This is a genomic window from Chryseotalea sanaruensis, from assembly GCF_003990915.1.
In the GTDB taxonomy this organism is placed as follows: Bacteria; Bacteroidota; Bacteroidia; order Cytophagales; family Cyclobacteriaceae; genus Chryseotalea; species Chryseotalea sanaruensis.
This window is the reverse complement of sequence record NZ_BHXQ01000006.1, coordinates 57,672-173,014: the sequence shown is the minus strand read 5'-3', so window position 1 is coordinate 173,014 and position 115,343 is coordinate 57,672. Positions and strand designations below refer to the sequence as shown.

Genomic DNA, 115,343 nt, shown 5'->3' with positions numbered 1-115,343 from the left:
GTATTGGTGGTTCGGATTTAGGGCCGCTTATGGTAACTGAAGCGCTAAAACCATATTGGCAGGGAATTACTCCACACTTTGTTTCGAATGTGGATGGTACACATATGGCCGAAACTCTTAAGAAAGTAAATCCGGAAACGACTTTATTTATCATTGCCTCGAAAACATTTACTACTCAAGAAACAATGACTAATGCGGAAAGCGCACGTAGTTGGTTTATTGATAAAACAAAAGATGCGAGTGCTGTATCTAAACATTTTGTAGCAGTATCAACCAATGAACAGGAGGTTGTAAAATTTGGTATTGATCCTGCCAACATGTTTGTGTTCTGGGATTGGGTAGGTGGCCGTTATTCGTTGTGGTCATCCATTGGCTTAAGCATAGCTTGTACTATTGGCTTCAAAAACTTTGAACAACTGTTGCAAGGTGCACATGAAATGGATGAGCATTTCAAAACTGCCAGCTATGAAAAAAATATGCCCGTGTTACTTGCACTCATAGGCATCTGGTACAATAATTTTTATGGTGCCGCTTCAGAAGCAATTCTCCCTTACGATCAATACCTGCATCGTTTTGCTGCGTACTTTCAGCAAGGCAATATGGAAAGCAATGGCAAGTCTGTAGATCGCAACGGTGAGCCAGTTACTTACCAAACAGGTCCAATTATTTGGGGTGAACCAGGGACAAACGGGCAACACGCATTTTATCAATTGATTCACCAAGGCACTAAGCTTACACCTTGTGATTTTATTGCACCCGCCTTTAGTCATAATCCTATTGGTGATCATCATGATAAATTGCTGTCAAACTTTTTTGCTCAGCCGGAAGCCCTTATGCATGGCAAAACATATGATGAGGTTGTTGCTGAATTAAAGAAACAGGGCATGAGTGCTGATGAGATTTCATTCCATGCACCCTTTAGGGTATTTGAAGGAAATAAACCAACGAATACACTATTGGTAAAACAAATAACACCTCAAACGCTAGGATCACTTATTGCCTTGTACGAACATAAAATTTTTGTTCAAGGTATTATCTGGAATGTCTTCAGTTTCGATCAGTGGGGTGTTGAATTAGGAAAAGTATTGGCTAAAAAAATTCTTCCTGAACTTACGCATCCAGGAGAAATTGACTCTCATGATGGTTCAACGAATGGCTTAATCAACCATTTCAAACGATTGAAGTTTGAATGATTAAGAAATTGTTAGGAAAGTAATACCCTTCCTGTATTTTTGGCGGGTTTCAATGTATGACAAACGAAAAAATTAAAAGAATTGGCGTCTTTACATCCGGTGGAGATGCGCCAGGTATGAATGCAGCCATCCGTGCTGTGGTAAGAACCGGTATCTACTATCAGAAAGAAGTATTCGGCATTATGCGTGGGTATGAAGGTATGATAGAAGGTGACATTGTTAAGCTCGGAGCAAGATCTGTGGGCAATATTATTCAACGCGGTGGTACTATTTTAAAAACGGCACGCAGTAAAGAATTTCGCACCAAGGAAGGAAGACTAAAAGCGTACAATAATCTAAAGAAGGAAGGGATAGATGCTTTAGTCGCTATCGGTGGTGATGGCAGCTTTACAGGCTTGCATTATTTAACAGAGGAGTTTGGAATACCAGCTGTTTGTATACCCGGTACAATTGATAATGATTTAACGGGAACTGATTATACTATTGGTTACGATACTGCAACCAATACTGCTGTTGAGGCTATCGATAAAATTCGTGACACAGCCCTTTCGCACAATCGTTTATTTTTTATAGAAGTGATGGGACGTAACTCTGGATACATTGCAGTAAACAGTGGTATTGCCGGAGGCGCTGCAGCTATTATTATACCAGAAGAAACCATGAGTTTTGAAAACCTCATGACATTACTTACAGCAGGTGAAGGATCCAGTAAGAAATCGAATTTGATTGTTGTTGCTGAAGGATCTAAGATTGGCGGTGCCACCGAGTTAGCTAAAAAAGTAGCGGAACGGTCTGACTATTTTGATATTAAAGTTACTGTGCTTGGGCATTTACAAAGAGGGGGATCTCCTACTTATTTTGATCGAGTGTTAGCCAGTAAACTAGGCGTAGCTGCTGTTGAAGGTATTTTAAAAGGTCAGACGGATGTAATGGTAGGTATACGCAATAGTAAAATTGTTTATAACAGTTTTGACAGCATCATTAATCATGTTCATGAAATAGATCAAGAATCACTTCGAATTGCAAAAATACTATCCATTTAAATTATGAAGGCAGTAACTGTAGGTATTGATATTGGCGGAACCAGCACCAAGTTTGGCGTAGTAGACCGCGAAGGAAATGTATTGACCCAGGGTAGCATTTCGTCTAAGACACATGATGACTCATTCGATGCATTTTTTGATGATATGTCTGCTGCCATTCGCCAAGCACTTAGTGAAATAGGGCCTGCCCATTTACTTGGCATAGGAGTAGGTGCCGCAAATGGTAATTACTATCATGGTACTATTGAGCATGCCATCAATCTTCCTTGGAAAGGAATCATTCCTTTAGCCGATATGGTGAAAAAGGAATTTGATGTGCCTTGTATTGTTACCAACGATGCTAACGCAGCAGCTGTAGGAGAAATGGTGTTTGGTGCAGCTAAAGGGATGAAAGATTTTATTGTGATAACTTTAGGCACAGGGCTGGGAAGTGGTATTGTTTGCAATGGCCACCTGGTTAATGGGAAGCACGGTATTGCTGGTGAAGTTGGTCATACCTCTGTTAATCCTGCTGGTCGCTACTGTAATTGTGGTAAGCGTGGTTGTCTTGAAACATATGTTTCTGCAACAGGTATTAAAAGAACAGTTTATAAATTGTTGGCTGACCATTTAGAGGACAGTGTATTGCGTGAGATCAGTTACGAGAGTCTGGACACCAAGATGATTACGGATGCTGCTTTGAAAGGCGATGTAGTTGCGAAAGCTTGCTTTGATTATTCTGGAAGAATTTTAGGTATGAAGTTGGCAGAGACTGCAGTACACACTGATCCGGAAGCTATCTTTTTATTTGGCGGATTATCGCTGGCTGGTGACTTAATTTTCAAGCCAACTATTTATCATATGGAGGAAAACATTATGCCTATTTTCAAGGGAAAGATCAAAATACTTCCTTCAGGTTTACAAAATCAAGCTGCCTCCATTTTAGGTGCAAGCAGTTTAGTGTGGGATTTTCTTGAGAAGAAATCTGCTGTAGCGAATTAAGTCTTTAGCGTTAAAAATTACTTTTATTTTTAAGTCTGTGGAATATAAATCCAATGTTGTTTAGTTAAGCCTTTTTTATTGCCTCACCTCTAATCCTAACCAAAGGAGAGGATTAACATGGAAGCTTAACTAACGACATTGGAATACAAATCTTGTAGAAAAAGTTAATGAAATAAAAAGAGGCTGCTCAATCGAGTCAGCCTCTTTTCTTTTTTATAGTGATTTAATCTTTAACGATAAAGACTACAGCTTTGATTAATTATCAACACCAAGTTCCTTCAATGTTTTTTCTATTGCAGCTGCTTTACCATCCTCTCCCAAGTAGTAATACATCATGCTTAATTTATCCAATACCTCAATGCGAGAGGTGGCATCATCAATTTTCATGCTGTTGGCTTTCTCCCAGTATGGAAGAGCTATCTTGTATTTTTCTACCAATAGCTTATCTAACTCAAGTTTTTTCTTTTGATCTTCTTTTGTAATGCCCAGGTTGTTCATTTCCTTCTTTACCTTTTCAGCATCAATCAAATATATCTGAGCAAGGTAATATTGGGCATCAAAATAGGCCGGATCAATTTTAAGCGCTTGTGTGTAGTTTGCTTTTGAGTCTTCCCATTTCTCTAATTTAGAATTAACATATCCTAAATAGAAGTGCAAGATTTTATTTTCTGGTTCCTTCGCTACAGCGGATTCCAGACCTCCTTTAGCATCATCAATTTTGTTTAGGTCAATCAACAAACCGATTTCAACTTTAGGAAAGTTTTCATCTGCCGGAAAAGCAGTTTTTGCAGTTTGAGTCCATTTCAAAGCTTCCTCTTTGTTTTCAAGGGGACCACTGTAGGTATTAATGATAAGTGAGTAAGCATCAGGTGATTTTCCACCTTTATCAATATATATTTTAAACTGATCTATTGCTGTCTGATATTCTTCCTTCTGATAATACGCATATCCTCCATAAAAATAAGCAGTTGAATCGTCAGGAATTATAGTTTGAGTTTTTTTAAAACCTGCAATAGCTGCATCAAAATCATCTTCCTGAAACGCGTTGGCACCTTGATTCAAATAGAAATTTGCCAAAATCAACATTTGCTGGGATTTTAATTGAGGAAGACCAACAGCATCCTGAATGAAGTATTCTTTGCCCTTAGACATACCATCAGCCTTTTCAAAAGCTGCTAAAGCTGTTGCTAAAGGCTCTGTTGCCAACGCTTTGAACTCTTCATTTGAAGTAGTATCCAAAGAGGCATAAACAAGACCTTTGTAATAAAAAGTCTTACCATCTAAAGAAAGCTTAGGATCGTTTTCTGCAAGGTCAACCATTTCTTTAGCCTCTTTCAACTTTCCATCCTTCCAAAAGTTAAGGACTTTATTCAGGTTCGGCTTCACAGGCTTTTGCGCAAATGCCAAAGCCGGAGCCAGTAATAAAATCAGAATTGCTTTTTTCATTTTAGTTCAGGTTTATAATCAAATTTAGTTATTGGTTTCTGGTGCTTCTGTTTCGGGATTTTCCGTATCAGGTATCTTATTTTCTGGCTCCGTGCCATCACCTAATTCAGTAGCTACTCCTTCTACTTGTTGTATTTTTTCAACCGAAGAAATGCTGTCATCTTCATTCAGTTTAATTAACCTAACACCTTGTGTTGCACGGCCCATAACACGCAATTCTTCAACTTTAATGCGTATAGTAATGCCTGAGCGATTGATTATCATCAATTCATCATCATCTGCTACTTCCTTAATTGCAACAAGCTTGCCAGTTTTATCCGTTACGTTAATGGTTTTAACACCTATACCTCCTCTGCGGGTAATGCGGTAGTCATCAATTGGTGAGCGCTTGCCGTAACCATTTTCTGAAACTACCAACAAGTTGGCATCATCGCGTGTAATACACACCATACCAATTACCTTGTCATTTTCAGAATCAAGTGTAACTCCGCGAACACCAGCTGCCATACGTCCCATAGGGCGAACATCGCCTTCATCGAAATGAACCGCTTTGCCTTCTGCTTTGGCAATGATGATGTGATTCTTTCCGTTGGTTAAAGAGGCATTCAATAAACGGTCGCCATCGTTAATAGTAATGGCATTAATACCTGCTTGTCGCGGACGTGAGTAAGCTTCGAGTGCTGTTTTCTTTATTACACCTTTTTCGGTGCACAGAATAACGTAGTTGTTATTGATGTACTCTTCGTCTTCTAATGATCTTACGTTAATAACGGCTCTTACTGTATCGCCAGATTCAATATTCAATAGATTCTGAATAGCTCTTCCTTTTGATACTTTGTTACCTTCCGGAATCTCATATGCTTTTTTCCAGAACACTTTTCCAGAATCGGTGAAGATTAGCAAGTAATTATGTGCATTGGCAATAAATAAATGTTCAGTAAAGTCATCGTCCTTCGTAGCAGCACCTCTCGAACCAACGCCACCTCTGCCCTGCGTACGATACTCTGATAATAAAGTACGTTTGATATATCCCTGGTTGGAAATGGTAATCACCATCGCCTCATTTGGAATCATATCTTCAGTCGTAATATCGTCTTCGGCCGGTATAATTTCTGTTCTGCGTTCATCACCATAACGTTCACGCAAATCACCTAATTCATCTTTGATGATTTGCATACGAATACCTTCGTTATTCAGAATTTCATTGAGACGGTCAATCAAGGCCATCACCTCTTTATATTCTTCCTGAATCTTATCACGTTCCAGACCTGTTAAACGCTGCAAACGCATCTCCAAAATAGCTTTGGATTGTATTTCGGATAATCCGAAACGCATTATTAATTCTCCTTTGGCTTCTTCAGGGTCTTTAGAATTACGAATCAATGAAATTACTTCATCGAGATTATCAAGTGCAATTAAGTAACCTGCTAAAATATGTGCTCGTTTCTCTGCTTCGGATAATTCGTATTTTGTTCTGCGAATCACTACTTCGTGTCTGTGTTCTACGAAGTACTTTATTAAGTCCTTTAAGTTGAGTGTGTATGGTCTACCCTTTACCAGAGCAACATTATTAATACCAAAGGAAGTTTGAAGCTGGGTGTACTTAAACAAGTTAGCCAATACCACATTGGGTATAGCATCTTTGCGCAGATCGTATACAATTCTGTAACCATCACGGTCAGACTCATCGCGAAGTGCAGTGATACCTTCTATTTTCTTTTCGTTTATTAGCGCAGCCGTTTTTTCAATCATTTGCGCCTTGTTTACCTGGTAAGGTATCTCGGTTACGATGATTTGATCTTTGCCCTTTTCATTGGTAACTATCTCTGCTCTTGAGCGCAACATTACTTTACCGCGACCAGTATGGTATGCTTCGCGTACACCGGAAACACCATAAATAATACCAGCCGTTGGGAAGTCAGGTCCCTTGATAAACTGCATAAGGGCATCGATAGTAATATCGTTGTCATCGATGTAAGCAATAACGCCATCAATTACCTCACGTAAGTTATGAGGTGCCATGTTAGTGGCCATACCTACTGCAATACCCGAAGCTCCATTTACCAATAGGTTGGGAAGCTTGCTGGGCAATACGGTTGGTTCGGTAAACTGGTCATCATAGTTCGGTTGGAAATCGACCGTATCCTTGTTTATGTCGGCCAGGATCTCTTCAGCTATTCTTCTTAATCGTGCTTCAGTGTAACGCATTGCCGCTGGTGCATCACCATCAACAGATCCGAAGTTACCTTGCCCGTCAACAAGTGGATAACGAAGGGACCAATCCTGAGCCATACGCACAAGGGTGTCGTAAATAGAGGCATCACCGTGTGGGTGATACTTACCCATTACATCACCGACAATACGCGCTGATTTCTTATAGGACTTATTGTAGTTAACACCCAACTCCAACATGCCAAAGAGTACCCTTCTGTGAACGGGCTTCAAGCCGTCTCGTACATCGGGTAACGCGCGTGAAACAATTACCGACATCGAATAATCGATGTAGGCTGTACGCATTTCATCTTCAATGTTGATCGGGATGATACTCTGTCTGCCAGGTTGCAGACTACCAGTTTCTTCTGCCATGTATACTTAAGTGGTTAAGGCTGTTTTCAAGCGCGCAAGATAGCAAATAAGCAGATAGAATGCGATGTTTAAAGACGAATTATAGAAGTATAAATGACTTGAGAATCAGTGATTTGTAGTTCTGAAAAAGCCTGCCTGAAAAGCGCTGAAAAAAGGACCTAATAAGGGTTTAGTTTCCTGCTATTTTTGCCTTTGTACTTGATAAGGGTGGGGTGGTTTTCTCCATAATATGGATTCTGTTTTTTATAGATAGGATGCATCCTGCTCCTATACTCTTTATTGCCGTGGGCGTGATTGACCTGCGCTCTGCACCCATCAATAACGCACCTGCGTAGTTCTGGAAAACGATAAGTAGCGCCAACATTTATATACAAGGCATTGAAGCGATGATTAATGCTTGTGTTAACTCCAATTGGCATTTTAAAACTTTTAATGTCATAGGAGGGGCGAATAAATAAACGGAAATATTCACTCATTTCTTGTTCAATAGTAAGACCAAAATTATAATTTACGCTGCGCTGTATTTTTGCCACATCAAAAACACGACCTGGCTTAAAACTGCCAATTTGTATGTCAGCCACCAAAAGGTTTTGTTTATAGCGATATACAGTTACACCTGCCATACCAAAATATTTCCGCATGAAGCCGCCATTCTTTATCGGGGCATAATTTTCAATAGATCCGTTGAAGGATCTGGGGCGAAAATCGCCAATCAACACATATTCGTAAGAGATCCCCCCTCCAATCCGGAAGCGTCTCCACTCATAATGCAAGGATGCCTTAATTGGAACTGAGATACCCCGTGAGCGAAAACCCAGTTTGGCGGTATCACTACTTACTTGGAAGGAGCCATCAGGAATCGGTATCAAGTCAAATGCAGACTGATTGAACCAATTAGTTATCTGAAAATTCCCGGTTGTGGGGGCGCCCAAAGGGCCACCTCCTGTGGCTGGAAATAACACTGGCTGACGACCTGGGTCTTGTCGAATTCCGTAACCATTCAAATTGTGACTAAGAGTATTAATAGCCATGCCTGAACTTACACTGAAAGTGATCATACTTAGCAATGGGATACCCGTTTTCTTCTTTTTTACATAGAAATACTCCAGGGGTATGGTTGCTTGCTTGTCTGACTCATACTGTGCAAAGAGCTCAGGCATCCCTATGAGGGTAAGCAAAAAGAACGGTATGAGCCTTCTTAGTTTCAGATTGTGAGAAGATTAAGCTTTAAAAATAGAAAAATTATGCGATAGTCGCAGGCTTAAAAGCAAAGACAATACCGATTATAGTAATGCAATGTCGAAACTTATAGAGTTTTTAATTGTGCGATTATGTCCTTCGGTTTTTCAGCACTAAACACAAAATTGCCAGCAACCAGCACGTTGGCTCCTGCCGCAATAAGTGCTTTAGCGTTATTTTGATTTACCCCTCCATCAATCTCAATCAAAGCCTTCGATCCGCTTGACTCAATCATATTTTTTAACTGCTTCACCTTATCGTAAGTACGCTCAATAAATTTCTGTCCACCAAAGCCCGGATTTACAGACATAAGACAAACAAGGTCTATATCCTGAATAATATCTTCCAGCGCACTAATGGGAGTATGTGGATTCACCGCTACGCCTGCTTTAATACCTAACGCTTTTATCTGCTGAATATTTCTATGAAGATGTGCACAAGCTTCAATATGAACAGAAATTATTTCCGCCCCCGCCTTATGAAAAGCTTCTACATATTTTTCAGGTTGCACAATCATGAGATGTACATCAAGGGGTTTAGTTGCATGACGTTTTATTGCTTCTGTAACCGGAATACCAAAGGAAATATTGGGAACAAAAATACCATCCATAATATCGATATGAATCCAGTCGGCCTGGCTTTCATTCAACATTTTTACTTCTTTTTCCAGGTTAGCAAAATCAGATGCTAGTACAGATGGGGCGATTAAAGCGCTCATGAATTTTAAATTTTGGGCAAAGATAGGCCTTAGATTTTAGCGGACGTTTATGATTTTGAAAATATCACTTTGACCGGCATGATTAATCCTGAACTGCAGCATACCTGGCGGTAATTCAGATATATCCATTCTTAGTCGTCCATCGTTGCGTATGGTCGAACCGTCTATTCGCTTCAAGAGCGATCCCTTCATATCCCATATCTCTATCTCCAAAGGTTCAGGTCGAAGCGACTGAACAGTTTCAATCATTACAAAACCGCTATCTGTCGGATTAGGATAAACCGCAAAACGTGTAGATTCAGGATGTTCCAAACCCGCTACTATTTCTAATTTTAATCTTACCTCAGCAAAATTCGGAATTCCATAGCCTAACTGATTGTTGGGGCTTTCTGCCAGCGAAGCAGATGCTTTGAGCACTTCAATAATTTCATCTTTTGTTAATGTGTCGTAGCGTTGTATGATGCCCGTAACCAAGCTGGCTAGCAGAGGTGAGGATACTGAAGTTCCTGAAGTAGTGCCTGTATTGCCTGTATTGCGCACCACAAAAGTGCCTGACCCCATTGCACTAAGATCTGGTTTAATTCTATTGTCGCTTGTTGGACCCACTGAGCTAAACCCGCTGCGCGTGCCAGTGGATGTAACCGAACCCACTGCAATAACACCCATAGCATCGGCAGGTGGTGTAACCAATTGCCAGGAATTGTTGCCTTCGTTACCGGCACTTACCACTACAACTATACCTTTATCTGATGCCAGTTGTGCTGCGCGTGTAACAACCGCAGTATTCCCATCTAATTGCAACTTTGTATAATCCATTGCTGCATTGTCGAAGGTATTATAACCCAACGATGCATTGATTACATCTACACCGGCACTATCTGCTCTTTCCGCTGCAAATAGCCAATTGTATTCTTCTATTCTGTATTCAGAACCAACATCTTCGGTCAGGTATAAATGGTAATCGGCATTGTAGGCGCCACCTGAAAAGCTTCCTTCAATAAAACCTGCCATTACACTTAATACCTCTGTACCATGATCATCATTTCGATATACATTGGTTTGTCTGTTTACAAAATTGTAAGTGTCTTTAATGTTATCCTGCAAATGACTGAAGGGCGCAACGGTATTTACACCTGGAAATCCTGAATCAAATACGGCAACATTTACACCTTCACCACGGATATTTAATTCGTGCATGGCATCCAAACCTAACATGTTTAACTGACTCGCTGTTTTAGTTCCTTTGGTGGAAGATATGCGTGCACTCAGATAAGCTGGACTGGCAGCCGCAGTACTACTGTTTAAAATACCCGGAGCAACCAAATCTACTCTATCGACAGAAGGAAGAGCCTCGATTGAGGTTAATTGTGTGGCATCGCATTGAATAAGCAAGGCATTAAACCAACGAGAAGTATAAAAAGTAAGTGCTCCGGTTTGCTGTACTTCATTTACATATGTGGCATTAACCGGCAAGTCTTGCGCAGTAATCGCAACTCCATTTTTGATTCTTCTATTAATTGCACGTTCTGATAAAAATGATTGGGGAGCTTCTACTGAAAAATTGGAGTTATTCTTATCCTTAAAAAAAACTATGTAGCGATTAACCTGCGCCTCTACAACAGAAGTGAGTGAACCCAAAATCAGTAGTAATAAAATTCTACAGGCGACCATATTCTATCAATACTTGTTCTTTAATAACACCACTCTCAATGATTTGTTGCCCTATACAAGATTGATTGTTACTACAATATACGATGGTTTCGACCTTTCGACTTACTAAACCAACACCTCTTACATAGATTTCATTCCGTACATCGTTACCTACAATAGGATCAGTTTCATTTCTCTGAATTACTTCTATGGCATCTGTGAAATTTAAGTTGCCCACGCGCAATGGCTGAGCATATAAACCTATAGTATAATTCTCTTGGCCAAAAGCATTGTAAATGTTTCCATCCCATGTACGATCTTCAGCTAAAGGAAGCGCCAACTTCACAAAGCTTATGTTACCCTCTTGTACTATAGCTTCCCGCTCGTTGAATAGTGCTGACCAGGTTTCGCTTGGCACCCACGCCTGATCTGCCGATGATCTTGTGCTGAGCTGAATAACGTATGTGAAATAACCTTTAGCCGAAGGAAGAGAATCGGTTATTTCCATTCTAAGCTGGTAACTTGTGCTCTCCCCTGCAGGGCCGTTTACATACTCCGTCTCGGTAATGGCATAAATGTGGTAGAGTCCCTCATGTAAGGGCATATATTCGTGGTCTTTCAACTGTACAATACCTTCCATTTCATCCGATTCGCATGAAATAGCGAGCAAAATTGCCAGTATAAAAGATAAAACCCTAAAACTCAGCTTCAAATTCATTCAATTGTAAATTCTGGATTTCATATTCTTACAAAGTTATTTTTTCTTTTCAACTTTGGCCATGCCTTTAAAAATGATTGTAAAAGTAGGTAAAGTCACCAACCTGAGCGATGCACGCTATTGCGCAGGTATGAATGTAGATTTATTGGGTTTTGTAACTGTTGAAAATCAGGAAAGTTATCTCCCTCCCAAGGAATTTCAAGATATACGAGGTTGGTTATCAGGCCCTCAAATTGTGGCTGAAATCTACGGACTTAGCAGTGCTTCGGAGCTGGCTGATATTATAGACAATTACAAACCTGACTATCTGGAGTTAAGCGAGAAAGAGCTACCATTGGTAGATGGCAGCCTTCCTTTGATTGTAAGATGGAGTAAGGGTGAGTTTGACAAAGCAATGGATATCCCTAATCTCTATGCTTTAATCGTTGACAAAACACAGTTAGACAATATTGGAGATACTAAAATCAAAATAAAGCTGTTAGTGGAAGCTGAAAACCTAAACGAAGTGGAAGCCGTTACTAACCGACCAGCAGTAAAGGGAATAGTACTAAATGGTACCCAAGAGGAAAGTCCGGGACTAAAAGATTATGATCATCTTTCTGAAATATTAGAACGTTTAGAAGTTGAATAAGTATGACTGAAGCACAAGCTGCCAAAGAGATTCTGGTATTAACCGAACAAATTAATTATCATAACGATTTATATTATCAAAAACATAAAACTGAGATATCAGATTATGAATTTGATCTATTACTAAAAAAACTGCAAGCCCTTGAAGAGCAGTTCCCTGCACTCAAACTAAATGACTCTCCCACGCAACGGGTTGGTGGTGCTATCACTAAAAATTTTCAGACTATTGTTCATCAATACCCCATGCTCTCTTTGAGCAACACTTATTCTGTGCAAGAGCTGGAAGACTTCGACAGCCGTGTAGCCAAAGGGTTGGATGGAGAAGCCTACGAGTATTTTTGTGAATTGAAATTTGATGGTGTTTCAATCAGCCTGATTTATGAAGACGGTGTATTAATTCGTGCCGTTACCCGTGGAGATGGTGTACAGGGCGATGATGTAACTACTAATGTGCGTACCATCCGTTCTATTCCACTAAGAATAAAAGGCAGTACATTTCCAAACAGGTTCGAGGTGCGTGGAGAAATTTTTCTTTCCAAAGAAATTTTCCTTCAACTCAATAAAGAGCGAGAAGATATTGGCGAAGAAAAGTATGCTAATGCCCGCAATACAGCATCTGGTACTGTAAAAATGCAAGACTCAGCTGAAGTGGCCCGCAGAAAATTAGATTGTTTTGTTTATTACCTGCTTGGGGAAGAAATTAACAGCAAAACACACGAAGAAAGTATACACAAACTTGAGAGTTGGGGCTTTCAAGTATCTCCAACTTACAGCAGGTGTGCCAATATTAAGGCTGTTATTGAGTATATAGAAAACTGGGAGAAAAAGCGTCTTGCCCTACCACTTGAGACTGATGGTGTAGTTATTAAAGTGAATCACCTTGAGCAACAACAGCAACTAGGGTTTACTGCTAAAAGCCCCCGCTGGGCAACATCATTTAAATACAAAGCTGAGAGTGTAAGCACAAAATTAAACGCCATTACCTACCAAGTGGGCAGAACAGGTGCCATTACACCTGTTGCTGAATTAGAGCCTGTGTTTTTAGCAGGTACTACTGTAAAACGAGCTTCGTTACACAACGCCAACGAAATTGAAAGATTAGGATTATGTATTGGCGATTATGTATTTGTAGAAAAAGGCGGAGAAATTATTCCAAAAGTTACGAGTGTAGATTTAAGTAAGCGCACTAGTGGATTATCTCCTGTTCAATACATTACACATTGTCCTGAGTGTGGCACTTTACTTGTGCGTGAAGAGGGTGAAGCACAACACTATTGCCCCAATACACTTGGTTGTGCTCCACAAATTCGTGGTCGTGTAGAACATTTTATTCAGCGAAAGGCCATGGATATTGATTCGCTAGGCGAGCAAACTATTAAGCAATTGAATGAACTCGGTTTGGTAAATAGTCCTGCCGATTTATACGATCTAAAAAAAGAAGATTTACTTAAGCTTGATAAAGTAAAAGAGAAGTCTGCCCAAAATATGTTAGGTGGCATTAACGCTTCTAAAGCTGCTGCTTTTGAAAGTGTTTTGTTTGGTATAGGAATCCGCCACGTAGGTAAAACTGTCGCAGAAAAAATTGTGCGACACTTTAAAAATATTGACAATATTGCCAATGCCTCAGTAGAAGAGCTACTGAAAGCACCTGAAGTTGGCGAGAAAATAGCACAAAGTATTTTCAACTTTTTTCGCGATGAAAGAAGCAAACTGGAAATACAAAGACTGCGTCAGGCTGGCTTGGCCATGGAGAGCAGTGCTAAAGAACCAAAAAAAGAGAGTGATATACTGAATGGCAAATCATTCGTGATCTCTGGTGTTTTCCAAAATTATGAGCGCGACCAATTGCAAGATATTATTCTTAAGAATGGTGGACGCATTTTATCTTCCGTTTCCGGAAAACTTGACTATTTAGTAGCTGGTGATAATATGGGGCCTTCTAAAAGAGAAAAGGCAGAAAAACTCGGAGTTAAGATCATCTCTGAAAAGGAGTTCGAGGAACTTTTAAAAGGTTGATTCGGATGACTCCATTAAAAAACACTAAATTGAAGGCTTGTTATTTAATCGATTGCTCATATTTACATGAAATGGACATGTCAGATCGATTTGCAGCTTTATTAAACGGCCACTCCAAGTGTCCGGTAAAATCAATTATTGACAGATGAAACTTACCTTTTTACGTTTTAACACTAACAATAACGTTAAGAAAAATAAAACCCATCGCGAAAGCGTAACTTTTGCTAAAGCACAAAGTGTGGGGATTCTTTTTTCTGTAGAGGACAGAGCAAAGCATGATGTTGTAAAGGAATTGATAAAAAAACTAGAGGGTGAAGGCAAAAAAGTTACGGTACTGGCATTTTTACCAGAGAAAAAAGAAAACTTTGAGTTTCTCTTCAACTACTTTACCGCTAAAGACATTTCTTTTTGGGGGAATCTCCAATCTAACGATGCGCTGAGTTTTTCTAATACACCCTTCGATTTTTTGTACTGCCTTGACGAATCACCTAACCTGATGTTACAAAACATATTGGCACGGTGTAAAGCCAAGTGTCGTATCGGTAAATATGCTGATGGCAATGAGGCTTTCTTTGAATTAATGATTGAAAGTAAGAATGGTGTCAGGTCTCTAGCTGAAGGAGCCTTGAAATACAGTCGCGAACTCCGCTGATTACCACCGAATCATAAGTGTAATACCCACCAGAAAAATACTTTGTGCCGATAGTACAATGGCAGCAAGCTTATTTTCTTCAGTCTTAGTTTTGTTCAATACGACTATTGCGATAAAACTAACAACAAACCATGAGATGTAATTAAGTAATGGTATGCTGTTCCCCTCCCATTGCCAGAAGTTTAAATGCATAGCCACAGGTTCTAGCAGATAATCAAAAAGCGTAGCTAATCCTGCTGCCAATGTGATGCTCACAATAGATTTGTTAAGATGGTATGGCCAAAATTTAGAAGATACAATGAGTTGAGATAAAGTATAGGCACCCAGCACAACCATTGCCCAATTAATTCCAATAATAAACGGAACACCAAAAAGTGATAAGCCTAAAACCGAAGAATAGGTGTAGTTCCCGAAAATAATTCCTGTATTTACCCCAACAATTTCTGCGCTAAAACCAATCAGTATAACCCCCATGAATACAGCAATAAATTTTTTAGAGATTGGTTCGTGGTTAATCAATACCAAAATGGCCATGATTAATAAATTAATTGCCGACAAAGTGGACAACAATGCCCTTCCCCATAAGGCAAAAGCCGCGATGCCCCCAATATTGAAAAGCAATGCCAATAAAGCCGAAATCCAAAATTTAGGGGCAATTTGCTCCAATCGCTGTGCTAAAAATGGCGCTATCATCTCTTTTCTTTTAGGGTTGATTGCTTAACACGTTAACCGGCAAATTGTTCTTTCACCAATAGTTCGACCAAGCGAGCACTTTTAAGGCAAAGCGGAATGCCTCCCCCTGGATGGACTGTACCTCCTGCAAAAAATAAATTCTTGTAATCTTTACTTTCATTGGCATGTCTAAAGAAAGCAGCCATACGATCGTTTGAACTCGATCCATAAAGCGAACCCAGGAAAGATGCTGTATCGCGTTCAATACCACCTGGATGCCAAATATGTTCTTCTTCTATCAATGGCGCTATGTCTGTATTCAGCATTCGGGTTAGTTTCTTTAACACATTAATTTTTGCTGCCAGAACTGCTTCTTCCCAATTGATTATTTGAGAGGCTGGGGCATTAATCATTACAAACCAATTCTCACCATTGGATGGTGCGTGTGTCACATCCTTTTTTGAAGTTATGTTAATATAAACTGTCGGGTCGCTTGGAAGTACTTTCTTGACAAAGAGTTCATCAAACTCTTGCTGATAGTTTTCTGAGAAGAAAATGGAATGTAAGTCAAGCTGAGGAAATGATTTTTTTATTCCCCAATAAAAAATGATGGCGCTTGTTGATCGCTCTTGCTTACTTATTTCAAAAGCTTTGTTATTGTCTTTAAATAATTTTTGATAAGTAAAATAAACATCCATATTACTCACCACCACATCTGCTGTTATAGTGCGCTGATCAGTTTGCACAGCCGATACCTTATCTTTGGCCTTTACTATCTCTTCTACTTCTTCATTAAAGTAAAACTGCACACCCAATTCATTCGCTAACTTGAATAATGCATTAGTAATGCTGATCATTCCACCCTTGGGATAAAAAGCACCTTCATTATGTTCAAGGTGCGGAATCATGGTTAGCATTGCTGGAGCTACGTAAGGATTACTACCGTTGTAGGTGGCAAAGCGATTAAATATTTGTTGAGTTTTCGGTGAAGCAAAAGATTTTTTGTTTACCTGATCTACTGTATTGATTAAGTGCTTTCCTTTTACAACAGCTAGCGCTTTTAAGATACGCTTGTTAAACCATGTCTTCAATCGCTGCAGTGGATAGTCGAGAAAAATAAGACCAACATGTTGATACAAGTTCGCTGCTTCGCTGAGGTATTGAACTGCATTTCCCTTTCTTTCACCAAGTTTGGAAACTAACTCTTCATCAAATTTCTGTGTATCGATATAACCATGCACTATAGTACCATCTTCAAAGAAATATCTGTTGGCTTCATTTAATTTTTCTATCTGAATGTAATCCTTGGGATTTCTTCCTGCCAATTTGAAAAGTTCCAACACATTTTCTGGTTGGGTAAAAAGACTGGGGCCACGATCGAAGTGATAATCCCCCAAAGTAAAATCGCTGAGCTTACCCCCTGGGAAGCTGTTTTTCTCAAAAACGCTTACATCGAAGCCAAGAAGTTGTAGACGTATAGCCGATGCAAGGCCTGCAACTCCGGAACCGATAATGACTGCTGATTTGCTCATCAACAGCTAAACAGTTTCTAAGGTAAAATGTTAGATGTTTTTACTGATCCAGCCAGTCTTTAAATTCCTGTACACGTTCGCGTGCTACAATCACATCCTGATCGTCCGAATCCTTCAAGACCAGTCGTAAACGACTGTTGGTATAACTGATAATGTCCTGGAAGGCTTTAGGACTGATAATGTATTTTCTGTTTATTCTAAAAAAAGACCTGGAATCCAGCATCTCTTCCAACTGATCTAATGTGTAGTCAAGAATATGGTCACGTTTTTCGTTGGTATGGCAAAAGGTAGTTTTATCCTGACTGAAGAAATAAAGGATATTCTCCACCTCAATGGTTCTTAAGTGTTCACCCACTTTTATTACAAATCGAGTTTTGTTGCGCCTCGTCAGCATTTGCATGGCTTGCTCTATATTAGTCAGTCTACTTTGGGCATCACTCGCACTTGTGTTTCCGCTAACACTTAATTTGTGAAGAGCCGCTTTTAGCTCAACTTTATCTATTGGTTTTAAAATGTAATCTATGCTGTTAACTTTAAAGGCTTTTAGTGCATATTCATCGTAGGCTGTTGTAAAAATAACAGGGCTAGTTACTTTGCACTGGTCAAAAATCTGAAAGCTGATACCATCGGCCAGTTGTATGTCCATCAACACTAAATCAGGAACAACATTGTTGGTAAACCATTCGACAGCACGTTTAACTGAATCAATTTTGTCGAGCACTATAACATCAGGTACTAGCTCCTTTATCAGGCTTTCAATTCGTCTGGCTGCTTGCTCTTCATCTTCTATAATTAATACCTTCATGCAACAGGATTTATAATAGGTATTTTAACAACAAAGTGTTGATCGTCCTCAACAACCTGAACCTGACGACTATCTAAAAATTGGTAACGTTTAGTAATGTTATCTAATCCCATACCTGAAGATGCTTCCCCGGAATTAAGCTTGCGTTGTAAAGTGTTTTCCACAATAAGAAAGTTTCCATCTCTGTATAATCGGATAGTTAAAGGTTTATCCTGTGATATCTCGTTGTGTTTGACTGCATTTTCAACCAACATTTGCAAAGCCAAAGGGGCTACCAGCGATTGAGTTGCATCTAACGTATTCTCTATTTTCAATTTATCACCAAAGCGAATGCGTTGCAGATAAGTATAAGATTCTAAAAAACGCAACTCATCCGCTATTGGCACTAGTTCCTTATCTCTAGTATCCAATACATAACGGTACACCTCTGATAATTGCTTAATGAATTTTGCCGCCTTATCCTGATCTTCATAAACCAAATTAGTCAGTGCATTGAGACTATTGAATAAAAAATGCGGGTTTACCTGACTTTTCAAGCTCTCATAAGTAGCTGTCATACTTTCCTTCTGGTAACGCTCGGCATCTACCGCTGATTTTCTCCATTGCAACAAAAACTCACGACCGTGCATGGTCAATGAAATAAAAAAAGTAATGATCAGTGAAACTATTACAAAATCTGAATAATCATTGAACCGAATATTACGGGAATACTCCCATAACTTTAAAAGTCCAATAGCTGCAATGGTTGTAAATATCACTGTAGAGATAAGACCAGTCCACAACCGTGTTATGGGCATTTTTACCCATGGAAATTTCGTGCTTAAAAAAGAAGCCAACTCACCATTGCCTATCCAAAGCACAGCCCACATCACAGCTGAGAAAAAAGAAGTAAGTGCAAATTTTGATACGTCAACATTACAAGAAGTGCAGGCAAAATATGTTAGGATTGTTGAGCCTACTATTGAAAGGACAAAAACACTTCCGTATTCTTTAACTCTTCTATTGCTGTGGGTTATTGGCTTTTCCAAAATTGAATGAATTTAGTTTAATCACCACCGAAAAGAGAGTTGATCATAGTGATTGAAATACTTTGCTTGTCTTGTTGAAACTTAAAGCTGCACTTTTCGAAACTAGGACCTCCCCAGCGCGGTTTAAAATTATTTGAAAAAGCAAAGGGTTCTGTGGGCACACCGAAAGTACCTGTATTTAGCTTACCGTTTCCATCCTCATCCTGATATATAGCAATGGCATATTCTCCAAAAGGTAAATCTTGAAATTTAAAAGTACACACACCAGATTTACAATCTCCTGTTTGTGTCTTTACCAAGAACTTATCATCAGGAAAATCTCCTCCTTCGCGATAAATAGCGACATTAATTTTACCGGTCTGGGTAATGTTCGAAAGTGAAACGACTAAAGAACCCTTTGTTTCAGAGCGAAAGGCTGTGGTCATCAAAGCAACCAAAAGTAATGCAAGTATGGATTTCATATTTTTCTAAAGTTAGTGTATTAAGTATGTTTTAAAAAAATTCGTTATTGACACTTATCCTTCAAACTCTGCGCCATGTTTTTACCCCACATAGGACTCAACACAGAAGACGGCTTTTGGTTTTCGAATTTGTCCACAGCCTTTGCTGCTGTAGCACACGCGTCAGCAGTAGACGAACCAAAAAACTTAGCGGTGCCAAATTCCATTTGTGCTAATAAGGCCAAGGCTCTGGGGTTTTCAGGATTCATCGCTACAGCCTTGTTAAACGATTGAAAGGCCATGCCTGAATATTGCTGTCCACGTGAAGCCGGATCTACTGTAACACGCATCATATGTATAAAACCATCTAACGCCACCATTTCCGACTCACCTGGTTGCAAAGCCTTGGCAGCTTCCAGTGCTTTTAATGAAGCATCCAGCATAGTATCTTTTTTTGTTGGATCTTTTTCCAGATTTGTCATCATCACATATGCGTATGCTTCGTAGTAAAAAGCTTCCCACTTCGTTTTCTCAGCTTCTGCTATTCTGTGGAAAGTATTGGCCAGTGATTGAAATTCTTCCACACTTTTTGCCTGATACGCAGCTTCGATATTCTTTTGCATAATTTCAGTATACTTATCATTGGCAAAAGTAAATTGTGCCGCAAATACAAGTAGTCCAATGATGAGGGGGATGATGTTTAAGTTTTTCATAGTTTTTGGATTATAGTTATTCGTTATTCGTTATTCGTTATTCGTTATTCGTTATTCGTTATTCGTAAATCTTAAATCTTAAATCTTACAGTGATGGTAACATATTCATTCCCTTATCTTTTGAAAGCGTAATGAAGACACCGAGGAATAAAAAGTTGCGTGCCGGCTGACGAATGGCTCTTGCTGCATACACACCGTTTACATCGGGTGTTGCTGCATATTCGTATCCGAAAATATTTTCTCGACCCAGTATGTTGGTACAAGAGGCATACACAATCACATTAGACTTCGGTAAATAACTGATGTTAATACTTAAGTCGTGGTAAGCTGGTGTACGACCATCCATAAAAGTGCTTTCGTTTGGATTGTTGAAAGGACGTGGGCTGGAGTAAGAATAAGTGGCTCCAAACTGTGTTTTCAACTTTGACACAAAGTGCTTGTACACAAATGAGAAGTTGTGCTCAGATGCAAATGAAGGCATCACTTCATTGGGATAATTTAAGTAATCACGTTTTGTATCCAGGTAAGAATAACTCACCCAGTAGTCAACGTTATCAATGCTCTGATTATCGCGCCAGAAAAACTCCAGACCCTTTGCATAACCCTTACCATTATTGCTGCTTAACTCTTCCTGACCAGTTGTGAATTTTACCAAATCCTCATAAGCCTTATAATAAGTTTCTACACGGAAGGTTCTGTTATTGGAAATGTATTGGTAGTTGGCAATATAATGCTGCGCCTTTTCCTGCTGCAGATTGTTATTTAGTTTTAACCAATCATTTTTAGGTGATTGACGAAAGTTACCGTACGCCAAAGAGAACTGACCATTGGTATTAAGTTTATAGCCTAGTGAAATTCTCGGATCAACACTTACTTCGTTTAATAAGCTATTGTGCTCGGCCCTTACACCCACCCGGGTAACAAATGCGTTAGAGGCATAAACATCACCTTCCGCAAATACGGCTGTTACATTTTCTTTAAAAGCCAATATACGTGCCGTTGGGAAAAATGATGAGCGTAATACTTGCTCATATGACCGTGTAATCACTTCTGCACCAGCCTTGACCTCTACTCTATCCGATAGTGAACCTTCTACAACGGTTTTGGTATGTATCCCTTCTTCTTTTTCATCCGCGTTATCTCCTTCTATGTTCGCATCATTGGTAATGTTGGTATACGATAAGCCACCACGAATTATCCATTTCTCTGATAACTGATCTTTATAAAAAGCATTGGCATAAGCATAATTATTATCTAAGTTCAATAATCTTTTCTGTGAAGGATCAGCAATGTCGTGCTGGTATAAACTGAAGGAAGATGTACTGAAATTACCAAAGGCTTTTAACATACCATGCTTACCGATTTCTTTGCGGTAGGCGCTGCTGCCTTCTAAGGAAGCAAAGGGTTTTTTCCAATTAACTTCCTGATTGATCAGACCATAGTAGGGTCTAATGTTTGTGTATTGAATTTTACCGGCTAATGAAGCACGATCCCAAACTTGTGTGTGCGAAACGTCACCACCTACTGATAAAATACCAAGGTCTGTTCTTGTTACTTCTTGTTTGTCTTTAGAATCAAGGGCGAGGGCCGAAGAAAGTGCCTGACCATATTCTGCAGAATACCCCCCTGTACTGAAGCTCGTTCCTTTAAACATAAAAGGCAAAAAGCGTCCGCGTGAAGGTGTGTTTGGTGCAGCCGGGCCGTAGGCATCCAGCACAACCATACCATCAATAAAAGTTTTTGTCTCATTGCCTTCGCCACCGCGAACAAACAGACGACCGCTCTCTCCTACTTTTTGTGTACCCGGTAAGGTATTCAATGCACCGGCTATATCGGCAGTGGCACCAGCTGTAGTGGCTATATCCAACGCCTTAAAAACAGTTCTGCGCGATTCATCACTGGCCGTAAATGCACCAGCTGTGATGGTTACAGCTTCTAACTGATTAATGGTCTCTTTCAGTTGAATGGTCAGCGTCAACGGTGCACCTGTCAGCTCAACTGCTTGTTCATAATTTTTGTAGCCAACAAAGGTTACAACTAATATATGCTTGCCTTTTTCAGTAGAAGAAAAACGAAAGCTACCATCAATATTTGCACTGGCGCCATCGTAAGTATCTTTCAGGGATACGTTGGCACCTGGAATGGCTTCTCCCTTTTCATCCGAAACTTTTCCGGAGATAAGTGTTTGAGCAAATCCTGCTGAAAAAGTGAGCAGGAGAGCAAGGCTTGTGTGGAGTAGTGATCGAATCATGCTTCAAATCTTCCCCAAAAAGGACTTCTTTACTAAAAAGTGTTACTGAACTGTCGGGGCAGATGGATGAATTGTAAAGATGGCGGATGAATTATTGGCCTTTGATCGAGGCTAATGGCCAATTAAGATAAGCTCACTTTGCTTTTGCCTGTTGAATCTATACTTTTAAGACTTAACCTTGTTACCATGCGATTATTATTTACCTCTTTATTAGTCATCAGCCTTTTTACAACTAAGGCTCAACAAGTCGACAAACACATCACCGAAGAAAATGTGGGGAGACTTATCAGCACCCTTGCTGCAGATGATATGATGGGACGCCCTGCCATGCGACCTGAATACATGGAGAAGGCAACAGCCTTTATAGAAAGTGAATTTGAAAAAATTGGTTTGAAACCATTAGCTGGTCAAAAAACTTACCGTCAGGCATTTCAAAAGCAATTGATTGTACCAGGTATTCCACAAATAACCATTAACGGACAAACCTTAAGCAACGACAAAGTATTGCTGGCCACCGAAAATATTAACGTAAATACCGATAGCGGTTTTGGAATGCTTCGCATCGATTACGACAGCACCATTGCCAATAAAAGACAAACACTCATCAGCAAAGCCTTTATGTTAAGTCGCGATACAAGCGCTGCTTTTGTTATTGTGCATCCTGCTTACCTCGAAGTATTCCCTGAACTAAAAGGTTATTTTGGTAAACGACTCATCTCCGGTCGCAAAGGCACGAAAGTTTTTGTTGTTACCGATCAGCCTATCAATACTTACAGCGTACAGGCTACGCAAAGTATTGAATCCATTACCATGACTAACGTAGTAGGCATGATTGAAGGTAAAAAGAAGAAAGATGAATATGTTGTCTTCTCCGGTCACTATGATCACATTGGTATCAGGCCTGCTGTTGATGGTGACTCCATCGCCAACGGTGCAGATGATGATGCCTCAGGCACTACCGCTGTAATTGCTTTGGCCAACTACTACAAAAAAATAAAAGATAATAACCGCACCTTGATTTTTGTTGCCTTCACAGCAGAAGAAATTGGAGGTTATGGCTCACGTTATTTTTCTGAACAAATTAATCCTGATCAGGTAGTGGCTATGTTTAATATTGAAATGATTGGCAAGCCGTCCAAGTGGGGTCGCGACCATGCATTTATTACCGGTTACGAGCGCTCGGATTTTGGTGAAATTCTGCAACGCAACCTGGAAGGCACACCTTTTAAATTCATGCCCGATCCTTATCCAAAGCAAAATCTTTTCTACCGTTCTGATAATGCCACACTGGCACGTTTAGGAGTGCCGGCACATACTATTTCCACCGATGAAATTGACATCGATAAATTTTACCATACAGTGAATGATGAAGTAGAAACCTTGGATGTTAAAAATATAACGGTTACCATACGCGCTATTGCCCTAAGTGCCCGATCCATGGTAAGCGGAACAGATGCTCCCAAACGTATCGATAAGGCTAGCGTACGCTAGCCGCTTTTCAACTTACTTCTCCAAGGTCTTACGCTGTAGTAAGTAAGACCTTGGAGAAGTTGAGGTAGTTTTCTCTCTAGATGGTTAGACCTTGGAGAAGTAAGTATAATTCCCTTGCTTTCACTATTTTTGTGGTTCGCATAACATTGAACTGAGCAAAATGGCCGAATACAGCAAGGAAGAGATCAAGAAAATTGAGCAGAAATGGCAGGAGAAGTGGGAAAAAGAGGGCGCCTACAAAGTTTCTGATACTTCTGACAAACCCAAATACTACGTACTGGACATGTTCCCCTACCCATCCGGGGCAGGTTTGCATGTAGGGCACCCACTTGGTTACATCGCATCTGATATCGTTTCCCGTTACAAACGCAGCAAGGGATTTAATGTGCTACACCCTATGGGCTTTGATGCCTTCGGTTTACCGGCTGAACAATATGCCATTCAAACAGGGCAGCATCCTGCTGTTACGACTGCTAAAAATATTGAGACCTATAAAAGACAACTCAGACAAATTGGTTTCTCTTACGATTGGAGTCGCGAAGTCCAAACCTGCGAACCTGCTTACTACAAATGGACGCAGTGGATTTTCATGCAGTTGTTTAATGCGTGGTATAACAAAAAGGCAATAGTCAATGGACAATTGATAATTGACGGAAAAACTGAAAACATTTCGACTTTAATTGCTGAGTTAGAAAAAAATGGAAATGCCTCCATTAATGCTGTGTGTGATGATGAAACGCCATCAATCACAGCTGAGGAATGGAAGAATTTTAACGAGCGAGAGAAAGAAGAATTTCTGCAACACTATCGCATAGCTTACCAAAGCGAAACTATGGTGAACTGGTGTGCTGCTTTAGGAACAGTACTTTCTAATGATGAAGTAAAAGATGGTGTAAGCGAACGCGGTGGTTACCCTGTGGAGCGCATTAAGATGTTGCAATGGAGCATGCGCATTACCGCTTATGCTGATCGTTTACTGAAAGGTTTAGATACCATTGACTGGCCTGAGCCTGTAAAAGAAATGCAGCGTAACTGGATCGGTAAAAGTCTGGGCTGTCAGTTCAAATTTGAAATCTCAAATTTGAAATCTCAAATTGAGGTCTTCACCACCAGAATCGATACTGTTTTTGGTGTTACCTTTTTAGTATTGGCTCCCGAACATGAGTTGGTAAAGCAAATTACAACTGAAGCGCAACAAACCGCTGTCGAGAACTATGTTGAAGTAGCTAAGAACAGAAGTGAACGTGAGCGCATGAGTGAAGTAAAACGCGTGAGCGGTGCCTTCACGGGTGCTTATGCTGTTAATCCTTTCAATGGCGAACAAATTCCGATCTGGATTTCTGATTATGTATTAGCTGGTTATGGAACAGGTGCTGTAATGGCCGTTCCTGGTCATGACGAACGCGACCACCGTTTTGCCAAGCATTTTAATTTACCCATACGACAAGTAGTTGAAGGACCAAGTGTTGAGGAAGAAGCTTTTGTGAGTTGGGATGCGAAAATCGTCAACTCCGATTTTATGAATGGTTTGACTGTGGATGAAGCCATAGCAGCCGGTATTAAAAAAGTAGAAGCACTCAAAATCGGTAAGGGAAAAGTTAATTTCCGTTTACGCGATGCCATCTTCGGTCGTCAGCGTTATTGGGGTGAGCCCTTCCCTGTCTATTACAAAGATGGCTTACCTAAGCTTGTTGAAGAAAAAGATTTGCCTATAACCCTTCCTGAGATTGATGAATACAAACCAACGGAAAGTGGAGAGCCACCATTGGCGAGGGCAAAAGATTGGAACTACAAGGGATTTACACATGAATTAACCACCATGCCCGGCTGGGCAGGCTCCAGTTGGTATTGGTTCCGTTACATGGATCCGAAAAATGATTCGGCATTTGCCGCCAAGGAAAAAACCAGCTACTGGAAAGATGTTGACTTGTACATGGGCGGCAGCGAACATGCTACAGGACACTTATTATATTCACGCTTCTGGTGCAAAGCCTTGAAAGATTTAGGTTATGTAGAAGCCGAAGAGCCATTTAAGAAGTTGATTAACCAGGGGCATATACAAGGGATAAGCAAATTTGTGTACAGGGTTAACTTCGCATTAATGGATAACCCTAGCAAAGAAAATCCAATTACACCTGAATTATATGTTAGCAGAGGAATTGCACAAAGAATACATAACAAGACAATTACTCTGACCGAGGCTACAGAGATTTATAACAAATATATAGAAGAATTAAATAAGCTAAATCCTTCAAGAAAACTCTCTGTGATTTTCAACGATATCGAAGATTTAAATGCAATTGAAAATCATGTTGACATACAGTATGTTGATGGTGAAACTCTTGATATTGAAGGGTTCAAAAATTGGAGGGAGTACTATAAAGATGCACAATTCATTCTTGAAGATGGCAAATACATCTGCGGTTCCGAAGTCGAAAAAATGTCTAAGTCGAAATACAATGTTGTTAACCCTGACGACATTGTAAGCAACTATGGCGCAGACACACTTCGCTTGTATGAAATGTTCCTAGGTCCTTTGGAGTTATCTAAGCCATGGAACATGCAAGGCATTGATGGCGTATACAAATTCTTAAGACGTTTCTGGAATCTCTTCCACGATAAAAACGGAAACTTCACTATCAGTGAAGAAGCAGCAACACGTGAAGAACTTAAGGTTTTACACAAAACCATCAAGAAAGTCGCACATGATATAGAGAACTTCTCTTTCAATACTTCGGTCAGTGAGTTCATGATCTGCTCTAACGAGCTTTCTTCCATTAAATGTAACAAACGCAGCATCCTGGAACCTTTGTGTATTGTGCTAGCACCTTATGCACCACACATTACGGCAGAGCTTTGGGAAAAAATGGGACATGCGGATAGTATTCTGGATGCTACCTTCCCCATCCACAATGAAGAATATTTGACTGAAAGCTCACACGAATATCCTATTTCCATCAATGGCAAAGTAAGAGGCAAAATGAATTTTGCTTTAGATATGCCAAAAGAAGACATAGAGAAAATAGTGCTGGCTTCAGAAACAGTACAAAAATGGAGTGAAGGCAAAACACCTAAGAAGATTATTGTGGTGCAAGGGAAGATTGTGAACGTGGTTTTATAATTGACAATGGACAATTGACATTGGTTGTTGGTTGTTGGTTGTTGGTTGTTGGTTAAAAAAATAAATATTAATCAAATCAACAAATCTTCAAATAACCGAATTAACGAATTAACACATCAATCATCATCAAATCTTCAAATTACCAAATCAACGAATCAGCATATCAATACTGCTCCAACATATACTTTATCACGTCTGTCGTTGTAACTATACCCTTCAACTTCTCTCCCTCCACTACCGGTAAGGCATGGAAGTGCGCAGTAGCAAAAATCTCAGCTACTTCTTTAATAGATGTGTCTGGCGAAACAGTCGTCATTTTTGATGTCATCACATGCGGAATGGTCAACATTTCCAACATAGCCTGATCAGTAGTATCTTCTCTTTCAAATAATGCACCAAATGTTAATCGATCAATATCTGTGCTGCTGATAATTCCAGCAATAGACTTCCCTTTCAACACAGGTAAATGACGAATTTTATGCTTGCGAAAAATATCTACAACATTAGCTAAAGTATCGTCATGGTTTACAGCATATACATGGCTAGTCATTATATGACTTACGGGTTCCTTCTTTTTCATAGGAGTAATTGTTAAAACTTACATTTGAAGCTACAGAAACCATTTTCGCAGCAGGCTGAAAAGCATCAGCGAAAAGACTGATTTGTATCAGTTTAAAAGACATTGAATCTGTCTAGTTTTATACTAACAAAACAACAAAACTATGATCTCTGTATTATCAACAACCAATAAATACATACTACAGCCCAGCCTGTTAGATATGCATCAGCAAAGCCGTGAATGGCTATCTGCTACTGAGTTTTGGAAAAAAGAGATTGATTTTTTTCAAAAGTTGCTCACTAGTAAATCTGCATTTTTTACTGAAATAGAAGACAAACAAAAAATTGGCCATTTCCAAAGTTTGATCATGTATTACAATGTGGAAGTAATTGATAAACTTGCCCGTAAATTACGCACACACGAAAATGCGTTGGCTGACATGCTTCAATCATTAAATGAGTCCGATACACAATACTTTCATGAACACAAGGGACTAATGGAAGAACTGTCTACTTTTGCGAGGAGCTTTAACACCCTGAAACAAGAATTGTTCGAGTTTATTGAAAAAGCACTGCGTTAAACATTTCAAATCTTTATTTATCACTGAAATCAATCAACTAAAAATTGCTTGTAATTTTTGAAGGAGATTATTAACTAATTCCTTCAAAATTATAATGCGGTGAGATTTCTATTGATCATTTTTCTGGTAGCAGCTGCTTTAAAACCTGAGGCACAGGTAATTCTGAAAGGTCAGATACTTGATAAGAGTACGCGCGATCCCATTGCCTTCGCCAATATTTCCTATAATAATGGTCGTGCAGGCACCAGTACTGACATAGAGGGACAGTTCACGCTTAGCCTTCCCGAACAATACAACGGTGAAATCATCGTCAGTCATGTTGCATACGAAAAATTGGTGTTTACTTATCCAGACTTTAAAAGAAGTCATGCATTGATTTTACTAAAGCCTTTATCACTCACTTTACAAGAGGTAACAGTCGTAGCAGGCGAAAACCCTGCACACGCCCTGATCAGAAATGTGATTAAAAACAGAGATAACAACAATCCCGATAAGCTCCGCGATTACCAATACATCTCTTACAACAAAGTCGTATTTGCTCCTTCAGAAGTAGATGCTAAAACTGATTCAACCATCAATGCACTTATCGCGATTCGCGATACAAGTGAATTAAAAAAGAGCCAAAAAGAACTGATTACTTTTGACAGTCTGTCCAGAAGGATGAATTTCTTTATGTCTGAGTCAGTTACCAATAAAAAAGTACTCAATCCGGGGCATACTGAAGAAAAACTGATTGGTTTAAAAGTTTCAGGATTTAGAAGTCCATTATTTGCTAATGTGGCTACTAACTTCCAACCCTTTTCGTTTTATTCAAGCTACCTGAATATATTAAGTAAAGATTATCTTAACCCAATTAGTCCAGGTACTTTCAGCAGTTACGAATTCCATTTGTCAGACACCACCTTCCATCAACAGGATACTGTTTACATTATTGAGTTCGCTCCCAGACCAAATAGAAATTTTGATGGACTCAAAGGTTTCCTTTCTATTTCTGTAGATGGCTGGGCAATTAAGAATGTAGTAGCTGCCACTGCCGATCCGTTGGCTAAAACAAAAGTAGTGGTGCAACAGAACTATGAAAAAGTTGGGAATCAATGGTTTCCTGCGCAACTGAATACCGATTTGGATTTTGCTGAAATGAAAATGTACGGCAGAAGTATGCGTCTCATCCACAGAACTTTTTTAAGCAACATTCAGATCAATACCAATTTAAAAGCAAATGAATTTTCAGGAAACCAGTTGATACTTGAGAAAATTGAGGATGAGAGAAGCGAGTCTGTTGTAAATCAATACAGAGGTAATCCACTCGATTCATTAGAAAGGAATACCTACACCGTTTTAGACACACTCAAAGAACTCAAAAGCGTTTTAGTAATGGAAAAAATGCTTGATGCACTTGCAACGCGCAGCATACCACTGGGACTTTTAGAAATAGATCTCACGCGCTTTATCACTGCCAATGAATATGAAGGGGCAAGACTGGGACTTGGCTTACATACAAGTTCCTCATTCAGTAAAAGATTTAAAGTAGGTGGTTACTTTGGTTATGGTTTTCGCGACAAAGCATTTAAATATGGTGGGGATGCAGAATTGATTTTAGATAAGCGGAACGATTTTAAAATGAAGCTCACCTACCAAAATGACATTATTGAAGTAGGTAATAATATTCGTCAGCCTATACAAAATGTTGGAACCACATTTAGAAATTTTTTGGCCGAGCGTTTTGATCAAATAGAAAGTTATTCTCTGGCCTTGCATTTTAAACTCTTCCCAGGATTATACGTACTCCCCTCTCTTTCGTATCAAACGTTAACACCACTGTATGTCTACCAGTTTGAAACTGCCGAGCAAACACTCAACAACTTCACACTTGTTGAAAGTAGCATTTCACTTCGCTATTTTCATAAAGAACAAAACCTGAGTTTCCTTGGTAAAAAAATTCCTTTCTCCACCCAATATCCAATTTTAGCTTTTACTTACACAAAAGCGATTGATCTATTAGATGCTGATTTCTTCACATATGATCGAATAAGTTTCAGTGCAAAATTCGTGAAGCATATCAGAAAGATTGGTAAAAGCAATTTAATCCTACAGACACATTATATGGAAGGGTTGGCACCGTATAGTAAACTCTTCTCCGGTTTTGGTGGAAAAAATGAAAGTAGTGTTGAAACAGATGGTTACTTTCAAACGATGGGACTTTATGAATTTACAGGGAACTTTTACGCAGCTGCTTTTCTAAAACATAATTTGGGTAACATCTTCATTAACACACGTTTTAGTAAACCTGAACTTTTGTTGTATCACAATATGGGCCTGACTACCCTTTCAACAACACAGTTCCAATCTCAAAATTTGAATACCATTACTCTTCAAAGTATGGATGACGGCTTTGTTGAATCTGGTGTTGGTTTAAACAATCTCCTTCGTTTTAACTATTTGGATGTTGGGTACCTGGGGCTTGGGCTTTCTGCCTTTTACCGCTATGGTGCTTATCAGTTACCCACAGAAAAAGACAATCTGGCTTTTAGGGTAAACGTAGCTTTCAGTTTCTGATAACAATGTCGTTTAGTTAAGCCTCCATATTCATCCTCTCCTTTGAAGATGCTTGGAGGTGTGGCCAAAAAATTGCTTAGATGAGTCAAATTGGTTTCTAATAAGTATAAAATCAGTACTAACTAACAGTCATTAGCAATTACCAACAATTGCTTAACTTGGTGCAATTAATTTACTGTATGCGCTACTCTAAAATTGTCGGCCTGGGTCATCATGTACCTGAAACGGTTATTACCAATGATTATCTCTCCACTATAATAGACACCAATGATGACTGGATTACAGAAAGGACCGGCATCAAGGAGAGACGTTATGCTGATCCGACCAAAGATACCGTTGCCAACATGGCAGCAAAGGCTACCAGAATGGCTTTAGAGCGTGCCAAGCTTACAGAAAAAGACATAGACTTTATTGTATTTGCTACCATTACCCCCGACTATTTCTTCCCGGGCTCAGGGGTGTTATTGCAACGCGAACTAGGTCTGGAGAGTATAGGAGCATTAGACATTCGCAATGCATGTTCGGGCTTTATCTATGCACTTTCAGTAGCCGATCAGTTTATTAAAAGTGGTATGTATAAGACCATTTTAGTAGTGGGTGCCGAAATGCAATCTACCGCCATAGATATGACCACCCGTGGTCGTAATACAGCGGTTATTTTTGCAGATGGTGCTGGAGCAGCAATTTTACAGCCTTCCGAGAAGCAAGGTATTTTATCCACCCATCTTCATTCCGATGGCCGCTTTGCTGAGGAATTATATGTACGCGATCCTGGCAGCAGTCGCCCAAGAGAAGAACGCCAGCCTGACCAAATTTTAGATACAACCCATTTTAAAGTGGTCATGAATGGCAATCAGGTTTTCAAACATGCTGTGGTTAGATTCATGGAGGTAATTAATGAAGCCCTGACTGCGAATAATATGACTAAAGACCAAATTGACCTTTTAGTACCCCATCAGGCTAATTTACGCATCAGTCAATATATTCAGGAAAAACTCGCTTTACGCGATGATCAGGTTTATAATAATATCATGCGGTACGGTAACACAACGGCTGCTTCCATCCCTATTGCCATGAGTGAGGCCTGGGGTGAAGGTAAAATCAAGGAAAATGATTTACTTTGTCTCGCAGCTTTCGGTAGCGGCTTTACATGGGCCTCTGCATTGATTCGCTGGTAATTCAATATTTATAGTTCAAGATTCAGGTGCGAATCCGGGAATGTGAAACGTTGAATTTGATATTTTGAATTAATTAAAAATGAAGACTACAACTTACAATCCCAGCCCTCTGGAAGTTGATTTTGCTAATGCCCTGTTTATTCTTCAAAAAGAAATTCAGAAGCATTTGCTTGACAATCAGATCATCAATGTAGAAACACAACTGAAAAAAGATAACCCTATGGTTAAATTCAGTTTATTAGATAAAGATGGCGATCCACATGAAATTGTTGTTCGCATTATCCAGATCCCTGATAAGTTTTAAAACATCAGCACAATAAAAATCCCCTGCCTTCACCAGACAGGGGATTTTTATTGTGCGTATAAATACCTAATCTTTTTTAACAGCCAGGCGATACAACATAGTAGCCATGGCCACAAAAAATAGTACGCCTAAAATAGAATAACCATTGGCACCCAGCATTTCTGTTAAGCCATGCTCAGCACTAATGTTTTTCATTGCCATGAAAATACTCTCATTTACAGAAAGTAAAGCCACAATAACACCAGCCAAAGCCCCACCGGCAATTAAACCAGTAGCAAATAAGCTACCCCTGCCAAGATCTTCATCTTGTTTATCCTCCCCTTTCTTCTCACTTCTCCAATCAACCACACCCTTAATAGCACCACCAATAAAAATAGGTAGCGTTGTAGATAGAGGTAAGTATAAACCAATGGCAAAAGCTAATGCCTTAATGCCGCACAGCTCAATCATTACCGCTATAAATACACCCACCATTACAAATTGCCAATCGAGGTTGTAGGATAAAATACCTTTAGCCAATGTAGCCATTAAAGTACCTTGTGGAGCAGGATAACGTTCGCTGCCAATAGCGTGTGTAATACCTTGTGCCGCCATATCTGCAGTTGGGGTATCTAATACTTTTACCACCAAGCCTATAGCGATGGAAGAAACAATAGCCCCGATGAACAAAGCAATCTGCTGATAGCGTGGTGTTGCCCCAACAATATAGCCTGACTTTAAATCTTGAGAAGTCGCCCCTGCGTTGGCAGCAGCAATACAAATCATACCCCCTACTACTAAAGCCAGCGGTTCATACACTTTACCGCTCCAGCCAATGGCGGTAAATATTAAACAAGTGCCCATCAGCGTAGCGATGGTCATACCAGATATAGGACTGTTACTGGAACCAACCAAACCAACAATCCGGCTTGCCACTGTTACAAAGAAGAAACCGAAAATGATAATAAGAATACCAATCAATAATTTTTGAAGGAAGCCATCACCCGGAATACCAGGAAGCACCGTCATTAAACCTACTAAAATTATGCTACCTACAATTACTACTTTAAAAGAGAGATCACGATCAGTACGCAAAACACTGGTTTCACTTTTTTCCTTTAATGAAGCCACGCTGTCGCGGAATGAACTAACAATGGTAGGAATAGTTTTAATCAACGTAATAAAACCACCAGCTGCAACAGCACCGGCACCAATCTGACGAATGTAAGCGAAGTACAAAGCGCTGGAAGGATTAGCAAAAGTTTTCGTGGCCGGATCCCAGCTTCCTTTACCACCTGCAGTATTAATGTCAGCAAGGTAACCGAGGCTAACCAATTGCTCTGCCACCACTTCCATCGGCACTAAGGTAGAAAGCAAGGGAATAATAGCCCACCAGGCCAATACAGAACCTGCTACAAGCACGCCACCAATTTTTGGTCCTATTATATAACCTACACCTAAATACTCTGGTGTGATCTCTGCATTGGTTGTAGCCGATGGCCAGAATTTATTTGCTTGTGTGGTAACATAAGCAGGTACTTCCGCAATTACATGAAATACTTTTTGCAGAATGGCATAACCCATGGCTACACCCATGCCAATAAAAGCAGTCTTGGCAAACACGCCTCCTTTTTCACCGGCTTGCAATACAGAAGCACAGGCAGTTCCTTCAGGATAAGGCAAGGTATCGTGTTCCTTTACAATGAGTGATCTTCTCAGTGGAATCATCATCAATGTACCTAACACACCACCAAAGGCTGCAAGAATTAAAATGGTGAGGTAGTTAAAATAACTTTCACCAACACTTACACCATTATCACCTGGCGATAAAAATAAAAAACCAGGTAAGGTAAATACTACACCAGCAGCAATAGATTCACCAGCCGAACCTGTAGTTTGAATAATGTTATTTTCTAAAATAGTTGTCTTTAAAAATTTACGTCCAAGTGTAATGGCAATTACTGCAATAGGAATAGATGCTGAAACCGTAAGACCTGCCTTTAGTGCCAGATATACTGTAGAACATCCGAAGAGAATACCGAAGAGCGAACCGAACACAACAGACTTTACTGTAAACTCTGCAATGTTTTGCTCAGGAGCGATGTAGGGTTTAAAGATTTTAGAGGCCATTACACTTCATTAAAAGTTTAAAATTGAAAGTTTAAGATTTAAGCAGTTCTCTTTACCAATGTTCTGTCATAAACAATCATTAAAAGAGTAGACAGGAAACCAACGGCACTTAAAATATACCACATCGCAGCTGGGTTTGTTTCCATATAGTTATTTCTTAACCAATCGGCTAAATAGCCAGCACCAATTGAACCTAATGCTACAGGTAAGAATGCAAACCCCATATAAGTGCCCACCTGATTAGCAGGAGCCAGATTACTTACATATTCATAAAATCTAGGGGCTTGTGTAGCTTCACCAAAAGCGAATACTGCTATACCGATTACTGCTGCAGTTACAGTAGGTACAGCACCCACAATAACCCATGCTATACTTGCCAATAGGAAACCGACAGTCATGGCTGTAAATGCTTTCCATTTTTTAAAAAGTACGGCTAGCACAGGACTGAATACTATAATACAGAAGGCATCTACTGTCTCTAAAAATTCAAATTTTTCATACCCGAGCACATCCGTTGCGTAGAACGGAAGCAGGTAAAATATTTGCCAGAAAATAATCCAGAAACCGGAGAAGATTAAAAGAAAAGTGATGAATCGGAAATTACCGAATACCATAATCATATCTGAAAACACTTTGCCTAAAGTGCGTTGCTCACCCTCACCAGCGGCTACTGCCGGTTCTTTGAAGAACAATAGTGTGCCTAATAGTAATAAAAGAGAAGTCACCGAAGACATCACCAACACATATTCAATTCCTAAATCCTGACGGATGTAATAAGCAATAATTGGAGCAATGGCACCGCCTAGGTTTACTAATGAGTAATAAATAGAAAAACCCAAGGCTCTGGAACTTTCGTTAGTTGTTTTGGCAACCGTACCCACAATACAAGGCTTAATCAATGAACCACCCGCGGCAGTAAACATTAAAACAGCAATCACATAATTTCTGGCACCTACTGATGCCACTATATCCTGACCCCACTCCATACCGGCAAGGGCAATTAAAAAGTAGCCAATAGCAAATACTGAAAAACAAGCCATTAGCGTTTTCTTAAAACCATATTTGTCTACAAGTACACCGGTAAAAATTGGTAAGAAAAATATTACACCTGTAAAGAAGGTTCCTACCAAAGCCCCGGCTTCGTCTTCAAGCCCTACTTTTTTGGCGAGGTAAAAAGCCAAAATAGCCTTGGCGCCATAAAAGGCAAGGCGTTCAAATAGTTCAAGGACATTGGCAATCCAGAAAGTAGAGGAAAATCCATTGCGGACTTCCTGAAAACGTTGGTTTAAGGTCATGAAACGGTTTAAGTTTTGGTCAAAAAATTATTTTGTTTTTCCTGCTTACAAGACCAAATAATGCAGTCTATAAATGCCAAACCAAACAAAATTTTTTAGTCGGGGCAAAGTAGGCCATACAAACGATTTTCGCAACCCCCAAACAAGATTATATATCGTTGCCGCAATCGTTTGAAGTCTTATTTTTCTTACCTTTGGGGTCTTAAAACTAAATTCACCATGCAAGAAATAGGAATAAAACCGGAGAATTCATTCTTAAAGAACTTGGGCATTTTTGAGGGAACCGCGCATTGGAATCTATCTCCAGCTGAACTGACCAAAATCGCAGTCGCAAAAGGACAAGGTACCATCGCCAGCAGCGGTGCTATTGCCATCGATACGGGTGAGTTCACGGGGCGTTCTCCTAAAGATAAATTCACTGTAAAAGACGAGGTGACTGAAAACAGTGTTTGGTGGAATAACTTTAACATTCCTTTCGAATCATCAAAGTTTGATGCGCTTTACCGTAAAATGATACAATACTTTAATGGTAAAGATTTTTTTGTGCGCGATGCTATTGCTTGTGCTGATCCGCGCTATGCATTGAAAGTACGTGTACTTAATGAATATGCCTGGTCGAATCAGTTTGTCTATAACATGTTTCTGCGTCCTACAGAAGAGGAACTAAAAACTTTTGAGCCTGAATGGTTAATCTTAAATGCACCTGGTTTCCGTGCCAATCCTGAAGTTGATGGAACCCGTCAACATAATTTCTCTATTATTGATTTCAAACGAAAAATAATATTAGTTGGTGGCAGCGGTTATACTGGCGAAATCAAAAAAGGTATTTTCACTGTATTAAACTTTGTTTTACCACATCAGAAAAACGTATTAGCCATGCATTGCTCTGCCAATAGTGGCTCAGCTGGTGATACTGCTTTATTCTTTGGATTGTCAGGCACAGGTAAAACAACTTTGTCTGCCGACCCTAACCGCAAATTGATTGGTGATGATGAACACGGCTGGACTGAAGATAACACCATCTTCAACTTTGAAGGAGGGTGTTATGCAAAGTGTATTGACTTAACTGAAGAAAAAGAACCGGATATTTTCCGTGCTATTAAGCCCGGTGCAATTCTTGAAAATATTGTTTATAAAAAAGGTACAAGCGAAGTTGATTTTGCAGATGGATCGCGCACTGAAAACACACGCGTAAGCTATCCTATAGATCACATCAATAACATTGCTGTTCCTTCACTAGGAAAAAATCCTAAGAACATCTTCTTTCTTACTTGTGATGCTTACGGAGTATTACCTCCTATTTCAAAGTTAAATCCTGGTCAGGCAGCCTTCCATTTCATTTCAGGCTACACAGCAAAGGTTGCTGGCACTGAAGCAGGTGTAACGGAACCAACCATGACTTTCTCAGCTTGCTTTGGCGCTCCATTCATGCCTTTACATCCTACGAAGTATGCAGAAATGTTGAGTCGTAAAATGCGCGAGACAAACGTAAACGTTTGGTTGGTGAACACAGGTTGGAGTGGTGGTGCTTACGGTATAGGTAAGCGTATGAGCCTGAAGTATACAAGAGCATTAATCACAGCCGCTTTAAATGGCGAGCTTGATAAAGTAGACTATGTAAACCACGAAGTATTTGGTGTTGCCAAACCACAAAGCTGCCCTGGTGTTCCCGCAGAGATTTTAAATCCTCGCAATACCTGGACGGATAAAAATGCTTACGATGAAAAAGCAAATTACCTGGCTTCTGCATTCATGAAGAACTTTGAAAAATTTGCAGAGTTTGCTAATGACGAAATAATGGCAGGCGCACCACGTGTGAAAGCCTCTGTATAAACCTGATAAAATTTGTATGCAAAAGAGCCTCGCATTTGTGAGGCTCTTTTTATTTTTCAGGACCAGACAGTTTCCACCTCATATAGTTACCCTTCGCTAACAATTACCCGTTTTAATTGTTAGGAGAATATGTCTAAAACATATCTCATCGTAGGTGCCAGTTCCGGCATTGGTCTTGCCCTTAGCAGCTTGCTTAAAACAGAAGGTAATCAGGTAATTACTGCCTCACGTACCGGTGATCTTAAATTTGATGTACTTACAGATTCGTTCGATGTTTCAACATTGCCGGAGCGCCTGGATGGAATCGCCTACTGCCCCGGAAGTATTAATCTCAAGCCTTTCCATCGTCTGACCGCGCAAGATTTTAGTGATGATTTTAATATTAACGTTCTGGGAGCGGTAAAAGTCATTCAGGCTGTATTACCCAAATTAAAAAATGCTGAGCAAAGTGCTATAGTCTTTTTTAGTACAGTAGCTGTTGCACAAGGCATGCCATTTCATGCCTCAGTTGCATCAGCGAAGGGCGCCCTGGAGGGACTTACTAAATCGCTAGCCGCTGAACTGGCCCCCAAAATCAGAGTCAATTGCATTGCCCCGTCACTAACGGATACCCCATTGGCTGCAAAACTTTTGGCCAATGATGATAAGAAAAAAGCCTCAGCCGAACGACATCCACTCAAACAGATCGGCACAGCCGATGACATAGCCTCGCTGGCAGCTTTCCTTCTATCCCAAAAAGCTAAATGGATATCAGGGCAAATTGTTGGTATTGATGGTGGATTGTCAACCCTGAGAACTTAACATTAAAAAATGTGACCACTTTGCCTAACTTGATTTGATAAGCGCTATTTATAAGCTAAATTTCCTATTCATTAAAAAACAACTATGAACAACCGCAGACTTGTACCCTTTATTGTGTTGGGGGTAATTACCCTTTTTATTATTGCCGGAATTTCCTCAAGCCTCTTTTATACTATTGAAGCTGGCGACAGAGCCGTTCTTTTTTACAAGTTCGGAGCCGGACTTGACAAAGAGAATATTCAGGGTCCTGGATTCCACACCAAGGCACCTTGGAACGAAGTTTATGTGTATAGTGTAAGAGAACAATCAAGAGATGAGAACATGGATGTACTTGATAAGAGTGGTCTTTCCATTCATGTTGATGTATCTGTTCGCTTCAGCCCTGTGTCTGATAAGATTGGTTACATTCACGAACGTTTTAACAAAGATTATGTAAACATCCTGGTAGCCCCCGAAGTAAGGTCCACCGTTCGTCAGGTAATGGGTAGGTACACAGCAGAAGAAATTTACTCAACCAAGCGTGCCGAAGTAGAAACCACCATCAAAGAGGAATGCGAAAAAATTCTGATTGCCAACAATGTACACATGGTGGCCCTGCTTATCCGTTCTATTAACCTGCCAGAGCAAATCAAAGCAGCTATTGAAAGTAAGTTACAACAGCAGCAGGAAGCCCTGGCTTACCAGTTCCGTCTTGACAAGGAAAAAAGTGAGGCAGAGCGTAAACGTATTGCAGCCGAAGGTGAATCAAGAGCCAATCTTATCATTAATAATAGCTTAACAGATAAGCTACTTAAAATGCGTGGTATAGAGGCTACTTTAGAGCTTGCAAAATCACCTAATTCCAAAATAATAGTTGTTGGATCAGGTAAAGATGGCATGCCATTGATTTTAGGAAATAATTAATTTAAACGGCTTTTTCAAACAAATGATCGGTTCTATCTTTAACCGTTAAAATCTGAAGCTAATGGCGAAAACTGCACAACTTATTTACGATGGCAAGACTTACGAATTGCCGATTATAGAAGGGACAGAAAAAGAAACCGCAATCGACATAAGTGAGTTGCTGGAAAAAACCGGCTTAACCACACTCGATATTGGTTATAAAAATACAGGTTCAACCAAAAGTGCCATTACATTTCTTGATGGCGATAAGGGGATTCTTCGTTACCGTGGTTATAGCATCGAGGATTTAGCAGCCAAATCAACTTTTTTGGAGGTTACCTATTTGCTTATTTTTGGTGAGCTCCCTACTAAGGAGCAATTAACCAAGTTTACCAGCGACATCACAAAACATACGTTGGTACACGAAGACAACAAGAAGATATTAGATGGTTTCCCTTCTACTTCACACCCAATGGGCGTGTTGGCTTCGTTGTTCTGTTCTTTAACTGCCTTTTACCCTGAATCACTTGATCCTAACAGATCGTCTGAAGGTGTTTATTTAAGCATTGTGCGCTCTTTGGCTAAAATGCCAACCTTCGCAGCATGGTCATATAAAAATGCTGTGGGACACCCTGTAAATTATCCTGACAACTCCCTTGACTACTGTTCACGTTTCTTAAAAATGATGTATGCACTTCCTGCAGAACATTATGAAGTAGATCCGGTAGTAGCCAATGCACTTGATAAACTACTTATTCTACATGCTGACCATGAGCAAAACTGCTCAACTTCAACTGTGCGAATTGTCGGGTCATCAAAAGCCAGTATTTACTCTTCAATTTCTGCCGGTATTAATGCTCTTTGGGGACCATTGCATGGCGGTGCAAATCAGGAGGTAATAGTTATGCTGGAAGCCATCAAACAAGATGGTGGTAATATTGAAAAGTGGATCAACAAGGCAAAAGATAAAAACGACTCTTTCCGTTTGATGGGCTTCGGGCACCGTGTTTACAAGAACTTCGATCCGCGTGCTAAAATCATAAAGAAAGCGGCTGACGATGTGTTGGCTAAATTAGGCATCAACGATCCAGTATTGGAAATTGCTATGAAGCTTGAAGAAATTGCATTGCGCGATCCTTACTTCATCGAAAGAAAGTTGTATCCTAATGTGGACTTCTACTCTGGTATTATTTACAGAGCACTTGGCATTCCGGTAGATATGTTCACGGTAATGTTCGCAATGGGTCGTCTGCCAGGCTGGATTGCTCAATGGAAAGAATTACGTGAAAATAAAGAACCTATTGGTCGTCCACGTCAGGTTTATGTGGGTACGCAAAGTCGTGCTTATGTAGACATTACAAAACGATAAGTAGAGACAAATTATACTAACTTAGGGGCTGATTTATCAGCCCCTTTTTTTATGGAATTACAACAACAATTTGAAGCCGCAGCTGCCCGCTCTAAAGAACTAACGAAGCGCCCAAGCAATGAAGAACTTTTGCAATTATATGCCTTGTACAAGCAAGGTAGCGAAGGTGATGTAAATGAAGACAGACCCGGAGGATTTGACTTTAAAGCCATAGCTAAGCACGATGCCTGGGCAGAATTGAAAGGGAAATCTAAAGAAGTTGCTATGCAAGAATACATTGACTTCATGGATAAACTATATCAACAATACGCATAACTGTGCAGCTCTTCTTTCAACCAGATTTATCAGAAAACCATTGCTGGCTAACAGAGGAAGAGTCGAGGCATTGCGTTAAAGTATTGCGCAAACGTGAAGGTGAAGCCATTGTCGTTACTGATGGCTGTGGCTTTTTTTATGATTGTATTATTACGAAAGCCAATACACAGAAATGCGAATTTAAGATTCAGGAAAAACGCGCAGAACCAAAAAAATTATTTCGCATACACTTGGCGATTGCACCAACTAAGAATCCTGACCGACTTGAATGGCTTGTTGAAAAAGCAACGGAGCTTGGTGTTGACGAAATTACTTTAATCGATGGTGATCATTCAGAAAGATCATTTATTAAAACAGAACGCTTACTGAAAGTAGCCATTAGCGCCATGAAACAATCGCAAAAAGCTACCTTACCAATCATCAATCCACTAAAAAAATTCTCCAGCATTCTGGATTATCAGGCTGATCAAAAGTTTATTGCTTACGTAGATCATAGTAATCCAAAGCATTTATTGCACGAAGCGATAAAAGAAAAAAGTTATCTTATTTGCATTGGCCCCGAAGGAGATTTCTCTCAAGCAGAGTTAGCAAGTGCCATTGGTGCAGGATTCGTAAAAGTAAGTCTGGGTGATAGTCGCCTTAGAACAGAAACAGCAGGCATGGCTGCCTGCTGTTTGTTAAATGCAATACAAGTTAGTGTTTGATTAATCGACCACTACCCTTCTAAGTACACGCTTCTTACCCTGCGTCATTTCTACGATATAAATACCGGCACCAGACCAAGTGGCTGTGTCAACTGTTCTCTCAGCAAAGGTTTCACTTCCTATGCTATATGAAGTAAGTACTCTACCTGTCATATCTCTTATGACTACCTGAGCTTCATGTTCATTATCCTTAATAGAACGTATCGTTAATGCAGTACCTTCTGCAAGCGGGTTAGGGAACACGCTGATATTAAATACAGCGGCTTCACTATCATTTTTAACCAGTATAATATGAGAGTATTCAAAAGCTCCGTTATAATCAACCTGCTTTAAGCGGTAATAATTATTGCCCACCAATGGTGCTTCATCATCAAATAAATAATTTGAAAGGGCTGAAGTTGTGCCCTTACCTTGAATGATACCCATCGTAGTAAACGTTTCACCATTCGCAGAACGCTGTAATTCAAAATAATCGTTGTTTAGTTCAGAAGCAGTAGACCACTTAATTTTATTGAAGCCATTTTCGTTTCTACCAGTAAATGTTGTGAGTTCCACAGGTAGCGGATTAGCCGCCTCAGTAGAACCAAGGGTTACAATATTTTCGCTAAACGACAAAGTAGAAGATGATTCAAATGTTCCCCTTGCTTGCGTATTGCCACCTGGGAAGCTTTGACCACCATTGTTGGTCCAGTTAGTTCCATTCCATGACATTACAGTAAGTGCTTGTTGAAAAGTGGTATTTGAAGAAACATCACTTTCTGTACCCCAGCTTAAACCTACACGTGCAGTGCGTCCATTTGAAGTTGCAGAACCATCTGACACTTTCCAGTATTCACCTGTTGCAATAGTTAATATCAAAGGATCGGATGAAGTGAGATTATTAACCGGGTTACTCCTTGGAGCAGGAGCTGCGGCCACCTGGCCAACTGCTGAACCCGTAAAATATTCCATATCCCATGTTACTCCACCTACAGAGGCTGCCACAATTGAACCACTCCTCCATCTTCCTCCTTTTCCTATGGGGAAGGTAAAGCTGGAACCATCAGTTGTAATGACCTTATACAACTTACCGGAAACATAGGAGTTGGCTGAACCCGCTGTAGGTACTGCTGATGCACTTCCCAACATTGTAAGAATTGCTTGCGGGGTAATTAGTCCATTAGTAAGGATCAGCTGACTAACTACATCAGTGTTATTAGTGATAATCAATCCAGCACCGCTGTTATCTATCGCTAACCTATTTAGCGCTCTTCCCAAAGTATTTGTAAAATTACCTGAAAGAGACTGTTGGCCAGTCCCGTTAAAACTAAAACGCATCCCTCCTGCAGCAACTGTACCTCCTGTGAAGGTTGCAGCGTCAGCTACACTCATATTACCAGACACAGCTATTATATTGGAACTTCCTGATCCTCCAGTAAAGGTTCCACCAGAAATAATCAAATTTCTACCAATCGACTTGGCACCACCACCACCACCAAAAAAAGTACCAGCTGAAATTAAATCTCGAGTAACATTGAGCACTCCTTGAAAGTTTAAATAAGTGCCTCCTGTAATTAAAACATCATTTTGAACGGTAATAGTTCGACTTCTTACGTTTGAGAATGATCCTGAGCTTATCGTAAAATCATTACATATTATCAAATCATTATTTCCCATTGTTCGGGTACCTCCTTCGATAGTAAGATTTCTCAAAGAAGTAATTCCACCTAAAATTTCGTATGAACCTGACCCGCCAAAAATTAAACCTCCTCCAGAGCACGAGAAAAAGTCATCATATACAGCCGCAGGCACAGCAATAGATGAAGTGTTGCTGTCAATTCTAAGATTACCTGTGCCTGAAACATATCCAAGTCTATGCCCGATTGTTCCACTATTAATTGTAACTGTTCCATTGATTTGCGTAGAATAGAAACTAGCTCCATTTGCAGACAATACTAATTCATCACCCGGTCTGACAATTACTGCAGCACCAACAGGAGCACCTCCTCCTGGCACTAAGGGGGTATAAATTGCAGTTGTAAAATTACCTGATCCATTTGTAGTGTAGATGGGGACATTGTTTGGAATAGCTAAATCAACACCTGCAAAATAATCACCGGAAATACCTGAATCCGTCACTCCTGTAAAAGCAAACGTAACCGTATTAGCATTTTCATCTACTTCAAGTGTACTGAATTTATTAATCGATAATGTTGGGTTCGCGTCTGAGAGTATACGAGCGGCAATGTAGTCAGCCTCTGTTTGTGGGGCGGTTACAGACACTAAAGATTGTTGATACGTACAGGCCATAGAAGACCTGAATGTACTGGCAACATTATCAGCGTTAACAATCCAATGGTATTGTAATGCATTTTGCAGATCATCTATTTCAGGATCTGGCGCTTCCAAATCATTTACAATACTCGGATGCCTTTCATTAGCAGGTCTTACAGTAATTGTGGGCGTACCACTAGAGCCAGTAGTATTGGAAGGACTGCTGAAATCAAAAACTACTGGTGTATAACTTAACTGACCAACAGGAAAGGTAAAGTTTGTTGTATAATTTAAAGGGAATTGCTTCCTCACACCAAAGTCGGTAAATGAACTATTGGTCTGTATCATGTTAGTAACAGAGAAAGGATTTACTGGTGTAATAAATGCATTTTGAGTTAGGAATAACAAACTTCCTCCAATGTCTAAAACACCACGCTCTAATCTCAAACCATCAGTAATCGTGAAATTAAATCCATTACCATCTGGAATAATAACACCCGATGAATTATTAACCGTCACAATACCTAATGTTCCTGTTCCTGAACCTGAACGCTGTAATAACTGTTGAGTTGAACCATTAAAAATCAGCCCTTCTCCACTTGTAGCCGTAAGGCTACCATCTATAGTTGCATGCCTTCTCAGGTTTATAAGAGATGCACCTGTGTTGATACTACCCGCAGATAGAACTAAGTCACGATTAATGGTGATGTCCTTGTTTACCGTAAGTGTGCCCGCTCCCGATTTTGTAAAGTTATAGAAAGAAAGAGCAGAAGTAACACCTGAAACAGCAGCAGCCCCAGCATTTGTAAAAGTGGTCAGGTTATTTCCGTTTACATAAGAACCATCAACAGTAAAGTTTCTTCCAATCGTCAAATTAATGCCCTGCGCATTGAGTGTTGTAGAGGAACTAATAGTTAAATCGTTTGATACAATTAAAGGTAGGGTATAGATCTTTGCTACCGGACTATTTGATCCAGCTATGGTTAAGTTATAGAGTGGAACGGAAGATTTTATTCCAATATTTTGAGCTGTAACACCTGCTATAGTACTTGTATTACCAATAGTAATTAATGATCCAGTACCGATGGAAAAAGTTTCTGGCTCTAACCACAAAGAAGGCACTGTTGTGCTATTAATCCCATTGACAATTGTAAAGTTTCCGCCTGTGTGATTAAATTGACTACCTGTGTTTAGTACCTCAAATACACCTCTTATTGCTGTAGTCGCACCTCTGTTACCTACTGCAACATTGCCCCCACTTTGTGTATATTTTAAAATACCTGTGGTACTTGAAAGCCCCCTCCTAACTTGTCCGCCCACTGTCAGCGATCCACCCAATACTTCAATGGTTGCATTTCCTGAATTTGAATACTCGATATAGTTTGCGAATCCGACACCGGCATCAAGGGTTACTGTACCCGTTGTAACTCTCAGTAAACCATCTAGAATAACATTGGCATTGGTATTAGTGGTTGTAATTGATACTGTACTTCCATTAACATCAAGTCCGGCTGTTCCTGGAATGGTAAAATCACCACCACCTGAAGTCAAGACATAAGTACCAGGATTGTTGAGTGTTAACAAGCCATTGGTTAATGTTATTGGCTTTATTGCTGAATTACTTAGTGCATTGAGTACAACTGATCCATTAATGAAAAATCCTGAAGATAAATCACTACCCTTGTTACAAACAATACGGTTCAAGTCCGGTACCGAAGTTGAACTTCTTGTATAGCTGTTATTTCCTGTTCCATGAAACTCAAGATTAGCCAATGGTCTGTTGGCTGCTCCATTATACAAATCCAACACACTGTTATTACTAGCACCCTGAATGATATCTCCTTTTACAATAATAGTGTTCTCCACCGTTGCCACACCTGGATTGTTAACATTCACAATTCTGTTTCCCGGATTGCTAAAGGGGTCTTGCGTATAGTCTATATTCCTGTCAATAGTTACAGTAATAGCCGGAGCAGCACCCGGCAATTGAAAAGTTCCACCTAACCAATACCCTAACACCAGATCTCTTTTAATAGCAACAGCTTGTAGGGGTCTAACTACAGCATTTCCTTGAACTATGAGATCTGAGTTAACGGTAATGTTCTGGTTAACCGTGTAGGTTGCACTCTCAAACATCAGGTTTGGAATTGGCGTTGGAATAGTGGTTAGGGTAGCATTACCACCGAAATACAAATAATAAGAATTGGGATTAGTACCAAAATCATTAAAGTCACCATTTACTACAGGCGCGTCAGGAGCATCAAAAGAGATCATTCCTGCTCCTGTTACAAAACCAAGATTGTTGGTGCCCGCAGCATAAAACTGTAAGCGAGGTACTGTTTCCGGATTAGGACTGACAACACCTGTTGCATCAAATTGCAAAGCAGCAACAGATACTGTTCCTGTTAACACATTTACTCTGTGACCATTTCCACCAGAGGATTGAATGACTACGATACTACCTGCGGTTGGTACATTTGGTGGCCCACCAGAAGTTGCATTTCTTGACCAGGTTGATCCTGTGTTCCAGTCACCTGAAGCCACACTATAATAAGTGTCAAGCACACCATTAAACCTGCTGGTGCGTGCTGCAGTATAGTTGGCCGCCTCCAAAGTAAAGCCTGCACCTGGAAATGTTAATCCATTGCTTGTACCATTAAAAACTATTAAGTTATTGCCTTCATCAACATTATCGACCCCACCCGTATTAGGATCTTGAATTCTATCATAAGGTGGGAAGTCTGTTACTTTACCAGCCACATATTGATTCTCATTGGCATCAACATCTGCCTGATCATAACGAAATTGATATGACACTGTTGGCAGCGTTGTGAAATTTGAATAACTCACTTTCCAATAAAAAGATAAAATGCTTTGAGCTCCGGCAGTAGTCTGCAGTACAGCATCAACAGGCACAATACGAACCAGACCATTATCACTGAAAGACTGGAATTGCGGTCTGGCAGGTGCATATTTACCAGCAACCCCTAACGGATAGTCAATGGCTCCATTACCACCAACATATAACTCAAGTCCGCCATCTGAACTTAATCCTGAAGTCTGAATCATTTTTGTTGCACTGAATGGACTTCCTGCTAAAACAGAAGTTGAACTGTTTAATGATAATTTATTAACGCCAATACTGAATACCCCGCTCGTCATGGTAAGTGTGCCTAAAATAGTGAGATCTCCATTAGCCAATGTTACCTGAGGGCTGGCACCGGTATTATTTAGTTGCAAATTATAAATGGTGGCTCCCACTGAATTAAATGTTTGTGCTACTGTGCCATCAAAAAGTAATCGACCAGTACTTGTACTCTTACCAACAGTGAGTCCACTGGCTATGGTTACTGTGCCTCGTGTAGAAACTATAAATGAATTGTAGTTGAACAGTCCATTGTTAATGGTTAAAGCACCATTAACTCGTAATGCTGTAGCATTACCAGTAGCAATTAAAACCTCATCCGTTATATTTTCCTTGTCTATGATGAGATTATTAAAAGTCTGCGTCAGAGAAGTGTTACCAAAAATAAGGGAACTCACTCCTTCACCATTAATGGTTGTTGTATTTGTTCCGTGGGTGTAAGTGGATCCGTTATTGAGATCAATATTACCACCAACTGTTACATCCGCACTGTTAGTTATGAAATTAACAGGGCTCTCAACAGTAAGATCATTAAGTACGACCAACGGTTGTATCGGTAATGAAGTAAAGCTACCACCTGAACCAGTATCGCCTGAATTAAGCTCTACTACTGTAGCCGTACCAGCAGTTCTGCGCATCAACACATTCCAAAAAGGAGCTCTAGAGGTTACTTTGTAAGAATTGTTATTACTAATTTCAAAAATAACGCGTCCACCAGTTACTGAAATATTGGCTGGATCACTATTGATGAAAATAGCGCCACGTGTACCATCTGTTCCTCCTCTTGTACCTTTTACAATCAAGTCTCCACCACTCATGTTAAAAACATTACCGGGATAACTAAGACTAAAGACATAATATTGTAAACCTGTTCCGCCAGGTCCATCACCGTTTACTGTTACAGTTCCACCAGATTGTATGTAAGAGCCAATATTGGTTGGTCCCTCTACTGAGGTTCTGATTTGGTTGGTGGTTACCGTACCGCCTTCTATAATGATGGCGCCATCCTCGCGTGTTGTAATACCTGCAACAACATTTGCTGTTAGGGTACCATCGCTTACCCTTACCTTGCCGTAAGGGACAAGAGAGTTACCACTATTTTTATTTAAAGTGCCACCATTAATCCAAATCTGTGCACCTTCTGAAATATTATAATTGGAGGCTGTACTGAGCACAGGAATAACTACATTTTCCTTTATCTCAACCGTACCATAAATTAAACCTAGCGCATTAGCATTTGTTGTCAACTGCGTAACGGAGCCGTGATCTTCATTAGCAAAACCGAAAAGGTTAAAATTCGCTGTATTATTGGCGCTTAGCGATGTTTTGTAAGAATCATTGGTGCCCTTACTTATTTCTATTCTATAAAATCTAGTTACACCATTACACTCAATTTCCTGATCTTGCGTTGCACTTAGCGTATTAAAATCAACTATACCATTGCTGGCTTCACTACCATAAGTTGCGCTAACTCTGTTGGTAAAATAAGCAGTACCTCCATCATTTATAAAGTCTCCATAGAGATTGAACTCATGTCTGGTGTTGCTGTTGTTTCCTGTTCCTACTCTTATCCCCCCACTTGAAGCTACCTCAACGTCACCAAATACGGTCATTATTCTGTTGGCAACAGTAACATCATTGTTAAAAGTAAATAAACCGTTATTGATTTTAAAGTTACCATTAAGGGTAAGATTAGTTTGAAGGTTTACTAAATCGTTACTGCCAGTAAGGTTTATTTCAAGATTATTGAAAGTTCTAACAACATTCAAAATCATGCCTGTACCACCAATCTCTACAGTGCCCCCTACAACCTGATCTGCAAAATCTGTAACATCTCCTGCTGGAAAATTGTCATTTGCCCCAGACATCCTTAAAAGCCCTGCGCCACTAATGTCGATGAAATTATGACCTGTACTTATGCCTATATCAAGAGTACCTATCAATTGTAAACTGCTTATAAGCACATTGTTATTATTGATTGTAATGGTTTTACCTGATCCAATAACAACGTTATCACTCGGTCCCGGTATATTATTACCTGGGTTTACAAATAATGGAAACAAACCACCGTCTAAAGTCCATGACTGAGGGTCTTCCCAATTTCCGCTTTGGTAGCTGTACCATGTTTTATTGCTTAAACCGGTAACAGGACTGTTAGTGAGGTCTAATGTTCCTAATGTATAAACACCATCCGTTAAACTAGCATCCGGAACAACAAAAGTAATCTGGTCACCTGAAATTGATTTGTTTGTATTATTAATAGCAACAACATCGTAATTACCTGTACCTGTGTTTCTTCTTAATAATACATAATTGTCTTTATTTTGAGGGAAATCTCCATTTACACCTTCACTAAAATCAAAAGTTATAGTAGCGTCAAAGGTTCCTGCCTCGTCAAAATACCAAGTTCTGTTCCATCTTTGCACAACCCCACCACTTCCAAGATTTGTGGTAACAGCTGAATTGGCAAGTCCATTATGGCCGATAACCAAAAACTCTCCATTGTTATTGATAGTGCCCGAAGAAGGGCTTAAAATTAATCCTTTCGAGTTAGCAAGTAGATGTTGCGTTCCTGATGCCTGCCCAATACCAACAACATCAAAATCGTGGTTTAACGTTGATCCTCCTGCTACATCGCCACCGTAGATATCACCTGTAGTCAGAGCAGTGCTATATTTTGCTGACAAATAATTCTCCACAATCTGTCGCTGGGCAGCGTTTAAAGCTGTGCGATAAATTATTACTTCTACAATAGAACCTTCTAAACCTGTATTTGTATTGGCATCATATGTACCAATAAAAAGGTCTGATGTATTATTTGCGATCAAATTATCTCCTGTAACAGTTCCTACCGCGCTTCCATCTCTATAGCCGTTTTTGGTTCCTGCATTCATCACAAATGCAATAATATCGTTTTGATTAAGGGCAGTATTATTGGTTCCGTTTAAATTTGATGCAGCCGCAGTACCCACTACAACCTGGTACCGAGGATTGGTGGTGAGTGCAAAATAATAAGACTGATCAGTGTTACTAGCAGTCCTTTTGGACAATAGCCCCAGCGTTGTATTTGGTACGTTTGATGTAGGTCGTAACACTACAAAAACCGTCAATTGATCTGTATTGTCCAGATTATCATTATCTGCAACCCGTAAAAAGAAATTTGAAGCTGCAGTATTAAGGAAATTAACAGAAGATAGATTATTGAAATCAGTATCGCTACCAGTATAGGTTGGCCTGGTTCCCCCTGTAGCTGTTGCATGGTTGTTATTACCAGATTGATCTAACCAACCATCAACAAAACCACCACTGGTGCTAATACCAGCATCTGACTTTAGCCAAAGCACGTTTTGTGGCTGACTACTTGCCCCTGAAGAGTTTCCTACCCCCCCAGGACCAGTTTGGGAATAAATGTTTTGATTTAAGAATAGGATCAATGCCAAAAGGCAAGACAGTCGTAATAAAGTGGGCATACGCATTACTTTTGAAGGGGCTAGATTAAAGCTAAACAAATCTACATTAAAGAATTCAAATTTCGGTCCAATAGTAAATGCATTACCATAAGCTTTAAGACCACGTCATAAATCCATACTTTAGTCGATTGAATTGTAACCTAAAAACACCAATCAATTCTATGGCGCTAAACTATATTTGGCTTGCTTTTTTTCTAATCGCTTTTTTAGTGGCGCTTGTTAAACTCATTTTTTTTCAAGATATGGAGGTTTTTCCGGCCCTTATGAATTCCACTTTTAACTCGGCTAAAACAGGCTTTGAAATTTCGCTCTACCTGACTGGCATAATGTCTCTATGGCTTGGATTGATGAAAATTGCTGATAAGGGTGGTATTGTTGGTCTTTTGTCTAAAGTTATTGGTCCATTCTTCCAACGACTGTTCCCAGAAGTGCCTAAAGACCACCCGGCCAATGGCTCTATCATCATGAACTTTAGCGCTAATATGCTCGGCCTAGACAATGCCGCAACCCCGCTTGGTTTAAAGGCCATGAAGGAGTTGCAAGAGTTAAATCCTGAAAAGGATACTGCCTCAAATGCACAGATTACTTTTATGGTATTAAATGCATCCGGATTAACACTAATCCCAATTACTGTTATTGCCGACAGGGCAACCCTTGGTTCAGTTAATCCTACCAGCATTTTTATACCTACTCTCTTGGCTACATTCTGTTCTACAATTGTCGGTTTACTATATCTGTCATTTAAACAGAAACTAAAGTGGGATCTTGTTATGATCAGCTATATAGTCGGCATAAGTGCATTTATTCTACTTATGGTCATGTATTTCGCATCGTTGAGCCCAGAGGCTTTACAGGTGCAATCATCTTTAATCAGTAGCATTGCCATCCTAAGTATAATTATCTTTTTTTTACTACTCGGGCTTAGTAAGAAACTTCCTTTGTTTGAAACTTTTGTTGAGGGTGCCAAAGAAGGATTTGAAACATCTATAAAAATTATCCCCTACCTTATAGCCATGCTTGTAGGCATTGGTTTGTTCAGGGCTTCGGGAGCAATCGACTATCTCACTAATGCAATGGCCTGGCTTTTTGCAACGGGGTTGAATGTTAATACTGCTTTTGTAGATGCTTTACCCGTAGCCATTTTAAAACCACTCAGCGGCCAGGGCTCCCGGGCTATGATGATGGACATAGCAAAAGCATTAGGGCCCGATTCTTTTGCCGGAAATTTAGCCAGCATTTTTAGAGGCTGCTCTGAGACAACTTTTTATGTACTGGCAGTTTACTTTGGCTCAATTCAGGTAAGAAAAACACGCTATGCACTTACTGGCGGTCTTATAGCGGATGTAGCTGGGGCTATTGCTGCCATCTTTATTGCTTACCTGTTTTTTTACTAAGAATAAGAAAAAATTATATCGCCATTTGCATTCTTGGCGATATAGCCCTAACATTGATTATGGAAAAGAAGGCTGAAATCCAAAAAACTATTTACGACAATGCTAAGACACACTTTCTTGGCAACTTCCCCGATTCTCTACCGATTGAACAAGCTTATGTGCATATTGGCATGTATCTGGGATGGATTATTGAAAACGATTTGTACTCGGAATATTTTGAAGAAGAAGCGGCAATTCAGATTTTCCGCTTCAAAAGAAAGGAAATTTCATGTACTATATTAAGCGAGATCTGGGACGGTTACCTTGGCTTTGAACTATTTAGTCGTCAGGGAAATATGTTTACTTATTATTATTATGGTGGTGGCCTTTACAGAAATGACTACGATGAAATTTTAGTTAAAGGATTACCTTCTATTTACCATGTAACTGATAGTTGGGAAAACTACGACAGAATAAAAAACAGAATCGATTTACGTTTTCAAGATTGGAAAAAATTAACCGGCCAATAAGCCGGTTTTTTTTCCTTTTCTATGTTCAGAATTCGCCAGTTATTTCATTTTACCATTCTTGTCTAACACCCATTTTTTGTCATCAAGTCCGGTAACAATCAATTCTCCATTAATAAAGTTGGCAGAGGCCGGGATCATATCTACCTTAAAATGATTACTCCATGCAAGCCCATCTGACCTATAAATTTTTGCCACTGTAACAGATAACTTATCCCCTACCTTATTTTCATTATATATAATGACAAAAAATATTTGCTCACCAGCATCATTTATTATGAAGGCCTTTGATTGTGCCAAAGTACTGTGTCTATATCCTGCATCTACTGGGAATTTAATGGCAAGGTCAGGTTTTCTCGAAACAGTTATCCCGTACAAATAACCTTCTGTTGCAATAGAATCTTTAAAGAAAAGGCCCGCGGTATATTTTTCAGGCATTATTACTAAAGGCTGATAAGGTCTTGTTAATCCTGGATTTAGCTCTAGAGAAACAGAATCCTCACCTACTACTAACCAATTAATACCTTTGGTTCTGAACTTTACCTCAAAATCTTTTAAGGCTTTTTCCCGTTCTGCAAACTCTTGCAGCCCGCGAACATAACTCTTCAGTACACTCGTCTGATTATAGGTGTTTGTTATAAAATTTTCGTAGTCATCAGCTTTCTCATCAATCAAAGTAGAGGGCAAAGCTTTGGCCAGACTATCAAGCAATTTAATAGATGCTAATTCCTCTTTTGCAGTCCTAAGTTTCAAAGGAATGTTGGCACTGTCTTTTGTCAATAAATTTGATGCGAGATCTGAACGGTAATTAATCTCTGCTATTTTTAAATTAAAAAGTAATGCTGGCAGAGGCTGATCATCATAATTAGAAAGTTTTTCATGCAACAGTTTGCCACGAAGCTTCTCCATTTCAGCACGAACTGAAACTGTATCTTTTAATAGTTTCTCTCTTAATTTATTGATGTCAATGTCTGCTGAAATCAAATGATCCTTAAGCGGTGTAATCTCATCTCTGATTAGTCTTGAAGATTCATCAGCAAACTTCTTAAAGTTCCATAGCTGAACCTGATCACTTAGTAAATCGACTTTTTCATTACCGTCCTTAGTAAGGTCCTTAATTTCATTTAAGGTTAATTGATAATTGTAATTTGTTTTACCAAGTGCCTGAACGTTAGTTTTAAAGATATCGAAAGCTTTCAGGCACGAGTCAAATGTGCTGCTTATGTGCGAAAGCTGTTGGAGTGTGGTATTATCAGCACGTAAGAGCATGCTCTTTCTGGTACTATATTTCTTTTGCAAAGCTTGATAATGTCTTTGCGATCTATTGTAGGTAGAGTCAGTAAGGGCAAAGTAAAAACTAACAAGTTTAATTTTGTCTTTACGCTCTCTTAGTTCCTGTAAACGTTTTTCAATAAAAAATTGAATATCACTTATTTTTACACCATACTCTCCTGTGCGTAAATCTCTACGTTTAAAGGTTTCGTAGTACTCATCATTTTTTCTTAATTCTTTTTCAGTAATTAATATCATCGCCTTGTCGAGAAACAGACTGGCGGAATCCATATTAGATACTGAGATTGAACCCTCTTTTAAAATATCATTTTTAAGCGATTTGTGCTCAAAAATTAATCCCATATATAAAACCGCGTTAGGATTATCGTCATTTTCTTTCAAGTAACGCTTTAGAAAGGGTTCAGCCTCATCATATTGCTTATTAGCTAGCCAAACGTAAATATCTTTATACTTCACCTTTTGGGCCGTTGCTAAAAAGGAGGTGCTTACCAGAACAGACACTAAGAAAAAGCGAACTAAAGTCATTATCATTGTTGTTATTAGAGCGAAATTAAATAGAATTACTGTAAAAGTTAAACATCTATCGTGCCAATGAAGAAGGTAATCGGTCTGCTCAAGTCAATTTCAATTCCTGTTTTGCTAATCTTACTACTACATTTGACAGGCTTATTGAGTACTCCCACTGCATACGCTCAAAAAATTTTGATACAAAGTGGCATACTAAATGCCTCAGTAGAAAGACAAGTAACCAAAGAAAATTTTTCTTATGATTTCAAACTACAAACCCTTAGTGGCGAACCTTTCGATATGGGGCAGTTGAAGGGTAAGGTTATTTTTTTAAATCTGTGGGCAACTTGGTGCGGTCCTTGTAGAGCTGAGATGCCTGCTATTGAGTCGCTTTATAAAGGCGTAGCACATGAAGACCTTGCATTTGTTATGTTATCTATTGATAGAAAAAATGATGAGATAAAGGTAAAAAATTATGTTGCCAGTAAAGCCTTTACGTTTCCGGTTTACCTGGTGCAAAGCCCTTTTCCGAACAACCTCCCTGAAGTTTTGCAAGTACCTTCCATACCCACAACTTTTGTGATTAACAAGAAGGGAGAAATTGTTTATAAAAATGTTGGCACTGCAAATTACGACACCAAAAAGTTTAAAAACTTTTTACAAGAATTACTTCAAGAGTAAAACAAGATTTTAAGTAATTATACCCAATCAAACTAATTGTGTTTTGTCATCTTGGAAGTATTAAACTAAGAAAAACTACGCGTATTTTAAAACCAGTCTCAGTCCATCTAAGGTAAGCTCTCGGTTAATAATAGTAAACTCATCCTTTAATGCAGGCAAGATTGATGACAAACCTCCTGTGGCCACAACCTTAAGTTGAGGCTCATTTAACTCAGTTTTTATTTTTTGGAGCATCGTGCGAACAAGACCTTCGTAACCATGCAGCACCCCTGCCTGAATAGCATGGGTTGTATCTTTTCCCAACACAGATGCAGGAACAACTAAGGGTACTTCAAAAAGCTGAGCAGTATTTTGTGTTAGTGCTTTTATAGCCGTTTTCAAGCCTGGTACAATAGACACACCTATTATTTCGCCATTCGCAGATACTGTTGTAAAAGTTAAGGCTGTGCCAAAATCTACCACTACGCATTTGCTGTTAAAAAGCTCATAAGCGGCCAGAGCATTCGATACAAGGTCAGAACCGATTTGGTTAGGATTTAAGATGCCAATGGGTAGTTTTTTATAAAGGGCTGCTCCCAATACTACCGGCTCTTTTTCTGATAATTGAAAGATGGCTTGTTTTATGCGATCTGTTATTTCAGGCACCACACTACTAATCACTACTGCCTGTAAATGATCCATTTTGTAACCAAATTCCAGAAATAAGTCGCGTAGTCTGGCCACATAAAAGCCTTGTGGCAGATTAGTATCTGTAGGCAAACGCCATATTTGCTTCCAGCTTGCTTCATGCCAAAGACCTGCCGTTACATCAGAATTACCAATATCAAGAACAAAAATCATGGGGCAAAATACTGAATAAGTCGCAAACGATAGAGGCTCGGGGTTGGAGGTTATAGGCTAGAAGTTCGAGGCTGGAGATTAGAGGGTCGATGTTGGGCAGAAGCCAGAGCCTGTATCTTGAGGCCTATTTATTAAAACTCTGTAAATCAATTATTTAACTCCAATTTCAAGTCTTTAACCTTGTCCAAAACAATCTTCCCACAGTATTTTACAGTTTCGGGCAGAATTCTTATCTTTGCACCTCATTTTAAAAACACACAAAAACATGAACAATTACGAGACGGTATTCATTTTAAATCCCGTTTTGTCTGAAGATCAGATGAAGGATACTGTCGACAAGTTTGTGAAGGTGTTGAAGAAGGCTGATGCTAACGTTGTAAACGTTGAGCATTGGGGACTTAAAAAGCTGGCTTACCCAATCCAGCATAAGTCAACCGGCTTCTATGCCCTGATCGAATTTGCCGCAGCTCCTAGTTTAATCAACACTTTGGAAACAGAGTACAGACGAGACGAATCAGTTATGCGCTTCTTAACTACAGTGTTGGATAAACACGCTGTTAAGTACAACGAACGCAGACGCAAAGGCGAGTTTAACAAAGGAAAAGTAAAACCTGTTAGAAAAACTGAGGAGGAATTAGCACGATGAGCTTACAAAACGAACCAATCAAGCGCGCTGAGGTAAAGCCGAAGTATTGCCGCTTTAAGAAAAACGGTATAAAGTATATCGATTATAAAGATCCTGATTTCTTGTTGAAGTTTATCAACGAGCAAGGTAAGATCCTTCCTAGAAGACTAACTGGAACCAGCTGGAAATTCCAGACTCGCGTGGCTCAGGCTGTAAAGCGTGCACGTCACATGGCGATTCTACCTTTCACTGGCGATGGCTTGAAATAATTGTCCAACACGAAAACGAAAGAATCATGGAAGTAATTTTGAAAACAGACGTTGCGGGTTTGGGCTATAAAAACGATGTGATAAAGGTAAAACCTGGTTATGCCAATAACTATCTTATCCCTTCTGGAATAGCATCTTTAGCAACAGATTCAAATAAAAGAATGGTAGCGGAGAACATCCGCCAGATGGCGCACAAAGCTGCCAAGTTAAAGCAAGATGCTGATGCATTGGCTCAAAACATTGGTGACTTAACGCTTACCATCGGTACTAAAGCTGGTGAAACCGGCCGTATTTTCGGTGCCGTAACTGCTATTCAGGTAGCTGATGCATTAAAAGCAAAAGGCTTTGATGTAGACCGCAGAAAAGTAGTATTGAAAGAAAGCCCTAAGCAATTGGGTGACTACTCGGTTATACTTGACCTTCACAAAGAAGTAAAGCATGAGATCAAAATCTCTGTAGTAGCTGAGTAATCAATTCGGAACAAATATGAAAAGGCTGACCAGCAATGGTTGGCCTTTTTTGTTTTCGCCTCTCCATTCCTCGTCTTACCCTGTGAGGCTAAAAATATCTATCTTTCGTAATGTTCCGCACTGAACTTATTACGCATCCAAGTCAGCATAAAATAGCAATTACACATCCATTGCTAACCATTGGGTCATGCTTTGCTGAAGCCATTGGGAATCGCCTACATGGAGCGAAATTTAAAGTGAGTGTAAATCCATTTGGCACTACTTACAACCCAATATCGATTCATAATTTATTGGTGTACGCACTTACGGATAAAAATCTACCCAATGATGCTTACGTACAGCTTCAAGATGTACACCTAAATTATCATTTACATTCCTCCTTCAGTGCGTTAAGTAAAGCTGAGCTACAGCAAAAAATTGATGTTAGCATGAATAAAGTGCAGGCAGATTTAAAAGTTTGCGATGTATTGCTAATTACCTATGGCACTGCCTGGGTATATCAAAGAAAAAAAGAAGGTAATATTAATATTGTAAACAACTGTCATAAGCAAGCATCATCATTATTCAATAAACAATTACTTAAACAAAAAGAAATTGAGAATAGCTTTGACGGTCTGTATCAGGTGCTCAAAAAAATAAGACCAGATCTACGCATCATTCTAACATTAAGTCCGGTAAGACATATTAAAGATACGTTAGAACTTAATGCCGTGAGTAAAGCGATATTACGCACTAGTTGCTATCATATTAGCCAGCGATATACTGATGTCGATTACTTTCCAGCATATGAAATCATGATGGATGATTTGCGTGACTATCGCTTTTATAAAAGTGATATGTTGCATCCAACAATTGAAGCAGAGGACTATATCTGGGAGAAATTTGCACGAACTTATTTTGAGACAGATACTATTGCTTTCATTAAAAAATGGAAAGAAATTAAAGCAGCACTAGCACACAAACCCTTTCACCCATCCTCCACAGCACACCAGCTATTTTTAAAATCACTTTATACAAAAGTAAGTGAACTAAAAAATGTTGTGAATGTTGAAGAAGAACTGTTGTTTATCCAATCGCAGATTACTTCGCTTTGAAATCCTGAACTTGAAATCTTTAATTGAAGAATGAAGCCCAACCGTCTTATAAAAGCCACATCCCCTTACCTTTTACAACATGCACTAAATCCTGTGGATTGGTTTGAATGGAATGAAGAGGCACTCACAAAAGCTCAGCAAGAAAATAAGCCTATCCTTGTCAGCATCGGTTACTCTTCCTGCCACTGGTGTCATGTAATGGAAAAGCAGTCGTTCGAAAACGAAGATATCGCTGCGCTTATGAATGAATTCTTCGTTTGCATAAAAGTTGACAGGGAAGAAAGACCAGATATTGATCAGGTTTATATGGAAGCTGTGCAAGCCTTGGGTGCCAATGGGGGCTGGCCTCTGAATGTTTTTTTAACCCCTGACCAAAAGCCTTTTTTTGGTGGCACATACTTTTCGCCCAAAGCCTGGGCGCAAGTCTTAATTAACATTAATAAAGCATACAACGACAAACGCGAGCAAGTACTGGCTTCTGCTGAAGAACTGCGAAACGTTCTGAACAGCAACGACATTGAAAGATTCAAGCAAAACAATTCCATCAATGACCTGAAACAAGAAATTGAACAAGCCTTTCAGGCCACTGCACCAAAGTTTGATAAAACCTGGGGTGGTATTGACAAGGCACCTAAATTTATCATGCCTTCGGTTTGGCAATGGATGCTGCGTTACTACAACATCTCTAAAAACAAAGAAGCACTCGAACACGTCAACCTTACCCTTAAGCGCATTTTGTATGGTGGCATTTACGACCAGGTAGGTGGTGGCTTTGCACGCTATTCAGTAGACAGGGAGTGGTTTGCACCACACTTCGAAAAAATGCTTTACGACAACGCACAATTGTTAAGTCTGTATGCTGAGGCATATGCTCTCACAAAAGACAATGAGTACAAACGAGCAGTGCAAGAAACTTTCGATTGGTTAGAAAGAGAAATGAAGGATACGGAAGGTGCATATTACGCTGCGCTGGATGCTGATAGCGAAGGAGAAGAAGGCAAATTTTATGTTTGGACTGATGCCGAATTAAAAAATGTTTTGAAAGAAAACTACCAAGCGGCCTGCAATCACTTCGAATGTACAGCAGATGGAAATTGGGAGCACGGTAACAACATTTTAAAGCGAAAGACCGATAGTCAACTAGATAATGACTTACTGAACAAAATAAAAAGCGAGTTACTTACCATCCGCGATAGAAGAACAAAACCCGGTTTAGATGGCAAAATTCTTAGTAGTTGGAATGCGCTTACTATTATTGGGCTTACTGATGCTTACCGTTATCTACAGGAAGAAAAATATTTAAACGCGGCAAAGGGTGTTATCGACTTTATTGAAAAGAAGCTGTTAAAAGACAACGTACTCTTTCGTTCATATAAAGATAAAATTTCTACTACTGAAGCCTTCCTCGATGATTATGCCACTTTGATAGCCGCCTACGTAGCCATGCATCAGGTTACGTTAGATGAATCTTTCCTTATAAAAGCAAAATCTTTAACAGCATCCGCACTAGATAAATTTTATGATGATACTGATGGTTTCTTTTATTATTCTTCTAAACAAAATTTGATAGCGCGTAAAAAAGAAGTATTTGACAATGTAATTTCTTCATCTAATTCAATGATGGCGCGAAACCTCATTTTGCTTGGGCAGTTGTTTGAAAATGAAAAATGGATAAGCATAGCCGAGCAAATGATTAAATCACTGGCGCATGTACTTCGCAGTGAATTAAACTACACTGCCAACTGGGGTATGGCAGCCATGGAATTATATCATTCTCGCGCAGAGGTGGTGTTGAGTGGAAAAATTCTTCATGAAAAAGTACATAAGCTGCAAGCTGAATTCCTTCCCTTTGCACTCCTCATAAAGGCTAACGAAAATGGCACGCTATCCCTTGCTAAGGGGAAAACCAGTGAAGAAAGTGATTTAAAAGTATATGTTTGTTTTAATAAGACCTGTAAATTGCCAGTGAGCACCATTGAAGAAACTTTACAACAAATCAAATGAAAAGCATAGCCCTACTTTTACTGATTAGTTTTTCCGGTTTTGCACAAGTGAGCCATGGCCGTTTGGAACGAATTGAAGATTTCAAATCCACACATGTGAGCACACGTCATGTAGAGATCTGGTTACCTGATGGATATGGAGTTGATCCTAAAAAGAAATATCCCGTTTTATATATGCATGACGGTCAAAATCTATTTCAAGCTTCCACTTCTTTTAACGGACAAGAATGGGGTGTTGACGAAACGCTGCATGGATTAATGCACAAAAAAGATATACAAGAGTGCATTGTTGTTGGCATTTGGAACACAGGGAAACGTTTTGCAGAATATTTTCCTGCTAAAGCTTTTCCATTTCTATCTGATGAAGCTAAGAAAGAATTTACAAAAATTTCAGGCGAACCTTTATCAGACGAATACCTGAAATTTATAGTCACTGAACTCAAACCCTATATCGATAAAACTTTTCATACAAAACCTGATCGCGATCATACCTACATGGCTGGCTCCAGCATGGGTGGTTTGATTTCCTTGTATGCCGTATTAGAATATCCAAATGTATTCAGCAAGGTAGCATGTTTGTCAACACATTGGTTAGGCACACTTGACCTTAAACAAAAAGAAGTGCCTATGGTGCTTGAAAAATATGTGAAAGAACATCTGCCTAAATTTAACCACACCTACATCTATTTTGATTATGGCACTAGTGGTTTAGATGCCTATTATGAAAAACATCAAAAGGTAGTAGACCAGATTATGGCGGAACGTGGTTATCCGAAAGAACATTGGATAACAAGAAAATTTGAAGGCGCTGAACACCATGAAGCAGACTGGAGAGCAAGATTTGAAATACCTGCAAAATTTCTTTTAAAACGTTAGACCAGCTACTGTGTCGCTTTTTGAATCCACGAACACGCTATTTGCAGAACTTTTACTTCCGGTTCCCATTCCGAAGTTGTTCACTTATCGCGTGCCGCAGGATTACAACGATTATATCAAAATTGGACAGCGTGCCATTGTTCCCTTTGGTGAGCGTAAAGTTGTAACAGGGGTTATTACACACTTACACTCAAATCCACCGAAGGATTACGAGGCAAAGTATATTTTAGAGTTGCTCGATGAAGAGCGGGTTGTTTCGGATATTCAGTTTCGCTTTTTTCAATGGATTGCTGATTACTATTGCTGCACACCTGGTGAAGTACTCAATGCAGCTTTACCTGCTGGCTTAAAGTTATCCAGCGAAAGCATGGTGCAACTACATCCGGGCTTTGATTGGAATGAAAGCAATTTTGAGTTTACACAGAAGGAAGAAATACTTTTAAAACGTTTAGCACAAGAGCCTCTTACTTATACAGATATTTCAAAGATGCTCGGCATTAAGCAGGTGCACGGCATTCTAAAATCGCTTACTAAAAAGGAAGCCATTATTGTTTTTGAAGAGATCAAAGATAAATACAAACCAAAAACAGAAAGGCGCATCAGATTAAGCGAAGCTTATGTGAATAATAAACAACTTGAAGGATTATTTGAATTGTTAGGCAATAAACCAAAACAAGAAGAAGTTCTATTACGCTATTTGCAAGAAGTTCCTATTCTTCAGGATAAAACACTAAACAAGCAGGGCATCAGTCGTGCTACACTCTTGCAAACTGATCTGTCCGAGTCGTCCCTCTCAACGCTGATCAAAAACAATATTCTTGAAGAATTTGAAATTCACATTTCCAGATTCGACTCTACAACTACAAACGAAAAGCAAGAAATTGTATTAAGTGAAGAACAATTACAGGCTGAGCAAAGTATACTCACTGCTTTTGAGAAACAAAGCACTGTATTGTTGCATGGTATTACCGGAAGTGGTAAAACTGAAATCTATATCAATCTGGTGCAGAAAGCATTAGCCGATGGATCGCAAGTACTCTTATTACTTCCCGAAATTGCCTTAACCACTCAGATTGTTCAACGACTCAAAAAAGTGTTTGGTGGTGTTATGGGTATTTACCATTCACGCTTTACGGATAATGAAAGGGTTGAAGTCTGGAAGAACATTCTTAATGGCACTTTTAAATTTGTAGTAGGTGTTCGCTCCTCAATTTTTCTTCCTTTCGAAAACCTTGGACTTGTCATCATAGACGAGGAACATGACTCTTCGTATAAACAACATGAGCCTGCACCGCGTTATCATGCACGCGACAGCGCTATTTACTTAGCACAACTCCACCATGCTAAAGTATTGCTGGGTTCTGCCACCCCCGGTATCGAAACGTATTTTCAAACAGAACAAAACAAGTATGCGTTAGTAAGGCTGGATAAGCGTTATGCTGAAGCACAATTGCCGACCATTATTATTAGCAATCTGCAGGAAGAGCAACAGCGTAAAACCAATAAAGGTGAATTTTCTGGTTTACTGATCAGGAAAATGGAAGAAGCCTTAGCTGCCAAAGAACAAGTCATCATTTTCCAAAACAGAAGAGGTTATTCACCAAGTATCAGTTGTGAAGATTGTCATTGGATACCAAAATGTGTTAACTGTGCCGTTAGTCTTACCTATCACCAATACAGGCATGCACTCATTTGTCACTATTGCGGTTATAAAGAATCAATGCCAGATCAATGTCCAACCTGTACCTCCAAGCGCATAAAAACCATAGGCTATGGAACCGAAAAACTGGAAGAGGAACTCAACCTTCACTTTCCAGATTCCACTGTGCAACGTATGGACCTGGACACCACAAGATCTAAAAGCAGTTACGAAAATATAATTGAGCAATTCGAGAAAGGAGAAACCAACATTCTGGTAGGCACACAAATGCTTACCAAAGGGTTGGATTTCGACAATGTAAGTCTGGTGGGCATCTTCAATGCTGATCGCATGCTACACTTTCCTGATTTCCGGTCTTATGAAAGAGCTTTTCAACTCATCACACAAGTTAGCGGACGCGCAGGCAGAAGAAAGAAGACCGGTGAGGTGATTATTCAAACTTCTCAGGCTGAACATCCTGTACTTAATTATATTCTCAACCATGATTACCTTGGTTTTTACCGCGCTGAACTGAATGAGCGACATCAGCACATATATCCTCCGTACTCCCGGTTAATCGAACTTACAGTTAAGCATATTGATAAAAAAATATGCAGACAAGCATCCAGCGAACTCGCTGAAAGTATTCGCGGTACAATTACAGACATTCAAGTATTAGGGCCTGGTGAACCGATGATTTCTAAAATACGAAATCAATACTTAATGAGTATTCTGGTTAAAGTGGCCAGAGGTAATCAGCAACTGGCTCAAATCAAAAAAAGCATACAAAGTGAAATCGATCGCCTAAATAAAGTGAAAGAGTTTCGCGCTGTACGCTTTATTATTGACGTTGATCCGATTTAGTATAAAATTAAAGTAGTAATCGTTTCGTTACCTAAAATCCGTATGACCGCTGCATACTTTAGAATTCAGCGATCTGACGGATCACCCTTATTTTGAATATTGTAATTTCAGAAAAGCAGAAAAATTAAAGTATACTCCAGGCTTCGTTTAAAACAGCAATAGATGCATGTGCTGTTAAATCAAACTGACAAGGCACTACAGAGATATAATTATTAGCAATGGCCCATTCATCATTGTCTTCACCCTTATCAAAATTCACAAAGTTGCCTGCCATCCAGAAGTAACGTCTGCCATTCGGGTCTTTGCGTTCATCAAACTCCTCTATCCACTTGGCATTGGCTTGTCTGCAAATACGGATGCCTTTAAGGGACTCATTGCGCTTAGGGGGGAAGTTAACATTAAGCGCAACGCCTTTGGGTAAACCCTTCTCTAAAACTTGTAAAGTAATCTTTTTGATGTACTCTTCTGTGTGACTAAAGTCAGCATCATGACCAAAATCACATAGTGAAAAACCTATAGCAGGTGTTCCTTCAATTGCTCCTTCAATAGCAGCTGACATAGTACCTGAGTACAAAACACTGATCGAAGTATTGCTGCCGTGATTTACGCCACTCACCACCAAGTCAGGCTCACGAAGATCGCGCAGCACATAATGCCTTGCCATTTTTACGCAATCAGCCGGGGTGCCTGAACACTGGTATGCTTTAACACCTTCAAATATGGTCGACTCTTCCAAACGCAAGGTCTCTCCTACTGTAATGGCATGGCCCATTCCTGATTGCGGGCTATCTGGCGCTACTACGATAACCTCACCAATAGTTTTCATTACATTAACCAAAGTAAGGATACCCTTAGAAGTAATACCATCGTCATTAGAAACCAATATCAAAGGTCTTTTCATTTTTTAATAATTTTTAGATTTAGTCAGATGGAATGTCCAAGCTTAATTATCATCCGTGTAGGTGAGCTTTAAGAATGGGCATTTCATAAGTGCTTATTGAATAATTTAATTATAAGTTATTGTAGAATTTTATAATCTGTACGAGATCATATTTATCATCTACTTTTAAACGATTGTCTTTCATGTAATCCTCCACCTTGTCCGACTTCCTTCCCATCAGATTAAGTAAATCGGACTTTTTCACTTCCAGCGGATCAATACTGCCATTTTCTTTCAAGAGAAAATAATTATTTACCAAAACCAAACGGGTATAAGAGCCTACCATATAAGGACTACTGTAGGTTCTGTATTCTAAGGCTTCGCGACATAGTAAAGTCAAATCACCCTCAGCCAATAACTCAAAAAATACCGGTGCTTTATAATCTGTGTTGGTAGCATACGGAAGTGAGAAGAACTGGCGGTACTTACGAATGGTGTTATCGAAAATTTCGAAATACAAAACTTTACGTGCCGTTAGTGCTTGCGCAATCGACTGGCCTTGCTTGTATTGAAGTAAGTCTTGTTGTAAATCGTATTTGATCTGTCCTCTTAAGGTATCGCCCGATTCGAGCACAATTTTTCCTTCATGCCAAAGCTCAAATGCCCACTCTTGTGCATTTGCCTGCATGACAAAGCTGAAAAAAATAATTATGCTTGAAAGAATAGATCTCATCTTATCCCAAGTTTTTATACAATGGCTTATCAGCCTTCTTTTTTTGTAGTAGCTTTCTTTCTTACAGAAGTTGTCCGCTTTGAAGAAGTTTTCTTTGCTGCAAGTTTCTTTTTCCGCTTCGTTTTATGCTCTTGAATAAATTTACTCAAAAGTTCCTCTTCCTTTTTTGTTAAGGGTCTACTCTTAATCACAAAATCAACGCCTTCCGGCTCTCTAACTAGTCCCATAGCTTTAATCATTTGTGATTTTTCAAATTTACGTTTCTCAAGTTAGAATTTTCGACTAAGGCTCAATACATATAACGATTCACACTACCACTAAGTTCTGTCTTTCGTGTAGGTAATCTGCGCTTTTAACGACACACAAACAAAAACCAATATCTTACTTCACTATTTTTCCTAAAATAGTGTGACCTAATTTATCGCGCTTTGTTGTCAAATATTTTTCATTATGCGGATTAGGCGAAATTTCAATTGAAACATTATCAACAATCTCCAATCCGTAACCCATAAGGCCCACACGCTTTTTAGGATTATTTGTAATCAGTTTGATTTTCGTAATATTCAAATCTCTTAAGATTTGCGCACCAACTCCGTAATCGCGCTCATCCATGTCAAAGCCTAATTGAATATTAGCCTCCACTGTATCCAGTCCTTCTTCCTGCAATTTGTATGCCCTGAGTTTATTCAACAGACCAATACCTCTTCCTTCCTGATTCATGTAAAGCACAACGCCTTTACCCTCTTTATTAACTAATTCCATCGCACGGTGTAACTGAGGGCCACAATCGCAACGGCATGATCCAAAAATATCACCGGTAACACATGATGAGTGAACACGTACTAATACAGGTTCATCTTTGTCCCACTCACCTTTCACCAGCGCCATATGTGTGTCGCTGGTATTGAGTTGTTTGTAGGCCACTAATTTAAAATCACCATAAGCAGTAGGCATGTTCACATCTACTTGTCTTTCTATCAGTGATTCCTTTTTCAGTCTGTACTCAATCAGATCTTTGATTGATACGAGCTTCATGTTGAACTCCTTGGCTACATGCACTAAATCCGTAAGGCGCGCCATGCTACCATCTTCCTTTAATATTTCAACCAATACACCTGCAGGTTTAAAACCCGCAAGTCTGGCAAAGTCCATCGATGCTTCCGTATGTCCTGCTCTGCGCAAAACACCACCACGTTTTGCTTTAAGTGGGAAGATGTGGCCTGGCTTACCTAGCTCTGCCGGATCAGTGGCAGGATCAACGAGGGCTCTGATGGTTTTAAAACGATCGTGGGCAGAGATACCTGTTGTGCAACCATGACCGATCAAATCAACAGAAACGGTAAAGTTAGTTTCGTAGGCAGCCGTGTTTTTGCCTACCATCATCTCTAAACCAAGCTCTTCGCAGCGGTCTTCAATTAACGAGCAGCAAATCAATCCTCTTCCATGTCTGGCCATGAAGTTGACAATCTCAGGGGTTATGGCTTCCGCTGCACAAATAAAGTCACCTTCATTCTCACGATCCTCATCATCCACTACAATAATCACTTTACCATTCTTGATATCTTCAAGAGCCTCTTCAATCGTGTTTAATTTTATCTCGCTCATATTTTAAAATATTTACCGAAGTTTTTCGGCCTTTTCTTTTCTCTTACTTTTGGTTATTCAAATCCGTCTGACCGCTGTTTACTTTCGAATTCAGCGGTCTGACGGATTGTCCCTATTTAATTTCAAATTCAAAATTTGAAATTTGAAATTATCTTTTTACTTGGCTATTACAATTCCTAAAGTCTCTGCAATCTCACGCTCAGCATTTTTTAGTTGCTCATGAATGGTTAAAAATTTATCCAGGTCTGCATCGCTGGTCGCCAACTTAATTTTCTGCAAATTATCTTCCATCAATTTCTGCACTGCCCTGAATTTAAAACGCAACACATTACTGTACGCTACATCACCTATTACCTCCTTTTCGTGTGGGAAAAAAATGTGGTACTTTTCACTCCAGTGCGGACTAGTATGATAACGCGAGGTCATCAAATCCGCTACAATCTTTTTCACTTCCGTAGAACCGTTTTCTAAAAAGTAAAATTCATCTACAGCTTTACCCTCGTTGGATAAGGTTTTAAAAGTTTGAAAAATTTCTCCAAACACAGGATTGGTAAACACCACCTCATCCATTTCATGTAACAAATAATGAATGAGCTTTTGTTCCTCCACTGCACTTTCTGCATAATTTAAGAGCAGGCGTATGGTTTCACGCTCCTGCATTTGCACCATTCCTCCAGTATCCAGTTTGGTGTTCTCCTGAAATTCTTCACTAAAATCTGGTGCAACTTCAGGTTCATCCTTAACTTTTTCCTGCTGCTTTTTGCGTTCGCCAATTAGTATTTTATTGAGTTCGGTCAGTAAAACACTCTCTTGTATTTTTAATAAAGAACTGGTTTCCTGTATATAAACCGAACGTTTAATCGGATCAGGTATAACCGAAATACTGGTGATGATCTCGCGAATGGCTTCTGCTTTTTTAATCGGATCCCTCGAAGCATCTGCTGCATATAAATCGATCTTAAAAGAAATAAAGTCTTTGGTGTTCTCCTGAAAATAAGTTTTCAGTTCTGTGCTGCTCCGCTTCTTCGAAAAACTATCTGGGTCATCGCCATCGGGCAATAATAAAACGCGCACATTCAATCCACCCTTTAGCACTAAATCGATACCACGCAATGCTGCTTTAATACCGGCAGCATCTCCATCAAATAAAACGGTGATATTTTCAGTAAACCTGCGAATGAGTTTGATCTGCTCTTCTGTTAACGCAGTACCAGATGATGCCACAGCATTTTCAATCCCGGCCTGATGCATGGAAATCACATCGGTATAGCCTTCAACTAAAAAGCAAAAATCTTCTTTACGAATGGCATTCTTAGCCTGGTACATACCATATAGCACATTGCTCTTATGGTAGATTTCCGTTTCCGGTGAGTTGATGTACTTCGGCTGGTCTTTCTCTTTGGTTAAAATACGGGCACCAAAAGCGATAATTTTACCCGCCAGATTATGCACAGGAAAAATCACCCTTCCGCGAAAGCGATCATAGTGCTTTTGATCTTCCTTGAAAATAACCAGGCCTGACTTCTCCAACACTTCGGCACTATAGCCTTTTGCGAGGGCGGTTTCCTCCAAGTTGTGCCATTCGTTCAGGGCATAGCCTAGTTCGAATTTTTCTATGGTGCGGTCGTTAAAACCGCGTTCATGAAAATAGCTTAATCCTATGCTTTTTCCCTCCTCATGCTCTTTTAAAAGGCCTTTAAAGTGCTCTTTTGCAAAGTTCATGACAATATAGAGACTGTCGCGGGCGCTAAGTGCCTCCAATTCTTCCTGGGCGGCTACCGTTTCTTTCAGCTCAATACCGTACTTTTTAGCCAAATAACGCAGGGCTTCGGTATAGCTCATGCCCTCGTGTTCCATCACAAAAGTGATGGCATCCCCACCTTTTCCACTGCTAAAGTCCTTAAAAATGCCTTTTGCGGGCACAACGTAGAACGAAGGCGTCTTTTCGTTGTTAAAAGGGCTGAGTGCCTTATAATTCTGACCAGACCGCTTCAGGGTAATAAAATCGCTGATGACATCGACAATGTCCATGCGGTTTTTGATATCATCTATAGTTTCGCGGGTAATCATGAATTGAGCGGCTAAGATACCTATTGGAGGCTAGCGGTGGGAGACTGGAGGTTGGATTTTTAGAATTCTTATTGAAAGCTGTAGTGATTAGGCTTTAAAGCCCTTAGCTTCATGCTACACGCCACAAGCTACTAGTGTTGTGCCTCAAACCTACAGCTTCTAACTTCTATATTCTGTATTCTATCTTCTAATATATATTCTCACTCCTAACTTCTAATTTCCATTTTCCACCCCTAATTTGCAGCATGAATTTTACTGAAGCAGATATAAGCAACGCCCTGTCTACCGTTAACGATCCTGATATTAAACGCGATCTGGTAAGCCTCGGCATGATCAAGGATATTAAGATAAGTGCCAATAAAGTTGCCTTTACGGTGGTGCTTACCACCCCTGCCTGTCCCCTAAAAGGCAAAATTGAAAAAGACTGTCGTGACGCTGTTGAAAAAGTAGTGGGAAAAGCGGTAGAGATCGATATTTTCATGACCTCTTCAGTTACCTCCTTACGCGATAACGCTCCACTGCTGCCTGGGGTTAAAAATATTATTGCAGTCGCCTCTGGAAAAGGTGGTGTGGGTAAGTCAACGGTTACCTCGAACCTCGCGGTGGCCTTAGCAAAAGCAGGCGCTAAAGTTGGCCTTATCGATGCTGATATTTATGGCCCCTCTATTCCAGTAATGTTTAACTGCGAACATGAGCAGCCAACTGTAAAACAGGTTAACGGTAAAAATATTATTGTACCTATTGAACAATACGGTGTAAAACTTTTGTCAATCGGTTTTCTTACGCCACCTGAAAGCGCAGTAATCTGGCGCGGGCCTATGGCCAGCTCGGCTCTAAAACAATTTATTACAGATGCTGAGTGGGGAGACCTTGATTACCTATTTATAGATTTACCTCCGGGAACCAGCGACATCCATTTAACCCTGGTGCAAACAGTGCCTGTAACCGGAGCGATCATTGTTACTACTCCACAAAAGGTTGCCTTAGCCGATGCACAAAAAGGTCTTGCTATGTTTAAGCAGCCTCAGATTAACGTACCAGTATTGGGTGTAGTCGAAAACATGGCATTTTTCACACCAGAGGAATTACCTGATAATAAATACTACATCTTTGGTAAGGATGGCGGCTTGAACTTATCAGAAAAATTCGATGTTCCGTTCCTCGGTCAGATACCTTTAGTACAGAGTATCCGGGAAAGCGGTGACAGCGGATTACCTGCCGTGATGAAGGATGGCATAACGGCCACTGCATTTACCAATTTGGCCGAGTCATTAGCACGCCATATTGCCATAAGAAATGCTAATTTTACACAGACAAAAAAAGTTGAAATAACGGTTTAATGAATACAGTCGAACTAACGCAAAGAATTGAAGCATCCCTGGATGGCATAAGACCTTATTTGGAGGCTGATGGTGGTAACGTAAAAATACACGAGCTCACCAGCGACAACACCCTAAAACTTGAGTTTGTAGGTGCTTGTGGTTCATGCCCGATGAGCAGCATGACTTTCAAGGCGGGAGTTGAAGAAGCTATTAAAAAGGCAGTGCCCGAAATTTTAAAAATAGAGGTAATTAATCTTACGCCTATTAGCCGCTAATAGAACAATAATCAATAAGACTTCACGTTTAGTAACATACCGGATTTTCTCCGGTATTTTTTTACCTGTTTTGTTAAGTAGCCTCACCTCCTGTCCTCTACAAAGGAGAGTATGACCAAAGAGACTTAACTAAAAGACATTATATTTTTTACCATAAAGCTACTTTTATAACAAAATCAATTGCTCCTGCAAACTAGTGCTTTTGATGAGTCTCCATATGGTTACACTTCTTATCTTTGGATGATACATGCTGCAAACCCAGGCTAGATGTCGTTGAACTTACGCTGTTTTTCTATCTCATTATTATGCTTGCTTTGGTCAGCATTTTTACCATCGGGTAAATTGCAGGCACAAATACGTTGCGCCACAACAGAGCAGACCAATGCGCTTTTTGAGCGGATACAAAAGCAAGAGCGCAGGGAGATCTTTGAAAAAGCAATACGTGACAAATCTATCAATCGCCTACAACCTAACGGGAAACAACGAACACACGCTGGTCCCTATCAAATTCCGGTTGTTGTACATATCATTCACAATGGTGAACCGGTTGGTATAGGCACTAATATCCCTGATGAACAAGTCTTCTCTCAAATAAGAGTATTAAACGATGATTTTAAAAGACTCAACAATGATGCAAATCTGACACCAGCGGAATTTCTTCCTCTTGCTGGAGGTCTTGATATAGAATTTGTATTAGCTCGCCAATCACCCGATGGTCAACCCAGTAATGGAATAGTCAGAAAGAAAGGATCAAAGAGCGGATACATTTTTGAAGAAGAAGTCTTACTTAAATCAGAAAGCATTTGGCCTACCGAAGATTATCTGAATATTTGGGTTTGCCGTATGACAGATGACGTAGTTGGTTATGCGCAATTTCCTATCTCTGATTTACAGGGACTTGAAGAATACCAAAATGAAATTGCTTCAACCGATGGTGTGGCCATTGCACATGATGCTTTTGGTAGTATTGAAGATGGTAACTTTAATCTGCTCTCAAGATTTAATAGAGGAAGAACCCTAACGCATGAAGTAGGCCACTACTTTGGTCTTCGTCATATCTGGGGTGATGACTCCAATTGTAACACCACTACCGATTATGTAGCTGATACACCAAAGCAGAATAACGATACCAGCGGTTGTCCAACACATCCTCAGGTTTCCTGCTCCAACACAAAAATGTTTCAGAACTTCATGGACTATACTAATGATGTGTGCATGAATCTTTTTACCGCTGGCCAAGTTGATCGCATGGAGATTATTCTTAACGATGATAATGTTCCGCGTAGAAAGTCATTGCTTTCATCGCTGGGATTAATCTTTCCTCCGGGTGGTTTGCAAAACGTAGCCTTACTCGACATTATATCACCCTGGCCTGTTAGCTGTGCCACTGAAAATGTGCTGACTATACGCTTTCAGAATATAGGAAGCGATCCACTAACTTTTATTCAATTGTCATACCAACTAAATGGCGGAACTGTTACTAATACACAACAAATTTTTGATCCTATTGCCCCATTCAACTATGGAGAAATTAGCATTCCTTTATTGATAAGTGAAGGAACTTACGATTTAAGTGTTACTTTAAATTTACCCAATGGTGCAGAAGACAGCAATCCAAATGATAACACATTAACGAAGTCATTTATCATTGACGGCATCGTTGATCAGATGCCAACACGCGAAAGATTTGAAGGCTTTTTTAATGAAAAATGGACGGCTATAAATCCGGAAGATGGTGACAATTGGATCCTCACTTCAACATTTTACAATCAGTCATTAGTTTTTCAGTCGCTTGACTTTACCCAACAATCTACCGCATGGTTAGTTAGTCCCAATCTGGATTTCAGCAATCTAACCGAAGCAAATCTTCGCTTCGACTGGTCGCATCGCACAAGCCCTAATAATGATGTAAATGGATCCATTTTATACAGCACTGATTGCGGACTTAATTACCTACCATTAACTTCATTTATTTTTGAAGGAACAAGCAATACAACCAGTGTAATTAGCGAGGATAACTGGGACAGTCAAGTGATCAACCTGAACAACCTTGCCAATGAACCCTCAGTAAGGTTAGCGATAACTGCGAGGGCCTACCTTGATGATCCCCTGTATCTTGACAATATAGAACTCTATGCAGGAGAGGCGTCACCAAAAATTCCGCTTACTGAATTGGTAGCTATTTACCCTGACCAGAATGGTGGCTTAAACCTTACTTTTAATGTGGAAGAAAGACAAACCGTTGTTTTTTCAATTTATGACATTACCGGAAAAACACTGGTAAAAAATATTGCAGTCAATACGCTAAATCAAACCTACACATTCCCCCTTAGCGATGTTAATACCGGTATTTATGTCGTGCATATTAAGGCAGACAACCAATACTATAGCCAAAAAGTGTTTATAGAAGGTAGATGATTGCTTATCTTAGCCCTTTGATTTTATGACAGAAAAAAAGAAAGTTGTTATCCTGTATGGCGGCCGTTCGGTAGAGCATGGTGTGTCTATTAATTCCGCTAAAAACATTTATGAGTTTATCGATAAAGATAAATTCGAAGCCATAGCCATAGGGATCAGTAAAAGTGGGAAATGGTTTCTTACAAAAGGTGTAAGCAAAAACATAGAAGAAGGAAAAGCCCTGAGCATTTTACTAGATGCACAAAAGCCAGGCTTTGTAATTGCGGGTAATGAAGAACGCTTTAATGTAGACATTATATTCCCGGTGCTTCATGGTACTGACGGAGAAGATGGCAGTATACAAGGGATGATTAAAGCATTGGATCTGCCAATGGTGGGCACAGGGGTATTGGGCTCGTCACTTTCTATGAATAAAATTGTGGCAAAGCGTGTGTTGGAGTCTGCTAAATTACCGGTAGCGAAATACATGACTTTTCACTTCACACAAAGGGAGCAGATAAAATTTGCCGACATCAAGAAAAAGTTAGGTATACCCTTCATGGTAAAAGCTGCTAACTTGGGTTCTTCTGTTGGTGTAAACAAAGTAAAAAAACCTGCTGACTTGGTTAAAGCGCTTGATGATGCTTTCAAATATGATGACGAAATCATTGTTGAAGAATTTATAAAAGCCAGAGAAGTTGAATGTGCTATTCTAGGCAACAACCCTCCGCAAGCCAGTATGCCAGGTGAAATCGTCATCAGCAAAAAATATGAGTTCTATACTTTCGATGCCAAGTACGTAGATCCAGAAGCTGTACGCATTGAGGTACCCGCAAAGCTTACCAAAGCAGTTGCTGAAAAAATCAGAACACTTTCTGTTAAAGCTTTTCAGGCTTTACGATGCGAAGACTTTGCCAGAGTAGATTTATTCTTGTCTGGTAATAAAGTGTATGTAAATGAAATTAATACCATACCGGGCTTTACTAATTCCAGTATGTTTCCAATGATGTGGAAGGAACGTGGTATCGGTTTCAGTGAACTCATCACTACTTTATTAACCATTGCTCAGGATCGATACGATAAAGGCAAGAGAATCGAGCGAAGTTTTTCATCAGCATTAAAATTCTAATCTTAGCTATGCAAAATCCTTTTAAGAAATATAAACCCGGAACAATTGGTGGACTTGTGCTCAGCATAATTGTGGCAATACTTATATTTTTTACCATAGGTATTTCCTACTTCTATGCTTACCTGCCCTCCTCTACCAATCACGGTGAAAGTATAACTGTGCCCGATATTCAAGGGATGAACATTACAGAGCTTGAAAAATTTCTGCTCGACAGAAATTTGCGATATGCCATCAATGATTCATCTTATTCGTCTGATTATGAACCGTTGACTGTTTTAAAGCAGTATCCTGCAGCAGGTGTTAAGGTTAAAGAGAACAGAAATATTCTTATCACTATAAACCGTGTTACTCCACCAAGTGTACCCCTTCCCAACCTAATTGATGGCTCACTGATTAATGCGGAAGCAGTGATGCGTGGTAGCGAACTAAAACGTGGTCGTATACAATTAGTGAGGGGTCCTTTTCTAAACCTTGTCAAAGAAATGCGTTATCAAGGCCAGAAAATTGAGCCCGGAACACGTATACCAAAAGGCTCTGTTATTGACCTGGTAGTTGAAGATGGTGGTAGCAATGAAATACCGACACCGAATGTAGTTGGTTACACCCTGGAGGATGCTAAAATTCCAATCTTTGGATCTAACCTTCACATAGGAGAAATAATTGTTGTTGGTGATACTGTCAACAATGGCCCCATCGTTATTCTAAAGCAGTCGCCTGTTCCTCAAACTAAAATGAGAGCCGGAGATGTGATTGATGTTTGGGTGGGCAAAAAGGGAACAGAAGTTCCTGAAGACGAAGAAATAGATGAAGATGAAGATCATGTCGATCTTAACGAATTATAATAAATTTTGATGTCGCGCATTAAGCCATGTTCTACGCTTCCCACCTTCTGGTCTGGCCCAAGGCTTAGAATAATGCACACTTTGCCAATAGCACTACTCATTCTTTCTGTTTTCTCGCATAACTATGCATCGGCACAGTTTAATATCTATCCACATGCGCATAAAACAAGTGGTGCAGATATTCAAAATACCAGAACCCAGGATTTAGGTCCAATGAAGCTTCCCTTTTGGGATGACTTCTCTTTTGCAGGAAGCAGTCGCGATACACTCTGGGCACAAAAAGAAGATGTGATAATACTAGATGGTTTTGCCATTCGACCACCCACACAAGGCGCTGCCATTATGGATGGAACAAGAGCGAATGGTTCTCCTTTTGAAACTGATCTGACCACTAATAGTATTACGGATGTTTTAGTCTCACGTAAAATTATGTTAGCTGAAGTGCCCGTTGCTAACAGAGCAAGTGTGTACCTCAGTTTTCAGTATCAGTGGAAAGCTAATGGTGAGGCGCCTGATCCAAGCGATTTTTTACAAGTTGATTTTATGAATGATCAGGGAGAGTGGATTACGCAGGATTTCATCCGCGTAACTGAAGATCCTGATCCTACTATTTTCTTAGACTACATTAAGCAAGTCAGTAGCGAAGTTTACTTTCATAACGATTTTCAGTTTCGCATCTCAAGGTTTGGTAGAAGTTCCGGCCCTTTCGACACCTGGGCTATTGATTACGTTTATTTAAATCAAAATCGCTTTGCAACAGACTTTTCATTTCCCGATAGGGCAATAGGTGCGGGTCATACTTCATTATTTGGAAAATACTTTGGAGTACCACAACAACACCTTTACGGCAACGAAATAATTAATGCCCCTTCGTTTTTATTAACAACACAAAAAAATGAAGGCACTCCGCTTGATCAGTTTACTTACCTTAACACCAAAAATTATTTCGGAGAAACATTTACAGAACATGATGCAACACTCGATTCACCCGCAGGCCTTTTCATTTCTGCTTTTGGAAAAATTGAGACTCCGATTGAAAATCTGCCAGATCTTGCCAACACCACTTTTTTTGACAGGCAAGCAGATTCAACTACAGTTACGCTAAAGACAATTTTAACATCAAGCGACAATATTTCTATTTATACAATCCCAGAGGAGGACAATGCTGACTATGACGATCTCATTTATGCACCAATCGATTTTCGTGTAAATGATACTCTTCAAACAAGTTATAACATCAGCGATTATTATGCATACGATGATGGTATTGCAGAATATTCACTTGGACTTGCACAAACCGGCAATGAAGCAGCCTTTGGTTTTACTAAGCTTGGATCAGAAGCCGATACACTTACAGGTGTATATATTTACTTTCCGCAGTTAACAGGGCAACTTAGCACTATTGTTGACCTGCTTATTTTTGCAGATAATGCAGGAAGCCCCGGAACACTTATTGGTGAAGAAGTTATTTCAATAAGAAGGCCCGGTCTCAACATCTTTCATAAAATAGCATTACGAAATGCAGTACTTGTACCACAAAATTTTTATGTAGGTTGGCGCCAACCAGCAAATGGTTTGTTAAGTATTGGTTTAGATAAAGGCGTTGACAATAGTGATAAATTGTTTGATAATGCCAATGGAGGCTGGAAACCAGCATCAAATATTTTTGGCACTCCAATGATCAGACCCATCTTTGGTAAGGGAGAAATTACTACTGCCCTACCTGAGTACACTAACAGTCTTGAGCTTTACCCAAATCCTGTTACCAATACTTTCTTCATCAATCGTATTGCAAATGTTTTATCCATTTACAATATCAACGGTCAGGAAATAAATTTCACAACAAATCACACGTTTGAAGGCACACAAGTAACATTAACACAGAGCACTCAAGGCCTCGCATTAGTGAAGCTGAAAGTGGGCAATGAGATTATTGTAAGAAAAATAGTGATTCAATAATTACAGAGGTGCTGGTGTAAAAGACAGTACAAAGATTATTAAAGCAACCCAGCCTAATATTTTTCTGTTTAGGTCTAAAGGAATTTCAATCAGACAAGGTGGATGGTCTATCCCTAAGAATCTTCCAATTACAAAAGCAAAAAGCATCCAGCCTGAATAACCCTCTAGCGTTGGAAAAAACCAAGAGGTGGAAAACTGAATTGTAAATAAAATACTCACATACATGAATGTATCTCTTGTGCTTAAACGAAGTCCTTTCATTGCGAAATAAAGGAAACCTAAATACAATGGAATATTAATGAGCAGACCATCAATAGGATCAGTTGGTTTTAATAAACCCATCCCTGAATAGGCGAGTAGAATTAAGAAAACGATTGTTGCAATTTGTTTATGTCGCTTGTAGCCAACCAACCCATAAAGTACGTGTCCGCCATCTAGCTGACCAATAGGCAATAAATTAAGACTTGTAAATACAAGTGCAAGAAAGCCAGCGAATAGAAATGGATAATGCATTAATTCATGCGGATTCGGCATGCGCTCAGGATCTGCTATAAACTTTTCGAAAAACATGAACAACAGATTTTTACCAACAACAATATCAATCACCTCTTCATTGCCTGTATAAACATAATCAGCATAATTATCACCATACGCTTCATATTCCGGGTGAATCTGAAAAATATATTCCTTAGCAGGAAGATTGGTAAAACCATAAAACAGAATACCCAAGGCTAAAATAAATCCAGCTAAAGGACCAGCCAAACCAATATCAAAATTCTGAATGTTTGAATAGACACGTTGCCTCAAACGGATAATAGCACCCATCGTTCCTATCGATAGCGGGAAGGGTGGTAAAGGAATGTAATACGGAAGCGAACTCTTTACACCATGATACCGTGCCGTAAAATAATGACCGAATTCATGCACGGTGAGTATACTTAAAAATGAAAGAGAGAATGGGAGTCCGCTTACAAAATCATTCCATCCAAATCCCTCCATATAAACTGACCGTCCGTAGCTCCATTCTGCCCCTGCCAAAGTGGTGGTTACGAAAGTAGCGAGGAATAAAAGTACTTGTCCTGCAATGCGTACTGCCTCTCTGTTAGTATTTATCCAATTCTTTAAAAAGTTCATCTGCATTAGTTACGTGATGAATATGCAAACCCGCCTGGGCTGCACCTGTTAAATTAATACTCGAATCGTCTAAGAAAATTGTTTCAGCCGGATTAAGACGCTGCTCTCTTACTACGTACTCAAAAATAGTTGGATCTGGCTTTCTCAAACCCATCTCATGAGAATAGTAATCCTTTTCAAAGTACTGTTCAAAATTTTCGGATCCACTAACTTCCCTCAAAATTTTGTTGAATGCTTTAAGATGAATCGCATTGGTATTACTCAACAAAAAAGTTTTATAATTAGTTTTTAACCTCAATAAAGTTTGCAAACGTTGTGGTGGAATATCCAACAGCATAGCGTTCCATGCTTGATCCAGTATATTATCAGTTACGTTAATTGCCAAACTAATTCTCAAAAAACTTCTAAAATCCTCATCCGATAAATGGCCGGTTTCGTACAAGCTGAATTCTTGCTTACTCCGTGCCATCTCTTCTACCTCGGTAATTGGCAAACCTGAGATTTCGCTAAAGGCCTGGTAAGTCTTTCCTGGAGAAAGGTTGATAATAACACCACCCAGATCGAAAATAATACTATTAATATTTGAGATAATCGGCATATAGAATTATTGAAAAGCTTAGTGTCAGGCAATAGGTAATAAAATAACAAATGTTGAACCTTGCCCAATTACCGAAGTAAACGAAATAGAGCCACCCATTTGCTCTACTGCCTGTCTGGCAATAGCCAGGCCAAGACCTGACCCTGTCTCTTTGGTGGTAAAATGCGGTATAAATATCTTATCCAGCTTTTCATCTTCAATACCTTTTCCATTATCAATAAACTGGATTTTATAAAAAGCATTTTCAATCCCGGTTTCTACGGTCAATTTAATTTCTCTATCCTCTGCTTTGGCCTGTATGGCATTGAGGATAAGGTTTGAAAAAACAGATAGCAAAATTACAGGATCTGCTTTTGCCAACATTTGCTCATCCTTGTTTTTATGTATGATCTCAATCTCGTGTTTATAAAGCTCCATAGATTGGGCTATCAGTTTTTGGATATTCACCTCACCTACTACTGCCGTTGGCATTTTAGCAAAAGAGCTAAAAGAGCTGGCAATTGTATTCAGTAATTCAACTTGTTCTAACAATGAGTTAACTGATCCGGAAATTTTTTCTGAATTCAAATCCTGTTGCAATAGGCTTCTGCTCATCCTTTGTAGTGTCAACTTCATTGGTGTAAGCGGGTTTTTAATCTCATGGGCAACCTGCTGTGCAATTTCACGCCACGCCTGTTCGCGTTGCATGCGTTCTAGCTCTAGCTTACTCTCTGATAGATTACGCAGCATATCGTTGTATGAGTTCACCATTAAACCAATTTCGTCATTCGACTTCCAGTTAATGGGTTCGTTTGAGTGCTCCAAGCTTGTTCGTTGTAATGTATTGGTAATAAACTCAATTGGAAAAGTTAACCATCGTGAAATAAGGAAGGAGAAAAGCAGTAATAGTAAAAAAACGATACCAAAGATTACCAGTATTTCCGATAAGGCCTCAATCTGCACCGACTCAATAGAGGCTGCGGATTGATAATACGGTATGGCCAACAATGATTGACCTGCACCCAGACTAGCGTAGGCAATAAAATATGACAGGTTTCCGATCTTATCTTCCAACACAAATATTTTTTCACCATTACGTACTTTTTGCATCGCCAACGGATGCGCTATTGGTGCCATCAACTGATTATCGAAGACAGAATTTTGGCTGGTGACTTGCAAAGCGCCATCGCTGCTATACAACGTTAGCTCCGCATTTGCCAGCCTGGCCAATTCAGTTACATATTCCTGATTAGTTATTGATCCGCTTAAAGAATCCTTTCGATTAGTAAAATCCTCTAATTGCTCAGCAATAAACCCAGCCCTGTTTAGGTATGTATTGTTTAATTGGCTTTGTGAAGATTCGTTCAACATGCGTAGCGTAATAATGCTAACTACCAGTAAGGGAACAAAAAATGAAAGTGTAATAAAAAGCTGAATCCTTGCTGCATAAAAAACTTGCTTTCTCTTTATCAAATTACTTATGCCTAACCATAAAACAAGTAGCAGTATCAAAAATAAACCCAGAATCAAGTAGAATGATACGTTAGCCAGAAATCCTTTGTAGGTCATTAATTTGGAAGACACCACAATAACCACATTATCCGTACCTTCCACAGCATAATGTTGGTATCCATTGCTGACCACACCTGTAGTATAGAGCTCAGGTTCACCAAGCATTTTCTTATCAAAATCTCTCTCATAATTAAAGTCACCTGCACTTGCCTGAACTCTATTCATAGCAAAACTGGCATAAGTAAGATCATTTGGTTTCAATGATTCTCTAAAACGATTATCAACCAACAACTCAGGGTAAGCATTTTGAGGTAAAATACGTTTCAACGATAACTCAATTAAAATGTAACCACTCACAAATACACCTCTATCGATTTTAATTACCAATACATACTGTTGCGCTACGTCTTTACCCTTATTACTTAGTCGATACAAACCTTCATATTCGGTTCTACTTGCATTTAAATCCAATGATTTAATAATGTCAGAAAAAGAAGCTGAAGAATATCCGGTAAGATTATCGCCTGCCGAATTAAATAACTGTATGTTGATGTCGTACTTATTAAAGTAACTAGAGAAATAAACCTGCCTGATTTTTTGTTGAATAGGAAGCTTACTTAAAAAAGGGCTTACTAAACGTGTTTGAATAAAAACATCTTGTTTTATCTTAGGTGTTAAATCATTCAGCAAAAATTCACCAAAACTGTCTCTATCAACTAAATAACTCTCTGCAAAACGCACTTGATTTTCAATGTGCTGTTCTTTATCAAGATAATAAAGTCGAACAGCTACGTTTATAACTAAACCAAAAAGAACCAGAAAGAAATAACCGAAAGTTTTATACTGAATTCTCTCAAGGCTTCGAGAGAACTTCACATACTGAATAATTAATATGACTGACCAAGTAATAATAATGGTAGCCATATAAGGCTGCTCTTCCCAATAATTAACAAAACCAAAAAGGAAAGTACCCATCATTAGTATTCTATGGGCATGTTTTCCACTTGCACCAGTTAAAAAGTTTATCGCGATATGATTCAACAGAAATGCTGTTGTCCATGTTAAGAGAATGGCCACCAACGATAAAATTCTGATTAAAGAAGTATCTAAGGAGGAAGTGATTGCAAATTCAATACTTGAATTGTGCATAATTGTTTGCAATGTCTGCACAGGGTAATGCCAAATGCTAAACAACAAAAATGATGCAACTACCAGCAACAGCAGGCGAAGAGGCGACAATTCCTTGTACTTAAATCCGGCACCTTCTTTTTGCCAATACCTGAAAATGATAATTGCAACAAATAAAATAGTTAATACATTTAAAAGCAGATCGCCTAAAGAAGGATTGAGTGTAGAAGAAGCAAAACGTTGCGGTGAAAAGATTTCGGAACTACTAAAGGCTCTTGGGAAATTTAATTGTAATAAAACAATGCGCGTAAAAATTAAAGCTGTTGCACTCAGGATACTGGCTCTACCCAGTGATTGTGTTCGGTAAAGCCACGAAAATAATCCAATCGAAAAACCAATAATGGCAAAAAATATTAAAGAGACTGCCCAAAGATTACCATTTACATTTACCGCTACATCCGATTGTAAAAAGCTTAATCTAAAAAGAATGTTACCTTTATAACTTACTGGTATTCCCAAATTAGAAAACGGTTCTAGTATATTTACTTTGGCACTTGGCAGAATCTCCGTATTCCAGACGTTAGTGAGAAAATCATTTTGTATTGGAAAATCTCTTGTCAACACAATTAATGACATTAGTTGCCGGCCTTCCCCTATTGGCTCTTGATATAATAGAAAATTTCCGCGAGCTATTTTAACTAGTTGTACAGACTGTTTATCAGATAACAAACTAACAGGGGGCACAACGGCATTGTCTGTCCAGCAAATCAGTGTTTTGTTTTTATAAATAAAGAAAGGAAAACGATGCTTTGGGTAGAAGTTGCAGGTTGAATCAGTGTTTCGAAAAGCAACCGCTTCTTTTTCAACAATTGCTAATTGCTGCTCAACATTCTTGTTAATAACCTCCGTTAAAGAAACGCTCTCAATAGGCTGACGGTAGCTGTATAGCAGATAGATACCTGCAGCTAGCGAGAGTAAAGAAACCAGAAGTATTACTCGGTTTTTCAATGCATCAGATTTCCCTTAAATTAAGAAAACTAATCGGTTTTTGGGCTGTATTGAATGCCCCCAAACATATATAGGTAGAGCACCCTTGAATAACGATAGTTTACAGGTATTAATAATACCATTATGGCCGACACAATAATTACTGGTAGCCACATCGATTGAATATCCAATACAAAAACTAATATAAATACAAACGCTGTTACCGCCACACTTAAGGCATAACCAACATACATTGCACCCTGATAAAAACCCGGCTCTGGCTCTAGCCTTTCATTACATACCGGACAAGCCTTGTGCATCACATTAAACTTGGCAATGTTAGTCAGTGAGTGTACAAACATATCACCCTGACGGCATTTCGGACATTTAGCGTGCAATAGCGCGCTCACCAAGCTTACTTGCATTCTTTCTACTGGATTTGTACCAAAAATAACCTAATACCATAATGGCCAGATAAGGCATGATCAATAAATAAAGTATGCCTATGTTTAATCCAGCTGCAATACCAGGATCTCCATTGCTCACGTTATTTTCAAGTTGCGTTCTGCACATGGCACACTGCGCCACTATTTCAGAGGCAGACGAAACCAACAATAAGATAAGTGCGACTAACTTTTTCATATTACTTACATTAAGCGTAATAAGGACTGATCATTAAATAAACAACAACACCCGTTACGGCCACATACAACCAAATCGGAAAAGTAATGCGGGCGAGTTTTTTATGCCTGTCAAACTCTTCATTAAAAGCCCTGGCATATGTAAACAACACCAACGGAACAACTCCGATAGAAAGTATAATGTGCGTTACTAATATGAAATAATAAACATATCGGATTACCCCTTCACCACCAAAACCAGTTGGATTGCTCGTCATGTGGTAAGCCACATACATAACCAAAAACAATAGAGATAATGCTATACAAGTTCTCATGAAAAATTCATGAAGTGTACGTTTTCCGTTTTTAATTGACCACAATGCAGCTACTAACAATACTGCGGTCAGCGCATTGATGCTTGCGTAAATAGGTGGTAAAAATGAGAAATCATATCCATCAATCTTTACCCGGAATAAAACAGCTACAACTACAGGTATAACTATAGAAACAACTGTAATTAAACGATTCACTAACTGCTTACTCATAGAACTAATACTTCTTTAAAATAATGGTTAATTCAACCGCTAATCTGTCTAATTCTTCCCGATCAGCCAGATCATAGTAACCACGAATACGTCTTTGCTTATCTAGTAATACAGCATTCTTACCTTTTTCCATAATCAGCATACACTCCATTAGCTGATCAAGTGTTACCACATCTTTCACTAACACTGGCAATGCATGTTGTTTCAATACCTCACTCGAGTCTGAAGTCAATACATAAGCACTTAACTCATCAGTGGCCAACTTCTCGCCCATTCTTCTGCTTACCTCCCCTGTCATTTCCGTTTCTGCATCGAAAATGTAGAGTGTAAGACTATCGTTCTCATTCCAGCTGATGTCAATTAAAACATTTTGTGGAACAGCATAGGGCGTTTGATATTGCGGTCCGCATTCGCTGGATACTTCAATAACACCTTGCTGATAAAAGGGTTCCACTGCGAACTCGTTTTTGCCCATTGTCTTAAGAAAAATAAAAATACTGATGGGGAGTACAAATGCCAATGATAGAATAATGAGTTGTTTGATCTTCATAAGAGAATAACAGGGTATCAATAAAAAAGGCTCAGGATAATCCCAAGCCTTTTCAATTTCGGTATGGAACTATTATAATTTTCCGTCTGCCATTGCAACGCCTTCATAAATGAAAGCCACCAACATCCAAACGATAAAAATAATAGGAACCAATATTGACCAAAGTAAAAACTTGGCTTCATAACGCAAGTGCATAAACTCACCCACAATGTAAGCAGCCTTTACAATTGTCATGGTGATGAAAATCCAAACACGTAAATCTTTGTATTCATGTGGAATAGTGAAAGCCACAATAAATTCAAGTACAGTGATTACAAGCAAGATCAACGCAGTCATCCAAAGCTTCTTGATCTTTGCTGTATCTGGAGGCAATACTGTTATTTGAGGTTCTGTGTGGTGGTGAGCCATATCGTTAAATTTCAAATTTTAAATTTAATATTTCAAATTATACTAGGTAGAAGAAGGTAAATACGAATACCCACACTAAGTCTACAAAGTGCCAGTACAAACCTACTTTCTCAACCATTTCATAATGGCCTCTTCTGTCGTACACACCCATCACGGTGTTATAGTACACCAGGAAATTTAGGCAAACACCACTGAATACGTGGAAGCCATGAAAACCTGTAATGAAGAAGAAGAAAGCGGCAAAATCTGGCGGACCATATTGGTTAAGCGCGAGGTTAGCACCAAAGAAGGTAGTACCATCTCTTAATACCCCCCCTGCTTCAGTTCCGTGAATGAAGTGGCTCCACTCCCAAGCTTGACAGCCAAGGAAAGTAAGACCACCCAGGATTGTCCAAAGCATCCATTTTTCAACAGCCACTCTGTCCATACGATGACCAGCTTCAACAGCCAATACCATTGTTACAGAGCTCATGATCAAAATGAAAGTCATGATACCTACGAACACCAACGGTAACTCCATGCCATGCAGGAAAGGCACTGCTTCAAAAACTTTTTCTGGCACAGGCCAGTACGTCTGTGAAAAAGAAAATGCATTTACCGCTCCTTCATAAGCTGCATGCGAAGAACGCACAAGGCCGTAAGTAATTAGTAGCGCTGAAAATGTAAAAGCATCTGACAGAAGGAAAAACCACATCATCAGTTTGCCATAACTGGCATTCATCGGGGATGAACCGCCATCCCAAGAGGCTGTGGCTGTTGCAGAAGTACTTGCCATGGTTAAAGGTTTAAAGTCTATCGGTTAAATAACAGAAATAAGAACAAATATAGCCAAAGTGCATCCAAAAAATGCCAAAAAGTGTTGCACATTTCTATCAAATTAAGGTTTTTTGAATGTACCTGAAAACGAAAAGTAGCCACCAGGGTAATCAGTAGGAAAACAACGCCCCCCACTATGTGCAAACCGTGCATACCTGAAAGTACGTAAACAAATGACGCTGAAGGGTTTCCACCTGTGAAATAAACATTATTCGCAACCAACTCATTCCAACCCATTAACTGCGTAACCAAAAAGGCTATACCTAAGATAGTCGTAATACTCATGCCTACTTTCACCATTTCCAAGTTGTCCTTTTTTGCTGAAAGAAAGGCCCAATGCATAGTAACACTGCTTAATAAAATCAATACAGAACTCACCCAAAACATAGGTGGCAGCTCAAATAGCTGCCAATTACCTTCCGCCTGTCTTACAATGTAAGCACTGGTAAGGGAGGCAAAAATCATACAAACACTCACAATGAATAACCACAAAGCAAACTTCTTGGGGTTCATCGACAATGGCTTCTTAGCCTCTTCTACAATCTTCAACTCCGACATATTCTTCTATTATTTCAAATTCCAAATCTCAAATTCCACATTCAAAATCTTGAATTTTAAATATGAAATTTTGAATTAATTTATCTTATCCATCAAATACGCTATTTGTACTATTGGCAAATACAAAAACGAACCGAACATAATGCGCAAAGCCGCATTCCTGTCACCTTCTTTCAATAGATAAAAAGTTTGTGCTAAAAACAACACACCACAAACGGTTGCCACTATTGCAGAATTAATACCGGTTATACCAAACTTGGCTGGCAATAATCCCAACGGAATGAGAAATAGCGTGTAAATAACAATCTGGATAGCCGTATTAAAATCACGCTGACCGCCAGAAGGCAACAGCTTAAAACCTGCTTTTTTATAATCGTCATCTGCCACCCAGGCAATAGCCCAAAAATGCGGAAACTGCCAGATAAATTGTATACCAAAAATAATCAAGGCTTCATGCGAAATACTGCCCGTTGCGGCTGTCCATCCCAACAGTGGTGGCAGTGCGCCTGGTATAGCGCCTACAAAAACAGCAATGGGGCCAACTCTTTTTAAAGGTGTATAAATGAAGCTATACAACACCATCGATAAAATGGATAGAGAAGTTGTGAGCAGGTTTGTAGTGAGGTAAAGCACAACAACACCGATCAGGAAGCAAACAACAGAAAAATAGAGCGCTTCATTTACCGATAGTCGTCCCGTTGGCAAGGGTCTGTTTTGGGTTCTGGTCATTAACTTGTCCAGGTCTTTTTCTATAATCTGGTTTACAGTTACCGAAGCGCCTGAAAGCATAAAACCACCAAAAAATACCCACATTAAATTGATCCAATTTAACTGTGGAGAAGCCAATACATAACCAAAGGCACAAGAGAATGCGACCAGTGCAGATAACCTGAACTTAAGCAACTCGAAGTATGCCTTTACCTTCATACCGATTAATGATGAACTATGTACTTCTTGCACTAACATGTTGATTAATTAACATCTCTCCCCTTCCACTGTTCAGTTGTAACGCCAATAAAAATTGCAGACCAACTGTAATCGATGCAACCGTTAAATGTACTGGTTGTAAAAAAGCAGGAATATCAAAATAAGCCATTCCAACGCCAGATAAAATTGTGGCCAAAATTAACACAGCCAATGAGTATGGTAAAATTTTTGAGCCCTCACTTTTCAGTAATTTCCAAAGTAATACTACATGGGCAATTACTATCAACCACGAGAATGTACGGTGTATTACAAATGATGCCCAGGAGGCCTCAATCCACGAAGATCTGGGCAGTAATGATGAGGCTGCAACATCAATTGCTTCGCGCACCTGTGTACCCAACACAATTTGCATTACTAACAAAGTCATACAAAGCACTAATAAAGACAGGCCATAAGGTACTTTTCTTATTTGTTTGTCTTTTGTGCTTTCAAAATAGAGATAAACTAACAAGGCAACGATTACCAAAGCCAGTAACATATGCACGGTTACTGTCCAGGGTGTTAAATTGGTGGATACCACAAAAGAGCCAATCCATCCCTGAATGCCTACAAGAAAGAATGTTGCAAAACCAATAATGGTAATTTTCTTGTCCCAACTCCAAAACCTGATAGAAGCCACAAATACGGCAAAAATCAGCAAGCCAATAATTACACCTATAACACGGTTAATATACTCTACCCAGGTTTTAGTAACATTAAAATCTGCCTCTTGCAAAATTGATTTGTCGTTAAGGATTTTTATAGCAGTCTCTTCCATGCCTAGCTTTTTCAAATAATTAGCAAAGCGTACATTCTTCTTTTCACGATGAGCTGCGTAAACTTCTTTATAATTTTCGGGAAGTTGCTCAACTGTAATTGGTGGTACCCACGAGCCAAAACACTTAGGCCAATCAGGGCAACCCATACCAGAGCCTGTACTCCGTACAATTCCCCCAACCATTATCAGGAGATAGACTGCAATAAGTGTAAGAAGTGTAAGTTTTCTAAAAAACCTCATGGCTATAAAAAATCAAGGTTCAACGTTTAACGCTGAACCTCGAATTTTGATTTCATTTATAGAACTAATGTTTATCAGGACTAATTGAACCGTCCGAAGACTCAAGCTTTATCTGCTCGTTTTCTCCAGGCAGGTTAGACTCAGGTGTTTCAGAGAACGGAATGTGTTGAGGAATATAATCATCCTTAGCACCTGGCTTGCTGTAATCATATGGCCAACGATATACGTTAGGAATAGCGCCAGGCCAATTACCATGTCCAACATTTACAGGCGTTGTCCACTCTAATGTGTTTGATTTCCAAGGGTTAGCACTTGCCACACGACCTCTGAAAATGCTATAGAAGAAGTTGAACAAGAAGATGAATTGAGCCGCCAATGTTGCAACAGCCGCAATACTAACCAACATGTTCAAATCTGCGAAGCCACTGAAAGTTTCAAAGTTTGTCCATGAGTAGTAACGTCTTGGGAATCCTGCAATACCAATGTAATGCATAGGGAAGAACACCAGATACACACCAATGAATGTAATCCAGAAGTGGATCTGACCTAAGCGTTCGTCCATCATACGACCAAACATTTTAGGGAACCAGTGGTACACACCAGCCATCATACCGAAGAAAGAAGCACTACCCATTACTAAGTGGAAGTGAGCTACTACGAAATAAGTATCGTGTAATTGAATGTCAAGTGCAGAGTTACCAAGGAATACACCTGTAATACCACCCGTTAAGAAGAAGGAAACCAAACCGATTGAAAATAACATACCAGGAGTAAAGCGGATGTTACCTTGCCATAGTGTGGTTACATAGTTAAAGATCTTCACAGCAGATGGGACTGCTATAATTAATGTGAGTAACATAAATATGGATCCTAAGAAAGGATTCATACCCGTTACGAACATGTGGTGAGCCCATACAATAAAGGATAGGATACCAATGAATAACATTGAACCAATCATGGCCTTGTAACCGAAGATAGGCTTACGGGCATTGGTTGCAATAATTTCAGATGAAAGACCTAAGGCAGGAAGCAATACAATGTACACTTCAGGGTGACCTAAGAACCAGAATAAGTGCTGGAATAAAATAGGGCTACCACCAACGTTTGGCAATGCTTCACCAGCAATATAAATGTCAGACAAGAAGAAACTTGTTCCAAAACTACGGTCGAAAATCAATAACAATGCGGCAGAGAACAACACAGGGAATGATAACAAACCGATGATGGCTGTAAAGAAGAATGCCCATATGGTTAATGGCATGCGTGTAAAAGACATACCTTTTGTACGCATGTTAATTACTGTTGTGATGTAGTTGATACCTCCCAACAATGAACTGACAATAAACAATGCCATGGATACTAACCACAAAGTCATACCCATACCAGAACCTTTAATGGCCTGAGGAAGGGCACTTAATGGAGGATATATTACCCATCCACCACCGGCAGGACCATCTTGTAGGAAAAGCGATGTAAACATGATCACACTGGATACAAAGAAGAACCAGTATGAAAGCATATTCATGAAACCAGATGCCATATCACGGGCACCGATTTGCAATGGAATAAGGAAGTTAGAGAAAGTACCACTTAAGCCTGCAGTTAACACGAAGAATACCATGATGGTACCGTGCATTGTAACCAAGGCTAAATAAAATTCAGGATCAAGTTTACCTTCAGGTGTAATCCAACCACCAAGAACTGGTTTTAACCAATCCAGGTTCATATCGGGGAAACCTAATTGAAGGCGGAAGATTACAGATAAAGTACCGCCCAATAGCGCCCAGAATATACCAGTAATTAGAAACTGCTTAGCAATTACTTTATGGTCTTCGCTGAATATATACTTTGTCCAGAAATTGCCTTCATGGTGTTCGTGATCGTGGTCGTGGCCATGATCATCATGTCCGTGAACAGCACTATGTACGTGAATGTCTGTTGTTGCCATGTTCCTATCTATCTTAATTCACACTTATTGCCTGATTAACACTTTGCGCAGAGGTGCTTAATGACTCTACGGGAATACCTGCACTAATCATGGCTGCTTCACGCAAACCAGCAGGTACTTTTTCCAGGTAAGTAGGGTTTTGTTTCAACCATGCTTCCTGAGTTTTTTTCCATTCTTCAAATTCATCTTGTGTATGCACCACAACGGCCATTTTCATTGAGAAATGACCACGACCACAAACTTCAGTACAAGCCATTTCATAGTTGAAATTTGGATTGCCTGTTTCTTCTCTCATTTGGGCTGTAGTTTTAGTAGCCGTAAACTTGAAATTAGTAGGCATACCTGGCACTGCATCCATCTTAACTCGGAAGTGAGGTAAGAAAACGCTATGCAGAACATCCTTAGCTCTGATTTTTAGTAATATCTCTTTGCCCGCAGGAATATGCAGCTCTAACGATTTAAAATCATCAAAAGAGTTTTTATCGCTTAGATCTAAACCAAATTCATTTCCATAATTGTCAATGAGTCTGTAGTTAACAGTACCCAATTGATTGTCCTTAATGCCAGGGTAACGAGCAGTCCATGCAAATTGCTGACCCACCAATTCTACAACCTCAGCTTCAGCAGAGGCAGGGGAAGTAATCTCATTCCAAGATTTTAATCCTGTAAATATTAATAATGATAGTACTACAGCAGGTATAATTGTCCAGGCTAATTCCAGGTAATGATTGTCAGGATAGAACTTCGCTTTTCTATTCTCATCATATTTATACTGATATGTAAATACGAACATGATAATAGTAATGATAACGAAAGCCGCCACAACCACTGCCATCGATACCCAGAATAACATGTCTGTTTCTGCACCGTGGATAGAAGCTACCGGAAGCGTGTACTCATCAAAATGAGCCCATGAATACCAGAAGAAAGCGACTAAGCCTCCAATCATAAATAACATGAAAAGGTTACCATGAACACCATTGCTGCTGCTTACTCTGTCTGGATCCTTCCCCTTCGCAATACCAACTAATCTGCTTACCCTGAAAATCAGGTAGAAGATGGTTAGCACCAGTACTACCCCAATCCCAATTATCAAACTCATCATAAACGTATACTATTAAATATGGTGATGTAAACTTTCCTGTAACATAGGGTGGTTCTTTCCGATCAGCGGAAGCTTGGTTAAGCCATTCAACACAACCAGTAAGAAAGCACCTAAGAATACCATGAACAAACCTATTTCTAAGAAGCCGATAGCTCCTTCGTATTTCATTACGCCAGGTGTAATCATGTTATAAAAATCAAACCAATGTCCAATCATAATTATTGGAGTCACCACTCTTAGCATAGAGATTTGTCTCTTTGCGTCTCTTGTCATTAATAACAAGAATGGTAACACAAAGTTTAGGAGCAAGTTGGTATAAAATATCCAGCTATAAGGACTGGTACGCATACGCTCAATGAAGTAAACTGTTTCTTCAGGAATGTTGGCATAGTAGATCAACATGAACTGGCTGAACCAGATGTATGTCCAGAAGATAGAAAAAGCAAAACAGAATTTACCTAAGTCATGTAAATGGTTGGCGTTAACAACTTTCAGATAACCAGCATTTTTCAGGCTGGCTACTGCGAAGGCTAAGAAAGCCAGACCAGTTACCCACCAGCTGGCAAATACATACCAACCGAACATGGTGCTGAACCAGTGTGCATCAATACTCATTACCCAATCCCAGGCTGCTACTGATGAGCTTACTGCAAAGAATACAAGGAACCATGCAGAGATGCTTCTTGATTTATACCAATGCTGTGTATTTGAGTCAAGGTCTTCGGCTACCATTCTCTTTTTGATAGCCAAAAAGAACATGTACCACATACCAAAGAACAATACCATTCTAATTACATAAAAGAGCGGGAAAGAACCTGCATGTAAAGGCCAGAAGAAATAAGGTGCTTTATTCGTTAAAATCTTGTCAGCAGTTTCGCCTTCATATACATCGTGGTGTGTCCAATGGAAAAGATCACCTTTTACCAAAAACCACAATACTAAAGTGAGTATACCTGCAATAGGAATCCAACGACCCATGGCCATAGCCACACGTTGCATACCTGATGACCAGCCTGCTTGCGCAGCATATTGAATACATACAAAGAATAAACCTATGATGCCTAATCCTACGAAGTAGATATTATTCATCCAAAGTGAAGTGTATAAACGTTTTAACCAGGTAGGACTTCCGTGGTGTTCTTCTCCTGCAGCAGGTTCAGCCGAAGCTTCTGCACTGGCTACTAAAGAAGTTGATATTTCGGAAGAGGCATGACCTTCACTGTGACCAGCGTGACCGCTGTTCATGGCCATGATAAGACCGAGTACAAACAAAACTAAGCCCACCCCAATAAGGATGAATAGTTTGCGTTTCGTTTCTGGCTTAAAAACGTACTGCTCGGCTTCTACTGCTATGTGATGACCCATTGTCTATTGAGTTGATCGGTTATTCAAAAATTACTTTTGCAATACTTTTACATACTTGGCAATCATCCAGCGCTCTTCGGCACTCATTTGAGAACCGTGCGCCCACATCAGGCCTTTGCCATTTGTGATTACGTGGAAGATGTGACCTTCTGTAATATTTTTGTAAGCATCACCTTTTAGGTTGGCAACACCTGCGTATTTCTCAGATACTTTACCATCGCCTTCACCTTTGGCGCCATGGCAATGCTGGCAATACGTTTGATACAATACTTTACCTTGTGCTATTACCTGAGCACTTGAGTCTACAGGATTCTTTAAGCGTTTGGCAGCAAGCTCAAGACTGTCCTTAGGAATTCGATAAGGCAACCAGCCATTTTTATTTCTGGGTACAGTATTAGCCGGAGGCGTTCTCATGTTCATGAAAACTCCCATGGTCGATACGTTGAGTGTATTGCTGTTAAAAAATTCGGCATGTCCGTCTTCATACTCTATAGAAGTTAACCAACGACCTGCACCTGGATCTGTGATCTGGCTATAAGGTTCGTAGGCTACTGAGTGGTACATGTTAGGTGCGTATTCCGTTCCTTGGTTGTTACCGCCAGCGCTACACGCTGCCAATACAACTGAAGCACCTAAACACACGATTACACTTTTTACGATGTTCATATCAGTATCTAAACGGTTATTCAAAATTCTTATCGTTCGCTTCAGAAGCACCTGCTTCTTTCAAAATGCGCTTAATATCATCTATGCTCTTACCCGCATTCAAGGCAAGGTCAATAGCCATTACATGTTTATCATCAGTACTGCGTAAGTCAAACTGACGTGGCCATTTGTATGGTTTCATATCGCTTACAACCATGAAAGTTGCCACCATACCTAAGGCAGCTAATAATACTGTTAATTCGAAAGTAACTGGAATAAATGGAGGCAGAGAAGCGAAATTCTTTCCACCAATAATCATTGGCCAGTCGTAGCCAAGCATCCAGATTTGCATTGTTAAGGCAAGTCCTGTACCCGTCATACCAAAAAGGAAAGCGGCCATAGGCAAACGGCTTCTTTTGTAGCCCAGTGCTTCATCTAAACCATGCACAGGGAAAGGAGAATATACTTCGTGAATTTTCACTCCGTTACCTCTCACCTTCTCTACACCTTCGAGTAGGACGTCCTCATTATCAAAAATGCCTACTACAAAATTCTTATTTGCATCCATGCTATCTGATTATGCGTGTTGTTTTTCTGTTACTTTTTTGTCTGCACTAACATTTTCAGAGTTGTGCCTAACAATGCTTTTCACTTCAGCCATGTTGATTACCGGGAAGAACTTGGCAAACAATAAGAAGGCTGTAAAGAATAATCCGAAAGTGAAAAGATATTCACCAATATCATACATCGTAGGATGGAACATAGTCCAGCTTGATGGAATGTAATCTCTGTGAAGTGAAGTAACGATAATTACAAAGCGTTCGAACCACATACCGATGTTCACAACAATTGATAATACAAATGTGGCTACCAAGCTTGTTCTTATTTTTTTGAACCAGAAAAGTTGAGGAGAGATCACGTTACAAGTCATCATTGACCAGTAAGCCCATGCGTAAGGACCTTGTACACGGTTGAAGAAAGCATAACCTTCATATTCAACACCTGAATACCAAGAGATGAATAACTCTGTGATATAAGCCACACCTACGATAGAACCTGTTACGATAATAACGATATTCATCAACTCGATGTGATAAATAGTGATGTAGTCTTCCAGCTTAAATACTTTACGCGTAATTAAAAGCAGCGTCAATACCATGGCAAAACCAGAGAAGATCGCACCCGCAACGAAGTAAGGCGGGAAGATCGTAGTATGCCATCCTGGTATGATTGAAGTAGCAAAGTCGAATGATACGATCGTGTGAACTGACAATACAAGTGGTGTAGATAAACCTGCAAGAATCAAAGCAACAGATTCGTAACGCATCCATGTTTTAGCACCGCCTTCCCAGCCGAAGCTAAGGGCGTTGTAAACGGCTGCGCGTACTTTGTTACCTGCTACCTGAGCGCGGTCGCGAATTACTGCGAAGTCAGGAATTAAACCGATGTACCAGAATACTAATGATACTGTGAAGTAAGTCGAGATCGCGAACACATCCCATAAGAGAGGCGAGTTGAAGTTAACCCAAAGTGATCCGAATGTATTTGGAAGTGGAAGTGCCCAGTAGAAACCTAACCAAAGGCGACCCATGTGAATAAGCGGGAATGTAGCCGCACAAATAACGGCAAAGATTGTCATCGCTTCTGCAGCGCGGTTGATTGACATCCTCCACTTTTGACGGAATAATAAAAGAATTGCCGAGATCAACGTACCTGCGTGACCGATACCAACCCACCAAACGAAGTTAGTGATATCCCATGCCCAACCTACAGTTTTGTTCAAACCCCACAAACCTATACCGTTCCAAAGTACCATGAATACACAGTACAATCCATAACCAAAAACCGCTAAGGAAATGGCCATTGCCAAATACCATGATTTAGCCGGAGGGTTTTCTACATGCCTGGATATATCGTGAGAAACATCGTGTACTGTCTTACCACCGGTTACCAGCGGGTCGCGTACTCCTGAAACTACCTGCATATTTTGTTATCGTTAGTCGTTGTGTTATTCGTTTTCTTAAGCGTTTGCTGAATCCTTGTTTCTGATCTTGCTCAGGTAGAAGATGTTTGGTTTAACACCAATTTCTTCCAACACTGTGTAAGCACGCGGGTTATCTGCAATCTTGTCAATACTGTAAGGTCTGTCAGGATTTGCCGGACGTAACTTCAATAGTTTAGAGATTTTGCTTTCAGGGTTATTCATATCACCAAAAGTGATCGCACCTGTAGAGCAAGAAGTCTGACATGCAGTGGTTACTTCACCATCCTGCAATTCACGTCTCTCTCTCTTCGCAGTTAATTTACCTGCCTGAATCTTCTGAACGCAGAATGAACATTTCTCCATCACACCGCGTGAACGAACCGTTACATCAGGGTTCAACACCATTTTACCGATGTCTGAAGTTTGCGCAACGTTTGATTTCTCAAACTGCTTGTTATCGTGGTATTTAAACCAGTTGAAACGTCTTACTTTATATGGACAGTTGTTTGCGCAGTAACGTGTACCGATACAACGGTTGTACGTCATCTGGTTCAAGCCTTCTGTGCTGTGTGTTGTTGCTGCAACAGGACAAACTGTTTCGCAAGGTGCATTATTACAATGCTGACACAACATTGGCTGGAACACAACTTCAGGATTGTCTGAAGCTTCTTCCAAACCTTTCCAGTCTGTTACTTCTGCATCGCTGCTATAGTAGCGGTCGATACGTAACCAATGCATTTCTCTGCGGTTGATTACTTCTTCGCGACCAACAAGGGCTACGTTATTTTCTACGTTACAAGCCACAACGCAGGCGGCACAACCTGTACAAGTGTTCAGGTCAATGGCCATACCCCAATGGTGGTTCTTGTAATCGTGACCTTTCCACATGGAAAGTTCACCTGGCTTCACTTGGTGATCTTCATCTAACCAGGTAGCAACCTTAGGTGCAAATGATTTTGTTAAGATTTCAGGATTTTCCTTTACATCTATTGATTTAAACTCACGGATCACAGTCTGACGCGCCATATAAGTATGGTGTGTCTGTGTTTGAGCAATCTGATAATCTTCGCTTAGTAATTCAAACTTGGCCTCAGCAGCACTGAAGTTCAACGATCCGTTGGTCATCGTAACCATAGGATAAACGTTTTCTCCAATACCATCTGCTACTTTACCAGCCTTTGTGCGACCATAACCAATGGCAATGGCTAATACACCTTGTGCCAAACCTGGTTGAATCAACACTGGCAATTTTACAGTTTTACCATTAGCCGTTACGTTGGCATAACGGGTTTTGCTTTCAGGGTTAGTAATACCTGCTGCCGCTGCATCTTTTTGAGAAATCAATACATAATGATCCCAAACAGCTTTAGTGATAGGCTCAGGTAATTCCTGTAATAAAGGATTGTTTGCCTGAGAACCATTTCCTACTGTTCCATTTTCATAGATAGCCAGTTCGAAAGCGGCACCTGATTTATAGTTGGCTGCAATAGCACTTGCTGCTGCAGACACATTACCTGCAAAAGAAACTGACGCTGCATCAACTGGCATTTCAAGTACGCCATCGTACAAGCACTTATCCCAGAAGCTTTGGAAATTACCACCTTTAAAAAAACGGTTCTTCCAGTTATTTTTTACGAATTCAAAATAGTCAACATTGCTTTCACCAGCCCAAATCATGAAGCTTTCTTGCGCTGCACGTGTTTTGTAAATTGGTGTAATAGCAGGTTGTGCTAAGCTGAAATGATTTTTCTTAGGTTCAGCATCATTCCATGCTTCCAAATAATGATGATCAGGTGCTAAGAATGCTGTCATTGAAGCTGTTTCATCTTCTTTGTAAGAAGTTGATACGCTTAAGCTTACATTCTTTAAGGCTGCACCGATCTTATCACCCATTGGATGATCGTAAACTGGGTTACAGTTAAAGAAAATAACACCAGCTACTTTACCGCCTTCCACTTCGCTTACGAAGTTGGCCATGGCTGCATCGTCACCCTGACGGAAGTATACTGGCAGATGAGGAAGGATGGTAACACCATAGCTTCCTAACATGTTGTTAATTCCGTTTACTAAAACCTGAACAGCTTTATCATTAGAACCTGCAACTACTAAGGCTTTGCCTCTGTTTGCCCAAAGCTCTTGTGCTGCTTTTTTCAAATAATTTTTTTCAACACCACCGCTTACGGTTGCGCGACCTGCAAGACTTGCTATCTCATTATATAATGCAACTACTACAGCACCTTCTTCTGAAGGCTTAAGCTGTGAGCGGTAATCTGCGTTAGCACCCGTTACAGAAAGATTAGATTCGAATTGGAAGTGACGAGAGATGTCATTCTTACCTTCACCTGCATCGCGGGTAATGGCATATTGTTTTGTGTTTTCAATTGGCGATCCCCAAGCATTCAGGAAATCAGCCCCGATGCTAACTATCACTTTTGCTTTGCTGAAGTCGTAAGAAGGAATCATGGCTGTGCCAAATGATTCTTCGTTCGCTTTCGCAATACCGAAATGAGAGTTTTGATCGTATTGAATATGTTGTGTTGTAGGATACTTCGCTTTGAACTTGTCGATAGCCGCTTTAGTGCTAGGGCTCAACACAGTATTGCTCACAATTCTGATCTGACCACCAGCCGCGTTGATTTCAGTCAACTTAGCAATAACAGCCTTATCAAGATCTTCCCATGCAGTGTTTTTACCAGCTGACTTAGGTGCACGAAGACGATCGTTGTCGTAAAGAGAAAGCACTGATGCCTCCACTTGTGCGCTTGTTCCGCCTTTAGTTACGCTTGATAAAGCATTACCATCTACTTTAATAGGACGACCCTCGCGTGTTTTAACCACGATAGAGCAATAGTCACCACCATTAATATAGGTAGAAGCGTAGTAGTTGGCCACACTTGGATCTAAATCAACAGGTTTATTAACATAGGGAATTGCTTTACGGATAGGCGCTTCGCAGGCAGCCAAGGCTACAGCAGAGACACCAAAACCCATCATCTTCAGGAAGTCCCTGCGAGAGTGATCTAAGTTTTCTTCCGGAGGCGCTTCAGGAAATTCCTTGTGCGCATTTTGTACAAAATCAGGAGAGTTTGTTAACTGCTCCAGACCTTTCCAGTATACTTTCGTATTTTCCTTCATACGTTTATTATCGCGATCGTAGTAAGTTGATTTTCAGCTATTAATAGTGACACTTAGCACATTCCAAACCACCAATGTCTTCCACTTTCATCGCGCTCTTGCTCGACTTGTTGTGAAGTTCTACCAGTTTATCGTAATAGGCGTTGCCTTTTGAGTTTACATCTGTTTTTCTATGACAGTCGATACACCAGCCCATTGTTAATAATGAGTGCTGACGAACAACTTCCATTTCTTGTATAGGTCCGTGACAAGTCTGGCATTCTATACCACCCACATTTACGTGTTGTGCGTGATTGAAATAAGCCAAGTCAGGCAGGTTGTGAATTCTAACCCACTGTATAGGGGTATTATTATCGTAAGCAGCCTGGATCTTGCTGAGTTCAGCTGTTCCATAAAGCGCTCCTTCTTTAATCTGATTGTGGCAGTTCATACAAACATTTACGGAAGGAATAGTTGCACTCTTTCCTTTAGTTACACCTGTATGGCAATACTGACACTGAATTTCATATTGACCAGCGTGAATCTGGTGAGAGAATGCAATAGGTTGCTTTGGTGCGTATCCCTGTTGAACGCCAATTGAGAACAAGCCATTGATCAATGCTTTAAATCCAAGTGCCACTACAAAAAAGATAACGATAAATGAAAATCCTGCACTTTTTAAAATGCTGTTAGAAGTGATAGGAGAATGTACCAGTTCCTTGTCTTCTGCACTTAAATCCTTCTGATCGAGGAATCGCTTTAAAGCAGAAACCAAGAAACCAAGGATTACAACCAGCAGAACAAGGATTAGTACAAGACCTGCAACTATAGCATTTAAATAAGAAGAAGGAATGCCTGAACCAGCATCACCACTACCACCCGCTGCTGCAACAGGAGCTGCTGCAACAGGAGGACCTTTAATAGTTTCAGCTTGTACATAGGCTAAAATCTGCATGATCTGCTCATCCTTTAAGCCGGAGAAAGCAGTCATCTGTGTTTTGTTATATTCGTTATAAAGGTTTACTGCATAGGCATCACCAGAAGCAATAAGACCTGCAGAGTTTTTAATGAATGATTTAATCCAATCTATAGATGGAGCACGGTTGTACACATCAGCCAAAGCAGGACCAATCAGCTTTTGGTGAACCCTGTGACAGGTTTTACAATTCGCGTTAAACAGAGACTCACCGGCACTGATCGCAGCTGGATCAGCGGGAATATCTTGCGCGAAAGAAATGGAACAAAGAACCGTTAATAGGAGCGACAGGAAGGTAAACTTTAGTGTCGCAAGTTGAGTATGCTTTGTCATGTCTGGTTTAGTGTCCGGTTGTAAAGCAGAAGCCACAAATCTACTATCAGAAGTCATTTTTTCAAATTTATTTGACGTTTTAGGAACTCTTTCCAAAAACATTCTTCACGTTTTTTTCGGCAGCGAAGGTACGCTTACATTGGTGTGTTGAAATGCCTAAAATGTAATTTAGAATCTTTATAAATTATTTGTTATGAGCCCATTTGAGTACGTGAGTGTATTGATTTCAATCATACTTGGTTTAGGAATTACAGTGATCCTGACAGGGCTTGCCGACATTATTAAAAGGTGGGAAATGATCAGTATGTACTGGCCTTATGGTGTTTGGATGCTGATTGTCTTTGTGTTACACATACAGGAGTGGTGGATAACGTATAGCCTACGGGCAGAAATGACCTGGACTTTACCACTGTTTCTTTTCATCATTACCTACCCTATTGTACTGTTTGTACTTGCCCATTTACTCTTCCCACAAAAATGGTCGAAGGCAGGTCTTGATTTGAAACAGCATTATTTAAACAACTACAGAAAATACTTTGGTGCTGCGCTTTTACTTGTGGTAATCAGCATCTTACAAAATCATTTTGTTTTAGATTATGCAATTGAAGAACAGTTAGGACAATTTTTTGTGGCCTTTGTCTTCCTTACCTTACTGGCTTTAAAACAAATTCCTGAAAAAATGCATGGTGCGCTGGCCATACTCATGCTGCTCTTACTAGGCATTAGTTTTATTTTTAATCCTGATGAATTAATTCTGAAATGAAAAAAAGTACAACCCTCATATTCAGCATTTTACTTACTTTTTCAGTCTGTCAATCGCAAGATGAAGTAGTAAACCTGAAAAATAGTCTTACCACCCATAGCCTTGGGTTGGTTGGCTCATCAGAAGACGTTGTAACGGAAAGTTCCTCCGGCATCGTATTAATGGGAGGCAGTACTGACGTTGAAGATGCATTACGCTGGATGATTAAAAAAAGTGGTGGTGGCGATTTCGTAATCATTCGATCTTCAGGCTCAACAGGTTATAATGACTACATCTACAATTTAGGCGGTTTAAACTCTGTAGAGACATTCCTTTTGGATAGCCGTGAAAAAGCCAACGACCCTGCTGTGGGTAAGCGCCTTCGTGAAGCAGAGGCAGTATTTATTGCCGGTGGGGATCAAAGTAATTACGTGAAATTTTGGTCTGGCACAGAAGTCTCTGCGGCCATTCAATACCTGGTTGAAGAAAAAAAGATACCGATTGGTGGCACCAGCGCAGGTTGCGCTGTTTTAAGCGAGTATGTGTTTGATGCCAAAGAAGGTTCTGCCCTTAGCGATAAAGTTTTATTAAATCCTTATCACACTACCGTCAGCCTCTCCAAAAGTTTTATTAACCTCCCCTACCTTAAAAATGTAATAGCTGATCAACATTATTCGCAAAGAGGTAGAGAAGGAAGACATATGGTTTTTATGGCCAGGATGATAAAAGATTTCGGAATAACCAACGCTAAGGGTATTGGCGTAGATGAAAAAACAGCTGTTTGCATTGATGAAAACGGTAATGCTATAGTTTATGGATCAGGTAATGCTTATTTTATTCAAAGCAAGGGCCTACTTCCAGAAAAATATGAAAACGCCCAGCCCCTGCAATGGAATCATAATCAGGAAGCACTTTCTGTAAAAATTGTTGCAGGTAATACAGCGGGCAATCCTGCCTTTAATTTATCGCAATGGCCAACCGCTGCTGATCAGTATTGGTATGTAGAAGAAGGTGTTTTAAAGAGAAGGAACAATTAGAAGTAATCTCAAAAATACTTCGCACCTAAAAAATCACGTCATTACTAGGAATTGGGCTGGAATGTGCGGTGGATTGACGAAGCAATCTATCTATGATTCTTTAAAGCAAGCATCTAGATTGCTTCGCATTCCCTAGCACAAACCCTATCCAGGAGGCTTACAATGACGAGTCCTCTTACTTTTGAGATAGTCTTTAATCACTTCAATTTTGACCAACCTTCTTCAATGCCTAGACCAAAGAGGGCGAAGTCATATTTAACAGGATCAAGCGGATCAAGTTTACGCAAGTTGGCTGTCAGCTCTAATGCTGTTTGCCAATCAGTAGGTTTACGTTTGATCAATTTCAACTGACGGGCTACACGCTCAACATGCAAATCGCAAGGACAAATCAATTGCGCTGGTTGTATCTTTTTCCAAATGCCAAAGTCTACACCTTTCTGATCATTGCGCACCATCCAACGTAAATACATACTTAAGCGTTTGCAGGTTGACTTGCGCTCAGGGGTAGGCACGTGTTTCTTTGTTCGGTGTGGAGCATCCGCCAAGCTGAAAAATGTATGGTGGAAATTAATAAGTCCCTTCTCTATTGTTTCCTCTTTTTTATCTACTGCAAAAAGTGTTTCCAACGATGCATGCTTTTTATAATGATGAGAAAGGAATGCCAAAAAATAAAGTGTGTCAGTAGCATTAAAAGTTCTGTGCTTGAAAGTTGTGAAGGCCTTCAAGTCATTTTCTGTGTGATGCAACATGAAATCGTGGGGAGCATTGTCCATTCTGTTTAACAGATCGGTACACTTATTTAATACCGTAATGCGTTGGCCCCATGCCAGCATGGCCGCAAAAAAGCCTGCGATTTCTATATCCTGCTTCTTTTTAAAACGATGCGGGATACTAATGGGATCATTTTCAATAAAGCCCGGTTGATTGAATTTATCAACCTTTTCATCTAAAAAAGACTGAAGATCACTAATACGAACTGCCTTCTTTGAGCTCTTCGATTTTGCCATTGGCTAATAAAAATTTAGTAGGCACTGTTAGTTTCGCACCATTACCTGGCAAAAGTACTTCAAAATGTAAATGTGGTGCACTACTCCAGCCGGTGTTACCACTTAAGCCGATAAGATCCCCCTTTTTCACCTGCTGCCCTACTTCTACACGGACACCGTTCTGCTTCAAATGAAAATAATTGCCAAAGGTGCCATCGCTATGATAGATGAGCACAAAATTTCCCTGATCAATAAAATCACGCGAAGCTCCACCCCTATTAGAATCCTGTTTGGTTTTAATTACTATACCCTCCCTGGCAGCAACAATGCTTGTGCCTTCTGGCATTTCAAAATCAAGGGAATGTGTTTCCATATGCGAAAACTTACCAAAATAGCCTTGCATCAGTTTGTGCTGACGTGAAGAAGTATATGGCAATAAATATGGATAGTTGTCCTCATGCTTAGTACTAATTAAATTACCTTGATCGAAGCGATATTGAAACTTGTAACCCCAGGATTTTGCATTGGCTTTACGTTTGATCGCCATTAAAAATTGTTTTGTCGCCAGTGGTTCTATAATAAGTCTAGCCGGCAAGGGTATTGAGCTTTCCATGTTATTGAAGACCTCAAACTTAACTTCTACTGTATAGTGACAATGGTAAGGGCTGCGGGCATAAAAATTTATCGTAGTATCTGTTTTCTCAGAAAAAACTTCAACATCCTGTGCTGCTAAGCTGATGGGTAAGAGTACAATTAAAAAAATAAGATACTTCATATAAATTTCCCTTAGCTTAGTAAGACGAAAATAATATGAAAAAGTTCATTAAGGTTACTTTACTTTCCCTGATTGGTATTTTGCTACTTGTTGTACTTGTAGTGGTTTATAGCTTCACTCCTATTATGGCTGGCATGGCTGCCAAAACTGTTTGCTCTTGTGTATATGTTTCTGGCAGAACTGTAGAAAGTGTTCGGGAAAAAGAACTCACTGTTTTTCCAACCTTATCCAGTGCCGGCCTTGAAGTAGATACCAGTGACTCTTCTGTTACTGCCACTGTATTGCTGGCTAAAGCAAAAGCTATCTATAGAAAGGGTTTGGGTTGCACTTTGTTAGCAGAACGTAGCGAAGAAGAGGTGAGATCACAGCAAATTAGTTTAGCACAAGCACCAGCTTATTTACAGGATACGCTCGCCTGGCCAATGGGTAATCTCTTATTGGATTCTATCGCTACCGACATTGATAAAGAACGCATAGACAAAGCGTTGGAAATTGCTTTGATTGAAACTGATTCCGCTAAGCCTAAAAATACATTGGCCGTAGTTGTGTTATATAAAGGACAACTCATTGCTGAGCAATATGCTGATTACGTTACACCACAAACGAAACTGATGGGCTGGTCTATGACCAAGAGCATTACCAATGCTTTAATCGGTTTGTTAGTTAACGATGGCAACCTTCGTGTTGAAGACCCTGCTCCTGTTCCTGAGTGGAAAGACGATGCGCGTGCCCGCATTACTGTAAACAATCTTTTACAAGCCAGCAGTGGTTTAAAGTGGTCAGAGACTTACTTCAATCCTTTTCAGGATTTTCATCAGATGTTTATCTACAGTGATGATAAAGGTGCATATGCCGCCAGTCGTCCGCTGGTTCAACAACCGAATACACACTTTCAATATTCCAGTGCATCCACCAATATTATGTCGAGAATGATTCGCCAACAGTTGGGTGATACACTTTACCATCGTTTTCCGTATGAACGACTCTTCTACAAAATCGGTATGTTAAACACCGTGATAGAACCTGATGCATCGGGTACTTTCGTTGGCTCCTCTTACAGTTTTGCTACCGCACGCGACTGGGCACGATTCGGTTTACTCTATTATAATGATGGTGTGTGGAATGGTGAACATATTTTACCAGAAGGTTGGGTGAAATATACGACCACACCTGCAACCACTCCCCCACTTGGAGAATATGGTGCACAATGGTGGTTGAATGCCGGAGCCAAGGACAATCCGCAAAACCGAAAATACCCTGATCTACCACAAGATGCTTACTGGGCAGATGGTTTTGAAGAGCAATTTGTAATGGTGATTCCTTCGGAAGATTTAGTTATTGTACGATTAGGTATATCGCATCATGGCTTTGATATGGTGAGCATGGTGAATGAAATCATCGCTTCCCTGCCGAATGATTAATGTTTCGCTTCAAAAAATTTAATATTGAAGACAATCGCTGCGCACATAAAGTGGGCACAGATGGGACTTTGTTAGGTGCGTGGGTAAACGTACATAACGAAAAACATTTACTCGACATCGGCACAGGCTCTGGTTTGATTGCACTTATGATGGCTCAAAGAAGTGCCACTGATACTCGTATAGATGCGCTTGAGTTTTCAATGCCGGATTATAGTCAGGCGAATGATAATGTAAAACACAGTCCGTGGCCAACTAAAATACAAGTGCATCATAAACGCTTGCAGGATTTTGAGACCCTGAAGCGCTACGATCATATTGTAAGCAATCCACCTTATTTTAATAACAGCTTTAAGCCACCAGTAGCCAGTCGCGTTGCACCCAGGCATACAGAGACCTTATCTTATACTGAACTTCTTGAGCACAGCAAACGCTTGTTAACTAGTACAGGCAAGTTGAGTGTAATCTTACCCTATACTGAAGGCTTGCAGTTTATAAGATTGGCCGAGACCTTCCATTTATACCCAAGCAGACAATGGGGATTCAGGGCGAGAAAAGAAAAACCCATAGAGCGGTGGTTGCTTGAATTTTCTCAACAGCAAGAAAATGTGGATGAAGGTGAAATACTGCTTTACGAGCAGGACGATGAATGGTCGCTGGACTATAAAAGACTTACCCGAGAGTTCTATTTGAAATTATGATTTTAGACTGTTCCAATTAAGATTTTTTCCCTAACAAAATAAATAGATACTGATTATCAGCACTTTATATTAAAATAATTATATGTTTGAACATATATGTTTAAACATGTGTTATACTTGCACCAACAAAACACACAGAAATTATGAAAAAGATTTATGCAGTGGTTGTCGCTCTATTTGTAGCCGCAACCGTTTCAGCGCAAACCACCTGGAACATCGACAAAACACACTCAAAGATTGGTTTTAGCGCTACGCACATGGTAGTTGCAGAAACTGAAGGTACTTTCAAAGATTTCGATGCCACCTTAATTAGTAAGGCTGACGATTTCAATGGTGCTGAAGTTAGCTTCACTGCTAAAGTAGCTTCAATCAACACTGAAAACGAAAAGCGTGATGGTCACTTGAAGTCAGCTGATTTCTTTGATGCTGAAAAATTCCCTGAAGTATCTTTCAAAGGCACTTTGGTAAAAGAAGGTAACAAGTACAAGTTGAAAGGTGATTTCACTATGAAAGGTGTAACCAAGAAGGCTGAGTTTGATGTAGTCTACGGTGGTTCTATTAACACTGGTCGCGGTATGAAAGCCGGTTTCAAGTTAACTGGTATCATTAACCGTCAAGATTATGGTGTAAATTGGAGCAGCACTTTAGCTGGTGGCGAAATGGTAGTAGGTGATGATGTGCAGATCAGCTGCAAAATTGAATTAGATAAAAAAGCTTAATTGAGCTTTACGGCAAAGCGGAATGGCAATAGCCGATGTTCCGCTTTGCCTATTTTAACAAATCATGAAAATTGAAGAAGAAATAAAGCAAAGCAAGTTTAAGACACCTTTACAAAAGGCGCTCTTGAATTTGATCTATACCGCTAACTGGTTGCAAAGCAAGCAACAGGATTTCTTCAAACCTCACGGCATCACTGCCACACAATTCAACATCTTAAGAATTTTAAAAGGTCAGCACCCGAATAGTATTTCAGCCACTGAAATTAAATCGCGTATGCTCGACCGTAATTCAGATGTATCCCGCTTATTAGATCGTCTGGCTCAAAAAAATCTCATCAATAAAAGTACCTGCCCTAACGACAGGCGTGCTGCTGATGTAACCATTACTGAAAATGGTTTAGCACTCCTCGAAAAAATAGGTTTCACGGTTGATGATAATGTGATAGCATTGAATGAGCACGAAGCTGCTGAGCTAAGTGATTTGTTGGATAAGTGTAGGGGGTAAGATTTTAGAATTGAAATTTTAGATTTTACGCTTCACGTTTCAAGCTTCACGCTTCATGCAATGCATGTTTCAGGCAACTAGATTCCAACCTCGAACCTCAAACCTATAGCTTGGATAACTCAGTTTTTACAAAATCCATTAATTCCTGAATGTAGGCTTTGCTGAAATCGAAACGGATATTGGCTGCTTTGTACACTTCAGGTATTGAGCGTGTGTAACCCAGCTTCAATGCATTTTGATAACCTTCTAATCCTTTCTTTTTGTCAATCTTGTAATTCCGCCAAACAGCAATGGCGCCTAATTGTGCCATACCATATTCAATATAATAAAAAGGCACTTCATACAAATGCAACTGCTTTTGCCAGAGATAATACTTATTCTCTTCCAAACCACTCCAATCAGTATGTGTGTCGGCAAATGCATCCGCTATCTTAATCCAGTTTGCTTTGCGCTCTTCGGCTGTGTGATTCGGATTCTCATAAATCCAATGCTGGAATTTATCAATGGTTGCCACCCAGGGTAAAGTCTCAATAATATCTTCGAGGTGCTCACGTTTAGCACGTTTCAATGATGCTTCGTCTTTAAAGAAAACATCCCAATGATCCATGGATATTAATTCCATTGACATGGATGCCAACTCTGCTACTTCAGAAGGTGTAGATTTAAAATCATTTAATTCCAAATCGCGGGTCAGGAAATTGTGAATGGCATGCCCACCTTCGTGCATAATGGTTACCATGTCGCGTAGTGTTGACGTTGCATTCATAAAAATGAAAGGAACCCCTACTTCAGCTAAAGGATAATTATAACCACCGGGCGCTTTACCTTTTCTTGATTCTAAATCGAGATGCCCCATCTCTTTCATAATGGCTAAGCACTGACCTAAGAAAGGGTCTAGTCTTTTAAATACTTCAATGGTTTTGTCTGTCAGGTCTTTGCCATTTTCAAATACTTTCAACGCATCAAGTCCTTCGGGGTCAACTGCTTTATCCCATGGACGTAGCGCCTCTACTTTAAGTTTTTCTTTCCTGTCTTTGGCCAGCTCGTTAAGCATAGGCACAACCTGCGCCTGAATAGAAGTGTGAAAATCAAAACAATCTTTTGGTGTATAATCAAAGCGACCCAGTGCTTTGAACATGTAATCACGAAAATTATTAAAGCCTGCATTGCTTGCCACCTGGTGACGCAACCCGATTAACGTAGTGAAAAGCGCGTCTAACGTTTGTTTGTCTTGTAGTCTGCGCTGCGCAATTTTATGGTAAACTTCTTCCCGCTTCTTCCTGTCTGTCGACATTAGAATTACTGCTGCCTGTTGCAGGGTTAGTTCTTTTCCGTCAACCTCCACCGCCATAGCTCCCGAGATCTGCGCATATTTTTGCGTCTCTGTGTTGATTTCTGTAAACAACGGAACATTTTCATCACGAAACAATTCAATTTCTTTCTTAAGGCTACGAATCATGATATCATAACCCACTTCTTGCTCTACTTCTTTTAGGTAAGGCGAGGCAGCTGCTTTTTTATTCAACTGATCAGCTATGGGCGCAATCTGAGGTTGTATATTAACAATAAAATCCTGATAGGCTTGACTGTAGGCTTCATTATCGGTGTAGCAAGTCATATTGATGTAACGCCACGCCATATCTTCACTAATAACCGACTCCAGTTCACTTCGATGATGAAACCACGTACGTAAATCTTGCACTGATTTCAATTCTCGGTTCAACAAAGTATCAAAATATGGTTTTAAGTTTTCCCAGGTTGTAAGGGTAAAATCTTCTGGTAAGAACGTGCGCGCAGGGCGTTTCAATACTTCTACAACTTCAGCCATTTTTCATTACATTTAACCTCTGCAATCTAAAATAAAATTGTGAAACTACTCATTGACATTATCGGTTGGACGGGATCTTTTATGGTTGTAGCTGCATACGGGCTGAATAGCTATCAAAAAATAAAATCAGACTCCTTGATTTTTCTATTGTTCAACTTTTTGGGAGGTGTCTTTCTTATTCTTTACACTTATTATATCGAAGCCTTTGCCAGCACTTTCCTCAATGTGGTGTGGGTAATTATTGCGATTCCCGCCTTAATTAAATTTTCTAAACAAAAAACTGCTTAATGAAAACCTACTATTTTTTACTCTTACTTGTATTGTTGGCCTGCGAAAGCAAAAAAGAAGTTGGCAGCATCGAAAAAACTGATGAAGGGCTGGATGCGATTATCAAACCCGGCACAGCGGTAGAATTATTAGCAGAAGGTTTTGTGTGGAGTGAAGGACCTGTCTGGGTTGAGAGCGAAAAGATGTTACTCTTTTCGGATGTGCCTAAAAACAACATTTACAAATGGACAGAAAAAGACGGACTGAGCGAATACTTAACGCCCTCAGGTTATACGCAAATAGAAGAAGGTAATGCTGGAGAAGGATCGAATGGTCTTTTGTTAAATGCGAGTGGTCAACTAGTTATTTGTCAACATGGCGACAGACGAATGGCATCTATGGAAAGTCCTCTTAATAATCCATCAGCTAATTTCAAAACCCTTGCCGCTACATTTGAGGGGAAACGCTTTAACAGTCCGAATGATGCTGCCTATAATACTAAAGGTGAATTGTTTTTTACTGACCCACCTTATGGTTTATCTGATCAGGATAATGACAAGGCTAAAGAAATAAAGTTTAATGGTGTCTATCGGTTGGATAGACAAGGCGTTGTAAGTTTATTGGTCGATAGCTTAACAAGACCAAACGGAATTGCTTTTATAAACGACAGCACCTTTATAGTCGCTAATTCCGACAAAGACAAAGCAAAATGGTATGAGTATAGTATTAGGCAAGACAGCATAATAAGCGGTAAAGTTTTCTATGACGCCACTACCAGTGCACAAACAGAGAAAGGTTTACCTGATGGATTAAAAATTTCGTCAAAAGGTATTGTATTTGCCACCGGACCGGGTGGCGTTTGGATTTTTGATGTAAACGGAAAACTCTTGGGTAAAATTAAAACTACGATGGCTTCTGCAAACTGTGCTTTAGATGCTGAAGAGAAGACACTCTACATCACTTCCCACAACAATCTCCTTCGCGTTCAACTTCAGTAATGCAAACAGCACAACAAAATATTCGCATACAGTGGTGGGTAGCCATTCTATCCATTACGCTTCTGCTTATTAAATTAATTGCCTATTACTTAACACACTCTGTTTCTATTTTAACTGATGCCCTGGAGGGTATTGTCAATGTAGTTGCCGGCTTTGTCGGACTTTATAGTTTATATGTTTCAGCTAAACCTCGCGACACAGATCATCCTTACGGACATGGTAAGATTGAATTTATTTCCGCCAGTTTAGAAGGTGCGATGATTTTTTTAGCAGGTTCGGCCATTTTATTTCAGGGTGTAATGTCTTTGTTTAATCCTGAACCACTCCACCAACTTGACATCGGCATTTTATTAGTATCAATCACTGGCGTTATCAACTTTATTGTTGGTAAGGTTTGCGTTAATAATGGTAAGAAAAATAATTCATCGGCACTTATCGCCAGCGGTAAACACTTATTGTCCGATGCTTACTCCACTCTGGCTATCATAATTGGTTTGGGCTTGCTCTATTTTACTCAATGGCAGTGGGTAGATAGCATAGTGGCCATTGGTTTTAGTTTTTTCATTTTATATACAGGTTTCAGTATTGTTAAAAGTTCATTGGCTGGCATTATGGATGAGGCAGATGAAGCCTTATTGAAAAAACTTGTTGATGTGCTGGAGAAAAACAGAAAAGAGAACTGGATTGATTTACACAATGTCCGCATCATCAAATATGGTAGTACGTTACATTTAGATTGTCATCTTACAGTGCCCTGGTACCTCAATGTACATGAGGCACATAAAGAAATTGATATATTGGCAGCACTGGTTCGTCAAGAGTTTGGTGATTCGCTAGAGCTATTTGTCCATTCCGATGGTTGCCTGGATTTTTCTTGTAAAGTCTGCGAGAAAAAAGATTGTCCTGTGCGCAAACATACTTTTGAAAAAAGAATAGAATGGGATTTACATAATTTAGTGAGCAATGAAAAGCATAAGGTTAATTAATTTCAAATTCCAAATTTCAGATTAAAGATTAAAGATTAAAGATTTGGGATAAATTAAAAAATATCCACCTGGAGAAGAAAGTTTACATAACAAATACCAACACATCTAATCTGAAATTTGAAATTTTTATGTCGTGGATATATTTAATGATAGCAGGTTGTTTTGAGGTTGGCTTCACCACCTGTTTAAAACTCTCTAACAATTTTACCAACTGGAAATGGAGTGTTGCTTTCTTCATCTGCATTTCACTCAGCTTTCATTTTTTAAATGAATCCATTAAAACCATTCCACTGGGTACTGCTTATGCCGTATGGACAGGTATTGGTGCTGTTGGCACCGTACTCATTGGTATTTTTATTTTCAAAGAGCCGTCAGATTTTTGGAGAATCTTTTTCATTATGCTGTTGATCGGTTCCATCATTGGTTTAAAACTCGTCTCAAAATAATAATCAAATGTCGTTTGGTCTCACCTGCAATCCGCTCCAAAGGAGAGGATGGATAAAAAAGCTCAACTAAAAGCCAATAAAACATTAATCTATGACACTCGAAATATTTCTTCGCTACATACACTTCGTCAGCATCTTTGCCATTGTAAGCTCGTTGGTTGCAGAACATCTCTTACTCAAAAAAGAAATGACGCCTGCAGAAATTAAACGACTTTCAAAGATTGATGCTGTTTATGGTATTGCCGCACTTACTTTATTAGGCGCGGGCTTAACACTTTGGCTAGGCGAGCACGGCAAGCCTGCTGCTTTCTATACTAACAATTGGGTTTTCCTATTGAAAGTTGGACTGTTTACCGTTGTGGGATTGTTATCTATCTACCCTACCATTTTCTTTCTGAGCAAACGAAAAAGTTCAGAAGAGAAAATAGTAATTCCTGCTATACTTGTCTGGATGGTAAGAATGGAATTATTACTCTTGTTTATAATTCCATTGCTAGCAGGACTAATGGCCAAAAGCGTAGGATACTTGGGGTAAGCTTTACATTACTCGGATTTAACAGGCCATGGAAAAGATTCATACACCAATAACTGATCATTGAATGCTTGCCAGTCTGCCGATACTGGATTAAAATATTCAGCTATAGATTTACCTAGAAATAGTTTGTAATCCATTTTACTATTACCAGCTACAACATAACCAGGATAATAAAGTAGAATACCAATCGACTTAAGGTATTCTAAGGTATGCAAGATCAAAAGTTTCCCCGGACTATAATAACCATAGACAGGATTAAAGAAATGTAAAATAGATGCTGCCGTAGTTTTACCCAAATCGAAGTAACCGGCAGCGATTAACTCATTACCGAAACGTAGTTCAATTTGCATCGTATTAAAAATAGAAACATCATCAGGCAAGTCGCCAAACAAACCTTCTTGTATACTTGCTGCCGCTTCAAAATCAACTTCACTTAAATATTGCGCATGCAATTGCAACAATTCATCGTTCGGTGTTTCATAAGGGCGAATGCTTACCGAGAAAGCAGCTGATTTTTTCAGCAAGCGCAGATGACTTTTCCGCAACTCAATTGAAGAAACATGATAACGCAACCAATGCACCCGATACACCTGATCGAGTTGAATGTGTGAAGTGGTAAAAATATCCTGATGCATTCTATACCAACCCAAGCCAAGCAATTGGTCTAATTGCTCACCCGACAATACTGCGGGCGACAAACGTTGGTAATAAGGTTGAATCACAAGACTTATATCTTACGATACAAGTCTACGCAATGCTGATAAGAATTACAATGAAAGCTTAGTGCTTACTCTTCAGTGTCAATGGTGTGGCAGACCTCATGCAATCTTATTTTATAATGTTTTTGACCTTTATAATTAACCATGGCCAGACACACAGCACAATTACTATTGAAATTTTCTGGATCAAGTTCCGCATAAAAAATTTCTTGCTGCGGCTCACTATTGCCTAAGGTAACTGCATCGGGTGCGTTACACTCTAAAACGGCTAAAAATACATTTTCCTCATTACCCACCGATTCACCATAACCATAAAAGCGGCTATCCTGAATTTGAAATACAGCATTTCCACAAATACTACGCAATACCTTAACGGGTATACATGTTTTGGAAGCAGACAATTGTTCGTCTTGGCAAGAAGCACTCAATAAAAAAACAGAGACAATCAGCAGAAGGGCATTTTTCATAATATTCAACTTTCACCTATAGACAACCAATTAAGGCAAAGGGTTGTAAGGCCCCGTAATTTGAAATGCAATGTTGTTTAGTTAAGCCTTTTAATTGGCCTCACCTCCAGTCCTCTCCAAAGGAGAGGATGAATGTGGAAGCTTAACTAAGCAACATTTAATTTGAAATGTCGAATTAATAATTGTTCAATTTGCCGAATCTGAGCAAAACCGCTATTATTGCAGCCCGATTGGGGCCTTTAGCTCAGATGGTTAGAGCACCTGACTCATAATCAGGTGGTCGCTGGTTCGATCCCAGCAAGGCCCACTGATAATCAAGCACTTACGAAAGTAAGTGCTTTTTTGTTTTCAAGGGCTTTAAAGTTCATGGCAGCCCTTCGTGCCTCAGGCCGGGCTATTCGCTGCAATCTTTTTGCGCCACCACACTAGCCCCTCAGCAAAAAGGATTTCCGCTGCTATCCCTGCTGCGAATTTGAGTGTAAAAATAATTTAGAGTTAGGTAGAAAGACTAATTAGCAAAACTTTAATGCGGGATTACAAATCCCTTATCATTTGCAGTTCGACATGCGCTGCGCTAACATGTCGAACAGCAGGTGTGCCACAGCAGGTGTGCCTATAGTTCGCTTAGGCAACTTACCTATATAACTACTCTTTGATTGTCTGATTTTTAAATTCTCATCAAGTAATAAGAACTCAATTGAATTGCAGTCTGTGTCAGTACATTTAGTGTACTCACCATTTAAACCATTGCAAAAAAAACTACCAATGATATATTCATATATTTTCTTCAATAAGGATACATGCTTTTCAATCTCTGTTCATACCACGGATTTCCGAGTATATTCCAAATAGGGTCGTTGAATTTACCTTTTAACACGCTCTTCCGAATTTGTAATTCGGAAGCCCCATCAAAGGGTCTGCAACCCAAATTTAATACAGCATTAAAATAAAAGGCAGTATTCAGAAAAGCAAAATTTGAAGTGTTACTCTATTTAAATTGCTATGACGAACAATAATACGCTAACTCTATAAAGTACTTCTTATAAAAGATAAGACGGATTAAAAAATCCTCAGATATTGCTTCCGAATTACAAATTTGAAAGAGCCCTCAAAGTCGTATTAAGCTCTTTGCAGCTAAAACTATTTATTCGGAAATCTCATTCCAATACCAAGGGCAAAAGTAACACCACTCTGATCTTCCTCAAATGGCCCTATTTGAATAGTGGGAGCCCCAATAGTATGGCCAATAGCAATATCTATAAATGAAGTTTTCTCTTTACCGAGATCTACCATATAACCAACCATAAAGTTTCCACTCTTGACAGATTCTATAGGGTCATCATTTATTTGATATGTGCCTGACACACCATATCCCAGATTAAAGTACAACGATTTTATTGCAAGCTGACCTCCTATCTCGTACCCGACTATACCATTCCCCATTAATCCCAGACCTACCAAGAGTCCAGAATTACGATATCCCAAAACAGTTTTTGTGCCAAATCCTCCGTAGTTCATTCCAACACCAAGGCCTACATTAACATACGAATTAGGTAAGTCTTGAGCGTTAGCAGCACAAATAAATAAGGAAAGAATAATGGTAAGTATTATTTTCATGAAGAAATAGTGATTTAGATTTAAGTTACTTTCTGCTATTATTTTACTTGTTATAAAGTTTTGTTGCTATCCTAAATTTTTCCTTCAATCAGTTTTTTAATCCTTTCGCTTAAATACACTACTTTATCAAATGCAACCAATCTTTACAAGTAGCATAACCTTCTATGGTTACTTCATAAAAATAAACTCCACTGACTAAATCCTCTCCTGACCAGTCATACTGATAGTTGGTATTTTCATAAACGATAGTACCCCAACGGTTGTAAATAACAACTGATGTACGTAAACCTGCATCTGCTGGCGTGTCTCCTGCTTTGCCATACCAAATCATAAACACATCGTTCTTGCCATCTTGATCTTTGGGCGTAATTACGTTCGGCATAAATACCGAACGTATATCAACAACTTCCTCTTGTTCAAAAACACAAAAGTCGCGTTGAGCGATAAGCTTTATGTTATACAGACTATCACTTTCAAAACTATGTTGTACTTCCGGTAAATCACTTTGTTGGCCATCACCAAAACTGAAAGTAAAAGTATAATCTATACTATCGGCTTGTGGATTGATCACCTCAATACCTGGTCTGTCTAAACAATTAGCGGTACGTTGTAGCTTAAACTCTGGCACAATAGATGGTACTACTTCAATGTTAACCGTATCTTTTCTAATGCAGCCAGAGACTTCTTGCAGGGTAACGTAATAGCTAGTGCTTTGTGTTGGATTGATATTAGGGTTTTGTGTATTGAAAGCCTCCTTACCATCTTTGCTTACCCATGTATATTGCGCTGCACCACTTGCCTGCAGTTGGTAATTATCACCTTCACAAATAGCATCATCATCCTGCACTGCTGATTGAGCAATAGCAACCAGAATTGTTTTAGTGGCAACATCTTGCACCTTGCAAGTACCCTGATCAATAGCTGTTAGTGTCACTACATATGTGCCGGGGGATTTGTAAAAGTAAGTAAAGCTACTTGTGTCGGTTAACACCCTTGTTTCTCCATTTCCTAAATCCCACTCAAAAATTTCACCACCTGTACTGAAATTCTGAAAAATGATTCCGTCTGGAATACACAGTCTATTAAATCCCGGAAGGTTTCGTGCTTCGTTATTCGTTTGCGATCGAGCTGTTAAAGAAGAAAGATCAAACTTAAATGCAGCATTATTACAATTCTGGCTGTTGTTTAATCGCGACCATGCATTGGGAGTTGTCCTGAAATCATCCGCTCCTCCTCCACAACTAGCGCATACTGCATGATAAACAACTCCACCTTTATCAAAACGACTTGTACCACCATCAACATGCGTGAGCGTTTGAGTACCACCTAAATATGTTCCGTATAATACTTCAGATGCATCAGCGGTTAATACAAGAAAATAAAAATCATTTCCTGTTGTTGTCGTTTGCAATGCATCGGGCGTAATCGGCAAATTTCTTGTATTACCTGTCCAAAAGCCCTGAGAAGCATTAATGCCTCCACCCCAACCTGCTACATAAATATTATTACAGTCATTTACTAAAAAGGCTGTTGGGGAAATGTTAGGAATTGGTGTACCTGAACCAAAAACAGTCGAGTATTCAAGGGAAGATAAGTCGCTACTAAATTTTTGTATAAACTGACCACTATTCGGCACACTAAAAACACCTGCTGTAACAGGAAAATTGCCAGTGGTTTGGCCGTACACATAAATGTTATCCTCCACATCCAAATCAACAAAATAAATCTGGTCATAGGAATTAGTTCCTGTATAGGTG

97 protein-coding genes and 1 tRNA gene (2 of these 98 cut by a window edge) are annotated in these 115,343 nt (G+C 39.7%); 47 read left to right on the top strand and 51 right to left on the bottom strand.

The window, feature by feature from the left end:
- The 3 genes in view from pgi to SanaruYs_RS16355 are tightly spaced (at most 56 nt apart) and all read left to right on the top strand, a layout consistent with a single transcriptional unit that may run on beyond the window.
- Positions 1-1,193: the 3' portion of a glucose-6-phosphate isomerase gene (gene pgi / locus SanaruYs_RS16365; RefSeq protein ID WP_127123674.1), read on the top strand. It extends 460 nt beyond the left edge of the window; only the last 1,193 of its 1,653 coding nucleotides appear in the window; the start codon falls outside the window, past its left edge; its stop codon occupies positions 1,191-1,193.
- Positions 1,194-1,249: 56 nt separating this feature from the next.
- Positions 1,250-2,236 carry a 6-phosphofructokinase gene (gene pfkA / locus SanaruYs_RS16360; protein ID WP_127123673.1) on the top strand — a complete coding sequence of 329 codons (987 nt, stop codon included), beginning with the start codon at positions 1,250-1,252 and terminating at the stop codon, positions 2,234-2,236.
- 3 nt (positions 2,237-2,239) lie between these two features.
- Entirely contained in the window at positions 2,240-3,217 is a 978-nt protein-coding gene (locus SanaruYs_RS16355; protein WP_127123672.1) for an ROK family protein, read from the top strand.
- Positions 3,218-3,472: 255 nt separating this feature from the next.
- Here the strand turns inward: SanaruYs_RS16355 and SanaruYs_RS16350 are convergent, their stop codons facing one another.
- The 6 genes from SanaruYs_RS16350 to SanaruYs_RS16325 form a co-directional block, all read right to left on the bottom strand.
- Entirely contained in the window at positions 3,473-4,663 is a 1,191-nt protein-coding gene (locus tag SanaruYs_RS16350; protein WP_127123671.1) for a tetratricopeptide repeat protein, read from the bottom strand.
- Positions 4,664-4,687: 24 nt separating this feature from the next.
- On the bottom strand, positions 4,688-7,249 hold the full coding sequence (gyrA, locus tag SanaruYs_RS16345) for a DNA gyrase subunit A (protein WP_127123670.1): 2,562 nt from the start codon (positions 7,247-7,249) through the stop codon (positions 4,688-4,690).
- A gap of 158 nt (positions 7,250-7,407) precedes the next feature.
- Positions 7,408-8,409 (bottom strand): hypothetical protein, encoded by a 1,002-nt coding sequence (locus SanaruYs_RS16340; protein ID WP_127123669.1) that lies wholly within the window; start codon positions 8,407-8,409, stop codon positions 7,408-7,410.
- 146 nt (positions 8,410-8,555) lie between these two features.
- On the bottom strand, positions 8,556-9,206 hold the full coding sequence (rpe, locus tag SanaruYs_RS16335; RefSeq protein WP_127123668.1) for a ribulose-phosphate 3-epimerase: 651 nt from the start codon (positions 9,204-9,206) through the stop codon (positions 8,556-8,558).
- 36 nt (positions 9,207-9,242) lie between these two features.
- Entirely contained in the window at positions 9,243-10,877 is a 1,635-nt protein-coding gene (locus SanaruYs_RS16330) for a S8 family peptidase (protein ID WP_127123667.1), read from the bottom strand.
- Positions 10,864-11,574, bottom strand: a complete 711-nt coding sequence (locus SanaruYs_RS16325) for a hypothetical protein (RefSeq protein WP_127123666.1) — start codon at positions 11,572-11,574, stop codon at positions 10,864-10,866. The genes SanaruYs_RS16330 and SanaruYs_RS16325 overlap by 14 nt, the downstream gene beginning before the upstream one ends.
- 73 nt (positions 11,575-11,647) lie before the next feature.
- On the opposite strand from SanaruYs_RS16325, the gene SanaruYs_RS16320 reads away from it, so the two are divergent.
- The 3 genes from SanaruYs_RS16320 (at position 11,648) to SanaruYs_RS16310 (ending at position 14,872) form a co-directional block, all read left to right on the top strand.
- Positions 11,648-12,205 (top strand): beta/alpha barrel domain-containing protein, encoded by a 558-nt coding sequence (locus tag SanaruYs_RS16320; RefSeq protein ID WP_127123665.1) that lies wholly within the window; start codon positions 11,648-11,650, stop codon positions 12,203-12,205.
- A gap of 2 nt (positions 12,206-12,207) precedes the next feature.
- Positions 12,208-14,220, top strand: coding sequence for an NAD-dependent DNA ligase LigA (gene ligA, locus SanaruYs_RS16315; RefSeq protein ID WP_127123664.1), 2,013 nt, complete (start codon positions 12,208-12,210; stop codon positions 14,218-14,220).
- Between the two features lie 145 nt (positions 14,221-14,365).
- On the top strand, positions 14,366-14,872 hold the full coding sequence (locus SanaruYs_RS16310) for a DUF6913 domain-containing protein (protein WP_127123663.1): 507 nt from the start codon (positions 14,366-14,368) through the stop codon (positions 14,870-14,872).
- Here SanaruYs_RS16310 and SanaruYs_RS16305 read toward each other — a convergent pair whose 3' ends face one another.
- A complete protein-coding gene (locus SanaruYs_RS16305; RefSeq protein WP_218022465.1) occupies positions 14,873-15,406 on the bottom strand; it encodes a carotenoid biosynthesis protein in 534 nt (177 codons plus the stop codon). It abuts the gene before it with no gap.
- Between SanaruYs_RS16305 and SanaruYs_RS20255 the strand changes: the two genes are divergently transcribed.
- Positions 15,399-15,593 carry a hypothetical protein gene (locus tag SanaruYs_RS20255; RefSeq protein WP_218022463.1) on the top strand — a complete coding sequence of 65 codons (195 nt, stop codon included), beginning with the start codon at positions 15,399-15,401 and terminating at the stop codon, positions 15,591-15,593. The two genes, SanaruYs_RS16305 and SanaruYs_RS20255, sit on opposite strands and share 8 nt — an antisense overlap.
- A gap of 4 nt (positions 15,594-15,597) precedes the next feature.
- Here the strand turns inward: SanaruYs_RS20255 and crtD are convergent, their stop codons facing one another.
- The 6 genes from crtD to SanaruYs_RS16275 form a co-directional block, all read right to left on the bottom strand.
- The gene (gene crtD, locus SanaruYs_RS16300) at positions 15,598-17,076 is read right to left on the bottom strand and encodes a 1-hydroxycarotenoid 3,4-desaturase CrtD (RefSeq protein WP_127123661.1); all 1,479 of its coding nucleotides are present in this window, start codon (positions 17,074-17,076) and stop codon (positions 15,598-15,600) included.
- A gap of 40 nt (positions 17,077-17,116) precedes the next feature.
- On the bottom strand, positions 17,117-17,881 hold the full coding sequence (locus SanaruYs_RS16295) for a LytR/AlgR family response regulator transcription factor (RefSeq protein ID WP_127123660.1): 765 nt from the start codon (positions 17,879-17,881) through the stop codon (positions 17,117-17,119).
- Positions 17,878-18,909 carry a histidine kinase gene (locus SanaruYs_RS16290; protein WP_127123659.1) on the bottom strand — a complete coding sequence of 344 codons (1,032 nt, stop codon included), beginning with the start codon at positions 18,907-18,909 and terminating at the stop codon, positions 17,878-17,880. Before SanaruYs_RS16290 ends, SanaruYs_RS16295 begins: the two co-directional genes overlap by 4 nt.
- A 17-nt stretch (positions 18,910-18,926) precedes the next feature.
- Positions 18,927-19,370 (bottom strand): DUF2141 domain-containing protein, encoded by a 444-nt coding sequence (locus tag SanaruYs_RS16285; protein ID WP_127123658.1) that lies wholly within the window; start codon positions 19,368-19,370, stop codon positions 18,927-18,929.
- A gap of 44 nt (positions 19,371-19,414) precedes the next feature.
- On the bottom strand, positions 19,415-20,062 hold the full coding sequence (locus SanaruYs_RS16280; protein WP_127123657.1) for a tetratricopeptide repeat protein: 648 nt from the start codon (positions 20,060-20,062) through the stop codon (positions 19,415-19,417).
- A gap of 85 nt (positions 20,063-20,147) precedes the next feature.
- Positions 20,148-22,313 (bottom strand): TonB-dependent receptor, encoded by a 2,166-nt coding sequence (locus SanaruYs_RS16275; protein WP_127123656.1) that lies wholly within the window; start codon positions 22,311-22,313, stop codon positions 20,148-20,150.
- Between the two features lie 186 nt (positions 22,314-22,499).
- Between SanaruYs_RS16275 and SanaruYs_RS16270 the strand changes: the two genes are divergently transcribed.
- Positions 22,500-23,804, top strand: coding sequence for a M20/M25/M40 family metallo-hydrolase (locus tag SanaruYs_RS16270; protein ID WP_127123655.1), 1,305 nt, complete (start codon positions 22,500-22,502; stop codon positions 23,802-23,804).
- A gap of 160 nt (positions 23,805-23,964) precedes the next feature.
- Positions 23,965-26,925 (top strand): leucine--tRNA ligase, encoded by a 2,961-nt coding sequence (locus SanaruYs_RS16265; RefSeq protein ID WP_127123654.1) that lies wholly within the window; start codon positions 23,965-23,967, stop codon positions 26,923-26,925.
- A gap of 163 nt (positions 26,926-27,088) precedes the next feature.
- Here the strand turns inward: SanaruYs_RS16265 and SanaruYs_RS16260 are convergent, their stop codons facing one another.
- Positions 27,089-27,505, bottom strand: a complete 417-nt coding sequence (locus SanaruYs_RS16260) for a CBS domain-containing protein (RefSeq protein ID WP_127123653.1) — start codon at positions 27,503-27,505, stop codon at positions 27,089-27,091.
- A 142-nt stretch (positions 27,506-27,647) separates the two neighbouring features.
- Here SanaruYs_RS16260 and SanaruYs_RS16255 point away from each other — a divergent pair, with 142 nt between their 5' ends.
- The 4 genes from SanaruYs_RS16255 to SanaruYs_RS16240 all read left to right on the top strand — a co-directional run bounded on the left by SanaruYs_RS16255 (position 27,648) and on the right by SanaruYs_RS16240 (position 32,102).
- The gene (locus SanaruYs_RS16255) at positions 27,648-28,064 is read left to right on the top strand and encodes a hypothetical protein (RefSeq protein ID WP_127123652.1); all 417 of its coding nucleotides are present in this window, start codon (positions 27,648-27,650) and stop codon (positions 28,062-28,064) included.
- Positions 28,065-28,163: 99 nt separating this feature from the next.
- Positions 28,164-30,620 (top strand): DUF5686 and carboxypeptidase-like regulatory domain-containing protein, encoded by a 2,457-nt coding sequence (locus tag SanaruYs_RS16250; RefSeq protein WP_127123651.1) that lies wholly within the window; start codon positions 28,164-28,166, stop codon positions 30,618-30,620.
- A gap of 179 nt (positions 30,621-30,799) precedes the next feature.
- The gene (locus SanaruYs_RS16245) at positions 30,800-31,798 is read left to right on the top strand and encodes a beta-ketoacyl-ACP synthase III (RefSeq protein WP_127123650.1); all 999 of its coding nucleotides are present in this window, start codon (positions 30,800-30,802) and stop codon (positions 31,796-31,798) included.
- 79 nt (positions 31,799-31,877) lie between these two features.
- Positions 31,878-32,102: a hypothetical protein gene (locus SanaruYs_RS16240; RefSeq protein ID WP_127123649.1), complete on the top strand. Its 225-nt coding sequence runs from the start codon at positions 31,878-31,880 to the stop codon at positions 32,100-32,102.
- Between the two features lie 66 nt (positions 32,103-32,168).
- Here the strand turns inward: SanaruYs_RS16240 and SanaruYs_RS16235 are convergent, their stop codons facing one another.
- Together SanaruYs_RS16235 and SanaruYs_RS16230 are read right to left on the bottom strand one after the other, a co-directional pair.
- Positions 32,169-34,211, bottom strand: coding sequence for an OPT family oligopeptide transporter (locus SanaruYs_RS16235; protein WP_127123648.1), 2,043 nt, complete (start codon positions 34,209-34,211; stop codon positions 32,169-32,171).
- Between the two features lie 38 nt (positions 34,212-34,249).
- Positions 34,250-35,506, bottom strand: coding sequence for an MFS transporter (locus tag SanaruYs_RS16230; RefSeq protein ID WP_127123647.1), 1,257 nt, complete (start codon positions 35,504-35,506; stop codon positions 34,250-34,252).
- A gap of 219 nt (positions 35,507-35,725) precedes the next feature.
- On the opposite strand from SanaruYs_RS16230, the gene pckA reads away from it, so the two are divergent.
- The 6 genes from pckA (at position 35,726) to SanaruYs_RS16200 (ending at position 41,410) form a co-directional block, all read left to right on the top strand.
- Positions 35,726-37,339: a phosphoenolpyruvate carboxykinase (ATP) gene (pckA, locus tag SanaruYs_RS16225; protein WP_127123646.1), complete on the top strand. Its 1,614-nt coding sequence runs from the start codon at positions 35,726-35,728 to the stop codon at positions 37,337-37,339.
- A gap of 129 nt (positions 37,340-37,468) precedes the next feature.
- The gene (locus tag SanaruYs_RS16220; RefSeq protein WP_127123645.1) at positions 37,469-38,140 is read left to right on the top strand and encodes an SDR family NAD(P)-dependent oxidoreductase; all 672 of its coding nucleotides are present in this window, start codon (positions 37,469-37,471) and stop codon (positions 38,138-38,140) included.
- 84 nt (positions 38,141-38,224) lie between these two features.
- Entirely contained in the window at positions 38,225-39,043 is an 819-nt protein-coding gene (locus SanaruYs_RS16215; protein WP_127123644.1) for a prohibitin family protein, read from the top strand.
- A 61-nt stretch (positions 39,044-39,104) separates the two neighbouring features.
- Positions 39,105-40,391 carry a citrate synthase gene (locus SanaruYs_RS16210; RefSeq protein WP_127123643.1) on the top strand — a complete coding sequence of 429 codons (1,287 nt, stop codon included), beginning with the start codon at positions 39,105-39,107 and terminating at the stop codon, positions 40,389-40,391.
- A gap of 51 nt (positions 40,392-40,442) precedes the next feature.
- The gene (locus SanaruYs_RS16205; RefSeq protein ID WP_127123642.1) at positions 40,443-40,706 is read left to right on the top strand and encodes an acyl-CoA-binding protein; all 264 of its coding nucleotides are present in this window, start codon (positions 40,443-40,445) and stop codon (positions 40,704-40,706) included.
- A 2-nt stretch (positions 40,707-40,708) separates the two neighbouring features.
- Positions 40,709-41,410: a 16S rRNA (uracil(1498)-N(3))-methyltransferase gene (locus tag SanaruYs_RS16200; protein WP_127123641.1), complete on the top strand. Its 702-nt coding sequence runs from the start codon at positions 40,709-40,711 to the stop codon at positions 41,408-41,410.
- On the opposite strand, the gene SanaruYs_RS16195 is transcribed toward SanaruYs_RS16200, so the two are convergent.
- A complete protein-coding gene (locus SanaruYs_RS16195) occupies positions 41,411-50,278 on the bottom strand; it encodes a LamG-like jellyroll fold domain-containing protein (protein WP_218022461.1) in 8,868 nt (2,955 codons plus the stop codon).
- Between the two features lie 161 nt (positions 50,279-50,439).
- Between SanaruYs_RS16195 and SanaruYs_RS16190 the strand changes: the two genes are divergently transcribed.
- Together SanaruYs_RS16190 and SanaruYs_RS16185 are read left to right on the top strand one after the other, a co-directional pair.
- A complete protein-coding gene (locus tag SanaruYs_RS16190) occupies positions 50,440-51,672 on the top strand; it encodes a spore maturation protein (protein WP_127123639.1) in 1,233 nt (410 codons plus the stop codon).
- 59 nt (positions 51,673-51,731) lie between these two features.
- Positions 51,732-52,181 carry a DUF7832 domain-containing protein gene (locus SanaruYs_RS16185; RefSeq protein ID WP_246011927.1) on the top strand — a complete coding sequence of 150 codons (450 nt, stop codon included), beginning with the start codon at positions 51,732-51,734 and terminating at the stop codon, positions 52,179-52,181.
- A gap of 39 nt (positions 52,182-52,220) precedes the next feature.
- Here SanaruYs_RS16185 and SanaruYs_RS16180 read toward each other — a convergent pair whose 3' ends face one another.
- On the bottom strand, positions 52,221-53,996 hold the full coding sequence (locus SanaruYs_RS16180) for a hypothetical protein (protein ID WP_127123637.1): 1,776 nt from the start codon (positions 53,994-53,996) through the stop codon (positions 52,221-52,223).
- A 66-nt stretch (positions 53,997-54,062) separates the two neighbouring features.
- Here SanaruYs_RS16180 and SanaruYs_RS16175 point away from each other — a divergent pair, with 66 nt between their 5' ends.
- Entirely contained in the window at positions 54,063-54,659 is a 597-nt protein-coding gene (locus SanaruYs_RS16175) for a TlpA family protein disulfide reductase (RefSeq protein WP_127123636.1), read from the top strand.
- A gap of 75 nt (positions 54,660-54,734) precedes the next feature.
- Here the strand turns inward: SanaruYs_RS16175 and SanaruYs_RS16170 are convergent, their stop codons facing one another.
- Complete coding sequence (locus tag SanaruYs_RS16170) at positions 54,735-55,499, bottom strand: type III pantothenate kinase (protein ID WP_127123635.1); 765 nt, start codon at positions 55,497-55,499, stop codon at positions 54,735-54,737.
- A gap of 265 nt (positions 55,500-55,764) precedes the next feature.
- Between SanaruYs_RS16170 and rpsF the strand changes: the two genes are divergently transcribed.
- The 7 genes from rpsF to priA all read left to right on the top strand — a co-directional run bounded on the left by rpsF (position 55,765) and on the right by priA (position 63,339).
- A complete protein-coding gene (gene rpsF, locus SanaruYs_RS16165) occupies positions 55,765-56,145 on the top strand; it encodes a 30S ribosomal protein S6 (RefSeq protein ID WP_127123634.1) in 381 nt (126 codons plus the stop codon).
- Entirely contained in the window at positions 56,142-56,393 is a 252-nt protein-coding gene (gene rpsR / locus SanaruYs_RS16160; RefSeq protein ID WP_127123633.1) for a 30S ribosomal protein S18, read from the top strand. The genes rpsF and rpsR overlap by 4 nt, the downstream gene beginning before the upstream one ends.
- A gap of 26 nt (positions 56,394-56,419) precedes the next feature.
- On the top strand, positions 56,420-56,863 hold the full coding sequence (gene rplI, locus SanaruYs_RS16155) for a 50S ribosomal protein L9 (protein WP_127123632.1): 444 nt from the start codon (positions 56,420-56,422) through the stop codon (positions 56,861-56,863).
- A 110-nt stretch (positions 56,864-56,973) separates the two neighbouring features.
- Positions 56,974-57,957 carry a GSCFA domain-containing protein gene (locus SanaruYs_RS16150; RefSeq protein WP_127123631.1) on the top strand — a complete coding sequence of 328 codons (984 nt, stop codon included), beginning with the start codon at positions 56,974-56,976 and terminating at the stop codon, positions 57,955-57,957.
- A gap of 30 nt (positions 57,958-57,987) precedes the next feature.
- Complete coding sequence (locus tag SanaruYs_RS16145; RefSeq protein ID WP_127123630.1) at positions 57,988-59,961, top strand: thioredoxin domain-containing protein; 1,974 nt, start codon at positions 57,988-57,990, stop codon at positions 59,959-59,961.
- The gene (locus tag SanaruYs_RS16140; protein ID WP_127123629.1) at positions 59,958-60,836 is read left to right on the top strand and encodes an alpha/beta hydrolase; all 879 of its coding nucleotides are present in this window, start codon (positions 59,958-59,960) and stop codon (positions 60,834-60,836) included. The genes SanaruYs_RS16145 and SanaruYs_RS16140 overlap by 4 nt, the downstream gene beginning before the upstream one ends.
- Positions 60,837-60,846: 10 nt before the next feature.
- On the top strand, positions 60,847-63,339 hold the full coding sequence (gene priA / locus SanaruYs_RS16135; protein WP_127123628.1) for a replication restart helicase PriA: 2,493 nt from the start codon (positions 60,847-60,849) through the stop codon (positions 63,337-63,339).
- A 124-nt stretch (positions 63,340-63,463) separates the two neighbouring features.
- On the opposite strand, the gene surE is transcribed toward priA, so the two are convergent.
- The 5 genes from surE to dnaG form a co-directional block, all read right to left on the bottom strand.
- Complete coding sequence (gene surE / locus SanaruYs_RS16130; protein ID WP_127123627.1) at positions 63,464-64,240, bottom strand: 5'/3'-nucleotidase SurE; 777 nt, start codon at positions 64,238-64,240, stop codon at positions 63,464-63,466.
- A 109-nt stretch (positions 64,241-64,349) separates the two neighbouring features.
- Complete coding sequence (locus SanaruYs_RS16125; RefSeq protein ID WP_127123626.1) at positions 64,350-64,952, bottom strand: hypothetical protein; 603 nt, start codon at positions 64,950-64,952, stop codon at positions 64,350-64,352.
- A gap of 29 nt (positions 64,953-64,981) precedes the next feature.
- Positions 64,982-65,191: a hypothetical protein gene (locus SanaruYs_RS16120; protein WP_246011926.1), complete on the bottom strand. Its 210-nt coding sequence runs from the start codon at positions 65,189-65,191 to the stop codon at positions 64,982-64,984.
- Positions 65,192-65,333: 142 nt separating this feature from the next.
- Positions 65,334-66,557, bottom strand: a complete 1,224-nt coding sequence (locus SanaruYs_RS16115) for a bifunctional 3,4-dihydroxy-2-butanone-4-phosphate synthase/GTP cyclohydrolase II (protein ID WP_127123625.1) — start codon at positions 66,555-66,557, stop codon at positions 65,334-65,336.
- 156 nt (positions 66,558-66,713) lie between these two features.
- The gene (gene dnaG / locus SanaruYs_RS16110; protein WP_127123624.1) at positions 66,714-68,627 is read right to left on the bottom strand and encodes a DNA primase; all 1,914 of its coding nucleotides are present in this window, start codon (positions 68,625-68,627) and stop codon (positions 66,714-66,716) included.
- Between the two features lie 245 nt (positions 68,628-68,872).
- On the opposite strand from dnaG, the gene SanaruYs_RS16105 reads away from it, so the two are divergent.
- The 6 genes from SanaruYs_RS16105 to SanaruYs_RS16080 all read left to right on the top strand — a co-directional run bounded on the left by SanaruYs_RS16105 (position 68,873) and on the right by SanaruYs_RS16080 (position 76,551).
- Entirely contained in the window at positions 68,873-69,967 is a 1,095-nt protein-coding gene (locus tag SanaruYs_RS16105) for an Mrp/NBP35 family ATP-binding protein (RefSeq protein WP_127123623.1), read from the top strand.
- A complete protein-coding gene (locus SanaruYs_RS16100; protein ID WP_127123622.1) occupies positions 69,967-70,224 on the top strand; it encodes a NifU family protein in 258 nt (85 codons plus the stop codon). The genes SanaruYs_RS16105 and SanaruYs_RS16100 overlap by 1 nt, the downstream gene beginning before the upstream one ends.
- A gap of 267 nt (positions 70,225-70,491) precedes the next feature.
- A complete protein-coding gene (locus SanaruYs_RS16095) occupies positions 70,492-72,642 on the top strand; it encodes a M43 family zinc metalloprotease (RefSeq protein ID WP_127123621.1) in 2,151 nt (716 codons plus the stop codon).
- A 25-nt stretch (positions 72,643-72,667) separates the two neighbouring features.
- On the top strand, positions 72,668-73,750 hold the full coding sequence (locus tag SanaruYs_RS16090; protein WP_127123620.1) for a D-alanine--D-alanine ligase family protein: 1,083 nt from the start codon (positions 72,668-72,670) through the stop codon (positions 73,748-73,750).
- An 8-nt stretch (positions 73,751-73,758) separates the two neighbouring features.
- Positions 73,759-74,592, top strand: coding sequence for a PASTA domain-containing protein (locus SanaruYs_RS16085; protein WP_127123619.1), 834 nt, complete (start codon positions 73,759-73,761; stop codon positions 74,590-74,592).
- A gap of 9 nt (positions 74,593-74,601) precedes the next feature.
- Positions 74,602-76,551, top strand: coding sequence for a T9SS type A sorting domain-containing protein (locus SanaruYs_RS16080; protein WP_127123618.1), 1,950 nt, complete (start codon positions 74,602-74,604; stop codon positions 76,549-76,551).
- On the opposite strand, the gene SanaruYs_RS16075 is transcribed toward SanaruYs_RS16080, so the two are convergent.
- The 20 genes from SanaruYs_RS16075 to SanaruYs_RS15980 form a co-directional block, all read right to left on the bottom strand.
- Positions 76,552-77,685, bottom strand: a complete 1,134-nt coding sequence (locus tag SanaruYs_RS16075; protein WP_127123617.1) for a site-2 protease family protein — start codon at positions 77,683-77,685, stop codon at positions 76,552-76,554.
- Positions 77,654-78,283, bottom strand: a complete 630-nt coding sequence (locus tag SanaruYs_RS16070; protein WP_127123616.1) for an HAD family hydrolase — start codon at positions 78,281-78,283, stop codon at positions 77,654-77,656. Before SanaruYs_RS16070 ends, SanaruYs_RS16075 begins: the two co-directional genes overlap by 32 nt.
- Before the next feature lie 24 nt (positions 78,284-78,307).
- Positions 78,308-81,910: a sensor histidine kinase gene (locus SanaruYs_RS16065; protein WP_127123615.1), complete on the bottom strand. Its 3,603-nt coding sequence runs from the start codon at positions 81,908-81,910 to the stop codon at positions 78,308-78,310.
- Positions 81,911-81,939: 29 nt separating this feature from the next.
- Positions 81,940-82,251 carry a DUF983 domain-containing protein gene (locus SanaruYs_RS16060; protein ID WP_160118693.1) on the bottom strand — a complete coding sequence of 104 codons (312 nt, stop codon included), beginning with the start codon at positions 82,249-82,251 and terminating at the stop codon, positions 81,940-81,942.
- 25 nt (positions 82,252-82,276) lie between these two features.
- Positions 82,277-82,531, bottom strand: coding sequence for a CAMCR motif-containing small membrane protein (locus SanaruYs_RS16055; protein ID WP_127123613.1), 255 nt, complete (start codon positions 82,529-82,531; stop codon positions 82,277-82,279).
- A gap of 10 nt (positions 82,532-82,541) precedes the next feature.
- Positions 82,542-83,054 (bottom strand): DUF420 domain-containing protein, encoded by a 513-nt coding sequence (locus SanaruYs_RS16050; protein WP_127123612.1) that lies wholly within the window; start codon positions 83,052-83,054, stop codon positions 82,542-82,544.
- A 4-nt stretch (positions 83,055-83,058) separates the two neighbouring features.
- Positions 83,059-83,604 carry a hypothetical protein gene (locus SanaruYs_RS16045; protein WP_127123611.1) on the bottom strand — a complete coding sequence of 182 codons (546 nt, stop codon included), beginning with the start codon at positions 83,602-83,604 and terminating at the stop codon, positions 83,059-83,061.
- A gap of 72 nt (positions 83,605-83,676) precedes the next feature.
- Positions 83,677-84,027 carry a cytochrome C oxidase subunit IV family protein gene (locus SanaruYs_RS16040; protein ID WP_306307941.1) on the bottom strand — a complete coding sequence of 117 codons (351 nt, stop codon included), beginning with the start codon at positions 84,025-84,027 and terminating at the stop codon, positions 83,677-83,679.
- A 22-nt stretch (positions 84,028-84,049) separates the two neighbouring features.
- Complete coding sequence (locus tag SanaruYs_RS16035) at positions 84,050-84,787, bottom strand: cytochrome c oxidase subunit 3 (protein WP_127123610.1); 738 nt, start codon at positions 84,785-84,787, stop codon at positions 84,050-84,052.
- 17 nt (positions 84,788-84,804) lie between these two features.
- Positions 84,805-85,386, bottom strand: coding sequence for a cytochrome c oxidase subunit 3 (locus SanaruYs_RS16030; protein WP_127123609.1), 582 nt, complete (start codon positions 85,384-85,386; stop codon positions 84,805-84,807).
- A gap of 75 nt (positions 85,387-85,461) precedes the next feature.
- Positions 85,462-86,352 (bottom strand): heme o synthase, encoded by an 891-nt coding sequence (cyoE, locus tag SanaruYs_RS16025; RefSeq protein WP_127123608.1) that lies wholly within the window; start codon positions 86,350-86,352, stop codon positions 85,462-85,464.
- Positions 86,330-87,370 (bottom strand): COX15/CtaA family protein, encoded by a 1,041-nt coding sequence (locus tag SanaruYs_RS16020; RefSeq protein ID WP_127123607.1) that lies wholly within the window; start codon positions 87,368-87,370, stop codon positions 86,330-86,332. The genes cyoE and SanaruYs_RS16020 overlap by 23 nt, the downstream gene beginning before the upstream one ends.
- Positions 87,371-87,434: 64 nt before the next feature.
- A complete protein-coding gene (locus SanaruYs_RS16015; protein WP_127123606.1) occupies positions 87,435-89,318 on the bottom strand; it encodes a cytochrome c oxidase subunit I in 1,884 nt (627 codons plus the stop codon).
- Positions 89,319-89,331: 13 nt separating this feature from the next.
- Positions 89,332-90,423, bottom strand: a complete 1,092-nt coding sequence (locus SanaruYs_RS16010; RefSeq protein WP_127123605.1) for a cytochrome c oxidase subunit II — start codon at positions 90,421-90,423, stop codon at positions 89,332-89,334.
- Between the two features lie 12 nt (positions 90,424-90,435).
- Complete coding sequence (locus SanaruYs_RS16005) at positions 90,436-91,788, bottom strand: quinol:cytochrome C oxidoreductase (RefSeq protein ID WP_127123604.1); 1,353 nt, start codon at positions 91,786-91,788, stop codon at positions 90,436-90,438.
- Between the two features lie 30 nt (positions 91,789-91,818).
- Complete coding sequence (locus tag SanaruYs_RS16000; protein WP_127123603.1) at positions 91,819-92,454, bottom strand: c-type cytochrome; 636 nt, start codon at positions 92,452-92,454, stop codon at positions 91,819-91,821.
- Between the two features lie 16 nt (positions 92,455-92,470).
- Positions 92,471-93,001 (bottom strand): DUF3341 domain-containing protein, encoded by a 531-nt coding sequence (locus tag SanaruYs_RS15995; RefSeq protein ID WP_127123602.1) that lies wholly within the window; start codon positions 92,999-93,001, stop codon positions 92,471-92,473.
- A gap of 9 nt (positions 93,002-93,010) precedes the next feature.
- Positions 93,011-94,417, bottom strand: coding sequence for an NrfD/PsrC family molybdoenzyme membrane anchor subunit (nrfD, locus tag SanaruYs_RS15990; protein WP_127123601.1), 1,407 nt, complete (start codon positions 94,415-94,417; stop codon positions 93,011-93,013).
- 36 nt (positions 94,418-94,453) lie between these two features.
- The gene (locus tag SanaruYs_RS15985) at positions 94,454-97,552 is read right to left on the bottom strand and encodes a TAT-variant-translocated molybdopterin oxidoreductase (protein WP_127123600.1); all 3,099 of its coding nucleotides are present in this window, start codon (positions 97,550-97,552) and stop codon (positions 94,454-94,456) included.
- A 40-nt stretch (positions 97,553-97,592) separates the two neighbouring features.
- Positions 97,593-98,897, bottom strand: a complete 1,305-nt coding sequence (locus tag SanaruYs_RS15980) for a c-type cytochrome (RefSeq protein WP_246011925.1) — start codon at positions 98,895-98,897, stop codon at positions 97,593-97,595.
- Between the two features lie 136 nt (positions 98,898-99,033).
- Between SanaruYs_RS15980 and SanaruYs_RS15975 the strand changes: the two genes are divergently transcribed.
- Positions 99,034-99,603, top strand: a complete 570-nt coding sequence (locus SanaruYs_RS15975; RefSeq protein ID WP_127123599.1) for a hypothetical protein — start codon at positions 99,034-99,036, stop codon at positions 99,601-99,603.
- Entirely contained in the window at positions 99,600-100,619 is a 1,020-nt protein-coding gene (locus tag SanaruYs_RS15970; protein ID WP_127123598.1) for a cyanophycinase, read from the top strand. Before SanaruYs_RS15975 ends, SanaruYs_RS15970 begins: the two co-directional genes overlap by 4 nt.
- A gap of 197 nt (positions 100,620-100,816) precedes the next feature.
- On the opposite strand, the gene SanaruYs_RS15965 is transcribed toward SanaruYs_RS15970, so the two are convergent.
- Positions 100,817-101,626 carry a TIGR02757 family protein gene (locus SanaruYs_RS15965; RefSeq protein WP_127123597.1) on the bottom strand — a complete coding sequence of 270 codons (810 nt, stop codon included), beginning with the start codon at positions 101,624-101,626 and terminating at the stop codon, positions 100,817-100,819.
- Positions 101,586-102,380 (bottom strand): M23 family metallopeptidase, encoded by a 795-nt coding sequence (locus tag SanaruYs_RS20475; RefSeq protein WP_127123596.1) that lies wholly within the window; start codon positions 102,378-102,380, stop codon positions 101,586-101,588. Before SanaruYs_RS20475 ends, SanaruYs_RS15965 begins: the two co-directional genes overlap by 41 nt.
- 35 nt (positions 102,381-102,415) lie before the next feature.
- On the opposite strand from SanaruYs_RS20475, the gene SanaruYs_RS15955 reads away from it, so the two are divergent.
- The 4 genes from SanaruYs_RS15955 (at position 102,416) to SanaruYs_RS15940 (ending at position 105,723) form a co-directional block, all read left to right on the top strand.
- A complete protein-coding gene (locus SanaruYs_RS15955; protein WP_127123595.1) occupies positions 102,416-103,801 on the top strand; it encodes a serine hydrolase domain-containing protein in 1,386 nt (461 codons plus the stop codon).
- Positions 103,801-104,499: a tRNA1(Val) (adenine(37)-N6)-methyltransferase gene (locus SanaruYs_RS15950; RefSeq protein WP_127123594.1), complete on the top strand. Its 699-nt coding sequence runs from the start codon at positions 103,801-103,803 to the stop codon at positions 104,497-104,499. Before SanaruYs_RS15955 ends, SanaruYs_RS15950 begins: the two co-directional genes overlap by 1 nt.
- Before the next feature lie 143 nt (positions 104,500-104,642).
- Positions 104,643-105,218, top strand: coding sequence for a YceI family protein (locus SanaruYs_RS15945; protein WP_127123593.1), 576 nt, complete (start codon positions 104,643-104,645; stop codon positions 105,216-105,218).
- 64 nt (positions 105,219-105,282) lie between these two features.
- Positions 105,283-105,723 (top strand): MarR family winged helix-turn-helix transcriptional regulator, encoded by a 441-nt coding sequence (locus SanaruYs_RS15940; RefSeq protein WP_127123592.1) that lies wholly within the window; start codon positions 105,283-105,285, stop codon positions 105,721-105,723.
- Positions 105,724-105,826: 103 nt separating this feature from the next.
- Here SanaruYs_RS15940 and SanaruYs_RS15935 read toward each other — a convergent pair whose 3' ends face one another.
- Entirely contained in the window at positions 105,827-107,551 is a 1,725-nt protein-coding gene (locus tag SanaruYs_RS15935; RefSeq protein ID WP_127123591.1) for a M3 family oligoendopeptidase, read from the bottom strand.
- A 39-nt stretch (positions 107,552-107,590) separates the two neighbouring features.
- On the opposite strand from SanaruYs_RS15935, the gene SanaruYs_RS15930 reads away from it, so the two are divergent.
- The 5 genes from SanaruYs_RS15930 (at position 107,591) to SanaruYs_RS15910 (ending at position 110,783) form a co-directional block, all read left to right on the top strand.
- Positions 107,591-107,839, top strand: coding sequence for a CBU_0592 family membrane protein (locus SanaruYs_RS15930; protein ID WP_127123590.1), 249 nt, complete (start codon positions 107,591-107,593; stop codon positions 107,837-107,839).
- A complete protein-coding gene (locus SanaruYs_RS15925) occupies positions 107,839-108,816 on the top strand; it encodes an SMP-30/gluconolactonase/LRE family protein (protein ID WP_127123589.1) in 978 nt (325 codons plus the stop codon). Before SanaruYs_RS15930 ends, SanaruYs_RS15925 begins: the two co-directional genes overlap by 1 nt.
- Entirely contained in the window at positions 108,816-109,802 is a 987-nt protein-coding gene (locus tag SanaruYs_RS15920) for a cation diffusion facilitator family transporter (protein ID WP_127123588.1), read from the top strand. The genes SanaruYs_RS15925 and SanaruYs_RS15920 overlap by 1 nt, the downstream gene beginning before the upstream one ends.
- 128 nt (positions 109,803-109,930) lie before the next feature.
- Positions 109,931-110,248, top strand: a complete 318-nt coding sequence (locus tag SanaruYs_RS15915) for a DMT family transporter (RefSeq protein WP_127123587.1) — start codon at positions 109,931-109,933, stop codon at positions 110,246-110,248.
- Between the two features lie 91 nt (positions 110,249-110,339).
- The gene (locus tag SanaruYs_RS15910; RefSeq protein ID WP_127123586.1) at positions 110,340-110,783 is read left to right on the top strand and encodes a DUF2214 family protein; all 444 of its coding nucleotides are present in this window, start codon (positions 110,340-110,342) and stop codon (positions 110,781-110,783) included.
- Positions 110,784-110,791: 8 nt separating this feature from the next.
- On the opposite strand, the gene SanaruYs_RS15905 is transcribed toward SanaruYs_RS15910, so the two are convergent.
- Both SanaruYs_RS15905 and SanaruYs_RS15900 read right to left on the bottom strand, forming a co-directional pair.
- The gene (locus tag SanaruYs_RS15905) at positions 110,792-111,505 is read right to left on the bottom strand and encodes a GNAT family protein (RefSeq protein WP_127123585.1); all 714 of its coding nucleotides are present in this window, start codon (positions 111,503-111,505) and stop codon (positions 110,792-110,794) included.
- A 65-nt stretch (positions 111,506-111,570) separates the two neighbouring features.
- A complete protein-coding gene (locus tag SanaruYs_RS15900; RefSeq protein ID WP_127123584.1) occupies positions 111,571-111,969 on the bottom strand; it encodes a hypothetical protein in 399 nt (132 codons plus the stop codon).
- 233 nt (positions 111,970-112,202) lie between these two features.
- On the opposite strand from SanaruYs_RS15900, the gene SanaruYs_RS15895 reads away from it, so the two are divergent.
- A tRNA-Ile gene (locus SanaruYs_RS15895) sits at positions 112,203-112,276 on the top strand.
- Between the two features lie 833 nt (positions 112,277-113,109).
- Here SanaruYs_RS15895 and SanaruYs_RS15890 read toward each other — a convergent pair.
- Positions 113,110-113,586, bottom strand: a complete 477-nt coding sequence (locus tag SanaruYs_RS15890) for a hypothetical protein (protein ID WP_127123583.1) — start codon at positions 113,584-113,586, stop codon at positions 113,110-113,112.
- Positions 113,587-113,704: 118 nt separating this feature from the next.
- Positions 113,705-115,343 carry the final stretch of a DUF7948 domain-containing protein gene (locus SanaruYs_RS15885; protein WP_127123582.1) on the bottom strand. It continues 1,661 nt past the right edge of the window, so only the last 1,639 of its 3,300 coding nucleotides appear in the window; the start codon falls outside the window, past its right edge; the stop codon is at positions 113,705-113,707.

Bases quoted from the DNA above. Each gene is read 5' to 3' on its own strand.
- pfkA (WP_127123673.1), top strand. From the start codon at position 1,250: ATGACAAACGAAAAAATTAAAAGAATTGGCGTCTTTACATCCGGTGGA.
- SanaruYs_RS16355 (WP_127123672.1), top strand. From the start codon at position 2,240: ATGAAGGCAGTAACTGTAGGTATTGATATTGGCGGAACCAGCACCAAG.
- SanaruYs_RS16350 (WP_127123671.1), bottom strand. From the start codon at position 4,663: ATGAAAAAAGCAATTCTGATTTTATTACTGGCTCCGGCTTTGGCATTT.
- gyrA (WP_127123670.1), bottom strand. From the start codon at position 7,249: ATGGCAGAAGAAACTGGTAGTCTGCAACCTGGCAGACAGAGTATCATC.
- SanaruYs_RS16340 (WP_127123669.1), bottom strand. From the start codon at position 8,409: ATGCCTGAGCTCTTTGCACAGTATGAGTCAGACAAGCAAGCAACCATA.
- rpe (WP_127123668.1), bottom strand. From the start codon at position 9,206: ATGAGCGCTTTAATCGCCCCATCTGTACTAGCATCTGATTTTGCTAAC.
- SanaruYs_RS16330 (WP_127123667.1), bottom strand. From the start codon at position 10,877: ATGGTCGCCTGTAGAATTTTATTACTACTGATTTTGGGTTCACTCACT.
- SanaruYs_RS16325 (WP_127123666.1), bottom strand. From the start codon at position 11,574: ATGAATTTGAAGCTGAGTTTTAGGGTTTTATCTTTTATACTGGCAATT.
- SanaruYs_RS16320 (WP_127123665.1), top strand. From the start codon at position 11,648: ATGATTGTAAAAGTAGGTAAAGTCACCAACCTGAGCGATGCACGCTAT.
- ligA (WP_127123664.1), top strand. From the start codon at position 12,208: ATGACTGAAGCACAAGCTGCCAAAGAGATTCTGGTATTAACCGAACAA.
- SanaruYs_RS16310 (WP_127123663.1), top strand. From the start codon at position 14,366: ATGAAACTTACCTTTTTACGTTTTAACACTAACAATAACGTTAAGAAA.
- SanaruYs_RS20255 (WP_218022463.1), top strand. From the start codon at position 15,399: ATGGCCATGATTAATAAATTAATTGCCGACAAAGTGGACAACAATGCC.
- SanaruYs_RS16305 (WP_218022465.1), bottom strand. From the start codon at position 15,406: ATGGCCATTTTGGTATTGATTAACCACGAACCAATCTCTAAAAAATTT.
- crtD (WP_127123661.1), bottom strand. From the start codon at position 17,076: ATGAGCAAATCAGCAGTCATTATCGGTTCCGGAGTTGCAGGCCTTGCA.
- SanaruYs_RS16295 (WP_127123660.1), bottom strand. From the start codon at position 17,881: ATGAAGGTATTAATTATAGAAGATGAAGAGCAAGCAGCCAGACGAATT.
- SanaruYs_RS16285 (WP_127123658.1), bottom strand. From the start codon at position 19,370: ATGAAATCCATACTTGCATTACTTTTGGTTGCTTTGATGACCACAGCC.
- SanaruYs_RS16280 (WP_127123657.1), bottom strand. From the start codon at position 20,062: ATGAAAAACTTAAACATCATCCCCCTCATCATTGGACTACTTGTATTT.
- SanaruYs_RS16275 (WP_127123656.1), bottom strand. From the start codon at position 22,313: ATGATTCGATCACTACTCCACACAAGCCTTGCTCTCCTGCTCACTTTT.
- SanaruYs_RS16270 (WP_127123655.1), top strand. From the start codon at position 22,500: ATGCGATTATTATTTACCTCTTTATTAGTCATCAGCCTTTTTACAACT.
- SanaruYs_RS16265 (WP_127123654.1), top strand. From the start codon at position 23,965: ATGGCCGAATACAGCAAGGAAGAGATCAAGAAAATTGAGCAGAAATGG.
- SanaruYs_RS16260 (WP_127123653.1), bottom strand. From the start codon at position 27,505: ATGAAAAAGAAGGAACCCGTAAGTCATATAATGACTAGCCATGTATAT.
- SanaruYs_RS16255 (WP_127123652.1), top strand. From the start codon at position 27,648: ATGATCTCTGTATTATCAACAACCAATAAATACATACTACAGCCCAGC.
- SanaruYs_RS16245 (WP_127123650.1), top strand. From the start codon at position 30,800: ATGCGCTACTCTAAAATTGTCGGCCTGGGTCATCATGTACCTGAAACG.
- SanaruYs_RS16240 (WP_127123649.1), top strand. From the start codon at position 31,878: ATGAAGACTACAACTTACAATCCCAGCCCTCTGGAAGTTGATTTTGCT.
- SanaruYs_RS16235 (WP_127123648.1), bottom strand. From the start codon at position 34,211: ATGGCCTCTAAAATCTTTAAACCCTACATCGCTCCTGAGCAAAACATT.
- SanaruYs_RS16230 (WP_127123647.1), bottom strand. From the start codon at position 35,506: ATGACCTTAAACCAACGTTTTCAGGAAGTCCGCAATGGATTTTCCTCT.
- pckA (WP_127123646.1), top strand. From the start codon at position 35,726: ATGCAAGAAATAGGAATAAAACCGGAGAATTCATTCTTAAAGAACTTG.
- SanaruYs_RS16220 (WP_127123645.1), top strand. From the start codon at position 37,469: ATGTCTAAAACATATCTCATCGTAGGTGCCAGTTCCGGCATTGGTCTT.
- SanaruYs_RS16215 (WP_127123644.1), top strand. From the start codon at position 38,225: ATGAACAACCGCAGACTTGTACCCTTTATTGTGTTGGGGGTAATTACC.
- SanaruYs_RS16210 (WP_127123643.1), top strand. From the start codon at position 39,105: ATGGCGAAAACTGCACAACTTATTTACGATGGCAAGACTTACGAATTG.
- SanaruYs_RS16205 (WP_127123642.1), top strand. From the start codon at position 40,443: ATGGAATTACAACAACAATTTGAAGCCGCAGCTGCCCGCTCTAAAGAA.
- SanaruYs_RS16195 (WP_218022461.1), bottom strand. From the start codon at position 50,278: ATGCCCACTTTATTACGACTGTCTTGCCTTTTGGCATTGATCCTATTC.
- SanaruYs_RS16190 (WP_127123639.1), top strand. From the start codon at position 50,440: ATGGCGCTAAACTATATTTGGCTTGCTTTTTTTCTAATCGCTTTTTTA.
- SanaruYs_RS16185 (WP_246011927.1), top strand. From the start codon at position 51,732: ATGGAAAAGAAGGCTGAAATCCAAAAAACTATTTACGACAATGCTAAG.
- SanaruYs_RS16180 (WP_127123637.1), bottom strand. From the start codon at position 53,996: ATGACTTTAGTTCGCTTTTTCTTAGTGTCTGTTCTGGTAAGCACCTCC.
- SanaruYs_RS16175 (WP_127123636.1), top strand. From the start codon at position 54,063: ATGAAGAAGGTAATCGGTCTGCTCAAGTCAATTTCAATTCCTGTTTTG.
- SanaruYs_RS16170 (WP_127123635.1), bottom strand. From the start codon at position 55,499: ATGATTTTTGTTCTTGATATTGGTAATTCTGATGTAACGGCAGGTCTT.
- rpsF (WP_127123634.1), top strand. From the start codon at position 55,765: ATGAACAATTACGAGACGGTATTCATTTTAAATCCCGTTTTGTCTGAA.
- rpsR (WP_127123633.1), top strand. From the start codon at position 56,142: ATGAGCTTACAAAACGAACCAATCAAGCGCGCTGAGGTAAAGCCGAAG.
- rplI (WP_127123632.1), top strand. From the start codon at position 56,420: ATGGAAGTAATTTTGAAAACAGACGTTGCGGGTTTGGGCTATAAAAAC.
- SanaruYs_RS16150 (WP_127123631.1), top strand. From the start codon at position 56,974: ATGTTCCGCACTGAACTTATTACGCATCCAAGTCAGCATAAAATAGCA.
- SanaruYs_RS16145 (WP_127123630.1), top strand. From the start codon at position 57,988: ATGAAGCCCAACCGTCTTATAAAAGCCACATCCCCTTACCTTTTACAA.
- SanaruYs_RS16140 (WP_127123629.1), top strand. From the start codon at position 59,958: ATGAAAAGCATAGCCCTACTTTTACTGATTAGTTTTTCCGGTTTTGCA.
- surE (WP_127123627.1), bottom strand. From the start codon at position 64,240: ATGAAAAGACCTTTGATATTGGTTTCTAATGACGATGGTATTACTTCT.
- SanaruYs_RS16125 (WP_127123626.1), bottom strand. From the start codon at position 64,952: ATGAGATCTATTCTTTCAAGCATAATTATTTTTTTCAGCTTTGTCATG.
- SanaruYs_RS16120 (WP_246011926.1), bottom strand. From the start codon at position 65,191: ATGATTAAAGCTATGGGACTAGTTAGAGAGCCGGAAGGCGTTGATTTT.
- SanaruYs_RS16115 (WP_127123625.1), bottom strand. From the start codon at position 66,557: ATGAGCGAGATAAAATTAAACACGATTGAAGAGGCTCTTGAAGATATC.
- dnaG (WP_127123624.1), bottom strand. From the start codon at position 68,627: ATGATTACCCGCGAAACTATAGATGATATCAAAAACCGCATGGACATT.
- SanaruYs_RS16105 (WP_127123623.1), top strand. From the start codon at position 68,873: ATGAATTTTACTGAAGCAGATATAAGCAACGCCCTGTCTACCGTTAAC.
- SanaruYs_RS16100 (WP_127123622.1), top strand. From the start codon at position 69,967: ATGAATACAGTCGAACTAACGCAAAGAATTGAAGCATCCCTGGATGGC.
- SanaruYs_RS16095 (WP_127123621.1), top strand. From the start codon at position 70,492: ATGTCGTTGAACTTACGCTGTTTTTCTATCTCATTATTATGCTTGCTT.
- SanaruYs_RS16090 (WP_127123620.1), top strand. From the start codon at position 72,668: ATGACAGAAAAAAAGAAAGTTGTTATCCTGTATGGCGGCCGTTCGGTA.
- SanaruYs_RS16085 (WP_127123619.1), top strand. From the start codon at position 73,759: ATGCAAAATCCTTTTAAGAAATATAAACCCGGAACAATTGGTGGACTT.
- SanaruYs_RS16080 (WP_127123618.1), top strand. From the start codon at position 74,602: ATGTCGCGCATTAAGCCATGTTCTACGCTTCCCACCTTCTGGTCTGGC.
- SanaruYs_RS16075 (WP_127123617.1), bottom strand. From the start codon at position 77,685: ATGAACTTTTTAAAGAATTGGATAAATACTAACAGAGAGGCAGTACGC.
- SanaruYs_RS16070 (WP_127123616.1), bottom strand. From the start codon at position 78,283: ATGCCGATTATCTCAAATATTAATAGTATTATTTTCGATCTGGGTGGT.
- SanaruYs_RS16060 (WP_160118693.1), bottom strand. From the start codon at position 82,251: ATGTTTGTACACTCACTGACTAACATTGCCAAGTTTAATGTGATGCAC.
- SanaruYs_RS16055 (WP_127123613.1), bottom strand. From the start codon at position 82,531: ATGAAAAAGTTAGTCGCACTTATCTTATTGTTGGTTTCGTCTGCCTCT.
- SanaruYs_RS16050 (WP_127123612.1), bottom strand. From the start codon at position 83,054: ATGAGTAAGCAGTTAGTGAATCGTTTAATTACAGTTGTTTCTATAGTT.
- SanaruYs_RS16045 (WP_127123611.1), bottom strand. From the start codon at position 83,604: ATGAAGATCAAACAACTCATTATTCTATCATTGGCATTTGTACTCCCC.
- SanaruYs_RS16035 (WP_127123610.1), bottom strand. From the start codon at position 84,787: ATGGCAAGTACTTCTGCAACAGCCACAGCCTCTTGGGATGGCGGTTCA.
- SanaruYs_RS16030 (WP_127123609.1), bottom strand. From the start codon at position 85,386: ATGTCGGAGTTGAAGATTGTAGAAGAGGCTAAGAAGCCATTGTCGATG.
- cyoE (WP_127123608.1), bottom strand. From the start codon at position 86,352: ATGTTAGTGCAAGAAGTACATAGTTCATCATTAATCGGTATGAAGGTA.
- SanaruYs_RS16020 (WP_127123607.1), bottom strand. From the start codon at position 87,370: ATGAGGTTTTTTAGAAAACTTACACTTCTTACACTTATTGCAGTCTAT.
- SanaruYs_RS16015 (WP_127123606.1), bottom strand. From the start codon at position 89,318: ATGGCAACAACAGACATTCACGTACATAGTGCTGTTCACGGACATGAT.
- SanaruYs_RS16010 (WP_127123605.1), bottom strand. From the start codon at position 90,423: ATGATGAGTTTGATAATTGGGATTGGGGTAGTACTGGTGCTAACCATC.
- SanaruYs_RS16005 (WP_127123604.1), bottom strand. From the start codon at position 91,788: ATGGGTCATCACATAGCAGTAGAAGCCGAGCAGTACGTTTTTAAGCCA.
- SanaruYs_RS16000 (WP_127123603.1), bottom strand. From the start codon at position 92,454: ATGAACATCGTAAAAAGTGTAATCGTGTGTTTAGGTGCTTCAGTTGTA.
- SanaruYs_RS15995 (WP_127123602.1), bottom strand. From the start codon at position 93,001: ATGGATGCAAATAAGAATTTTGTAGTAGGCATTTTTGATAATGAGGAC.
- nrfD (WP_127123601.1), bottom strand. From the start codon at position 94,417: ATGCAGGTAGTTTCAGGAGTACGCGACCCGCTGGTAACCGGTGGTAAG.
- SanaruYs_RS15985 (WP_127123600.1), bottom strand. From the start codon at position 97,552: ATGAAGGAAAATACGAAAGTATACTGGAAAGGTCTGGAGCAGTTAACA.
- SanaruYs_RS15980 (WP_246011925.1), bottom strand. From the start codon at position 98,897: ATGACTTCTGATAGTAGATTTGTGGCTTCTGCTTTACAACCGGACACT.
- SanaruYs_RS15975 (WP_127123599.1), top strand. From the start codon at position 99,034: ATGAGCCCATTTGAGTACGTGAGTGTATTGATTTCAATCATACTTGGT.
- SanaruYs_RS15970 (WP_127123598.1), top strand. From the start codon at position 99,600: ATGAAAAAAAGTACAACCCTCATATTCAGCATTTTACTTACTTTTTCA.
- SanaruYs_RS15965 (WP_127123597.1), bottom strand. From the start codon at position 101,626: ATGGCAAAATCGAAGAGCTCAAAGAAGGCAGTTCGTATTAGTGATCTT.
- SanaruYs_RS20475 (WP_127123596.1), bottom strand. From the start codon at position 102,380: ATGAAGTATCTTATTTTTTTAATTGTACTCTTACCCATCAGCTTAGCA.
- SanaruYs_RS15955 (WP_127123595.1), top strand. From the start codon at position 102,416: ATGAAAAAGTTCATTAAGGTTACTTTACTTTCCCTGATTGGTATTTTG.
- SanaruYs_RS15950 (WP_127123594.1), top strand. From the start codon at position 103,801: ATGTTTCGCTTCAAAAAATTTAATATTGAAGACAATCGCTGCGCACAT.
- SanaruYs_RS15945 (WP_127123593.1), top strand. From the start codon at position 104,643: ATGAAAAAGATTTATGCAGTGGTTGTCGCTCTATTTGTAGCCGCAACC.
- SanaruYs_RS15940 (WP_127123592.1), top strand. From the start codon at position 105,283: ATGAAAATTGAAGAAGAAATAAAGCAAAGCAAGTTTAAGACACCTTTA.
- SanaruYs_RS15935 (WP_127123591.1), bottom strand. From the start codon at position 107,551: ATGGCTGAAGTTGTAGAAGTATTGAAACGCCCTGCGCGCACGTTCTTA.
- SanaruYs_RS15925 (WP_127123589.1), top strand. From the start codon at position 107,839: ATGAAAACCTACTATTTTTTACTCTTACTTGTATTGTTGGCCTGCGAA.
- SanaruYs_RS15920 (WP_127123588.1), top strand. From the start codon at position 108,816: ATGCAAACAGCACAACAAAATATTCGCATACAGTGGTGGGTAGCCATT.
- SanaruYs_RS15915 (WP_127123587.1), top strand. From the start codon at position 109,931: ATGTCGTGGATATATTTAATGATAGCAGGTTGTTTTGAGGTTGGCTTC.
- SanaruYs_RS15910 (WP_127123586.1), top strand. From the start codon at position 110,340: ATGACACTCGAAATATTTCTTCGCTACATACACTTCGTCAGCATCTTT.
- SanaruYs_RS15900 (WP_127123584.1), bottom strand. From the start codon at position 111,969: ATGAAAAATGCCCTTCTGCTGATTGTCTCTGTTTTTTTATTGAGTGCT.
- SanaruYs_RS15890 (WP_127123583.1), bottom strand. From the start codon at position 113,586: ATGAAAATAATACTTACCATTATTCTTTCCTTATTTATTTGTGCTGCT.